Annotated in this window: 103 protein-coding genes, 2 tRNA genes and 1 riboswitch (2 of these 106 running past the window's edge); of the genes, 47 read left to right on the forward strand and 58 right to left on the reverse strand. The window is 66.5% G+C overall.

Annotated features, from left to right (window positions below; genetic code table 11):
• Positions 1-476 carry the start of an ATP-dependent zinc metalloprotease FtsH gene (gene ftsH / locus ACFQZZ_RS10255; RefSeq protein WP_378677324.1) on the reverse strand. It extends 1,924 nt beyond the left edge of the window, so the window shows 476 of its 2,400 coding nt (coding positions 1-476); it begins with the start codon at positions 474-476; its stop codon lies off the left edge, out of view.
• 364 nt (positions 477-840) lie between these two features.
• Here ftsH and ACFQZZ_RS10260 point away from each other — a divergent pair, with 364 nt between their 5' ends.
• Positions 841-1,731 carry a hypothetical protein gene (locus tag ACFQZZ_RS10260; RefSeq protein WP_378677327.1) on the forward strand — a complete coding sequence of 297 codons (891 nt, stop codon included), beginning with the start codon at positions 841-843 and terminating at the stop codon, positions 1,729-1,731.
• Here the strand turns inward: ACFQZZ_RS10260 and ACFQZZ_RS10265 are convergent.
• A complete protein-coding gene (locus tag ACFQZZ_RS10265; RefSeq protein ID WP_378677330.1) occupies positions 1,711-2,544 on the reverse strand; it encodes a DUF1266 domain-containing protein in 834 nt (277 codons plus the stop codon). The two genes, ACFQZZ_RS10260 and ACFQZZ_RS10265, sit on opposite strands and share 21 nt — an antisense overlap.
• 200 nt (positions 2,545-2,744) lie before the next feature.
• Between ACFQZZ_RS10265 and ACFQZZ_RS10270 the strand changes: the two genes are divergently transcribed.
• Positions 2,745-3,002: a DUF2277 family protein gene (locus ACFQZZ_RS10270; RefSeq protein WP_378677333.1), complete on the forward strand. Its 258-nt coding sequence runs from the start codon at positions 2,745-2,747 to the stop codon at positions 3,000-3,002.
• A 23-nt stretch (positions 3,003-3,025) separates the two neighbouring features.
• On the opposite strand, the gene ACFQZZ_RS10275 is transcribed toward ACFQZZ_RS10270, so the two are convergent.
• The gene (locus tag ACFQZZ_RS10275) at positions 3,026-4,324 is read right to left on the reverse strand and encodes a PucR family transcriptional regulator (RefSeq protein ID WP_378677336.1); all 1,299 of its coding nucleotides are present in this window, start codon (positions 4,322-4,324) and stop codon (positions 3,026-3,028) included.
• 163 nt (positions 4,325-4,487) lie between these two features.
• Here ACFQZZ_RS10275 and ACFQZZ_RS10280 point away from each other — a divergent pair, with 163 nt between their 5' ends.
• The 3 genes from ACFQZZ_RS10280 (at position 4,488) to ACFQZZ_RS10290 (ending at position 8,285) form a co-directional block, all read left to right on the forward strand.
• On the forward strand, positions 4,488-6,113 hold the full coding sequence (locus tag ACFQZZ_RS10280; RefSeq protein ID WP_378677339.1) for an aldehyde dehydrogenase family protein: 1,626 nt from the start codon (positions 4,488-4,490) through the stop codon (positions 6,111-6,113).
• Positions 6,110-6,943 carry an SDR family oxidoreductase gene (locus tag ACFQZZ_RS10285; RefSeq protein WP_378677342.1) on the forward strand — a complete coding sequence of 278 codons (834 nt, stop codon included), beginning with the start codon at positions 6,110-6,112 and terminating at the stop codon, positions 6,941-6,943. The genes ACFQZZ_RS10280 and ACFQZZ_RS10285 overlap by 4 nt, the downstream gene beginning before the upstream one ends.
• A 445-nt stretch (positions 6,944-7,388) precedes the next feature.
• A complete protein-coding gene (locus tag ACFQZZ_RS10290; RefSeq protein ID WP_378677345.1) occupies positions 7,389-8,285 on the forward strand; it encodes a LysR family transcriptional regulator in 897 nt (298 codons plus the stop codon).
• 27 nt (positions 8,286-8,312) lie between these two features.
• Here the strand turns inward: ACFQZZ_RS10290 and ACFQZZ_RS10295 are convergent, their stop codons facing one another.
• On the reverse strand, positions 8,313-9,674 hold the full coding sequence (locus ACFQZZ_RS10295) for an amidase family protein (RefSeq protein ID WP_378677348.1): 1,362 nt from the start codon (positions 9,672-9,674) through the stop codon (positions 8,313-8,315).
• 288 nt (positions 9,675-9,962) lie between these two features.
• Here ACFQZZ_RS10295 and ACFQZZ_RS10300 point away from each other — a divergent pair, with 288 nt between their 5' ends.
• Genes ACFQZZ_RS10300 through ACFQZZ_RS10310 form a run of 3 tightly spaced genes read left to right on the forward strand, consistent with a single transcriptional unit; the run spans position 9,963 to position 15,435 of the window.
• Positions 9,963-12,470 (forward strand): protein kinase, encoded by a 2,508-nt coding sequence (locus tag ACFQZZ_RS10300; RefSeq protein WP_378677352.1) that lies wholly within the window; start codon positions 9,963-9,965, stop codon positions 12,468-12,470.
• Complete coding sequence (locus tag ACFQZZ_RS10305) at positions 12,467-14,692, forward strand: serine/threonine-protein kinase (protein WP_378677355.1); 2,226 nt, start codon at positions 12,467-12,469, stop codon at positions 14,690-14,692. The genes ACFQZZ_RS10300 and ACFQZZ_RS10305 overlap by 4 nt, the downstream gene beginning before the upstream one ends.
• Positions 14,693-14,712: 20 nt before the next feature.
• Positions 14,713-15,435: a cyclase family protein gene (locus tag ACFQZZ_RS10310; RefSeq protein ID WP_378677358.1), complete on the forward strand. Its 723-nt coding sequence runs from the start codon at positions 14,713-14,715 to the stop codon at positions 15,433-15,435.
• 10 nt (positions 15,436-15,445) lie between these two features.
• Here ACFQZZ_RS10310 and hpt read toward each other — a convergent pair whose 3' ends face one another.
• The 4 genes from hpt to ACFQZZ_RS10330 form a co-directional block, all read right to left on the reverse strand.
• Positions 15,446-16,003 (reverse strand): hypoxanthine phosphoribosyltransferase, encoded by a 558-nt coding sequence (hpt, locus tag ACFQZZ_RS10315; protein WP_378677361.1) that lies wholly within the window; start codon positions 16,001-16,003, stop codon positions 15,446-15,448.
• A gap of 77 nt (positions 16,004-16,080) precedes the next feature.
• Positions 16,081-17,130 carry a tRNA lysidine(34) synthetase TilS gene (gene tilS, locus ACFQZZ_RS10320; protein ID WP_378677363.1) on the reverse strand — a complete coding sequence of 350 codons (1,050 nt, stop codon included), beginning with the start codon at positions 17,128-17,130 and terminating at the stop codon, positions 16,081-16,083.
• Positions 17,131-17,171: 41 nt separating this feature from the next.
• Positions 17,172-18,287 (reverse strand): zinc-dependent metalloprotease, encoded by a 1,116-nt coding sequence (locus tag ACFQZZ_RS10325; protein WP_378677366.1) that lies wholly within the window; start codon positions 18,285-18,287, stop codon positions 17,172-17,174.
• Between the two features lie 13 nt (positions 18,288-18,300).
• Entirely contained in the window at positions 18,301-19,707 is a 1,407-nt protein-coding gene (locus ACFQZZ_RS10330; RefSeq protein WP_378678356.1) for a D-alanyl-D-alanine carboxypeptidase/D-alanyl-D-alanine-endopeptidase, read from the reverse strand.
• 249 nt (positions 19,708-19,956) lie between these two features.
• On the opposite strand from ACFQZZ_RS10330, the gene ACFQZZ_RS10335 reads away from it, so the two are divergent.
• Complete coding sequence (locus ACFQZZ_RS10335) at positions 19,957-20,448, forward strand: inorganic diphosphatase (protein WP_378677369.1); 492 nt, start codon at positions 19,957-19,959, stop codon at positions 20,446-20,448.
• A gap of 94 nt (positions 20,449-20,542) precedes the next feature.
• Here ACFQZZ_RS10335 and ACFQZZ_RS10340 read toward each other — a convergent pair whose 3' ends face one another.
• Positions 20,543-20,782 (reverse strand): hypothetical protein, encoded by a 240-nt coding sequence (locus ACFQZZ_RS10340; protein WP_378677372.1) that lies wholly within the window; start codon positions 20,780-20,782, stop codon positions 20,543-20,545.
• A gap of 371 nt (positions 20,783-21,153) precedes the next feature.
• On the opposite strand from ACFQZZ_RS10340, the gene ACFQZZ_RS10345 reads away from it, so the two are divergent.
• Together ACFQZZ_RS10345 and ACFQZZ_RS10350 are read left to right on the forward strand one after the other, a co-directional pair.
• On the forward strand, positions 21,154-22,338 hold the full coding sequence (locus ACFQZZ_RS10345; RefSeq protein WP_378677374.1) for a serine hydrolase domain-containing protein: 1,185 nt from the start codon (positions 21,154-21,156) through the stop codon (positions 22,336-22,338).
• A 45-nt stretch (positions 22,339-22,383) separates the two neighbouring features.
• A complete protein-coding gene (locus ACFQZZ_RS10350; RefSeq protein ID WP_378677376.1) occupies positions 22,384-23,892 on the forward strand; it encodes an alpha/beta fold hydrolase in 1,509 nt (502 codons plus the stop codon).
• Positions 23,893-23,983: 91 nt separating this feature from the next.
• On the opposite strand, the gene ACFQZZ_RS10355 is transcribed toward ACFQZZ_RS10350, so the two are convergent.
• The 5 genes from ACFQZZ_RS10355 to ACFQZZ_RS10375 form a co-directional block, all read right to left on the reverse strand.
• Positions 23,984-24,628: a response regulator gene (locus tag ACFQZZ_RS10355; RefSeq protein ID WP_378677378.1), complete on the reverse strand. Its 645-nt coding sequence runs from the start codon at positions 24,626-24,628 to the stop codon at positions 23,984-23,986.
• A complete protein-coding gene (locus tag ACFQZZ_RS10360; protein ID WP_378677381.1) occupies positions 24,616-25,860 on the reverse strand; it encodes a sensor histidine kinase in 1,245 nt (414 codons plus the stop codon). Before ACFQZZ_RS10360 ends, ACFQZZ_RS10355 begins: the two co-directional genes overlap by 13 nt.
• Positions 25,861-26,107: 247 nt before the next feature.
• Positions 26,108-27,919, reverse strand: coding sequence for an MDR family MFS transporter (locus tag ACFQZZ_RS10365; RefSeq protein WP_378677384.1), 1,812 nt, complete (start codon positions 27,917-27,919; stop codon positions 26,108-26,110).
• Positions 27,916-28,422, reverse strand: a complete 507-nt coding sequence (locus ACFQZZ_RS10370; RefSeq protein ID WP_378677387.1) for a MarR family winged helix-turn-helix transcriptional regulator — start codon at positions 28,420-28,422, stop codon at positions 27,916-27,918. The genes ACFQZZ_RS10365 and ACFQZZ_RS10370 overlap by 4 nt, the downstream gene beginning before the upstream one ends.
• Before the next feature lie 90 nt (positions 28,423-28,512).
• Positions 28,513-29,334 (reverse strand): crotonase/enoyl-CoA hydratase family protein, encoded by an 822-nt coding sequence (locus ACFQZZ_RS10375; protein WP_378677390.1) that lies wholly within the window; start codon positions 29,332-29,334, stop codon positions 28,513-28,515.
• 256 nt (positions 29,335-29,590) lie between these two features.
• Here ACFQZZ_RS10375 and ACFQZZ_RS10380 point away from each other — a divergent pair, with 256 nt between their 5' ends.
• Both ACFQZZ_RS10380 and ACFQZZ_RS10385 read left to right on the forward strand, forming a co-directional pair.
• Positions 29,591-30,064: a YbaK/EbsC family protein gene (locus ACFQZZ_RS10380; RefSeq protein WP_378677393.1), complete on the forward strand. Its 474-nt coding sequence runs from the start codon at positions 29,591-29,593 to the stop codon at positions 30,062-30,064.
• Positions 30,065-30,175: 111 nt separating this feature from the next.
• Positions 30,176-30,727, forward strand: coding sequence for a flavin reductase family protein (locus ACFQZZ_RS10385; protein WP_378677396.1), 552 nt, complete (start codon positions 30,176-30,178; stop codon positions 30,725-30,727).
• A 9-nt stretch (positions 30,728-30,736) separates the two neighbouring features.
• On the opposite strand, the gene ACFQZZ_RS10390 is transcribed toward ACFQZZ_RS10385, so the two are convergent.
• Both ACFQZZ_RS10390 and ACFQZZ_RS10395 read right to left on the reverse strand, forming a co-directional pair.
• Positions 30,737-31,105: a Uma2 family endonuclease gene (locus ACFQZZ_RS10390; protein ID WP_378677398.1), complete on the reverse strand. Its 369-nt coding sequence runs from the start codon at positions 31,103-31,105 to the stop codon at positions 30,737-30,739.
• A gap of 317 nt (positions 31,106-31,422) precedes the next feature.
• Complete coding sequence (locus tag ACFQZZ_RS10395) at positions 31,423-32,745, reverse strand: aminotransferase class V-fold PLP-dependent enzyme (protein ID WP_378677401.1); 1,323 nt, start codon at positions 32,743-32,745, stop codon at positions 31,423-31,425.
• A 46-nt stretch (positions 32,746-32,791) separates the two neighbouring features.
• Positions 32,792-32,905, reverse strand: a riboswitch (SAM riboswitch).
• A gap of 139 nt (positions 32,906-33,044) precedes the next feature.
• On the opposite strand from ACFQZZ_RS10395, the gene ACFQZZ_RS10400 reads away from it, so the two are divergent.
• The 3 genes from ACFQZZ_RS10400 to ACFQZZ_RS10410 all read left to right on the forward strand — a co-directional run bounded on the left by ACFQZZ_RS10400 (position 33,045) and on the right by ACFQZZ_RS10410 (position 39,326).
• Entirely contained in the window at positions 33,045-33,698 is a 654-nt protein-coding gene (locus tag ACFQZZ_RS10400) for a LysE family translocator (RefSeq protein WP_378677404.1), read from the forward strand.
• Between the two features lie 259 nt (positions 33,699-33,957).
• A complete protein-coding gene (locus tag ACFQZZ_RS10405) occupies positions 33,958-37,974 on the forward strand; it encodes a Pls/PosA family non-ribosomal peptide synthetase (protein WP_378678359.1) in 4,017 nt (1,338 codons plus the stop codon).
• A complete protein-coding gene (locus ACFQZZ_RS10410; RefSeq protein WP_378677407.1) occupies positions 37,974-39,326 on the forward strand; it encodes a M1 family metallopeptidase in 1,353 nt (450 codons plus the stop codon). The genes ACFQZZ_RS10405 and ACFQZZ_RS10410 overlap by 1 nt, the downstream gene beginning before the upstream one ends.
• 7 nt (positions 39,327-39,333) lie before the next feature.
• Here ACFQZZ_RS10410 and ACFQZZ_RS10415 read toward each other — a convergent pair whose 3' ends face one another.
• The 3 genes from ACFQZZ_RS10415 to ACFQZZ_RS10425 form a co-directional block, all read right to left on the reverse strand.
• Positions 39,334-39,522, reverse strand: a complete 189-nt coding sequence (locus tag ACFQZZ_RS10415) for a hypothetical protein (protein ID WP_378677408.1) — start codon at positions 39,520-39,522, stop codon at positions 39,334-39,336.
• Positions 39,523-39,583: 61 nt separating this feature from the next.
• The gene (locus ACFQZZ_RS10420) at positions 39,584-40,045 is read right to left on the reverse strand and encodes a DUF2752 domain-containing protein (RefSeq protein ID WP_378677411.1); all 462 of its coding nucleotides are present in this window, start codon (positions 40,043-40,045) and stop codon (positions 39,584-39,586) included.
• A gap of 55 nt (positions 40,046-40,100) precedes the next feature.
• Positions 40,101-40,478: a glyoxalase superfamily protein gene (locus ACFQZZ_RS10425; RefSeq protein ID WP_378677413.1), complete on the reverse strand. Its 378-nt coding sequence runs from the start codon at positions 40,476-40,478 to the stop codon at positions 40,101-40,103.
• Between the two features lie 100 nt (positions 40,479-40,578).
• Between ACFQZZ_RS10425 and ACFQZZ_RS10430 the strand changes: the two genes are divergently transcribed.
• A complete protein-coding gene (locus tag ACFQZZ_RS10430; RefSeq protein WP_378677416.1) occupies positions 40,579-40,848 on the forward strand; it encodes a hypothetical protein in 270 nt (89 codons plus the stop codon).
• Between the two features lie 266 nt (positions 40,849-41,114).
• Positions 41,115-42,167, forward strand: coding sequence for an alpha/beta fold hydrolase (locus ACFQZZ_RS10435; RefSeq protein WP_378677418.1), 1,053 nt, complete (start codon positions 41,115-41,117; stop codon positions 42,165-42,167).
• Between the two features lie 103 nt (positions 42,168-42,270).
• On the opposite strand, the gene ACFQZZ_RS10440 is transcribed toward ACFQZZ_RS10435, so the two are convergent.
• The 6 genes from ACFQZZ_RS10440 to ACFQZZ_RS10465 all read right to left on the reverse strand — a co-directional run bounded on the left by ACFQZZ_RS10440 (position 42,271) and on the right by ACFQZZ_RS10465 (position 49,166).
• On the reverse strand, positions 42,271-42,705 hold the full coding sequence (locus ACFQZZ_RS10440; protein ID WP_378677420.1) for a hypothetical protein: 435 nt from the start codon (positions 42,703-42,705) through the stop codon (positions 42,271-42,273).
• Positions 42,706-43,524: 819 nt separating this feature from the next.
• Positions 43,525-43,600: transfer RNA gene (locus ACFQZZ_RS10445), tRNA-Thr, on the reverse strand.
• A 98-nt stretch (positions 43,601-43,698) separates the two neighbouring features.
• Entirely contained in the window at positions 43,699-44,937 is a 1,239-nt protein-coding gene (locus ACFQZZ_RS10450) for a DNA polymerase III subunit delta' (RefSeq protein ID WP_378678362.1), read from the reverse strand.
• 158 nt (positions 44,938-45,095) lie between these two features.
• Entirely contained in the window at positions 45,096-45,599 is a 504-nt protein-coding gene (locus ACFQZZ_RS10455) for a DinB family protein (protein WP_378677423.1), read from the reverse strand.
• A gap of 91 nt (positions 45,600-45,690) precedes the next feature.
• Positions 45,691-48,510, reverse strand: coding sequence for a type I DNA topoisomerase (gene topA, locus ACFQZZ_RS10460; protein ID WP_378678365.1), 2,820 nt, complete (start codon positions 48,508-48,510; stop codon positions 45,691-45,693).
• Positions 48,511-48,959: 449 nt separating this feature from the next.
• On the reverse strand, positions 48,960-49,166 hold the full coding sequence (locus tag ACFQZZ_RS10465) for a cold-shock protein (RefSeq protein ID WP_011206895.1): 207 nt from the start codon (positions 49,164-49,166) through the stop codon (positions 48,960-48,962).
• 436 nt (positions 49,167-49,602) lie between these two features.
• Between ACFQZZ_RS10465 and ACFQZZ_RS10470 the strand changes: the two genes are divergently transcribed.
• Positions 49,603-51,978: a DEAD/DEAH box helicase gene (locus ACFQZZ_RS10470; protein WP_378677426.1), complete on the forward strand. Its 2,376-nt coding sequence runs from the start codon at positions 49,603-49,605 to the stop codon at positions 51,976-51,978.
• 328 nt (positions 51,979-52,306) lie between these two features.
• On the opposite strand, the gene ACFQZZ_RS10475 is transcribed toward ACFQZZ_RS10470, so the two are convergent.
• The 7 genes from ACFQZZ_RS10475 to ssd all read right to left on the reverse strand — a co-directional run bounded on the left by ACFQZZ_RS10475 (position 52,307) and on the right by ssd (position 57,394).
• Positions 52,307-52,768 carry an Rv3654c family TadE-like protein gene (locus ACFQZZ_RS10475; RefSeq protein WP_378677429.1) on the reverse strand — a complete coding sequence of 154 codons (462 nt, stop codon included), beginning with the start codon at positions 52,766-52,768 and terminating at the stop codon, positions 52,307-52,309.
• A 31-nt stretch (positions 52,769-52,799) separates the two neighbouring features.
• On the reverse strand, positions 52,800-53,114 hold the full coding sequence (locus tag ACFQZZ_RS10480; RefSeq protein ID WP_378677432.1) for a TadE family type IV pilus minor pilin: 315 nt from the start codon (positions 53,112-53,114) through the stop codon (positions 52,800-52,802).
• A gap of 53 nt (positions 53,115-53,167) precedes the next feature.
• Positions 53,168-53,353, reverse strand: a complete 186-nt coding sequence (locus ACFQZZ_RS10485) for a DUF4244 domain-containing protein (protein ID WP_378678368.1) — start codon at positions 53,351-53,353, stop codon at positions 53,168-53,170.
• A gap of 198 nt (positions 53,354-53,551) precedes the next feature.
• Positions 53,552-54,166 (reverse strand): type II secretion system F family protein, encoded by a 615-nt coding sequence (locus tag ACFQZZ_RS10490; protein ID WP_378677435.1) that lies wholly within the window; start codon positions 54,164-54,166, stop codon positions 53,552-53,554.
• A 143-nt stretch (positions 54,167-54,309) separates the two neighbouring features.
• A complete protein-coding gene (locus ACFQZZ_RS10495) occupies positions 54,310-55,101 on the reverse strand; it encodes a type II secretion system F family protein (RefSeq protein WP_378677438.1) in 792 nt (263 codons plus the stop codon).
• A complete protein-coding gene (locus ACFQZZ_RS10500) occupies positions 55,098-56,285 on the reverse strand; it encodes a TadA family conjugal transfer-associated ATPase (RefSeq protein WP_378677440.1) in 1,188 nt (395 codons plus the stop codon). Before ACFQZZ_RS10500 ends, ACFQZZ_RS10495 begins: the two co-directional genes overlap by 4 nt.
• A complete protein-coding gene (gene ssd, locus ACFQZZ_RS10505) occupies positions 56,282-57,394 on the reverse strand; it encodes a septum site-determining protein Ssd (RefSeq protein ID WP_378677443.1) in 1,113 nt (370 codons plus the stop codon). Before ssd ends, ACFQZZ_RS10500 begins: the two co-directional genes overlap by 4 nt.
• 505 nt (positions 57,395-57,899) lie before the next feature.
• On the opposite strand from ssd, the gene ACFQZZ_RS10510 reads away from it, so the two are divergent.
• Positions 57,900-58,739, forward strand: coding sequence for an HAD-IB family hydrolase (locus ACFQZZ_RS10510; RefSeq protein WP_378677446.1), 840 nt, complete (start codon positions 57,900-57,902; stop codon positions 58,737-58,739).
• A gap of 502 nt (positions 58,740-59,241) precedes the next feature.
• On the opposite strand, the gene ACFQZZ_RS10515 is transcribed toward ACFQZZ_RS10510, so the two are convergent.
• A complete protein-coding gene (locus ACFQZZ_RS10515; RefSeq protein ID WP_378677449.1) occupies positions 59,242-59,988 on the reverse strand; it encodes an oxidoreductase in 747 nt (248 codons plus the stop codon).
• A gap of 16 nt (positions 59,989-60,004) precedes the next feature.
• On the reverse strand, positions 60,005-60,481 hold the full coding sequence (locus tag ACFQZZ_RS10520; protein ID WP_378677452.1) for a MarR family winged helix-turn-helix transcriptional regulator: 477 nt from the start codon (positions 60,479-60,481) through the stop codon (positions 60,005-60,007).
• A gap of 85 nt (positions 60,482-60,566) precedes the next feature.
• Here ACFQZZ_RS10520 and ACFQZZ_RS10525 point away from each other — a divergent pair, with 85 nt between their 5' ends.
• Positions 60,567-61,433 carry an alpha/beta fold hydrolase gene (locus ACFQZZ_RS10525; protein WP_378677455.1) on the forward strand — a complete coding sequence of 289 codons (867 nt, stop codon included), beginning with the start codon at positions 60,567-60,569 and terminating at the stop codon, positions 61,431-61,433.
• Positions 61,391-61,903 carry an EamA family transporter gene (locus tag ACFQZZ_RS10530; RefSeq protein ID WP_378677458.1) on the forward strand — a complete coding sequence of 171 codons (513 nt, stop codon included), beginning with the start codon at positions 61,391-61,393 and terminating at the stop codon, positions 61,901-61,903. Before ACFQZZ_RS10525 ends, ACFQZZ_RS10530 begins: the two co-directional genes overlap by 43 nt.
• Before the next feature lie 9 nt (positions 61,904-61,912).
• Here ACFQZZ_RS10530 and ACFQZZ_RS10535 read toward each other — a convergent pair whose 3' ends face one another.
• From ACFQZZ_RS10535 to ACFQZZ_RS10550, 4 genes are all read right to left on the reverse strand, one after another.
• The gene (locus ACFQZZ_RS10535) at positions 61,913-63,604 is read right to left on the reverse strand and encodes a dipeptide ABC transporter ATP-binding protein (protein ID WP_378677461.1); all 1,692 of its coding nucleotides are present in this window, start codon (positions 63,602-63,604) and stop codon (positions 61,913-61,915) included.
• 8 nt (positions 63,605-63,612) lie between these two features.
• The gene (locus tag ACFQZZ_RS10540) at positions 63,613-64,566 is read right to left on the reverse strand and encodes an ABC transporter permease (RefSeq protein WP_378677463.1); all 954 of its coding nucleotides are present in this window, start codon (positions 64,564-64,566) and stop codon (positions 63,613-63,615) included.
• Complete coding sequence (locus ACFQZZ_RS10545; protein ID WP_378677465.1) at positions 64,559-65,485, reverse strand: ABC transporter permease; 927 nt, start codon at positions 65,483-65,485, stop codon at positions 64,559-64,561. Before ACFQZZ_RS10545 ends, ACFQZZ_RS10540 begins: the two co-directional genes overlap by 8 nt.
• A gap of 64 nt (positions 65,486-65,549) precedes the next feature.
• Entirely contained in the window at positions 65,550-67,157 is a 1,608-nt protein-coding gene (locus ACFQZZ_RS10550) for an ABC transporter substrate-binding protein (RefSeq protein WP_378677468.1), read from the reverse strand.
• Between the two features lie 420 nt (positions 67,158-67,577).
• Between ACFQZZ_RS10550 and acs the strand changes: the two genes are divergently transcribed.
• The 4 genes from acs (at position 67,578) to ACFQZZ_RS10570 (ending at position 72,456) form a co-directional block, all read left to right on the forward strand.
• On the forward strand, positions 67,578-69,533 hold the full coding sequence (gene acs / locus ACFQZZ_RS10555) for an acetate--CoA ligase (RefSeq protein WP_378677470.1): 1,956 nt from the start codon (positions 67,578-67,580) through the stop codon (positions 69,531-69,533).
• 180 nt (positions 69,534-69,713) lie between these two features.
• Positions 69,714-70,931: a Na+/H+ antiporter NhaA gene (nhaA, locus tag ACFQZZ_RS10560; protein ID WP_378678371.1), complete on the forward strand. Its 1,218-nt coding sequence runs from the start codon at positions 69,714-69,716 to the stop codon at positions 70,929-70,931.
• A 39-nt stretch (positions 70,932-70,970) separates the two neighbouring features.
• Positions 70,971-71,474, forward strand: a complete 504-nt coding sequence (locus ACFQZZ_RS10565; RefSeq protein WP_378677473.1) for a phage holin family protein — start codon at positions 70,971-70,973, stop codon at positions 71,472-71,474.
• Positions 71,475-71,520: 46 nt separating this feature from the next.
• Positions 71,521-72,456: an alpha/beta fold hydrolase gene (locus ACFQZZ_RS10570; RefSeq protein ID WP_378677476.1), complete on the forward strand. Its 936-nt coding sequence runs from the start codon at positions 71,521-71,523 to the stop codon at positions 72,454-72,456.
• Between the two features lie 195 nt (positions 72,457-72,651).
• Here the strand turns inward: ACFQZZ_RS10570 and ACFQZZ_RS10575 are convergent, their stop codons facing one another.
• The 4 genes from ACFQZZ_RS10575 to nth are packed head-to-tail and all read right to left on the reverse strand — an operon-like array spanning position 72,652 to position 75,894.
• Complete coding sequence (locus ACFQZZ_RS10575; protein WP_378677479.1) at positions 72,652-73,845, reverse strand: MarP family serine protease; 1,194 nt, start codon at positions 73,843-73,845, stop codon at positions 72,652-72,654.
• Positions 73,842-74,558, reverse strand: coding sequence for an NUDIX hydrolase (locus ACFQZZ_RS10580; protein WP_378677482.1), 717 nt, complete (start codon positions 74,556-74,558; stop codon positions 73,842-73,844). The genes ACFQZZ_RS10575 and ACFQZZ_RS10580 overlap by 4 nt, the downstream gene beginning before the upstream one ends.
• Positions 74,555-75,181 (reverse strand): TlpA family protein disulfide reductase, encoded by a 627-nt coding sequence (locus tag ACFQZZ_RS10585; RefSeq protein WP_378678374.1) that lies wholly within the window; start codon positions 75,179-75,181, stop codon positions 74,555-74,557. The genes ACFQZZ_RS10580 and ACFQZZ_RS10585 overlap by 4 nt, the downstream gene beginning before the upstream one ends.
• Positions 75,182-75,186: 5 nt before the next feature.
• Entirely contained in the window at positions 75,187-75,894 is a 708-nt protein-coding gene (gene nth, locus ACFQZZ_RS10590) for an endonuclease III (RefSeq protein WP_378678376.1), read from the reverse strand.
• 232 nt (positions 75,895-76,126) lie between these two features.
• Between nth and ACFQZZ_RS10595 the strand changes: the two genes are divergently transcribed.
• Positions 76,127-76,354: a hypothetical protein gene (locus tag ACFQZZ_RS10595; protein ID WP_378677485.1), complete on the forward strand. Its 228-nt coding sequence runs from the start codon at positions 76,127-76,129 to the stop codon at positions 76,352-76,354.
• Between the two features lie 146 nt (positions 76,355-76,500).
• The gene (locus tag ACFQZZ_RS10600) at positions 76,501-77,175 is read left to right on the forward strand and encodes a Crp/Fnr family transcriptional regulator (RefSeq protein ID WP_011206875.1); all 675 of its coding nucleotides are present in this window, start codon (positions 76,501-76,503) and stop codon (positions 77,173-77,175) included.
• Positions 77,176-77,285: 110 nt separating this feature from the next.
• Here ACFQZZ_RS10600 and ACFQZZ_RS10605 read toward each other — a convergent pair whose 3' ends face one another.
• From ACFQZZ_RS10605 to ACFQZZ_RS10615, 3 genes are all read right to left on the reverse strand, one after another.
• The gene (locus ACFQZZ_RS10605) at positions 77,286-78,152 is read right to left on the reverse strand and encodes an MBL fold metallo-hydrolase (RefSeq protein ID WP_378677489.1); all 867 of its coding nucleotides are present in this window, start codon (positions 78,150-78,152) and stop codon (positions 77,286-77,288) included.
• 110 nt (positions 78,153-78,262) lie between these two features.
• Positions 78,263-78,721, reverse strand: a complete 459-nt coding sequence (locus ACFQZZ_RS10610) for a RidA family protein (protein ID WP_378677492.1) — start codon at positions 78,719-78,721, stop codon at positions 78,263-78,265.
• A gap of 16 nt (positions 78,722-78,737) precedes the next feature.
• A complete protein-coding gene (locus ACFQZZ_RS10615; RefSeq protein ID WP_227998080.1) occupies positions 78,738-78,899 on the reverse strand; it encodes a DUF4177 domain-containing protein in 162 nt (53 codons plus the stop codon).
• A gap of 181 nt (positions 78,900-79,080) precedes the next feature.
• Here ACFQZZ_RS10615 and ACFQZZ_RS10620 point away from each other — a divergent pair, with 181 nt between their 5' ends.
• Together ACFQZZ_RS10620 and ACFQZZ_RS10625 are read left to right on the forward strand one after the other, a co-directional pair.
• A complete protein-coding gene (locus tag ACFQZZ_RS10620; RefSeq protein WP_378678379.1) occupies positions 79,081-80,100 on the forward strand; it encodes an ArsA-related P-loop ATPase in 1,020 nt (339 codons plus the stop codon).
• The gene (locus tag ACFQZZ_RS10625; protein ID WP_378677495.1) at positions 80,097-81,251 is read left to right on the forward strand and encodes an ArsA family ATPase; all 1,155 of its coding nucleotides are present in this window, start codon (positions 80,097-80,099) and stop codon (positions 81,249-81,251) included. Before ACFQZZ_RS10620 ends, ACFQZZ_RS10625 begins: the two co-directional genes overlap by 4 nt.
• A 62-nt stretch (positions 81,252-81,313) precedes the next feature.
• On the opposite strand, the gene ACFQZZ_RS10630 is transcribed toward ACFQZZ_RS10625, so the two are convergent.
• A complete protein-coding gene (locus ACFQZZ_RS10630; protein ID WP_305082794.1) occupies positions 81,314-81,637 on the reverse strand; it encodes a WhiB family transcriptional regulator in 324 nt (107 codons plus the stop codon).
• Positions 81,638-82,049: 412 nt separating this feature from the next.
• On the opposite strand from ACFQZZ_RS10630, the gene ACFQZZ_RS10635 reads away from it, so the two are divergent.
• A complete protein-coding gene (locus ACFQZZ_RS10635) occupies positions 82,050-84,350 on the forward strand; it encodes a penicillin-binding protein (RefSeq protein ID WP_378678382.1) in 2,301 nt (766 codons plus the stop codon).
• Between the two features lie 59 nt (positions 84,351-84,409).
• On the opposite strand, the gene ACFQZZ_RS10640 is transcribed toward ACFQZZ_RS10635, so the two are convergent.
• Positions 84,410-84,874, reverse strand: a complete 465-nt coding sequence (locus ACFQZZ_RS10640) for a GatB/YqeY domain-containing protein (protein ID WP_378677498.1) — start codon at positions 84,872-84,874, stop codon at positions 84,410-84,412.
• A 133-nt stretch (positions 84,875-85,007) separates the two neighbouring features.
• Between ACFQZZ_RS10640 and ACFQZZ_RS10645 the strand changes: the two genes are divergently transcribed.
• From ACFQZZ_RS10645 to ACFQZZ_RS10660, 4 genes are all read left to right on the forward strand, one after another.
• On the forward strand, positions 85,008-85,970 hold the full coding sequence (locus ACFQZZ_RS10645) for a metallophosphoesterase (protein WP_378677501.1): 963 nt from the start codon (positions 85,008-85,010) through the stop codon (positions 85,968-85,970).
• A gap of 39 nt (positions 85,971-86,009) precedes the next feature.
• Complete coding sequence (locus tag ACFQZZ_RS10650) at positions 86,010-87,965, forward strand: hypothetical protein (protein ID WP_378677503.1); 1,956 nt, start codon at positions 86,010-86,012, stop codon at positions 87,963-87,965.
• Between the two features lie 59 nt (positions 87,966-88,024).
• A tRNA-Pro gene (locus tag ACFQZZ_RS10655) sits at positions 88,025-88,098 on the forward strand.
• Positions 88,099-88,440: 342 nt separating this feature from the next.
• The gene (locus ACFQZZ_RS10660; protein WP_378677506.1) at positions 88,441-89,004 is read left to right on the forward strand and encodes a dihydrofolate reductase family protein; all 564 of its coding nucleotides are present in this window, start codon (positions 88,441-88,443) and stop codon (positions 89,002-89,004) included.
• Between the two features lie 89 nt (positions 89,005-89,093).
• On the opposite strand, the gene ACFQZZ_RS10665 is transcribed toward ACFQZZ_RS10660, so the two are convergent.
• On the reverse strand, positions 89,094-89,438 hold the full coding sequence (locus tag ACFQZZ_RS10665) for a hypothetical protein (RefSeq protein ID WP_378677509.1): 345 nt from the start codon (positions 89,436-89,438) through the stop codon (positions 89,094-89,096).
• Between the two features lie 360 nt (positions 89,439-89,798).
• Between ACFQZZ_RS10665 and ACFQZZ_RS10670 the strand changes: the two genes are divergently transcribed.
• From ACFQZZ_RS10670 to ACFQZZ_RS10685, 4 genes are all read left to right on the forward strand, one after another.
• Entirely contained in the window at positions 89,799-90,506 is a 708-nt protein-coding gene (locus tag ACFQZZ_RS10670; protein ID WP_378677512.1) for a GntR family transcriptional regulator, read from the forward strand.
• Positions 90,507-90,515: 9 nt separating this feature from the next.
• The gene (uca, locus tag ACFQZZ_RS10675; RefSeq protein WP_378677515.1) at positions 90,516-94,223 is read left to right on the forward strand and encodes an urea carboxylase; all 3,708 of its coding nucleotides are present in this window, start codon (positions 90,516-90,518) and stop codon (positions 94,221-94,223) included.
• Entirely contained in the window at positions 94,224-95,963 is a 1,740-nt protein-coding gene (gene atzF, locus ACFQZZ_RS10680) for an allophanate hydrolase (RefSeq protein ID WP_378677518.1), read from the forward strand. It abuts the gene before it with no gap.
• A 968-nt stretch (positions 95,964-96,931) separates the two neighbouring features.
• Complete coding sequence (locus tag ACFQZZ_RS10685; protein WP_378677521.1) at positions 96,932-98,173, forward strand: FAD-dependent monooxygenase; 1,242 nt, start codon at positions 96,932-96,934, stop codon at positions 98,171-98,173.
• 66 nt (positions 98,174-98,239) lie between these two features.
• On the opposite strand, the gene ACFQZZ_RS10690 is transcribed toward ACFQZZ_RS10685, so the two are convergent.
• The 4 genes from ACFQZZ_RS10690 to ACFQZZ_RS10705 form a co-directional block, all read right to left on the reverse strand.
• A complete protein-coding gene (locus ACFQZZ_RS10690; protein WP_378677524.1) occupies positions 98,240-98,830 on the reverse strand; it encodes a TetR/AcrR family transcriptional regulator in 591 nt (196 codons plus the stop codon).
• Positions 98,827-100,053, reverse strand: coding sequence for a cytochrome P450 (locus tag ACFQZZ_RS10695; RefSeq protein ID WP_378677527.1), 1,227 nt, complete (start codon positions 100,051-100,053; stop codon positions 98,827-98,829). Before ACFQZZ_RS10695 ends, ACFQZZ_RS10690 begins: the two co-directional genes overlap by 4 nt.
• Positions 100,054-100,373: 320 nt before the next feature.
• Positions 100,374-100,868 (reverse strand): hypothetical protein, encoded by a 495-nt coding sequence (locus ACFQZZ_RS10700; RefSeq protein WP_378677529.1) that lies wholly within the window; start codon positions 100,866-100,868, stop codon positions 100,374-100,376.
• A gap of 368 nt (positions 100,869-101,236) precedes the next feature.
• A complete protein-coding gene (locus ACFQZZ_RS10705) occupies positions 101,237-102,772 on the reverse strand; it encodes an MFS transporter (RefSeq protein WP_378677531.1) in 1,536 nt (511 codons plus the stop codon).
• Positions 102,773-102,936: 164 nt separating this feature from the next.
• Here ACFQZZ_RS10705 and ACFQZZ_RS10710 point away from each other — a divergent pair, with 164 nt between their 5' ends.
• The 3 genes from ACFQZZ_RS10710 to ACFQZZ_RS10720 all read left to right on the forward strand — a co-directional run bounded on the left by ACFQZZ_RS10710 (position 102,937) and on the right by ACFQZZ_RS10720 (position 106,676).
• Complete coding sequence (locus ACFQZZ_RS10710; protein ID WP_378677534.1) at positions 102,937-103,665, forward strand: TetR/AcrR family transcriptional regulator; 729 nt, start codon at positions 102,937-102,939, stop codon at positions 103,663-103,665.
• Between the two features lie 318 nt (positions 103,666-103,983).
• On the forward strand, positions 103,984-105,225 hold the full coding sequence (locus ACFQZZ_RS10715) for an APC family permease (RefSeq protein ID WP_378677537.1): 1,242 nt from the start codon (positions 103,984-103,986) through the stop codon (positions 105,223-105,225).
• Positions 105,226-105,326: 101 nt separating this feature from the next.
• Positions 105,327-106,676, forward strand: a complete 1,350-nt coding sequence (locus ACFQZZ_RS10720) for a serine hydrolase domain-containing protein (RefSeq protein WP_378677539.1) — start codon at positions 105,327-105,329, stop codon at positions 106,674-106,676.
• Between the two features lie 73 nt (positions 106,677-106,749).
• Here ACFQZZ_RS10720 and ACFQZZ_RS10725 read toward each other — a convergent pair whose 3' ends face one another.
• Positions 106,750-107,658, reverse strand: coding sequence for an oxygenase MpaB family protein (locus ACFQZZ_RS10725; protein ID WP_378677542.1), 909 nt, complete (start codon positions 107,656-107,658; stop codon positions 106,750-106,752).
• 76 nt (positions 107,659-107,734) lie between these two features.
• Here ACFQZZ_RS10725 and ACFQZZ_RS10730 point away from each other — a divergent pair, with 76 nt between their 5' ends.
• A complete protein-coding gene (locus ACFQZZ_RS10730; protein ID WP_378677544.1) occupies positions 107,735-108,364 on the forward strand; it encodes a TetR/AcrR family transcriptional regulator in 630 nt (209 codons plus the stop codon).
• A gap of 41 nt (positions 108,365-108,405) precedes the next feature.
• On the opposite strand, the gene ACFQZZ_RS10735 is transcribed toward ACFQZZ_RS10730, so the two are convergent.
• The 3 genes from ACFQZZ_RS10735 to ACFQZZ_RS10745 all read right to left on the reverse strand — a co-directional run bounded on the left by ACFQZZ_RS10735 (position 108,406) and on the right by ACFQZZ_RS10745 (position 111,803).
• Entirely contained in the window at positions 108,406-109,332 is a 927-nt protein-coding gene (locus tag ACFQZZ_RS10735) for an aminotransferase class IV (protein ID WP_378677547.1), read from the reverse strand.
• A gap of 168 nt (positions 109,333-109,500) precedes the next feature.
• Positions 109,501-110,535 carry an aspartate-semialdehyde dehydrogenase gene (locus ACFQZZ_RS10740; RefSeq protein ID WP_378677549.1) on the reverse strand — a complete coding sequence of 345 codons (1,035 nt, stop codon included), beginning with the start codon at positions 110,533-110,535 and terminating at the stop codon, positions 109,501-109,503.
• A 2-nt stretch (positions 110,536-110,537) separates the two neighbouring features.
• Entirely contained in the window at positions 110,538-111,803 is a 1,266-nt protein-coding gene (locus ACFQZZ_RS10745) for an aspartate kinase (RefSeq protein ID WP_378677552.1), read from the reverse strand.
• Between the two features lie 270 nt (positions 111,804-112,073).
• Between ACFQZZ_RS10745 and ACFQZZ_RS10750 the strand changes: the two genes are divergently transcribed.
• Positions 112,074-112,490 carry a YjbQ family protein gene (locus ACFQZZ_RS10750; RefSeq protein WP_378677555.1) on the forward strand — a complete coding sequence of 139 codons (417 nt, stop codon included), beginning with the start codon at positions 112,074-112,076 and terminating at the stop codon, positions 112,488-112,490.
• Positions 112,491-112,602: 112 nt separating this feature from the next.
• On the opposite strand, the gene ACFQZZ_RS10755 is transcribed toward ACFQZZ_RS10750, so the two are convergent.
• The gene (locus ACFQZZ_RS10755) at positions 112,603-113,178 is read right to left on the reverse strand and encodes a dihydrofolate reductase family protein (RefSeq protein ID WP_378677558.1); all 576 of its coding nucleotides are present in this window, start codon (positions 113,176-113,178) and stop codon (positions 112,603-112,605) included.
• A gap of 44 nt (positions 113,179-113,222) precedes the next feature.
• On the reverse strand, positions 113,223-113,798 hold the full coding sequence (locus ACFQZZ_RS10760; protein ID WP_378677561.1) for a dihydrofolate reductase family protein: 576 nt from the start codon (positions 113,796-113,798) through the stop codon (positions 113,223-113,225).
• A 75-nt stretch (positions 113,799-113,873) separates the two neighbouring features.
• Here ACFQZZ_RS10760 and ACFQZZ_RS10765 point away from each other — a divergent pair, with 75 nt between their 5' ends.
• The 3 genes from ACFQZZ_RS10765 to ACFQZZ_RS10775 all read left to right on the forward strand — a co-directional run.
• Positions 113,874-114,452 carry a TetR/AcrR family transcriptional regulator gene (locus ACFQZZ_RS10765; protein WP_378677563.1) on the forward strand — a complete coding sequence of 193 codons (579 nt, stop codon included), beginning with the start codon at positions 113,874-113,876 and terminating at the stop codon, positions 114,450-114,452.
• A gap of 44 nt (positions 114,453-114,496) precedes the next feature.
• Complete coding sequence (locus tag ACFQZZ_RS10770) at positions 114,497-114,679, forward strand: DUF1918 domain-containing protein (RefSeq protein WP_378677565.1); 183 nt, start codon at positions 114,497-114,499, stop codon at positions 114,677-114,679.
• Between the two features lie 282 nt (positions 114,680-114,961).
• On the forward strand, positions 114,962-115,343 hold the 5' portion of the coding sequence (locus ACFQZZ_RS10775; RefSeq protein ID WP_378677566.1) for an SRPBCC family protein. The gene runs 77 nt beyond the window's last position; 382 of the gene's 459 nt are visible here — the first part of the coding sequence; it begins with the start codon at positions 114,962-114,964; the stop codon falls past the right edge of the window.

The following is a 115,343-nucleotide window of genomic DNA, read 5'->3' on the forward strand; positions in this document are numbered from 1 at the left end:
GACAGCTGCTTGGCCTTCGATTTACCGAAGCCCATCATGCCGCCGCGACCACCGCCCTGCATGCGGGACATCACGAAGATGAACAGGCCGAGCAGGATCACCATCGGCAGCACGAACAGCAAGATCTGGGTGAACCAGCTCTCCTGTTTGACCACGGTGTTGAAAGGTGCGCCGGATTTCTGCACGGCGTCGAATACTTGCGCGGACGCCTCACCACCGCCCGGATACTTGGCGATGATCTTGTTGGAGCTGCTGGTCGCGTCGTTGCCGTTGTTCAGCTCGATGCGCAGCTGCTGCTCGCGGTCGTCGATCTGGACGTTCTTGACGTTGCTCTTGTCGTTCAGCTGAGTCAACGCCACCGAGGTGTCGACGCTCTTCCAGCCGCGCGTGTCATTGCCGAAATAGCTGAACGCATAGATCACGAGCAAGATGCCCGAGACTATGGCCAGGGTGCGAAACACAGTCTTGCGGTTCATAGAGCGTAGGCCGGGCGGCCAGTCCTTTCCGGTTCTCCGGTGCATGCCTGCGAAGCGTCGGGGTCGGCGGTGCCAGTTCTCACCCTTCGCCCAGCCGGGGTCCGGTGGGTTCGGATGCGGACATGCCACGTTACCGCGTACGGTCTACTCGATACATCGCGCAGTTCGGCAGTTGGGGCAGTTCGACAGGTAAACGGCCGGGGAACCACGGTGGTTCCCGAAGTCTCCGGTCGGGTTACTCCAAGTGGTCACAATCATGGCATGTTCGGCCTATCGTGAGCGACGACACAACAAGAGCGCAGGGGGTATGGACATAGTCGAGCTACGGACACCCACAGCGATAGTGCGCCACGGGCGCGGGCGATTGATCGTTCTGCGACCGGGCATCGATGGCGAGCGCGTACTGGATGTGCCGGTCACGGACCTGCTGAAGGTCCGGCTGAACCGGCGCGCCGATGACGCCGTCGTGATCGAGATCTACCTTCGTTACCCCACTCCGGTGCTCACGGGCGTGCCAGCGGACCGCACTCCACTACCGGTATTGATAGCAGAACACGATGTCCCCGCAGCGACCGAGATCGTCGATCGGATCAATGATCAGATCCTGGCATCGCAGCGCATCGATGTGGCCGCCCCCGATCTGAACCCGCCAGCCCCAGCGTGGGGCAAGAATGGACCGACTCGCGCGGACGTGGATCGGGCCGTGCGCCGGATGGCACCCAAGCGCGAAGCGAAGTCGGCGATAGCCGCTCTGCATCGCTATGTCACAGCGGACGAATACGTGCTCGAGACCGCGATCGCGGTGGCGCACCCGCCCGCGGGCACCGGACCCGGGCTGCTTGCCGCGACCACCGGGCGGCTGCTGTTCATCTCCATCGGCACCGGCGCGCGGTTCGCCCACGAGCTACCCATCCCAGCCGTGCTGTGGGCCCGCACCACCGAGGGTGCCGCGGTGGCACCGGGTGAGATCGGCGCTATCCGCGGCGAGACGGGCATCGACGTGCACGACGGCAATGTCACGCTGCATTTCACCGGCGCGGATCGGGCCGACACCGAGCGGGTCACCTGTGCGGTGAACTTCGCCGTCCGGCGCGATTCCGCCGACGGTGCGGCCGGCCCGGCCGATCCCGGCGTCTCCCAGCTCTATTCCGAGTGGGAACTACTAGTCGAGCGGCATTCGCTCGGCATGGTCGACGACACACAGTTCCAGCGCTATGGGCGCGGGATCCTGCGGTCACTCCCCGACGGGAACTGACTGCAAGCCGATGCGCCGCCACGGGCTGGTCGTGCGCGTCCACAGACGCAGTAGTTCCATGCGCCGGTCGACGCCGCCGTTCTTGAGCTCGGCGAGGTCCTCGCAGGCCTGCCAGTAGGTCCAGCCGGTCAGGTAGGCATCGCCGAACTGACGCCAGTTCTGATACTTGCGCTGCGCGAGCGGCAATGCGCGCGCGAGGTAGTCCCACGCGACATCGGCATCGAGATAACCCGCGGTGAAAGCCATTCGAGCCACCGCAACCACCCTGGCCAGGTCCCATGCGTGGATATCGCTTGGCAGCGGCCGTGCGAGGTGATCGGTGAAACCGATCTTGATCGCCTGCGACCAGATGTCGTAATCGCGGACCAGCGCCTCGGGATTGTCCATGCCACGGAACGAGCCGACCTGACGTAGGAAAGCGCGGTGCCGATCGGCGCGCTCGCCGAACCGATCCCGCTCGCTCGCATTGATCGACGCCATCACCAGCGGATGCACCATCGCATACAGCGGCGCGTGCATGCCGTCGAGCAACTGTTCCATCGAGGCCTGCGCCTCGGTGCCATCGGTGATGCCCCATGCGCCGGTCAGCGTATCGATGGCGAGTTCACGGCGGTCGCCGAGCGGATGGTCGCGTTCCGGGCCGAGCAGCAGCGCGTCGTGGAAGGCATCCCATCGAGCCGAATAGAAGGCGCCCAACGCCAACGACCGCAGTTCGTCATCGGATACCGCGGCGCCGGACCAATGGTCCTCCTCCCGCTTGTCCAGCTCTTCGTAGGGGAAGGTGGTCAGAGGGGGTACACCGCGGGCAGGCATCTCCCGATTGTTCCCCATCGATCTTGAAACAACCTGTGTAATCGCCAAGCGAATCCGCGGGAGTCGGCGCCGCAGGCGCGAGTCTCGGACGCTCGGACGCGAGCCCTCGGGGCCGCGAACACGCCGCGCCGCAGGCGCGGCACATCGAACACAGCATTTTTGACCTGCCGTATCCGGTTTAAGAGGGCTAATGTGCACGCATGAGTGGAAACATCACCCTCCTGCGTGGCCTGGAACCTGCCCCTACCGAGCAGGAAATCTACGCTGCCGCACTGCAGTATGTGCGTACGGTCGGTGGCGTTTCCGGCCTGAGCACAACCACGAAAGCCGCCGTCGACAAGGCCGTCGCGGCTATTGCGGCGGCCACAACGCAACTGCTCGCGGATCTACCCGATGGCCGGGTCGCGCCGACTACCGAGCCACCATTACACCGCGCCACCCGCGACGCGGCGGAGTAACGGGCGCGGTGACAGCGGCCTGATCACTGCAACGCGTCGGCACCATAGGCGGCGACGCAGGTCAGTGCGAGTTCCAACGACAGGCTGCGCTCTTCGATCGGATGACCGAGCAGTTCCTCGATCCGCTGCATCCGGTAGCGAATCGTGTTCTTGTGCACACCTAGCAGTTTCGCCGCGGCCTCCGGGCTGCGATGGCTCTTCAGATAAGCGTGCAGTGTCTCGCGTAGGCGGGCGGCATTGGCGTCACGACCGGCCAGCACCCGCAACTCCCTGCTGACGAGCGCGCGCATCGCCGCGGCGTCGGCACCGACCAGGTAGGCGATCTCCACCTCGCGATACCCGGTGACCCGATCGGCGTCAACCAGCCCTCGCTCGGCAACCTGCCTTGCCGCGACCGCCTCACGATGGCTCTGCCGGAATCCGGCGACGTGCGTGGCGGGCACCCCGAACGCGACCCGCACGGGCGGTTCCACCAGTTCCGACGTCAGGCGCTCGAGCTGGCCAGGCGCGGCCAGTTCGGTGGCGTGCTGTTCGTCGTCGAGACCGACCCATGCCCACATCCCGCTCGCCCCCGACGGCATGCTGAGCACCCGACCGCTGCCGAGCGCGGCCGCCAGTCGCGCCGCGACCCGGTCGAGCAGTCCGCTCATCTCGCCGTCGCCGCCCGCGGGTTCGTCGGTCCACAGCACGAACGCCAGGTGCTGCTGGGCGAGCCGGTAGCCGAGCCGCAGCGAAGCTTGCTCGATATCCGGTTCGTCACCGGCCAGCAGGGCGCGCACGGTCTCCGTGCGCCGATTGAGGGCGGCGCGCATGACCCGTTCACGCTCCTCCATGTAGGTGTCGGTGAGCATCTCCACCGAGATGCTCACCCACCTGGTCGACCGCTCGAACAGGCGCAGCAGCACCGCACGCTCGATCTCCGGTGGTGGCGTCCGCTCGTCGATGGCCTCGGTCATGTACTCGAGCACCGCTTCCTGACCAACGTGATAGGTCCGCAGCAGCAGGCGCAGGTCGTAGCCGCGGCGGGCAAGCGTGCGCGCGAACGCGTGCGCCTCCTCGGGCAGCGTGAATTCGAAAGCGTCATTGGTGAGGCCGCTGAGCACCACCCTGGCGTGCGCGCGGGTGCTTGCCGCGAGGTCGCGGCGCATATCGCGATCGGCCAACTCCGGGATGCGCGCGACGATCGCGCCGTCGAGACGATCGACGACCTGTTCGAGAGTCTCGGACCGCATCGTTTCGTACACGTATTCGGCGAGCCAGTCGCGCACCACTTCGCTGCTGGGACCGACAGCACCGGAGCTGGCTCGCGAGCTTTGCGTCATGATTCCTCCGATTTGTGCTTTCGGAACAAATACCGCCGCGTCCGTTGACAAATCGGTCCAAGAAAGTCCCGCGCACTTGTGCCACGATCATAGGTCAGTGAGTTGATTCACAGTAGTCATTCACACCAGCGGTTCACAGCACAACGTCAGTGGGAGAACAGCAGTGACCAACACCGAATCCGCGGCAGGCGCGGCCAAGAAGACTCCGGCACGGAAAGCGCCCGCGAAAAAAGTCGATCCGGCCGCGCCGGTCGATCCCGCCATCATCGAGGTGCGCAATCCCGGCACCGGCGAGGTCGTCGGCACAGTGCCCGATGAGACCGCCGACGCGGTCGCGGCAAAGGTGCGCGAACTTCGGCTGTACCAGCCGGAGTGGGAGGCCATCGGCCCCGACGGGCGCAAAGAATGGCTGCTGAAGCTGCAGGACTGGTTGGTCGACAACACCGAACGCCTCGCCGACGTGCTGCAGTCGGAAACAAGCAAGCCGCGCGTCGACGCCCTCATCGACCCCGCGTTCTCGGTGGATCTGACCGGGTACTACGCGCGTCGCGCCGCGAAGTTCCTCGCCGACGAGCACCCGTCGCCGCACAGTCCACTCGCACGCGTCAAGAAGCTCACCACCGTGCACAAGCCGTACCCGGTGGTCGGCGTCATCACGCCGTGGAACTTCCCGCTGGCCATGCCGGTGATCGACGTGATCCCGGCGCTTGCCGCGGGTGCCGCCGTGCTCCTGAAGCCGTCCGAGGTGACCCCACTTTCCGCGCTCGAACTGGCCCGCGGCTGGGCCGAGATCGGCGCGCCGCCGGTGTTCGCCGTGGTCACCGGCTCTGGCGCGACCGGCGCCGCGGTGGTCGAGAACGCCGACTACATCCAGTTCACCGGCTCGACCGCCACCGGCCGCAAGATCGCCGCAGCCTGCGTCGAGCGGCTGATTCCCTACAGTCTGGAGCTGGGTGGCAAGGATCCGGCCATCGTGCTCGCCGATGCCGACCTCGACCGCGCCGCGCACGGCATCGCCTTCGGCGGGATGTTCAATGCGGGCCAGGTGTGCATCTCCGTCGAGCGGGTGTACGTCGAAGCGCCGATCTACGACACGTTCGTCGCGAAGCTGACCGCCGCGGTGCAGGATCTGCGCCAGGGCCTCGACGGCCGCGAGTCCAAGCATGATGTCGGCGCGCTCGCCAACGAGAACCAGGTGCGGATCGTGCAGCGGCACGTCGACGAGGCCGTCGCGGCCGGGGCCAAGGTGCTGACCGGCGGCAAGCGAACCGGTGTCGGAACCTTCTTCGAGCCAACCGTTCTCGTGGATGTCGACCACACCATGTCGTGCATCAACGAGGAGACCTTCGGCCCGACACTGCCGGTGGTGAAGGTCGCCGACGAGGCCGAGGCGGTTCGGCTCGCCAACGACTCGATCTACGGCCTGTCGGCCTCGGTGTGGACCGGGGACAAGGATCGCGGAGAACGCGTTGCGCGACAGCTGAATGCGGGCGCGGTCAATATCAACGACGTCTTCTCCAACCTGTTCAACTTCGCGCTGCCGATGGGCGGCTGGGGCCAGTCCGGCGTCGGCGCCCGCTGGGGCGGCGCGCATGGCGTCCGCAAGTACTGCCGCCAGCAAGCGATCACCAGGCCGATCCTGCCCACCCAGCAGAAGGAACTGATCTGGTTCCCGTACCAGATGCCCAAGCTGCTGATCGCACTCGGCGCGATGCGGGCCGCAGGCGCCCGTGGCCTGCGGCGCGTCGACATTCCGGCACTGCTGAAGCTCAAGGGAGACAACAAATGACGGACGCGGCGAAGATCCGCGGCAAGGTCGTCGTCATCACCGGCGGCGCACGCGGCATCGGCCTGGCCACGGCGACCGCGCTGCAGGCGCTCGGCGCCCAGATCGCGATCGGCGATATCGACGAGGCGACCGTCAAGGAGTCGGGCATTGCGCGCGACTTCGCGCTCTACGGCAAGCTCGATGTCACCGATCCCAGCTCGTTCGAAAGCTTCCTCGACGAGGTGGAACGCACCGTCGGTCCGATCGATGTGCTGATCAACAATGCGGGCATCATGCCGACCGGCAAGCTGGTCGACGAGCCGGACCAGATCACCCGCCGAATTCTGGACATCAATGTCTACGGCGTCATTCTCGGCTCCAAGCTGGGCCTGGCCCGCATGCTGCCGCGCAAGCGCGGGCACGTCATCAATATCGCGTCGCTGGCAGGCGAGACCCACATCCCGGGTCTGGCCACCTACAACGCGAGCAAGCACGCGGTGCTCGGATTTACCGACACGCTGCGCGAGGAGTACCGGGGTTCGGGCGTCGAGTTCTCCTCGGTGCTGCCGACGCTGACCAATACCGAACTCGGTTCCGGCGTGAGCGGCCCGAAGCTGCTGCGCTCGGCCGAGCCGGAGGAGATCGCCGATGCCGTCGTCGGGCTGATCGTCGCGCCGAAGTCGAAAGTCAGGGTGACGGCGGTAGCCGGGTTTGTCTCGCAGTTGGTGAACCTGCTTCCCGAATCCGTCGCCGATGGTCTGGCCAGGGCGCTCGGTTCGGGCGAGGCGTTCCTCGGCGACGTGGACGCCGAGAAGCGCAAGGCATACGAGGATCGGGCGCGTAGCGCCTGATGGTCTGATCGGCTCGCGAGTCGAGGCGCTGTGGTCGTGGTTTCACGACCACAGCGCCTTTCGTCTATCGAGATGGCGTCCGAGCCGGGGTCAGTCCGAGCCACTCGACAAACCTATTTGTGACGAATATCACTATCCAACAAGGCAATACCGCCTGTGGGCGTCGATGCCGATTCCCCGGCAGTGGCCGGGCTACCTGCGATCAGCCCACTCCGAGCCCCATCGCGGCACGCCGATCGCCATTGCCGCTGGTCAACCGTCCATGTATGCCGCTAGAGGCAATACCCACGGTGGATGCGGGATGTTCGCGGGCTCGATGGTGCAAATGACCATGGGAGGCAATATGCTGTCTCTAACAAACCCACCGACTGTTTCGGTGCCAGTATCCGAACTTTCCGGCCTAATTCGGCTGGAAATTCAGGACCGATTCTGATAGCAAGGGGCTATGGACCCGCATTTGCGCGACCTGCGGTATTTCGTCGCTGTCGCTGAGGAACTACATTTCACCAACGCCGCGCAGCGGCTGCACATCGCTCAACCCACCCTGTCGCGTCAGATTCGTCAGCTGGAACGCCAGCTCGACGTGGTCCTGTTCGACCGCAACCAGCGCAGTGTCGCGCTGACCGTCGCGGGCAAGGAACTGCTCGAAGGTGCCCGCAAGATCCTGGAGCTCTGGGAGGTCACCAACGTCTCGCTCCAGGAGGCGGGCGAGGTGCTGCGCGTCGGCATCCAATCCGCACTCGGCCGCGGTCTGATCAACGACCTGGAAAGCGCGAGCGGTCATCGACTAGCTCTGCACGCGGCGTCCTGGAACGACCCGTCCAGCGGCCTGGCCGGGCGCCAGGCCGACCTGTCGTTGGTCTGGCTGCCTCTGCCCGACCCGAACCGCTACCGCTGGCAGGTGCTGCGCACCGAGCCACGCTGGGTGCTGCTGCCGGAAAATCATCCGCTCGCCGATCAGGAGAGCATCGAGTTCGCCGATCTGCTGGACGAGCCGTTCATCGCGCTGCCCACCGAAGCCGGTACGGTGCGAGACTTCTGGCTCGGCAACGATGGCCGCAACGGACGTCAGCCGAAGATCGGGGCGGAAGCCGCGACACCGGAGGACAAGCTGGAGGCCGTGAGCCTCGGCCTCGGTGTCTGCCTGCTCGCCGAGAACAATGTCCCGATGTACCGCTGGCCGGGTCTGACCGCGCGCCCGGTGACCGGACTCGCGCCCTGCGAACTGGCCGTGGCGTGGCGGGCCGACGACAGTCGCCCCACGATCCTCGAATTCGCCGGACGCGCTGCCAACGGTGGCTTCTCCGCACAGTCGCCACAGCCGACCGCCGTCACCGGCTGACGAATCACGGCGCGCTGCGCTGCCACATCACGGCGCAGTCCGCTCCCACGGGTTCAGCGCTTCCAGTTGCGCGGACAACCGCAGCAGGGTCGATTCACTGCCGGGTGGTCCCGCGACCTGAGCGGCGACCGGCGTGCCCGACCGGGGATGGATCCCCATCGGCACCGACGCGGCAGGCCAGCCGACCATGTTCCACAGTGGGGTGAACGGTGAAAACCGGGAGCTGGTGACCACATTGGCCAGCCAGCCCCTGGTGTGCCACGCTCGGGCCTTCGGCGGCGCGGCGGCGAGCGTGGGTGTGATCACCACGTCGTAGCGCTCGAAGAATTCCAGCAGTCGCGCCTCGACCCGGTCGACCTGGCCGGGGTGGACCAGACCCAGCCGCTGCACCAGCCGGCCGAGCGCGAGGTGGCGGCGGGTGCGCGGTTGCAGCCGATCCGGATGGACGAGCGTCGCGGCGTCGCGGGTACCGACCGCGAGCCAGCGCAGAAAGACCGTGACGATCGAATCGCCGTAGGGCAGTGTCGTTGGTTCTACGAAATGTCCGGCCGCCATGGCGACCGATCCTGCGGCATGGGCCGCCGCGGTCCAGTGCCTATCGACCCGAAAGAAGCGGGACGGTGGCGCCACGGCCAACCCGATGCGTAGTCGACCCGGTGGTTCGATCTCGGCTAGGTCGGGTCGGGCCGCCAGCACCGATAGGGCAAGCGCCGCATCGCCGACCGTTGTCGCGAGCACACCGTTTTCGACCATGCCCGCCCACGAGTCGACACCGATCTCCGCGGGCACGGTATGGCGACCCGGCTTGATCCCGAACACCCCGCAGCACGCCGCGGGGATGCGTACCGAACCGAGTCCGTCGTTGCCATGCGCCACCGGCACCAGCCCAGCCGCGACCGCCGCCGCCGAACCGCCGGACGAGCCGCCCACGCTGCGTGCGGTGTTCCACGGGTTACGGGTGATCCTGCCCTCGCCGTCGGTCATCGCCCACAGACCCAGTTCGGAAACCGCGGTCAGTCCAACGATCACCGCACCCGCGGCGCGCAGCCTGCGCACCACCGCATGGTCGGCGGTCGCCGGACGGGTGTCGGTGGCCGCCGAACCGCACAGGTTCGTCTCGCCCTCGACCGCGAGATTGTGTTTGATCGCGATCGGCACGCCTGCCAGTGGGAGCACATCCAGATCGGAGCGCTGCTCGAGGGCAAGGGCCTCGGCCTTTGCTTTGGCGGAGCGAACGACGGTGAATGCGTTCAGCTTCCGGGTATCGGCGGCTATGCGGTCGAGCACCGAATCGAGAACCTCGGTCGGACTCGTCGAGCCATCCCTGACCCCTGCCGCGATCGCTGCGGCGGGTCCGCGCGCCGCGCCGGGATCTATCGAAGAATTCACACCCGCTGCGTCGTTCGCGCCCGCGGGGCACTCCTGGGCGGTTACTGTCTGCGGAGCTGCTTGCGTTACGGCCGTACCGTCCGCCACCGCTGTGGCCTCATTGTGCATGTGCTGGTGCTCCCCCGTCGCATCGTTGTCGAAATCGGGTGATCCGCTGTTGAGGCGCAAGTTATCATTCCGGATACTTGTCGGGGGACGATGTCGTCGGGTGTGGCGGAATTTATCCGGCGCATCTTCAGACCGACCAGTGCGGATTCTTCGGTATCCGCGGAGCAAGTAGGTCCGAGAATGAGTACGAATTTCGAGAGAAGTTCCGAATCCACATCGGGTTCCACAACCGGGGTGGGTCACGGCAGTGCGGTGGAGGCCTTCACCACCGCATGGAAATCGGCTGCCCGGGAATCGGCACGCCAACCGCCGGAGATCGCCGACTACCTGCCCGATGCGCACACTCTGCGGCAGGAGGCGCTGATCGAATTGATCCGCGTCGACCTACGACACCGATGGGTGCACCGAACCGAGACCGTCACACCGCGCAAACGCCTGGCCGAATACTGCGCCGAGTTTCCCGAACTCGAACCCGACGACCTCCCGGCCGGTCTGGTGTACGAGGAGTTCGTTATCCGCAGGCATAGCGGCGAACGCGTCGATCCGCGGGAATGCCTGCGCGAATACCCGAGTCAGGCGCCCGAGCTGCGGGCACTGCTCAATGCCGACGAGATAGATCAGAGCACGCGGCGGGCCGCGCTGGAAGATCCGACCGTGACCGCTTTGGCCGAGACCAAGACCTCGCAAGCGGCCGAGCTGAACCAAACCACCCAGTCCGTTCGTAATACGGAGGTGACTCGCGCATCCCCCGATCTGACCGGGACGGCGACCGCCATTCCGACCACGGTCGGGACCGGTCCCGGGCACTACGACGCGCTCGACCGGATCGAAATCGGCCAGCGGATCGATGATTTCGATCTACTGACCGGTCTGGGCAGCGGCGCGTTCGCACGGGTCTTCCTGGCCCGGCAGCGCTCATTGCAGCGACTGGTCGCGGTGAAGATCTCCGCCGACCACGGCACCGAGCCGCAGACGCTCGCTCAGCTCGACCACGACTACATCGTGCGCGTCTTCGATCAGCGACTGCTCGATACCGAGGACATGCGCGACAGCGGCGGCCGGCGGCTGCGGCTGCTCTATATGCAGTTCCTGCCCGGCGGCACGCTGCTCGGCGTGCTGCGCTGGGTGCGCGCGACACCGCCCGCCGAACGCAGCGGACGGCTGCTGCTCGACGCGGTCGACGCGGCCATGGAGGAGAAGGGCGAGATCCGGCCGACCGATTCCAGTGTGCGCGCCGAAATCGCTTCGCTCAGTTGGCCGGAGACCGTGGCATGGCTGGGTCGCCGAGTGGCCGAAGCGCTCGAATACGCCGCGACGCACGGCGTGCTGCACCGCGACGTGAAGCCCGCCAACGTGTTGCTCACCGCCGAGGCGGTACCGAAGCTGGCCGACTTCAACATCAGCTTCAGCCGCAATGTGGCCGACACCAGCCCGGTCGCCTACTTCGGTGGATCGCTGGCCTACATGTCACCCGAGCAGCTGGAAGCCTGCCATCCCGGCCGCGAGCGCACGGCAGCCGATCTGGACACCCGCTCCGATATCTATTCGCTGGGTGTGGTGATGTGGGAATTACTCACCGGCGCAAAGCCTTTCGATGACTCCACCGCAGGCGCTGGTGAGTACGGCGACGACACCACGCTCGAGGCGATGCTGGAGCGGCGCACTTCGGGGGTGGACGCGGCCGCGCTGGAGCGGGTGCCCGCCAACTGTCCGGCGGCACTGCGCCGGGTGCTGCTGACCTGTCTGGAACCCGACCGCGACCGGCGCTGGTCGAGCGGCGCGGTGCTGGCCAAGCAGCTGGACCTGTGCCTGGACGCACGCGCGCGGGACCTGGTCGACCCACCGAGCGGCAGCTGGCGGCTGAAGTTACGCTCATGGCGACTGCTGATCGTCACGCTGGCCATCGGGGTGCCGAATGTGCTCGCCTCGATCTACAACATCCTGCACAACCAACACTTGATCGTCAGCAGAATGGCCGAGGACGCCCAGCAGACCTTCTTGATCATCACCAGCGTGGTGAACGCGGTGCTGTTCCCGCTCGGCGCGGCATTGATACTTTATATGTCGCGCCTGGTGCTTACGGTGCCGCACGGGCTGCGCAGAGGCCGACGATATGACCCGGACACACTCCGACGAGCTAGAGCCGACGCGTTGCTATTCGGCGATCGAGCGGTGGTCATCGTGTTCTCGCTGTGGGTGTTCGCGGGCATTACCTTCCCGATCGCATTGCGATTGGCCACCGGCGAGATACCGATGAGCGCGGTCGTTCATTTCCTCACCTCGATCGTGGTGTGCGGCGCGATCGCCGTGGCCTATCCGTTCTTCCTGGTGGCCTTCTACATGGTCCGCTGCATATATCCGGTGTTCCTGCGGCACGGCGAAATCAGCACCGACGACGCGGTGTGGCTGCGCGGCCTCGACCGCCGCGCCAATGGCTATCTCGCGGTCGCCGCGTCGGTGCCGCTGCTCGCGGTGGCCGGTGTGACCTTCCTGCCGCCCGCCGATATTCCGTCGGTGATCTTCGCGGTCCGGGTGCTGTGTGCGGGCGGCATTGTCGCGTTCATCGTCTCCTATCTGCTTTTCCGCGCCTTGGAGGCCGACTTGGGCGCGCTCGAGCGGGTGGTCGCGCCGAGTGATTCCACGGGACGGGAGCCGGCCGCGCCCGCCGCGGCGGAGACGCCGACGTGATCGAATCGGGCCCGGATCACGTCGCCAGGTTCGCCGCTGATTGGCAACGCTGCCTGCGCGATGACCGGCTCGACCCGCCACTGCTCGCCGATTATGTGCCCGATGGCACGAAGGTGCGTTTGGCGGTGCTCACCGACCTGGTGCGCATCGACCTGCGCCAGCGTTGGATCCGGCCGGGGTTCGGCAAGCGGATTGTGGAATACCGCAAGGAGTTTCCCGAGATCGAGCACAGCCCGATATTGGCCGACCTGGTGTACGAGGAGTTCCTGGTTCGGCGCAGGCACGCACCCGTCGACGCCGCCGCTTTCCTTGCCGAATACCCGGATCTGGCGGCCGAGGTGCGCGAGCGTCTTGTCATTGTCGGCGCCGATGGTGACGACGCCGAACCCGACAGCGAGCCCGCCGAGCTCGACAGCGAACAGGCCGCCGCACTTGTCGCCGATCTGGCGCCTGGACGACGCATCGACGACTTCGATCTGCGTACCGATCTTGGCACCGGCGCACTCGGCCGCGTCTTCCTTGCCGCGCAGCTTTCCATGCAACGCCTTGTCGCCGTGCGATTTTCCGCGGGCGTCAGTGTCGCACCGCGGACCATGGCACAGCTGGACCACCCCCACATCGTCCGGGTCTTCGACCAGCGCATGCCAGCCGACTCGTCGGCGCTGCGGCTGGTGTACATGCAGTACCTACCCGGCGGTACCGCACTCGACGTGCTCGCCGAGCGGCGCCGAGGGCCGGAAACGGCAGGCGGCGAGCTGCTGCTGCGAGCCGTCGACGTGGCCATGGAGTCGAAAGGTGAAATCCGCCAGACGGATTCGAGTGTGCGCGCCGAGATCGCCGAGCTCAGCTGGCCGGAGACGGTCGCATGGGTGGGTCGGCGGCTGGCGGACGCGCTCGACTACGCCGCTCGCAACGGAGTGGTGCACGGTGCGATCAAACCGTCGAACGTGCTGTTCACCGCGGAGGGCATCCCGAAGCTGGCCGACTTCGCATTACAGGACTCGACCCGGCCGACAGCACAATATGATTCGCCCACCTACCGCTCGCCCGAGGAACTGGCGGCGACTCTCGATCCCACCGCACCCGAGCCGGACACCCGCAGCGACATCTTTTCCCTCGGCGTGCTGCTGTGGGAAATGCTCACGGCCAGTGTCCCGTTCGACGACGCCGGCGACACCGATACGACCCGGCTACGGACCGCTCTCGACCATCGCAGACGCGGCGTGCACAGCGCTGCGCTGGAGCGTATTCCGGCGGATTGCCCGGCCGCATTGCGCCGGGTTTTGCTTACCTGCCTCGAGCCGGATCCCGAACGGCGCTGGCCCAACGGCGCGACGCTGGCGCAGCAGCTCGATCTGTGCCTGGATGAACGCGCGCGAGATCTCGTCGACCCGCCGGAAGGCAGCTGGCGACGGAGATTGCGGCGGTGGCGGATCCCGCTGGTTTCGCTCGCGATCGCCGTGCCGAATGCCCTCGCGTCGGTGTACAACGTGCAGCACAACGCCGTACTGATGCACTATCGCCAGACCGAGGAGGCGCAGCACCGGTTCGAGATCTTTACCGCGGTGGTGAATACGGTGGCCTTCTCGATCGGCACCGCCGTTCTCGTTTATCTGTGCAGGTACCTGATTTTCGTGCCGCACGGGCTGCGCACCGGGGTCCGCTACAGCCAGGAGGTACTGCACCGAACCCGTACGGACGCGGTGCTGTTCGGCGACCGCGCGGTACTTGTCATATTCGTGATGTGGCTGCTGTCGGGGATCTCATTTCCGGTCGTCCTGCATGAAACGTCCGAAGGCGTCTCCGCGGCCGACTACGCGCATTTCCTGGCTTTGCACGTGGTGAGTGGCGCCATCGCCCTGACCTATCCGTTCTTTCTGGTGAACTTCTACGTCATCCGATGCATTTACCCGATGTTCCTCAGCCACGGCGAGATCCACCCGCGGGACGCAGCGCGGTTACACGGGCTGCGGCGCCGATCCGGGTTCTACCTGAGCCTCGCGGCGTCGATTCCGTTGCTCGCCGTCGCGGGCGCGACGCTGCTCGCGCCGTCCGATCTCGCCAAGATCATCGTTAATGTGCGGGTACTGTGCATCGGCAGCATCATTGCCTTTGTCGCGGTCTATATTCTGTTCCGAGCACTGGAGAACGATTTGCACGCGCTGGAGCGAGTGACCGCGCCACATCTGCACAAAAAGACGGAACCCATGTCCGCGCAGTGAGCGATGGAGAATCAGCAGCGATGAAAGCTCCGATCGGCCGTCTGGTCAGCCTGTCGCATGTGCACGATCCGGCGACAACGCCGCTGTTCCCCGGGGATCCCGAGTTTCGCACGGACATCGCGGCGACCGTGGCGAACGACGGCTACTACCTGCGCTACATCCAGCAGGGCGAGCACACCGGAACACATTGGGGCGCACCGATTCACTTCCACGCCGACGGCCTGGCCGCCGACGAGCTCGACCTGGAGGATCTGCTGCTGCCCGCGGTGAAAATCGACGTCCGAGATCAGTGCGAGCGCGACCGTGGTTACGCGATCACCGTTGCGGATATCAAGGAATGGGAGAGCAAACACGGTCGCATCGCCGACGGGTCCGCGGTGATCGGTTGGACCGGCTGGGATGCGAAATGGGGCACGCCGGAATTCATCGGAACCAGCGAAACCGGGGACCAGCAGCCGGGTTTCGCGGTCGAGACCATGGAATGGCTATTGCACACCGGGCGTCTCGGCCGTCGCGGTGCCCTCGGTATCGATACTTTCGGGCCGGATCTCGGCAGCGACGACACCCACGCGGTATCGAAATTGCTGTATCGGGAGCACCGGATCAGCCTGGAATGCCTCGCCAATCTCGCCGCCCTGCCCGTCACCGGGGCCTGGGTACTCGTCGGCGGCGCCCTCTATCGAGGCGGATCAGGATCGCCCGCAACAATATTCGCGCTCATTGCGGACAACACCCGCGAATGACAGCAGGCACTTACTTTCCGCCGTAGACCTTCGGGTCCAGGGTGCCGATGTAGGGCAGGTCGCGGTAGCGCTCCGCGTAATCGAGGCCGTAGCCGACGACGAATTCGTTCGGGATGTCGAAGCCGACGTGCGCGACGTCCACATGGGTGCGCAGCGCGTCGGGCTTGCGTAGGAGGGTGACCACCTCTAGCGAGGCCGGGTTGCGGGTGGACAGGTTGCGCTTGAGCCAGGACAGCGTGAGACCGGAGTCGATGATGTCCTCGACGATCAGCACATTGCGTCCCGCGATGTCCTTGTCCAGGTCCTTCATGATGCGCACGACGCCGGAAGACGAGGTGGACGAGCCATAGGAGGACACCGCCATGAATTCCATCTGAGTCGGAATCGACAGCGCCTTGGCCAGGTCGGTCATGAAGAAGATCGCGCCCTTGAGTACGCCGACCAGCAGCAGGTCGCCCTCGGGAGCGTCGGCGGGATAGCGCTTGGCGATCAGCTCGGCCAGTTCCTGAGTCTTGGCGGCGATCTGTTCCTCGGTGATCAGCACCGACGCGATGTCATCCCCGTACACGTCAGTTGTGTCCTTCCGTGGTGTTGATCCCGAGCGACCGATCCATTATGTGTCATCAGCCTGTGCTTCAGGTGTCATCAGCGCAGACGCATGGTCAGCCTGCCATGTTCGCGCGCCGCGACCAACCTGCTGCCCGGCCGTCCGCCGCCGACGGCCACGCCGCCCTGGCCGCGCCAGTCGGTGATCAATTCGTCGACAGCACGTAAATGCTTGCCGGTCAGGGCTTTCGCACCGCCCGCGAGCAGCCAGGCCCGGATCGCTCGGCGGCGCAGTGCGGAGGGGGCAGTGGCGAGCGTCTCGATCGACAGGCTCACCCCATCAATGTCGGAGCCATCACCGTCGGAGTCGGCACTCGCGGCGCGCAGCAACTCGCCCGCCAATGCGTCGAGGACCGCGCCATCGTCACGCAACTGCTCGGCGGTGCGAGCCAGCGCGGCCGCCACCCCACCGCCGAGGACCTCCTCCAGCAGCGGCAGCACCTCGGTGCGCAGCCGCACCCTGGTGAACTCCGGGGCCGAATTATGCGGGTCCTCATGCGGCTTCAACCCCAGATCCGCGCACAGCTGCCTGACAGTTGCGCGCCGCACGGCCAGCAACGGCCTGCCCCACGGATCGGCGAACGCCGCCATCCCCTGAATCGACCGCCCACCCGACCCGCGCGCGAGGCCAAGCAAAACCGTTTCGGCCTGGTCATCGAGGGTGTGCCCGAGCAATACCGGCAATCCCGCTCGCGCCGCGTCCAGTGCCGCATAGCGAGCCTGCCGCGCCGCCGCCTCCAGCCCACCCGCACTGCCGACATCCACCGCCAGCACCCGGGCCGACCGGCAGCCGAGTTTCAACGCGGCCGCCGCGGCGTCGGCGGCAACCACTTCCGAACCCGCCTGCAGCCGATGATCCACAACCAGTGCGTCGACACTGCCTGCCTCCACGACAGCTGCCGCACAGAGCGCGAGCGAGTCCGCCCCGCCGGACAACGCCACCGCGACGCCCCGCGACCGAGCCTCCGGCGCGTACTCGGCCAACCAGCCCCGAACTGCCCGACGGACCTCGAGGACAGCCTCGGTCTCGGGCAGGCGAGGCACAGTCGGCTCCGGGTTCCGGGGCGTCGCTCCTGCCGCACGGCTCATACCCGGAGACTACCGACGCGCAGCGCAGGCGAGGCCGCGGTCTAACCGAGTACTCGGCTGATCCACCGCTGTGGGTCGTCGATTTCGTCCGGGCGCGGCAACGTGTCCGCATCCGTCCACACGGTGTTGAACTCCGTCATGCCGACCCGGCCGACCACATGGTCGACGAATGCCTTGCCACGGACGTACTGCGCTACCTTCGCGTCGACGCCGAGCAGCGCGCGCAGGACGCGCTGCACCGGATTTGTCGGACGCTTGCGGCGCTTGTCGAAAGCGGCACGGATCTGCTCGACCGACGGTACGACGGCCGGTCCGACCGCATCCATCACGTGATCGGCATGACCCTCGAGCAGGGTGCCGAGCATCAGCAGCCGATCGAGCGCCGCACGTTGCGGCGGCGCCTGGGTGGCGCGCAGCAGGCCGACAACGCCCTTCGCGCTCGGATCGTCGGAGGTGACGCCGCTGCGGCGGTCACGCACCTCGGCGAGCAGCCGGGACAGCATGTCCGCCAGCGGCTCGTCGCCGACCGCGCCGAGGGTGTCGACGTTCGCGCGCATGTAGTCCGCGAGCCACGGCGCGGAGGAGAACTGCACCCGGTGGGTCACCTCGTGCAGGCAGACCCAGAAACGGAAGTCGGTGGCCGAGACGCCGAGCGCGCGTTCCACCGCCATGATGTTGGGCGCAACCAACAGCAGCGTGCCGTCAGGACCGGTGAACGGATCGTATTGGCCGAGGATCGCAGTGGACAGGAAGGCCAGCATCGCGCCCGCCTGCACGCCCGCGGGTTTGCCCGCGAGCAGTCCACGCTCGGCGTCGGTGTCGAGTCCGGTGCCGGTGAGCTTGCCCATGGAGTCGGCGGCGGCGGCGATCCAGCCCGGCCGGTCGACGATCCTGGCCGCGGGCACCGGCTGATCGTCGAGCAATCCGCTCACCTCACGGACCGGTCCTTCGGCCCGCACCGACGCATCGGCCAGTTCGGCAACGACCTGCTCGGCGGAATACCGCGAAGTCCGCGGACCCGACGGCACAAGGGCCGCGCCGGTGCGGGCGGCCAGCCGCCAGTCGACGGCGCCGGACAATCCGGAACGACGCCGCTCGGTGGTGCCGTTTTCTCGGCCCGAGCGGGCTTCGGCTGGTTTATCAGCGCCTTCGAACATCGTCATCCACCCGTCACGAACATCCACAATTGCGCAGCGTGCCTGCGATCGCGTCCAACGCGGGCCTGCTGGCCTCCGGTAGCCGATCGTTGGACATCAACGCGAACGTCAGCACCCGCCCATCGCGGTCCAGTACATAACCCACCAACGTGCTCGCCACCGAGAGAGTTCCGGTCTTGGCCCGCACCCACCCCGCGCTCACCCGATCCCGGTTGACATAACGGTTGGCCAGCGAGCCGGTCGCACCGGCCACTGGCAGGTCATCCAGCAGCGGCGCCAAAGTGACCGCGAGCCGGTCGGTTTCGGGCCTTGCCTTGGTGTTGGCCGGCTGCACGACACCGCTTCCGCTCGGCTTCGCCGCGGTCGCGAGGATCTTGTCCAGCAGCCGCGCCGGCACCCGATCGTCCGTCGACAGTCCGCTGTTGTCCTGCATGGACATCCCGGTGAGATCGAATCCGGCCCTGCTCAGCGTCGCGGTCACCGCGGCGACCGCCCCGGTGAACGTCGGCTCGGCTCCGGTCGCGACCGCGATCTCGCGGCCGATCGCCTCGGCGAGCACATTGTCGGAGTGCACCATCATGTCGCGTAGGCGGTCCCGCAGCGGCGCGGAGTGCACGCTCGCGATCTCCTCCGCGCCGGGGGCGGCCGTGCCGATGCGCACCCGGCCCGGGTCGAGGCCGAGCTGGGTGGCCAGTCGACGTCCGGCGTCCAGGGCCGGGGTCGCGGTGCGCGGGGAGTATTCGACGAGGGGTTCGAGTCGGCCGCCGTCGATCATGACCGGTTCGATCGGCGCGATCGAACCCTCGGGGATGTCGACCGGTTCCCAGCCCGGCGCCATGGTCGGTCCCGCGTAGGCGGAGACGTCCACCACGACGGTGTCCACCGCACGGCCCGCCTGTCGGATCTGGGTCACCAGATCCGACAGGCGCGGCCCGTTCGGGTAGTACCCCTTGCCGTCGGGCTGCGCGGTGAGCGTCGGATCGCCGCCACCGACCAGTACCAGCTCATTCGGCGTCGAGCCTGCCACCACGCGGGTGGTCACCCGATGGTCCTGTGGCAGTGCGAGCAGCGCGGTGGCCGTGGTCAGGATCTTCGCGGTGGAGGACGGGATCATCGGGTTGTTCGCGCCGCTGCTCCACAGCACGGTCGAACTGTCGGCATCGCTGACCGAGCCGGTGAACGCACCGAGATCCGGATTGCCGACGACGGCTCCGAGCGCGGCGGCAATCCCGGCGGGTGTGGGCGCGGGCGCATTCGACGGCGCGGGCGCGACCTGGGGGAGAGGCCGGACCGGTGCGGGCGGTGCGGCGATCCGCAGGCCGCCGTGCCGGAATTCGTCCGTCCACGGCTTGACCGCGAGCAGCACCCCGCCGCCCGCGACGAGCAACACGACCAGGGTGATAGAGAACCCGATCCACATGTTGCGCCGCCGCCGGGCGGCCAGACCACCGATATTTTTGTTGCTCCGACCAACCACGTCCTGCCGTCTCTCCTCAACGCGGCCGCCTGCCGCACCCATGTGCTCGCGGACCACACTATCCTCGTTGCGCAAACGTTCCCCCGAACAACCCGACGAGTCGACGGTGTCGTTTCGTTCGAACGACCTGCAAGCAGTGCTAGCGGCTCGTGCCTGCTCGGCTCACGTATTTACAAAGAAGAAGGAGATGGCGTGGAGTTCGACGTCACCATCGAGATCCCCAAGGGTTCCCGTAACAAGTACGAGGTCGATCACGAGTCCGGCCGGGTCCGGCTCGACCGGTTCCTCTACACGTCGATGGTCTACCCGGCCGACTACGGCTACATCGAGAACACCCTCGGAGAGGACGGCGACCCGCTGGACGCACTTGTCCTGCTGCCCGAATCGGTGTTCCCCGGCTGCCTCATCGAGGTGCGCCCGGTAGCGATGTACAAGATGGTCGACGAGGCGGGCGGCGACGACAAGGTGCTGTGTGTGCCTGCGGGCGACCCGCGCTGGAATCACATCCAGGACCTCGCGGACGTGCCGGAGTTCGAGTTGGCCGCGATCAAGCATTTCTTCGAGCGCTACAAGGACCTGGAGCCCGGCAAGTACGTCAAGGGCTCGGAGTGGGTCGGTCGCGCTGAGGCCGAGGCCGAGGTGGAGGCCTCCCTGAAGCGACTGAAGGACAACGGCGGCCACTGACCTCCGGGTGTTCGCATAAACAAGAGCGGGAAGTCGGTGCACGCGGACTTCCCGCTCTTGTCGCTTTCCGTCGGTGTCGGATCAGCGGATTCGATCAGTAGTAGATGTAGAGATCCCAGCCGCTCCAGGTTTCTACGCATTCCCAGTACCAGCCACCGGTGACGGGCGATTCGCCGTCGGCTCGGCACGCGCCGTAGGTCGCGTAGGTGCCGTAGTAGTAGCCGGTCGAGGTCGCGTGGTACTCCGGCGCGGCCGAGGCACTCGCTGCAGTCGACACCCCGGCGACGGCAGCGGTGGCCAGCAGGCCCGCGGCAAGGAAGGATTTGATACGCATTTTCACTGCTCCTGAGAAGCGAGGTTGATTCTGACCTCACTCACGTTATGGACGACAGGAGCACCGCACAGCCACCCCTAGGGTTCGATCACCCAAGCCCTCGGGAGGTTTCACCTTCTCCACCTTGATGCCGAAAACCGTTATCCCGCACACGATTCGACTCCGGCTTCGGTACCGGCGCGCAAAGACGGCCGCCGATGTGCAGGCTCGGCGCGCGCCGGTGGTAGTGCTGGCGCTACCAACTCACACCCACAGCCCCTACCCCGAATTCGGGTGCGCGCGGCATGGGCGGCATGGCCCCGGATTCCTAGGCTCGAAATCGACAGGGAGCAACGACGACTCCCGAATCGAGGTGGAGGAAATCACTGCTCATGAACATACTTCGGGGATACTCCACCAAGGTCGCGCTGTCAGGAATGGCGATAGGGGCGATCTTCGCCGCGACGGCATGCAATAGTGCCACCTCGACGCCCGCCGCACCTACGGCAGCACCGTCTCAGTCCCTGACCCAGGCCGTAAATCAGGTAGTCGAGAGCGGATTTCCCGGCGTCCAGGCGGTGATCGACGGCCCTGGCGGGCATCGCGTCCTGACTGCGGGCGTCGGCGACTTGCAGACCGGTGCGCCGTTCGCCGCAGACGCGCAGGTGCGTATCGGCAGCAATACCAAGACCTTCGTGACAACGGTCATCCTCCAGTTGGTGGCCGAAGGCAAGGTGGAGCTCGACGCACCCATCGAGCGGTACCTACCGGATGTGGTGCAGGGCAATGGGAACGACGGCAACCGGATTACCGTGCGGCAACTCATGCAGCACACCAGCGGCATCCCCGACTACCTCGGCCACGGCACGGTCGAGGGCGGCATGGCGGCCGAAGGCAGCCAGCTCGACCCCACCGCCGACGCGATCCGATGGCGGCAGTACGAGCCCGCGGACCTGGTCCGCCGAGCCATGACCATGCCACCGAACTACGAACCCGGCGCCAGAGCCGAGTACACCAATACCAACTACATCGTCCTCGGCATGCTGATCGACAAGGTGACGGGCCAGTCGCCTGCCGCCGAGATCACCCGCCGAATCATCGAACCACTCGGCCTGCGGGCAACCTACTTTCCGGCCCCCGGCGACACCGGCATCCGCGATCCACATCCATCCGGCTATCACCAAATTGATGGAAAGCGCGTCGATTTCACGATCACCGACACCTCTTGGGCAGGCGCTGCGGGCGCGATGATCTCGACCGGAGCGGATGTGAATCGGTTCTTCATTGCACTGCTCGACGGAAAGCTGCTGCCCGCAGCGCAATTGGCGGAGATGCAGCGCACCGTCCCGTTCGATCGTGAACCCGGCGCCGGTTACGGACTCGGCCTGATCCATCGCCCCGTGCCATGCGGCAAGGAGGTCTGGGGACACGGCGGTAGCATTCCCGGCTTCGAAGTCCGCACCGGCGTCGCTGCCGACGGCACCGCGGTGACGGTGACCTCGAATCAACTGCCGACCAGTCGAGCGGCGTTCGACGCGGTCGAGAAGGTCTTCGAGATCGCCATCTGCGGCGGCTGACCACGAAACCCGCTCCCCTACATTCATCTAACCGGAGGCTCGACAGTGAAACGCAATAAGGTGACGATGGCCATCCATGCCACGTTCGCCGCCCTGCTCGCAGGCACGGGGCTGGCCTGCACCGCCCCCGCCGATACGAACGGTCCGAGCCTGGAACGCTTCTATGGCCAACAGCTGCAATGGAAGTCGTGCGATGACCCACGACTGGACCCGGTGGGCGCCCAGTGTGCCGATGTCACCGTGCCGCTGAACTACTCGCAGCCACAGGGCGAAACGATCACGGTGGCAATCTCGCGGATGGCCGCCACCGATCCGGCGAAGCGGCGCGGGGTGATCCTGTCCAACTCCGGCGGCCCTGGTGGACCCGGACTCGATTTCATGGTGGATGTCGGCGCGGCCATGACACCCGACGTGCGCGCCCGCTACGACCTGATCGGCATGGACCCGCGCGGTGTCGGGCGCTCGTCGCCGGTCGACTGCCATTGGCCGAACGGCTTCGGGCTGCAATCCGCCGGGGTAGATGCCGCCTCTTTCGCCGAATCTGTTGCCTCACAACGCGATCTGTCTGCACGATGTGCTGCCACCGAGGGTGAGCGCTTGCGGTACTTCACGACTCGGAACACCGCGCGGGACATGGATGTGATCCGCGCCGCCCTCGGCGATACGAAAGCCAGCTACTTCGGCACTTCCTACGGCACCTATCTGGGATCGGTTTTCACCCAGATGTTTCCGGACCGCAGTGACCGAATCGTGTTGGACAGCAGCGTGGATCCGGACCGCTACGGCGCGATCGGCATGATGCAGGACATGGGGCCGGTCAACGAGGCGGCGCTGGACCTGTGGGCGGACTTCGCGGCGACACACGACGGCGAGTATCACTTCGGCACCAGCCGCGCACAGGTCCGCCGCAAGGTGATGGACCTGATCGAAGGCGCGGCCGTCGATCCGATCCGGCTCGGCGACTTCGCCATCGACGACCACTCGCTGCCGATGATGCTGTTCGTCGGACTGGACGACCCGCGCAACTACGAGAAGCTGGCCACCCAGGTCCGTCAGATCGCCGACGCCGCCGAAGGCAAACCCGTCGAGATCTCACCAGAACTGAACGACACGTTCTCGTTCATGCTCAACGCACAGCCGCGCGATAATTCGGCACAGATGGCCATCATGTGCGGTGATGTCGAAACACCGCGGGACCCGGCCGAGTACTTGCGCAATATCGAAGCCGCCCGCGCCACCCAACCGGTCTTCGGCGCATTCGCCAACAACATCACCCCGTGCGCCTTCTGGACGCCACCTGCCGAACCGCCCACCCAGGTGCGCAATTCGGTCCCCACCCTGATCGTCCAGTCCACCGGTGACACCCGCACGACCCATCAGGGAGCGGTCGCGATGCGCCGGGCCCTGTCCGCGTCCCGCATGGTCACGTTGCAGGATGTCCCGATCCACTGGATCTTCGGGAACTACCCGAACAAGTGCACCTACGACGTGGTGAACACCTACTTCCGCGACGGCAGCCTCCCCGCCGCCGACGTCACCTGCCGCGCCGACTGATACTCCGAAGTCCGTTGCCACGCCGGGTCGCCTGAGCCTCATCGAGGCTCAGGCGGCTACCCGTCATTCGTCCCGGTAGCCGCCGGGAGCTTCAGGCGTTCAGATACGCGAGCACAGCAAGCACCCGACGGTGACCCACTTCTTCGGCCGACAATCCGAGCTTCGCGAAAATACTGCGAATGTGCTTGTGCACAGCACCTTCGCTGACCACCAATCGTTCGGCGATGGTGGTGTTGTTGTGCCCCTCCGCCATCAGCGCGAGTACCTCCCGTTCCCGCGCGGTAAGCGCACTGAGCGGGTCTTCCACCTTGCGCCGCACCAATAATTGGGAGATCACCTCGGGGTCCATCGCGGTACCGCCGTCGGCGACCCGACGCAGCGAATCGAGGAAGCGGTCCACCTTGCCGACTCGCTCCTTGAGCAGATAGCCGACACCTCCCGCACCGTCGCCGAGCAGCTCGGCGGCGTAACTGTCCTCCACATACGACGACAACACGAGCACCGGCAAGCCAGGGTGCATCTTGCGGGCGCGTACCGCCGCGCGCAGCCCGTCATCGGTGAATGTCGGTGGCAATCGCACATCGACGACTATGGCATCCGGCCGATCGGCGGACACCGCGGCGAGTAAGTCGTCCGCGTTGTCGACCGCGGCGACCACCTCGATGCCCGCAGTACTCAGTAAGAGCACGAGGCCCTCGCGCAAGAGGGCGTCGTCCTCGGCAATCATGACCCGCACGGCAGCTCCACCCGCAACACAGTAGGGCCACCGTCCGGACTGGTCAGCTCCATCCGCCCGTCGAGCGCCTCGGCCCGCCGCCGAATGCCCGCCAGCCCGCCGCCGTAGGCCTCGGCCGCCCCACCGACCCCGTCGTCGCCGATCTCTACCGTCAACGACCTCGGTGTACCCCCGAGTACGATCGAAATAGATTTGGCGCCAGAGTGTTTGGTGGCATTGGTCAAGGCCTCGGCGATGACGAAGTATGCCGCAGCCTCGACTGCGGCGGGCCGCCTGCCGACTTGGCTCAGATCCAGCGTCACCGGGATCGGGCTCCGCGCGGCCAATGCCGAAATCGCACTCGCCAGACCGCGATCCGATAGCACCGGCGGATAGACACTGCGTACCACATCGCGCAGCTCGGCCAGCGCCGCGGTGGCGGTGTCCTGTGCCTTGCGCACCAGACCCTGCGCCGCCTCCGGATCCTGTTCGCGTAGTTGGTCGGCCAGGCCGAGCTGCATGATCACCGCGGCAATCCGCGCCTGCGCGCCGTCGTGCAGATCACGTTCGATCCGCCGCAACTCCGCGCCGTGTGCGTCCAGCGCTGCCGCCCTCGTCGCGGTGAGCGCGGCCACCCGGTCGGCCAGCAAGACATCGTCCGAAGGCGAGAGCAGTATCCGAGCCGCGGTCGCCTGCCACCCCGCGATCACGGGCAGTTGCAGAACCACGGCCCCGACCGGCACCGCGATCAGCATGCCGAGCAATGCTGTCGGCCACGAGTCGACCGCGATACCGAAGTTATTCACCGTGCCTTCGGGAACCAACCGCCAATACGCCGGGATCACTAGTTGATTGATCGCGCTGACCGGCAGCGCGACGGCCAGCACCGCAACATAGATTCCGGTGACCGCGTGCAGCAGCAACCACCCGATATCGCGCCTATTGGCCGGATCGGTGAATACCGTCGCGAGCTGCCGCGGTAGGCGCCCCTCCATCGGCCGATACACCGCCTCGACGGGCTCACCGAGCCGCCGAGCCGCCCTGCGACGTTCGACGCCGACCACGGGCCGGATCACCCGAATCGCCTCGGGTATCGCCGGAATCCCCACGCCGATCAGACTCAGTGCGACAACGACCAGCAGCCCGATCAGCGCGAACAGGGACAACACCGAGGTGGCGCCACCGATCACCAGGTAACCGATCGCCTGCGGCAGCCGCCGCAGTCGATCCCTGATATAGCGCGATCTCCTCACGCCGCGACACTAGATGACCGACCCCGAACATCGGCTCGGCCCCCGCCAGCCGTGCGATCCTCGACCACTATTAGACCCAACACCCCCCGTTCCAGCCCAACACCCAACACACGGGGTGCGCAGACACAACAAGGGGTGCCCGGTCCATCAGGTGACACCGTGCGCCGCCGCTCCAGATGACCACGCGCGGTCGCCGCACCAGGAACCGGCAACGACCGGAACCGAGCAGCGAGCCGATCGAACAGGCTCACGCCGAACCGTGGCTTGCCGAGGACTTCGGTCCGACCCCGTTCGTCGAACTGGCCACGGCATCCATCGCATCCTCAGGTGGATTCAATGTCTCGCCACCCGCGAGCGGTAACCCCGTGCGTTCCACGACATCGGAGCCTGCGCCATCGGCCGATTCCGCATCACCTTTGGCCGCCTGGATTCCGCTCATCATCCGGAGCGGCACTTCCTTCCAGAACAACACCAGGATCAGCGCGAGCAACGCCACACCGGTGGCCGTCAGGAACACCGTCGACATCGATTCGGCGAATCCGACCTTGAACGGGCGCGCCAGATCCGGGTTCAGCTGCTGGATGATCGAGCTGTCTTTCAGTACGTCACCTGCCGCCGAGGTGTCCTGCGCGAGCAGGCCCTTCGCGAGTGCGGCATCGGCCGGGTTGTTGCTCCGCGCGCCCTCGACGACCGCGTGCTGGAAGGTCGGATCGGTGGCCGCGGACTTCATCTCGGTGGAGATGTTCGGAGTCAGCTGAGCGAACAGAATCGAAAGGAACACCGCGACGCCCAGCGTGCCGCCGATCTGCCGGAAGAAGGTGGCAGCAGCGGTGGACACGCCCATGTCTTTGGGCGGCAACGCATTCTGCACCGCAAGGGTCAGCGGCTGCATCAGGTTGCCGAGGCCGAATCCGGTGCACGCCATGAAAATCATGACGAGCCACAGCGGGCTGTCGGCGTCCAGGAAGTGCAGCAGGAACAGTCCGAGCGTCAGCATGGACGCGCCGATCAGCGGGAACGCCCGGTAGCGGCCGGTACGCGAAATCAGCTGTCCGGAAACGACAGAGCCGGTCATCAGGCCGAGCACCATCGGCAGCATCTGCAGACCGGCCAGCGTCGGGCTGGCGCCGCGCACCACCTGCAAGTATTGCGGCAGCAGCGAAATTCCGCCGAACATCGCGGCGCCGACAACGAACGAGATGATCACGCCGAGCGCGAAGGTGCGGTTGGAGAACATCCGGAGCGGGATCAGCGCTTTGTCCTTCAAGCCCTTCTCCACAAGCACGAACCCGATGATGCCGAGCACGCCGATCACATAACAGAGCACGGATCTCGCACTGCCCCAACCCCATTCGCGACCCTGTTCGGCGACGATGAGCAGCGGAACCAGCCCGACCGCGAGCACGAAGGCGCCCCACCAGTCGACCTTGTCCGTTGACTGCGGCCGCTTCGGCAGCTTCAGCACCTTGGACACGACGCCGAGCGCGATCAGGCCGACCGGCACGTTGACCAGGAAGACCCATCGCCAGCCGCTGACACCGAGGATGGTGTCCTGACCGGCGAGCACACCGCCGAGCACCGGGCCGACCACGCTCGAGGTGCCGAACACCGCGAGGAAGTAGCCCTGGTACTTGGCCCGATCCCGCGGACCGACGATGTCACCGAGGATGGTCAGCGCCAGCGACATCAACCCGCCCGCACCGAGTCCCTGGAAGGCACGGAACGCCGCCAACTGGTACATCGATTGCGCCAGCGTGCACAGCAGCGAGCCGACCACGAAGATCGTGATCGCCGCCATGAAGAACGGTTTGCGCCCGAACATGTCGGACAACTTGCCGTACAGCGGCGTCGCCAGCGTCGCGGTGATCAGGTACGCGGTGGTCGCCCACGCCTGCATCGAGTAGCCGTCGAGATCGTCTGCGATGGTGCGGATCGCGGTGGAGACAATCGTCTGGTCCAACGCCGCGAGCAGCATGCCGAGCATCAGACCGCTGAGAATGGTCAGGATCTGCCGGTGGGTGAAACCCGTGGACTCCTCCACGGTTGCCGGTGCTGTCACGAATCGTTCTCCGTCCCCAAGTGATACAGGTCCTGGCTGGTGCGGATGGCCGCGAGCATGCTGGGCTTGGCGTGCTCGAAATCGTCGACGAACTGCCGTAGCAGCCCGGCGAATGCGGCCCGGTCCTCCGGTGTCCAGGCGGACATCACCCGGGTCAGGTTCTCGTGCCTGCGCCTGCGGATCTGCTCGGCGACCGCACGACCGTGCTCGGTGACGACCAGCACGGTGGCACGGCCGTCGGACCGGTCGGCCTGTCGCTCGATCAGCTTCCGCTCGACCAGCTGCGCGACCTGTCGACTGACCGTCGATGCGTCCGAATGCACCGCCTCGGCGAGTGCGCCCGAGCGCATGGGTCCGTCGCAGAGCAGCCGGAACAGGATCGCGAACGCCGCGGTCTCCACGCCGTCCTTGGTCCGCAACTGCGCCGCGACCCGATCACGGATCCGCTGCAGCCGGGTGAGCTGGATCGCGATCGTGTCGACCGACTGTTCGTCCGCGTCCACTCGGCCCTACCTTTACTTGCATCAATCAATTAGTTGTGTGATGCAAGTATGTAGACAAGCCGACGGCCAGGGCAACCGTTTTACCGGCCTTTACCGGCCCTTGAACTCCGGTGCTCGCTTCTCGAACACCGCCTGGATGGCCTCGGTCAGGTCCTCCGAGGGCAGGAACGCGGAATTCCACGCGGACACGTAACGCAGCCCGGCGGCCACCTCGTCCTTGGTCCGCTGCTCGAGCACGTCCTTCGCGCCCTGCACCACCAGCGGCGGATTCGCGGCGATCTCGCGGGCCGTCGCGTGCGCCGCGTCGAGTACCGCGTCCTGGTCGGCGAACACGTCGTTGACCAGGCCGATCTTCTCGGCGCGCGCGGCGTCGATGTCCTTGCCGGTGTAGGCGAGTTCGCGCAGGTGCCCCTCGCCGATAATGCCGGGCAGCCGGTGCAGCGAACCGATATCGGCGACGATCGCCACCTTCGCCTCGCGCAGGCTGAACTTCGCGTCCGCGCTCGCGTAGCGAATATCGGCGGCGGCGATCAGATCGAGTCCACCACCGATGCACCAGCCGGAGACGGCGGCGATGACCGGCTTGCGGCAGTCCGCCACCGCCGTCACGGAGGCCTGCATCCGGCGCACCTCGTTGAGGAAATCGGTGCGCGGCGCGGCCAGCGCCTTTTCGGCCATCAGCGGACCGAACGTCCCCGCCATCGCGGGCAGGTCGAGCCCGTAGGAGAAATGCTTGCCGGAACCGGTGAGCACGACCGCGCGCACCTCGGGGTCCGCGTCGAGGCCACGGAAGATCTCCGGCAGCTCACGCCAGAAATCCGGACCCATCGCATTGCCCTTGCCTGGACCGATCAGGGTCACCTGCGCGACGTGGTCCTTGGTTTCGACGGTGAAAGCCTGCCAATCAGTCATTTGTACAGCGTATCCAGCCGAGCGGAGACCGAGACTCCGGATCCCGGAAAATGGCTCCGCACCAGGTAGCGCCAAGCGGCAGAAGCGCATCCAACAAAGTCGCCAACATCGCCACCACCGCACCCACTCGGCACGATGATGCCTTTACGAGCGAAGCGAGATCGAGCACTAGAGTTCGCAGCGCCGCCAGGCGCTGCCAAACAAACACAGGATCACTCGCCCGGCGTACCGCCCGCAATCGCTCTACTCTTGTTTCATGCGCAGGTCCCTCCCACCGGTCGCATGCCGGGTCGCGGACACGTTGATCGCGCGCGGCCATCACGGTGTCATCGTCACGCAGCCCGCGCCCACACCCACCGCCGCCGATGCCGCGCGGGCACTCGGCGTCGATGTGGGTGCGATCACCAAGTCACTGGTGTTCCTGCTCGACGAGGATCCGGTGCTGCTGCTCGTCTCCGGCGCACATCAGGTTGATCTGCGGCACACCGGCGAACGGCTGGAGGGGACGCTCACCCGCGCCCCCGCCGCGATGGTGCGGGAGGTCACCGGCCAGCCGATCGGCGGTGTCGCGCCGGTCGGCCACCCGACCAACCTGCCGACCTGGGTCGACACCGCGCTCTCCGAGCACCGCGAGGTGTGGGCCGCGGGCGGTCATCCGAACACGATATTCCGCACGTCTTTTCGCGAACTGGTGCGCATTACCGCCGGACTTCCGATCGACGTGGATTGAATCTCGGCCGGTTCCGATTACTCCACGGGAGCAGCGGAGAAGCCGATGCGAACATCAATCGAACAACGACGCGAGCTCCCATAACCCGCGAACCGGGCGTAGTTTCGTCATGTGACCGATGCACAACGGCCCGCCACCGATTTCCACATCCCTGATGATCTGAGCGGCATCACCGCCGAGCAATACCGCGCCTCCATGCGCCACTACCCCGCGGGCGTCACCGTCGTCACGCTCTGTTCCGCCAAGGGCCCGGTCGGTTTCACCGCGACCTCCTTCGCGGCGCTGTCGCTGGAACCCCCACTGGTCTCCTTCAACATCGCGCACACCTCGTCGAGCATCGCGGCCCTGCTGGAAGCCGACTCAGTGGTCATCCACTTCCTCGGCGAACACCAGCAACACCTGGCCCAGCGCTTCGCGCGCACCGCCGAGGAACGCTTCACCGACCGCTCCCTGTGGACAACTTTGGACACCGGCGAGCCGGTGCTGCACGGCACCCCCATCTGGGTGCGCGCCACCATCCAACAACTCATCCCCATCGGCGACCACACCCTCGTCGTAGGCCTGGTCACCCGAGTCCACGACAACACCGATGAAAAACCCGCCGCCGCTCCCCTGCTCTATTACAACGGCCGCTACCACCGCCCGAGCGCTCTCGGCGAATGAGCCCGACAGTTACGCGCCATCCAATGAGGTGAAGAAGATCTCGACCGGGAAGGGCTCGGTCAATCGCAGGACGTCCTGGTGCGTCTCCGCGAGTCGATAGCTCTGGCTGGCCCAGTCGAGGCGGTACTCCTGGATGATCTCGACCCGCCGTTCGGCATCCAGATGCACAACCAGATAGATCGGTATCCCGTCGTGCGCGTACTCGGCCCGCTTATCGACCGTATCGGTGTATTCGGACCCCGGCGATACAACTTCGGCGACCAGCAACACATCCGCGGTCGTCAGCTTTCGTTCGTCGCCGATGCACCGATGCAGGGCAACGTCGGGACGACGGAACGAGAACCCCGGACTCCCTGGACGGCTTTGTACATAGTGCATTTTCGAAGTCGGTCACCACACCGGTGCACGGCTGCGCCGGCCGCGCCTGCTCCAAGCTGTTCGCCAACCGGCGGGCAACGTTGTTGTGTTGAAAGCTGCCACTACGGCAGAGGATGACATGACCGTCGACGACCTCGATCTGCCGCTGCACATCCTCGGGCAATACGTCGTAGCCCTCCTCGGTGATGAGCAGAGCACCCCGGATCGGTGGCCCATGCGGGCAAGATGGTCATGGGCTCGATGCTATGGAGCGAAGTGCCTGCGTGAGCACCTTCGGTCCCAACGCAGGCGATCGCGGACAACCGAACAAAGGCGAGTCAGCCGATGAGGCAGGGGGCGGCGCCGTCGGTGGAGTCGGTGCTGGTGAAGGGGCGGGTTTCCGGGGTGGGGTTCCAGAGTCCGTCGATGGTGGCGTAGTTCCAGGTGGCGCCGGATTCGACGAGGGTGGCGACAGCGTCGACGAGGCGGTCGACGTCTGCGGAGCTGGTGCCGAGCCCGATGCTGGCGCGCAGCGCGCCGTCGAGGCCGAGACGGGCGAGCAGCGGGTGGGCGCAGAAGCGGCCGTCGCGGACCCCGATGCCGTGTTCGGCCGACAGGTAGGCGGCGACGTGGCCGGGGACGAAACCGTCGAGGGTGAAGGCGACGATGCCGACGGTGTCGGGGCTGTCGTCCCAGATGCGGAGAAGATCGACGCCGGGAATGGCGGAGAGTCCCGCGCGCAGGCGCTCGGCGAGCGCGCGCTCGTGGGTGGCGAGTGTTTCGGGATCGATCGCACAGAGCGCGTCACAGGCGGCGGCGAGCGCTGCCGCGCCGAGGACATTCGGGGAGCCCGCTTCGTGGCGCTGCGGCGCGGGGGCCCAGTCGGCGCCGGTGGTGGTGACCTCGCGGACCGCACCGCCGCCTGCCAGATACGGGTCGGCGGCATCCAGCCAATCGCGGCGGCCGACAAGCACACCCGCTCCGAACGGCGCGTACAGCTTGTGGCCGGAGAACGCCAGATAGTCGATGCCCGTGTCGCGCAGGCTGATTCGCCGGTGCGGCGCCAGCTGCGCCGCGTCGACAAGAATGCGAGCGCCGCACTGGTGGGCGATGGTGGCCAGCCGCTCCAGCGGCAGTACCTCGCCGGTGACATTGGAGGCGCCGGTGACGGCGAGCAGCGCGGCAGGCTTGCTGCACAGTTCGGCGACGAGCAGCCGGATGGTCTCGGCCACGGTGTCCGCGGCTCGCACGACGCGGCGACCGTGCCTGGTCCATGCCAGGAAATTCGCGTGGTGCTCGATATCGAGCACTACGGTGTCGCCCGGCACGCAGGCCGCGAGCAGGTTCAGCGAATCGGTGGTGTTGCGGGTGAACACCACCACCTGGTCATCGTCGGCATCGAGGAACCGCGTCACCGAACCGCGGGCGGCCTCGTAGCACTCGGTGGAGATCCGCGAGGCGTAGCCGGCACCGCGGTGCACGCTCGCGTAGTACGGCAGCAACTGCTGTACCCGGTCGGCGACCTGCGCCAAGGCCGGTGCGCTCGCGGCGTAGTCGAAGTTGGCGTAGGTGGTCGTTCCGCCCTGAACGAGCGGCACCCGCAGGTCGTCGCCGGAAACCCGGGCGAGGGCGGCACAGCTCTGATCCACAACAGCAGTCATCACGAAATCCCGTCGGCTATGGGACCCGGAACCAAGGGGTTATTCGAGTCCGCGCTTGCCGCGCCCGGTCGGGCGGCGGCCAGGTCGTCACCTGGAGCACCCCACCGCGGAGGAGGGTTGCCGACCAGCTAGCCAGGGCTTGATGCTGGTACTCATGACCTGCACCGAGATTGACAGACCCCACATGCCGCTGTCAACCGGTATCGCGAACGCCACCGGAGGAGCCGAGGCTAGTCGCGCACGATCTGCGCACGTCAAACCCAGTTGCGCGATGTCGTGATGTGCGGTCCCATCGGTAGGTGACGCTTTCCCTGCTGCTCAGTTTCATCGGCGTGTGCGTACTGCTGTCGATCACACCGGGCCCCGATTCGTTCCTGGTGCTGCGCTTCTCGATCGTGGACGCGCGACCGGGGATCGCCGCGGCGATCGGATCGGCGCTGGGCGGCATCGTGTGGGCCGTTGTCGTCGCGGCGGGCGTCGCCGCCTTGCTGGAGCAGTCGGCGACGGCCTATCGCGCGCTCAAGATCGTCGGTGGAATCTACCTGGTGTACTTGGGAGTTCGGGCGCTGATCGACCACCGGCGGCAACGCCGTGCGGCCGGTGCGATCGCCGACCCCACCGAAGCGGTTACCGCGCAGGCGAATTCCGGCGCTCCCGCCTCGATTCGCTCGGCGTTCGCCGCGGGTGTGGTGTCGTGCATGTTCAACCCGAAGGTCGGCCTGTTCTACCTCGCGGTGCTGCCCCAATTCCTCACCGAGGTCACCTTTGCCAACACCCTCGCCCTCGGCGCGGTCGAGTCGAGCATCGCCGCTGTGGAGATGGTGCTGCTCGCTATCGCCGCCTCCCGCGCGGTGGCGATGCTGCGCAAGCCGAAGGTCCGCGATCGCCTCGAACAGGCGAGCGCGGCCATTCTCGCGGCCCTCGGCGTCGGCACCGCCGCGTCCGCCGCGTAGCCGGTGCGGCCGAACGGAGTCTGTCGACCACTCGACGGCGCACCGCCGCCGCGCACCTTCGCCGTGTGCCGATCAGGCAGGCTGGGCCGCCCGCGCGGCCGCCCAGCAGACCGACCACCCGGTCTGTTGAGCGGCGGGAGCCCAGTACCGCAGGTACCGTGGACTGTTGATCACCCTGGCGTTTGCCAATTGGTAACCCTTTTGTGAAACAACACTCGTGAAGCGCTAGGCAGGTCTATGAGAGGTGGGGCAGGACGTGATGCTGCAGCCGCAGGTCGACGCCGCGGTGGGCGCGGACACGGACACCGGGCAACCGGCACCGGGCCCCCTACTGCGCGCCGTACTCGCTCCGCAGGTCAGGACCCTGGTCGACATCCTGACCAGCACCACCCTTGCCCACCCCGACTCGGCCGCCATCGACGACGGCAAAGTCGTCCTCAGCTACACCGAGCTGCGGGGCGAGATCGCGGCCGGAGTGGCTCGGCTGATCGCGGCGGGCGTGCGGCCCGGCGACCGCGTCGGCGTACGGATGCCGTCCGGCACCCATGAGCTCTACGTCACAATCCTCGCCATCCTGCACGCGGGCGCCGCCTACGTGCCGGTCGATGCCGACGACCCCGACGAACGAGCCCGACTGGTCTTCGGCGATGCGAAGGTCACCGCGATCGTGACCTTATCGGGGGTCAAGACGACGCCGGAGGGAGCCGAACGGATCGCGGCGGGAGCCGACTCGACCGACCCGGACTCGGCCGATGACTCGCCTCTACGCCCCGACCCGAGCGACGATGCCTGGATCATCTTCACCTCCGGTTCCACCGGAACCCCGAAAGGTGTTGCGGTAACCCACCGCAACGCCGCCGCGTTCGTCGACGCCGAGGCGCGATTGTTCCTGCGGGACGCCCCGATCGGGCCGGGCGACCGGGTACTGGCCGGGCTCTCGGTCGCGTTCGACGCCTCCTGCGAGGAAATGTGGCTGGCCTGGCGCAATGGCGCCTGCCTCGTGCCCGCGCCGCGCGCCCTTGTTCGTACCGGCGCCGACCTCGGTCCCTGGCTGGTGCGCAGGGAGATCAGCATCGTCTCCACAGTGCCGACACTGGCCGCGACCTGGCCCGCCGAGGCGCTCGACCCGGTCCGGCTGCTGATCTTCGGCGGCGAAGCGGTACCACCGGAACTCGCCGAACGCCTTGCCGGAAACGAAGATTCGGACCGTGAGGTGTGGAACACCTACGGCCCCACCGAGGCAACGGTGGTCGCCTGCGCGGCGCTGCTGGACGGGAGCTTTCCGGTTCGGATCGGCCTCCCGCTGGACGGCTGGGACCTCACCGTCGTCGACGCGGCCGGAAATCCGGTGGACGAGGGCGAATCCGGCGAGCTGGTGATCGGCGGCGTCGGGTTGGCCCGCTACCTCGATCCGGCGAAGGACGCCGAAAAATACGCCCCACTCGAGTCGGTGGGCTGGGACCGGGCTTATCGCAGTGGCGACCTGGTCCGCAATGACAGCGAGGGCCTTGTCTTCCTCGGCCGCGCGGACGATCAGATCAAACTGGGTGGCCGCCGCATCGAACTCGGCGAGATCGATAACGCCCTGCAGCACCTGCCCGGCGTGACCGGCGCCGCCGCCGCGATCCGAACCACCAAGGCGGGCAACAAAATACTGGTCGGCTACCTGACCGGCACCGCGTCCGACTTCGACCTCTCCGCAGCCAGAGCCGCACTCGCAGAACAACTCCCCGCGCCACTGGTGCCACGGCTCGCTGTCGTGCCCGAACTGCCCACCCGTACCTCAGGCAAGGTCGACCGCGACGCCCTGCCATGGCCACTGCCGAACGACACCGACACCCCGGACCACAATCTCACCGACACCGAGCAATGGGTGGCGGGACTGTGGGATTCGATCCTCGGCGCCGAGGTCACCAGTCCCGATACCGATTTCTTCGACGTGGGCGGCGGCTCGCTCGCGGCCGCACAGCTGGTCACCGCGCTGCGCGCACGGTACCCGCGCATAGCGGTCGCCGACCTCTACGACCATCCCCGTCTCGGCGCGCTGGCCGAATTACTGGACGAGACCGCGCCGTCGGCCGCCACCGAAGCGCGCATCGTGCGCCCGACTCCGCTCCGCGCCCAATTGATCCAGGTGCTCGCGACCATTCCGCTGTCCACCCTCACCGGCATGCAGTGGCTCACGTGGCTGGCGATCGTCGGAAATATCGCGGGCTGGTCCGGCTCGCTGCCCTGGCTGCCGCATCTGTCTTGGTGGTGGACCCTGGCCGCGTTCCTGCTCTTCATCTCCCCACCCGGCCGAATGGTCATCTGCGCGACCGGGGCCCGAGTGCTGCTGCGCGGGGTGTCGCCCGGCAACTACCCGCGCGGCGGATCGGTGCACCTGCGACTGTGGGCTGCGGTCCGACTCTCGGAGGCCAGCGGCGCCGAAAGCCTCTCCGGCGCACCATGGATGGTGCCCTTCGCGCGCGCACTCGGCGCGAAGATCGGCAACGGCGTCGACCTGCACACCCTGCCCCCGGTGACCGGCATGCTCGAACTCGGCAACGGCTGCAGCGTGGAACCCGAGGTCGACCTTTCCGGGTACTGGATCGACGGCGACGTGGTGCACATCGGACCGATCGTCATCGGCCCCGGCGCGGTAGTCGGCGCGCGGTCGATCCTGTTGCCCGGCAGCAAGATCGGCAAGAATGCGGAGATCGCGCCGGGCTCCGCGGTATCGGGCAAGGTCAAGGCCGAGCAGGAGTGGGCGGGCTCGCCCGCGACGAAGGTCGGCAAGGCCCGGCATCGTTGGCCCGACCACACTCCCGCACGGGCTGCGCACTGGATCGCGATCTTCGGCGTGACCTCGATGGCGCTGGCGTCCATGCCCATTCTCGGACTGGCCGCGGGCGGCGCGTTCATCGCGTGGTTCATCCGCGACGCCCGCACCCTGGCCGGCGCGCTCGGCCGCGGCTTCGCGATCCTGCCCGTCGCCACACTGCTTAGCCTCACCGTGTACGCGGTGGCGACGCTGCTCGCGGTGCGGCTGCTCAGCATCGGGCTCGTCGAGGGCCATCACCCGGTGCGCAGCCGCGTCGGCTGGCAGGCCTGGGCCACCGAGCGACTGCTGGATTCGGCGCGCAACTTCCTGTTCCCGCTCTATGCCAGCCTGCTCACCCCGGTATGGCTGCGCCTGCTCGGCGCAAAGGTCGGCAAGAGCGTCGAAGCGTCCACGGTGCTGCTGCTGCCGAAATTCACGACTGTCGCCGACGGCGCGTTCCTCGCCGACGACACCATGATCGCCAGCTACGAGCTCGGCGGCGGCTGGCTGCGCATCGGTGATGCGAAGATCGGCAAACGCGCGTTCCTCGGCAACTCCGGGATGACCGCGCCCGGGCGGAAGGTGCCGAAGAACGGTCTGGTCGCAGTGCTTTCCGCCGCACCGTCCAAGTCCAAGGCCGGCTCCTCCTGGCTTGGCAGCCCGCCCGTCCGACTGCGGCGCGCCTCCGAGACCGGCGACGTCGAGCGCACCTTCCATCCGCCGCTGCGGCTCAAGCTGGCCCGCGGCATCGTCGAAACCTGCAGGCTCTTCCCGGTGCTGGTGACCTTCGCCATCGGCCTCGGCGTGCTGTTCACCCTGGCCTGGACCGCACAATCGATCGGCTACCTGGCCGCCGCTTTGCTGAGCGGACTGGTGCTGATGGCCGCCGGCGCGGTCGCAGGCGCGAGCGCGATCACCGCAAAGTGGTTGCTGGTCGGTCGAATTCGCGCCGAGGAACATCCGCTGTGGAGTTCGTTCGTGTGGCGCAATGAGGTTTCCGACACGTTCGTCGAAACCGTTGCCGCACCGTGGTTCGCGCGCGCCGCGACGGGCACGCCGGTGCTCAATCTCTGGCTGCGAGGACTCGGTGCGCGGATCGGTCGCGGGGTATGGTGCGAGTCCTACTGGCTACCGGAGGCGGACCTGGTGACTCTCGGCGACGGCGCGACCGTGGAACGAGGCTGCGTGGTGCAGACCCATCTCTTCCACGATCGAATCATGGCCATGGACACCGTCACCCTCGGCGCGGGCGCCACCCTCGGGCCGCACTGCGTCGCACTGCCCGCCGCGGGCATCGGCGACGGCGCGACCATCGGCCCTGCCTCGCTGGTCATGCGTGGTGACACCGTACCGCCGTCCACGCGCTGGTGGGGCAATCCGATCGCGCCGTGGTCCACCGCTAGCGACTACCTGCAGGTCGCTCGAAAGGATCAGCGGGTACCTAGACCGAGCGAGGCCGGAGCAGTCAACTGATGCCGGGCAAGTTCTACGAAGAGCCCATCGACGAATACCTGCCGCAGAACGGAAACCGTGGCTACCGGGTATCGCGGTACGAACTCGGCCTCGTCTACAAGGTCACCAGCAACCGGCTGGCAGGCCGCGCCGAGATCACGGCGGTGACCACGGCGATCCGGCCTCGGTTCGCGCTGGATCTCTCCCAATCGCTTACTGTCTCCAAGGTATTCGTCAACGGCGCGAAGGCAGCCAAGTACGTGCATCAGCACGGCAAGCTGGTCGTCACGCCACCGCAGAACATTCCAGCGGGTGGCGTGCTCTCGCTGGTCATCCAGTACGGCGGGATTCCGAAACCGGTGCGCGGCCCATGGGGCGAGGTCGGCTGGGAGGAACTGACCGAGGGTGCGCTGGTAGCCAACCAGCCCAACGGCGCCGCATCCTGGTTCCCCTGCGACGACCACCCGAGTTCCAAAGCGAGCTACCGGATTTCGATAACCACCGACACTCCGTACTACGCGATCGCCAACGGCACCCTGGTGCGCAAACAGATCAAGGCCAGTCAGACCACGTGGGTGTACGAACAGCCGGAGCCGATGTCGAGCTATCTGGCCACCATCCAGATCGGCCCATACCAGAAGCATCGGATCGGTTCCGCGCATAATGCGGTGCCGATGCAGGCCATCGTCCCGGCCCGGCTGCGCGCCGATTTCGAGCACGACTTCGGCCGCCAGCCGCAGATGATGGACCTCTTCACCGAACGCTTCGGCCCGTACCCCTTCGAGGGATACACGGTGGTGGTCACCGACGACGAGTTGGAAATCCCCATCGAGGCCCAGGGCATTTCGATCTTCGGCGCCAACCACTGCGACGGCCGTCGCGGCGCCGAACGCCTCGTCGCACACGAGCTCGCGCACCAGTGGTTCGGCAACAGTCTCACCATCCAGCAGTGGCGCGACATCTGGCTGCACGAGGGTTTCGCCTGCTACGCCGAGTGGATCTGGTCCGAGGCCGCGGGCGGGCCCACCGCCGACCAGTTGGCTCGCGCCGCCCGGCACAACCTGTCCCGGCTGCCACAGGACATCACCGTCGGCGACCCCGGCCCACAGCGCATGTTCGACGACCGGGTCTACAAGCGTGGTGCGCTCACCCTGCACACACTGCGCCTGGAACTCGGCGACCTGTCGTTCTTCGATCTGATCCGGGAATGGACCACCCGCTACCGGCACGCCTCGGTCACCACCGAGGAATTCACCGACCTGGCAGGCCATTACAGCCTCGTTCCGCTGCGCCCGCTGTGGGACGCTTGGCTGCTCAGCGAACCGCTGCCGCAGCTACCGCCGCCCTACAACGGTTTGTCGACCGGAGCCTGACGCGAGCTCAGAAGACGAGATAGCGGGTGGCCAGTTCCTCGATGAGCGGGTCGTCGTCGGCGACGCTGTTCAAGGCCTCGAGGTCCGCCTCCACCGAGATCAGTCGTGGATCGTCCTGCTCCGAGTCCCGGGCGCCATCCTCGGCGAGCTGGCGCAGCAGCTTCGCGCGAACGCGGTCCTTCAATGTGTCGGTCATAGTCGAAGCCTGCCCGGTTCTCCTCGGAAGATTCACGTATGCCGCGCCGAGTGCCCACCAACTAGACGGGCGTCAGCCAGCTTCCCCACGGGGTATTGCGCAGCACCGAATAGACCGCGAACAGGGCGAACACCACCCACATCGTGCTGCGACCGATCTGCGGCAAGCGCATCCGCTGACCACGCCAGGCGCGCACCGCCCAATCGCTCACCAACCAGACGAAGCCGAGCACCAACGGCACGGCGAGCACATTGCTGTGCAGCGAGTCGATGAGGTGGCCGTCGGTCAGGTTGTGCATCGCGCGCAGTCCGCCGCATCCCGGGCAGTAGTACCCCGTGAGTCCGTAGACCGGGCATATCCCGTAGGAACCCTCGTTGTGCGGATCTCGGAAGTGCAGTAGCACCGCGGCACCGATACCAACGCCCGCCACCAGCAGCGGCACGCCGAGAGCGCGCCACCCCGAGCGATTCACACCTTCCGGCCCCGGGTGCGCCGCCGGATCGGCTACGTGCGTGGTCTCCACAAGCAACAACGGTAACCGTGCCGCACCTGCCGCCGCCACCTACGGAAATCGAGCCTCAGTCGGGCTGCGCGAACCGCAAGGTATTGCCCGACGGGTCGACCAGTTCGAAGCCCGGCCCGCCGGGGCCGTCTTCCGGGCAGCCGGGCTTGGCGTAGCGGTACTCCTTGGCTGCCAGCTCCGCGTGCAGCGCGTTGATGTCGTCCACGGCGATCCACACGACAGATCCGGGGGTACCGTCCCCGTGATGCTCGCTGAGGTGGATCTTCGCCGTCGTTCGCGAGAGTTGCGCGTAGAGCGGGAAGTCCGCGCCGAACCGGTGTTCCCAGTCGACCGCGAATCCCAGGTAGTCGCAATAGAACTCGTACGCCTTGGCGGTATCGAACATGCGAAGTACCGGAATCGGTGCCGCAAATCCGATCGCATCGGAAGCCATGACCGCGATCATTGCACCGCGGTACGACATGGTCGACGAGATTTGCGGTTCATGATCAAAAACTTACGACGTTTTCCCAGCTAGAGTACAATTTCTCGACGTGGATGCCGCTGGTGTTACCCGGCTCGACGGATTCGGGGTCAGTGCGTCTCGCAAGCTCGAATTCGGGCATGTGGGCCACTGGCATGTTCCACCGGACAGCGATTCCCCAGGCTCCGTCGCGGTGGAGATAGATCCCGGCGACGGTTCCTCCCTCGTGGTCTTCGTCCGCGCCCCCAACCGCCGCGACATCCCCGGCGATTTCCATCCCGACGATCAGGTCTGCCTGGTCATGCCGGAGGACATCGCCGCTCTCTACTCCACCAGCTGACCGGCGATATCGCACTCGCCGACGCGGGGCCGCCCTGCCGGATAACAGCGATTCCCGCACCCTCGATACCCATAAGTGACGATCAGCGTCGTTCGGCGGCACCGGAAGAACTCGCTCGTGCGCGATGTTTCTTCCAGAAGCACCGTTCGCCCGTCCGATTGTCGGGTATCCACGTGAATGAGCCAGGTTTTCCGGAAACGAGCGCTTGCACTAGCAAGCACCTTGCTTGCACGGTACTGTGTCGCCAGACACAAAGGAGTGCTCTAATGCTGGTGAAGTCGATGAAGACGCTGGCGGAGGCGCGCAATGGCGCCCTCACCGCCGCCTATCGTGCAGGGTTGCGATCACGCACTTTCCGGACCGCATCGTTGAACACACCCACCGTTGCGCACGAGGTCATCCCCGTCACCACCCTCGACGGCGCCCGCCTCCGGGTGCACAGCTACGGCCCCGCCGATGGCCAGACGATCGTGCTGATCCACGGCTGGAGTTGCAGCATCGAGTACTGGAACCCACAGATCAACGCCTTCGCCGATCGGTACCGCGTGGTCTGCTACGACCAGCGCGGCCACGGCGAAAGCCAGCTCGGCACCATCGGGCCCGGCGCGGAAACGCTCGCCGACGATCTCTCCGCGGTCCTCGACGCCACCCTGCGTCCCGGCGAGCGCGCGGTGCTCGCCGGGCACAGCATGGGCGGAATGACGTTGCAGGCGTGGGCAGCTCGCTATCCCGAGCAGGTACGGCGGCGCGCCTCCGCGGTCGTGCTGGTGAACACCACCTCGGGCAACGTCAGGTACGACACCGACCTGCTCCCGCTACTGACCAGGCCGTTGACGCTCTCGAACAAGCCGGTCACGGTATTCGGTTCCCAGGTGCGCATACCCGCCCTCGTCGCCGAAACCGTACTGACCACACCGGTTCCGCTGCCCGGCGGCTGGCCGGTCGCCGCGGTCTTCAAGTCCCGTGTGATGTCCAAGGACTCGACCCCCGACGAGGTGAACTTCTCCCTCGGCATCGTGCGCTCCTGCCGCCCGCTCACCCGCGGCAGGCACGCCGCGGCACTGGCCGACCTCCAACTCGGAGACGCCGCAAAGCATCTCACCGTCCCCACCACCGTGATCGCGGGCAGCAACGACCTTCTGCTCCCCGAGCGCATGTCCCGCCCGATCGTCGAAACCCTGTCCCGCACCGGCCATCTCGCCGACTACCACGTCTGGCCCACCGGCCACCTCGGCAATATCGAAGCCGCCGACCGCTTCAACGCGGTACTCCAGCAGGTCGTTCTCGGCGCCAGCCTCGGCACTGCTGCAGCAGGCTGACACATCGTTCTCCTGGACCGGTCAACGGCGCCCGGTCCAGGAGCAACACCCACGCCGCCGTTGGTCGGTCCGCAGCAACGCCGGAACCGCCATCAGCCCTCGATCAGGGCAGCACCTGCGGCACCGCCTCCGGCGTGATCGCGCCGACGAGCAGGCCGACGACCGCACCGATCACAGCGCCGTTGATCGCTCCCACGATCCCGCACGGCACCGCCATGACGATGAAGCCGGGCAGGCACGCGGCCGCGGCGAGCACACCCGAACCCGCCGCGCCCGCGGCGGCGCCCGCGGCCGCGCCGTTGGCCAGTGGATCGGAGTTGGTCGCCTCCGGGTTCGTCGCGATCTCCTCGAGCGGAACGCCCGAGGTGGCTGCAATGATTTGCACCGGCTCGGCGACCTGCTGCACGACCGGTGCGGGCGCCTGCACCGGAGCCGCCTGCGCGGGGGCGGCGACCCCGACGAACGCGACGGCGGCCGCCAACGGCAGCACACCCGCGATCAGCTTGCGACCTGCGTTCTTGAAGATTCCACGGACCATGATCATTCCCATCTCTCTCCGATTTCCGATATTCATCGAATGTCATTGCAGTACATGACCGCTCCCCTCATCGAGCGAGGTAGAGCAAGATAGCGCGCCCATACCGTTGGACGAGTTCCGAAGCCAGGCGGGCGAGCTGATCGCACTTTCCGGCGGGCCGAGTCCGGTTCCGGATCCTCGGGCCGGAGGGTCGCCGAGGCGGCTCAGAGCACGAATTCATGGCCGTATCCCGTCATCCCCGGACACCTTGGCCACGTGCGCGAACGGCACCCCCAATGCAAGATCACCGCCGGTGGATACGACAGCGCTGGCATTCACCGACGCGATCAGATTCATCCCGCCGGAGCTGACCCCCCTGGCTCAGCGAGGGTCGCGCTGTCGACAACGGTGACAGCACCAGCGACGGCCACCATCACCGCGGTGATTCCGGCCAAGATATATGTGAATGCCTGCGGTTCATCACGCTCCAGTCGAACGTCATCGAAACGGAACTTTCACAAACGAACTCGAACGCCGATCGTCGTCGCGGATCATGGGTTCGGCGTGTGGATCAGCACACTATCGGTCGGCACGCCGCAGCGCTGGTAACCGTACCGCAACAGCGAGCGCTTTCAACGAGTCGACAAGTCTCGGCGGCGTCGTCCCGGGAACGGTGACGGTTCGCGCGGGTACTCGATTCTCTTTTCGCATCGAACCGTGCGGTCAGCAGTCCTGGCTGATCAGCGGCGAAGTCGATCGACTGTGTTGGGACTCGGTTGAGAGTTTCAGCCAACTCGGCACGAGTTCGGGCAGGCCAAAAGTGGCATCTACCTGGGAAAATGGAGCCGCCTGGGGGAATCGAACCCCCGACCTTTTCATTACGAGTGAAGCGCTCTACCGACTGAGCTAAGGCGGCGTGCCTTTCGGCGTCGCGAGTCTATCGCCTTGGTGGCCGGATCGCGAAAACGGGTGGTCATCGTCGTTGCCACGAGGGGACCCGCTGACCGAACATCGTCACGCGGATTGGGCGGACATGAGGGTTGCGACCATGGCGGCGAGGGCGAAGCGGGGTTTGACGTTGAGGTCGAGGGCCTCGCGGCAGGCGAGGACGGCTTCGATCGAGCGGAGCAGGCCCTCGGGGCGGACTCGATCGGCCAGATCGTGGATCTGGTCGGAGATGTCGGGGTGGGTGAGGGCGACACCGGAACCGCTGCGCGCGGCGCCGAAGCGGACCGCGAGCGCGTCCCGGTACACGCCGGCGACGTCGATCAGGGCGCGATCGAGTGCGTCACGGCCGGTTCGGGTGGCGCGGGATTTCTGCCTACGCTCCAGGTCCTTCAATACTCCGGCCGACCCGCGGGTCGCGCCCGCCGCGCCCTTGCCGGTGCCGCCCGCACCGAGGGCGGTCGCCAGTTCGTCCCGTTCGCGTTCGTCCCGAGCCGCGCTCATTTGTTTGGCCTCGTCGTCGGCGGACTTGACCAACTCGTCGGCCGCCGCATACGCAGCGCCGGGCCGCGCCACCGCCGACACCAATGCCAACGCGCGCTGACGACGCCCCCGCGCCTCCTCGTCGGTAGCAAGTCGCCGTGCCCGACCGACGTGCCCGCCGCTGATCGAGGCCGCCCAGGTGGCAGTCTTCTCGTCGAGTTCGTCCCGGTCCCGCAGTACCTGCGCGATGGCCGGCACCGACGGCGTCACCAGATGCACATGCCTGCACCGCGACCGCAGTGTCACCGAGATGTCCTCGGGATCCACCGATGGCGCGCAGAGCAGGAAGACGGTGCGGTCCGGCGGCTCTTCGACCACCTTCAGCAGCACATTGCCCGCCGCCTCGGTCAGCCGGTCGGCGTCTTCGATGAGCACCACCTGCCAGCGGCCGGTGCTCGGCCGCCGCGACGCGATCTGCACGATCGCGCGCATTTCCTTGGTGCTGATACTCAGCCCCTCGGGAATCACCCGGCGCACATCACCGTGTGTCCCCACCATCGTCGTCGTACACGCGTGGCAACGACCGCACCCGGGCGTGCCCTCGTCGGTGCATTGCAACGCGGCGGCAAAGCACAGCGCCGCAACAGATCTACCCGATCCAGGCGGTCCGGTGAACAGCCAGGAGTGCGTCATAGCGCCGGAGATACTGCCCCCACGCGCATCGATCGCGGCAGCAGTCAGCTCGGACTCGACCACATCCTGGCCGACCAGCCGATCGAAGACACCCGCCACGCCGTACACCCTAGCCGCCGCCACCGACACCATGATCCCGGCTCGGCTCACCGATGTGATGCCCCGTAGTCATGCACCTCCCGCACGGTCGATTCTGCCTACGACCGCTGACTGGCACTCGGAGTTGCGCACCCCTGCGGCATGCCACCGATACACAGAGTCGGCCCTGCCGCCCATGAGTTCGGCTGGATTCAGGCCCGCTGGTATGTGGTGTTCGCGCCGTCGAGGGCCTCGCGGATGATATCGGCATGCCCACTGTGATGGGTGATCTCACGCAGGATGTGCAGCACCGTGAAACGCACCGTCCACCAGACCCGCTCAGGCGTCCACGGGGCGGTCGGGGTGGGGATGGAGGTGTCCAGGCTCGCTTCGGCGCGGATCAGGTTCGCGGTCGCCGCTGCCACCGCTTCCCACTCGGCGAGCAAGCCCGCCACCGTTTCATCGGGGCCCATGGCATATTCACCGTCGAACTTCGAGATGTCCAGCTCCGCCGTCTCGTCCCGTTCCTCGATAACCGTGGCCCAGTGCCGTTCGCAGCTGACCAGGTGGTGCAGCAGACCGCCCAGGGTCAGCTCGCTTGCCGTGGTGCGCTGCCTGGCCTGTTCATCGTCGATGCCACGCAGGGTGATCTGGAACAGCTCGCGCTGAGCGGCCAGCGCGGCGATGAGATCCGCACGTTCCTGTTCGGTTGCCATCGGGGTCCTTTCGCGGTCGATAAGCGATTCGGACCGAGGCTACGACACATCCCCGCCGCCGGCGCCCGAATGATCGGGCGCCGGGACGCACTCAGGACTTCTCGGCAGCGGTTTTCTTCGCGGCGGTTTTCTTCGCCACTGACTTCGTGGCCGTGGCCTTCTTGGCCGCGGTAGTCTTCTTCGCCGCCGCCTTCTTGGCAGGCGCCTTCTTGGCCGCGGCCTTCTTCTTCACCGGTCCGCGCGCTCGACGATCAGCAAGCAGCTCCGAGGCCCGCTCGTCGGTGATCGACTCGACCTCATCGCCCTTGCGCAAGCTGGCATTGGTCTCACCGTCGGTGACGTACGGGCCGAACCGCCCGTCCTTGATCACCATCGGCTTACCTGTGGCCGCGTCATTGCCGAGCTCGCGCAGCGACGCCGCGCTGGCGGCCTGCCTGCCGCGCCGCTTGGGCTCGGCGTAGATCTTCAGCGCCTCCTCCAGCGACACGGTGAACAACTGATCCTCATTCGCGAGCGAACGAGAGTCCGTGCCCTTCTTCAGATATGGGCCGTAACGCCCGTTCTGCGCGGTGATTTCTTCATTGTTGGCGGGGTCGACACCGACAACGCGCGGCAGCGACAACAACTTCAACGCGTCATCGAGGGTGATCGAGGCCAGATCCATTGTCTTGAACAACGATCCGGTCCGCGGCTTCGGCGCCACCGCCTTCTTCGCGGTCTTCTTGGCGGGCGGCGGCGTCTCCTCGGCGGGCGGCTCCGGCAGCACCTCGGTGACGTACGGGCCGAAACGTCCTTCCTTGGCGACGATTTCGTTCCCGGTTACCGGATCGATGCCGAGCGAGCGTCCCTCCTGCGGGGTGGAGAACAGCTTCTCGGCGACCTCGGGGGTCAGTTCGTCCGGCGGCAGATCGTCGGGCAGGTTGGCCCGCTGCGAGATCGAATCACCTTCGGGGTCATCAGGATTCGTGACCATCCGCTCCAGGTACGGCCCGTACCGGCCGACCCGGACAACGACATCGCGACCGTCCTCGTCGACAAAGAGCTTGATCGAGTTGACCTCGCGGGCGTCGATCTCCTCGAGCCGCTCGCCGACCATCTTCTTCAGTCCGCCGGACCGCGCAACCGAACCCTCGACGCCGTGATCGCCGCCGAAATAGAAGCCGGACAACCAGTTTCCGCGTTGCTCACGCCCACCGGCGATAGCATCGAGGTCGTCCTCCATACCGGCGGTGAAGTCGAAGTCGACCAGCCTGCCGAAGTACGCCTCCAGCAGCCCGATCACCGCGAACGCCACCCACGACGGCACCAGCGCGCTACCGCGCTTATAGACATAGCCGCGGTCCAGAATCGTCTTGATGATCGACGAATAGGTCGACGGACGTCCGATGCCGAGCTCTTCGAGCGTCTTGATCAGCGACGCCTCGGTGTATCGGGCAGGCGGATTGGTGCTGTGCCCATCGGGATTCAGCTCCACCGCGGTGACGCTCTGCCCCTCGTCGAGGGCGGGCAGCCTGGATTCGGCGTCGTCGGACTGACCGCCCGCCTCCTCGTCAACACTCTCGACGTAGGCCTTCAGGAAACCGGGGAAGGTGATGGTGCGACCCGAGGCCGAGAACACGCATTCCTCGCCGGTACCCGCGACGCCGGTGATCCGCAGGGTGAGCGTGGTGCCCCTGGCGTCGGCCATCTGCGAGGCGACGGTGCGCTGCCAGATCAGCTCGTAGAGCCGGAACTCGTCGTTGTCCAGCCGCGCGTGCAGCTGGCCGGGGGTCAGGAAGGTATCGCCGGACGGGCGGATCGCCTCGTGTGCCTCCTGCGCGTTCTTCACCTTGCGGGTGTACTGCCGTGGCGTCGGGTGGACGTACTCCGCGCCGTACAGCTGGGTCGCCTGCGATCTGGCCGCGGCGATCGCCGACTCCGACAACGTGGTCGAGTCGGTACGCATGTAGGTGATGTAGCCGTTTTCATACAACCGCTGCGCGACCCGCATGGTCCGATCGGAGGTGAACCGCAACTTGCGGCCCGCCTCTTGCTGCAGCGTGGACGTCATGAACGGCGGATACGGCTTACGGGTGTACGGCTTGGCCTCCGCCGAGGAAACCACCAGGTCGGCGCCGTCGAGCGCCGCGGCGAGCCGACGCGCGCGCGCCTCGTCGAGTACCACGACCCCGTTGCCCTTGAGCTGCCCGTCCGGACCGAAATCCCGGCCGGTGGCGACTCGGGCCCCCGCGACGTTGACCAACCGCGCCCCGAAAGTCCGCGGGTTGGCGGCATCGCCGTTCTCCCCGCCAGCGTCGAGCTTCGCCGCGATATCCCAATACTCTGCGGAGCGGAATGCCATTCGCTCACGTTCGCGCTGCACGACCACCCTGGTCGCGACCGACTGCACCCGGCCCGCCGACAATCGCGGCATGACCTTCTTCCACAGCACCGGGCTGACCTCGTAGCCGTACAACCGGTCGAGGATGCGGCGCGTCTCCTGCGCATCGACCAGGTCGTTGTCGAGTTCCCTGGTGTCGGCCGCGGCGGCCAGAATGGCGGGCTCGGTGATTTCGTGGAACACCATGCGCCGGACCGGGACCTTCGGCTTGAGGGTCTCCAGCAGGTGCCAGGCGATGGCCTCGCCCTCACGGTCGGGGTCGGTGGCCAGATAGAGCTCGTCGGCGTCCTGCAACAGGCTCTTGAGCTCGGATACCTTGGCCTTCTTATCCGGGCTCACCACATAAATCGGTTCGAAGTCGTTGTCGACATCGACGCCGAGGCGCGCCCAGGACTGGCCTTTGTACTTGGCCGGGACGTCCGCCGCACCGCGAGGGAGGTCCCGGATATGACCGACCGAGGCCTCGACCGTGTAATTGCGGCCCAAATAGGGCGCAATCTTGCGGGCCTTGGTCGGGGACTCGACGATCACGAGACGACGCAGGGGACGGCCCTGGTCGGCTGCACCGCGGTCTCGTGTTGCCACCGGCGAATACACCTTTCCTGTCGACCCGCGCGACGCTGTTCATGCACTGCGCGGCTGGGGCAAGCGGCGGCGACAGCTCTTGATGGCGCCACCAGACACGTTTATACCTTGACGCTGTGTGTGGTCGAGTGCTTGCGACCCGAACCACAGAGCGTACGCGCGTCATTGCCGATCAGTATGCCCTGTCTTTTTGCGGCACCTACGGCGCGGCGTGTTCGCGGCCCCGCGTTTCGGCGGTCGCCGCGATGGCCCCGACGTGCGTTGATCGTGACGACAGGCCGAATGGCATTGGCGCGCTTGGGTTGTGCGCGTGTCAGTTGTATCTGCCCCAGATATAGCTCGTCCCCCACCTCCGTTACCGGTGGTGAGGGACGAGCTGTTGGATCGTTGCGTGCTCAGCTGAGCGCGCGAACTCCGGTGGCCTGCGGGCCCTTAGTGCCCTGGCCAACCTCGAACTCGACCTTCTGGTTTTCCTCGAGGGTGCGGAAGCCGGACCCCTGGATCTCCGAGTAGTGGACGAAGACGTCAGCTGAGCCGTCCTCGGGCGCGATGAAGCCGAACCCCTTCTCCGCGTTGAACCACTTCACAGTTCCCTGTGCCATTCTGTTCCTTCTCTTTTCTTACCGGAACGGCGGACAAGTAGGTTCGCCCACCGGGTCCGTTCCGACCGCTGTACTGTTGGTTCCCCCTGCAGGAAAGCACCGAGCACAGCGTTCGCAACATCGATCCTGCTGACGGTTTGGACTTTGGATCCGTCCCTCGAACACAGAAGCTTGCGACCAGGAACCAGTGAACCATGTCTCCGAGCAATTCAACAGTCGAGTTACCGACAATTTGCAAAAAAGTTGATCTTGCGAATGCGCAGGTGAGGGACACAATGCTTGAATCCAGACTTGAGGTTCGTTTGCCTCCGGATAACCGAGTGAGCGTCTGGCAAACCGCGTGTGACCCAGGTCGCTATTGGGTATCGAAATGGCAGGTGAAGCTTCCAAAGCGCACACGTTTCACACTTTCTACGCGTGTCGCGGTGCCCGAGTCATGAATCCGACCGAACCGACAACCCAACCGCGCGCCAGCAACCACCTCGGCTATGGGGGATCGTTGCTGAATCGTGTCCTAGCCGGGGTCCCCGACGGGGATCCCCGACTGACCCATGTCGTCGAGCTGCCCGCCCGGGTGGCAGCCACCACCACCTGGCCCGATTGGGCCGCGGCGGACGTGGTCGAGGCGTTTCGCGCCACCGGCATCGCGGCCCCGTGGACCCACCAGACCAGGACCGCCGACCTGGCCGCTGGCGGCAAGCACGTCGTGGTCAGCACCGGTACGGCATCCGGCAAATCACTGGGCTACCAGCTGCCCGTGCTGACCGCGTTGTGCGAGGACCCGCGCGCCACCGCCCTTTATCTCGCACCGACCAAGGCATTGGGCGCCGATCAACTGCGTGCGGTGAACGACCTGACACACGAGGGAGCGCTCCGGGATATTCATCCGGCCACCTACGACGGCGATACCCCGGCCGAAATCCGGCAATGGGTGCGGGCCAATGGCCGCTGGGTCTTCACCAATCCCGACATGCTGCACGTCGGCATCCTGCGCTCACACCAGCGCTGGGCCAGGATGCTGCGCAGGCTGCGCTATGTAGTGGTGGACGAATGCCACGCCTATCGTGGCGTCTTCGGCTCCCACGTCGCACTGGTGCTGCGCAGGCTGCGGCGTATCGCGGCGCACTACGGTGCCGACCCGATATTCGTACTGTGCTCGGCGACCACGGCCGAACCCGCGGCCGCCGCATCCCGGCTTATCGGCGCTCCCTGCGTCGCGGTCACCGAGGACGGCTCACCGCAGGGCCCGCGCACCGTCGCACTGTGGGAGCCACCCCTGCTCACCACCGTGACCGGCGAAAATGGCGCTCCCGTTCGACGTTCGGCCACCTCGGAGGCGGCCAGGATCATGGCGGATCTGGTCATCGAAGGCGCCAGAACGCTGACCTTCGTACGGTCCCGCCGCGCGGCCGAACTGACCGCCATGGAGACGCGCAGGCTGCTGGCCGAGACCGATCCGACCCTCTCCGAGCGGGTCGCCGCATATCGCGCGGGCTACTTGGCGGAGGACCGGCGGGACCTGGAAACGGCGCTGTCCACGGGGTCGCTACTCGGCGCGGCCACCACCAATGCGCTCGAGCTCGGCGTCGACATCGCAGGGCTCGATGCCGTGGTGATCTCCGGATTTCCCGGTACCGTCGCCTCGTTCTGGCAGCAGGCCGGCCGCGCGGGACGCCGCACCCAAGGCTCGTTGGTACTGCTCGTGGCCAGGGACGATCCGCTCGACACCTTCCTCGTCCACCACCCGGAGGCACTGCTGGACAAGCCGGTCGAGGCCACCATCACCGACCCGCACAACCCCTACGTACTCGGCCCCCAGCTGCTGTGCGCGGCACTGGAACTTCCGCTCACCGATGCCGAGGTCGATGCACTCGGCGCCCGCGAAATGCTGACCGATCTCGCAGGTCAGGGGCTGATTCGTCGACGAGTGATCGCCGGGGCGAAGGGGGGCGCACGCTGGTACGTCACCGCGGAAACACAGCCGCACGACGCCGTCGACGTGCGCGGCGGCATCGGCACGCCGGTCGCCATCGTGGACGGCGAGACCGGCAGGCTGCTCGGCACCGCCGACGCTGGACGCGCCCCAGCCACGCTGCACCGAGGCGCGGTGCACCTGCATCAAGGCGATACCTATGTCGTCGAAGAGCTGGACCTGGACGAGGGTGTCGCCTTCGTCCATGCCGACGATCCGGGCTGGACCACCAGCGCCCGACAGGTCACCTCCATCGAAGTCGACGCGATGACCGAACGGCACCGACATGGCCGCGTGACCACCGCATTGGCGCAGGTACGGGTGACCAGCCAGGTCATCGGCTATCTGCGCACCCTGCTCGGCGGCGAGGTGCTCGACCTGATCGAGCTGGATCTGCCCGCACAGACCCTGCCGACCCGCGCGGTGCTGTACACCGTGACGCCCGAGCTGCTGGCCGTGGCGGGCATTGCTCCGGAGCGGACGCCGGGCGCGCTGCATGCGGCCGAGCACGCGGCAATCGGTCTATTGCCGCTGGTGGCGACCTGTGACCGCTGGGATATCGGTGGCGTCTCCACCGCCGAACATCCGGACACCGGCCTGCCGACGGTGTTCGTCTATGACGGACAGCCGGGAGGTGCGGGCTTCGCCGAGCGCGGGTTCGCGCAGCTGCGGCGCTGGTTGTCGGCGACCCTCGCGGTCATCGAATCCTGCGCGTGCGCGGCAGGCTGTCCGTCCTGCGTGCAGTCGCCCAAGTGCGGCAACGGCAACCATCCACTGGACAAGGCGGGCGCTGGGCGTCTGCTCACCGCGGTACTTGCCGAACTGAGCACCTGTTCATGACCTTGCAATTGCAAGTCGAGACGCCGAGGTCGATCCGTGACGGCGCTGACCCCGCAGCGTGACCGGGTGTCCATATGGCCGGATGATCACCAGGGCAGACCGGCAGGTCCGCGAGGCCTTGCCGCGAGTGTCACGCGACCGAATAAAGAGGAATAGATTCATGTTAACTGGGGTATTGCCACAGACTTTCCCTTGCGACATGCGCATTCATTCATTGCTTTGTCCGGTCACTTGCGGGAATTGAAGAGAGGCCCACAATTATTCGATCATTCCAATTACCGAATTACACCGCGCTGGGCTACCACTGATGAGTGCATGTACGCACGGGTCACACTCCATCTTCGACAGGACCCGCACGAGCAACAGCTCGAACAGTCCAGTTTCCATACAGACCTATTGGTACATTCCGCACCACAGTGACAGTCACATCCCACTGCGCGACTTCACACGCCTGAATCCGCACTCGCATACGCCGCGCGATCTCCGACGCCTGAGCACATCCGGCCTCCGCCCCTTGCTCCAGCGCACCCGCCGCAGCCAATGCACCGAGATCGGCGCCGGCCTGCGCGCGGTGTCGGGTCACCACAACCACACCGACCTGACCGACCAGCAGCGTCGCCCCGATCAGCCCCGTCAGCGCCAGGCAGGCCAATACCGTCGCCCCTCCCTCCTCCGCCCGACGCCCGATCAACACGGTGCCTCGCTGGCACGCGCCCACAGAGCCCTCGTGACCTGCACACGTCGCCGATCCCCTGCCACACGTCGCGGGCTGTGAACCGCGGCTGAACACAATGCGGCTCCGGCTCGGCCTGTGCGCTCGATCACCGAGCTACTCCCGGCTCGCGTACCGCAACTGCATCCGCACGCAGGACCAACAGCGGCAGCAACGGAGAACGGGCGGAAACGACCGCGACTACCCGGTCACCCTCGCTGTAGACGGTGATGTCGGCGGCGGGCGGCGCGACCCGCCTCGCCGCCGACACTGCGTTCGATCGGTCGCCCCTGGCAGCGAGCCGCGCCGCCTCGCGCGCGGCATCGACACAGCGCACCTGTGTCGATGCCGCGAGAAGTGCGCCGAGGCACAGCACTACCGCGACGACGATGGCGGCGAACGCGATCGCTGCTTCAACCGTCACCGAACCTCGTTCGTCACCGAGAACCGTTGCACCGCAGTCTTTTACCAGAATCGCTACACGGTGGTGTTGAGCGCCCGATCGATGATCTTCGTCAACGCGTTCACGATGCTGTCGCCGGTCACCACCCCGTACAGGACGGCACCGAAGGCGGCTGCCGCGATTGTCCCGATCGCATACTCGGCGGTACTCATGCCCTCGTCCGCGACAGCCGCATGCACCAGTCGCGATCTCACCTCCATATAGATGGCCTCCAACCGATGCAGCGCCCGATCCGTCATCTGCTCGATTCGCACCGTCTTCCCCTCTCTCTCCGGCCCACGCGGCCGATCCGCGCGGACAAGCCCTCCCCGGCGTGGCAGCGTGCTCGGCCACGACCGCACCTCGCCGGCCTACGACGATGTCGTGCCCGTGGGGTGTCGAATCCGTCGTTCGCTCGCTCACAGCAGCTCACCGCCGAGAACACGGCCTGCGAGACCGATCACCACGGGCACAATGCCCAGACAGATGAACGCGGGCAGAAAGCAGAGGCCGAGCGGACCGCTGATCATCACTCCGGCCCGCTCGGCGCGTGCGGCGGCTGCATCCTCGACCGCACCCCGGTGCTGTTCGGCCAGCTCGCCGACTGCCACCGCCAGCGAGGCGCCTGAACGAGCCGACCGCCGCGCCATCCGCGCCAGCGACTCGACCTCCGCGGCCCCTGGCCTGCCCACCGCGTCCTGCGCCGCGCGCTCCCATGCCGTGGCCGCGTCCGCCCCCAACGCCAGCAGATCGGCGGCCCGGCGAAGCGAATCGCCGAGCACCGCCGGCGCGCCCGGCGCCACCGCCCGCGCCGCATCCGCCATCGGCAGCCCCGCCCGCAGACACGCGGCGAGCAGATCGAACACCGAAGCAACCGCCAGCGGATCGTCGCAGGCACCCCGCCCCGACACCACCAATGGCTCCGAACCATCCCGACACAGCGCCCGTAGCCGCCGCGTCACCGCCACTCGCCCAGGCAGCACCAGAAGTGCCCCCGCCAACAACAACACCGCACCACCGGCAATTCCCGTCACCCCTACCTCCCTTCATACGGCTACCCGCGGCGCGATGGTCGAGCCACGGCAGGCTGCAAGGCCGCACATGTTGGGCCGGTTGGCACCAGCACCCACCGGGTCATCGCACTGATCCGCTGCAAGGCTGCATCCGTTGGGCCGGTTCATACGAGCACCTTTCGGGTAATCGCGTCCGTCCACAGCAGTCCCGCGCATGCCAGACCGGCGCCCAGTGGGAGCAGGATGGTGCCCGCGGCGGAGGCGAACAGGACGTTCAGTGGTGCGGCGCCCATCAGTTGGCCAAGAGCGATGCCGAGCAGGGGGAGGCCGGCCAATACTGCGGCGGTGGCGCGTGCGCCGGCAAGGGCGGCCGCGGTGCGGCCGCGAAAACGGATGCGGCCCAGGAGATCCGTGCGGGCGGCGGACAGTAGTTCGGCGAGTGCAAGGCCGTGGTGCTCGGCGACCCGCCAGGCGTCGGATATCGCGGCCAGTTCGACGGCTACGACGGAATCCGGATTGCGCAAGCCGTCGGCACCGGAGCCGCCCAGTCTGCTGCGGGCCGCGCTGACGGCGAACGCGTGCGCCGCCGCGCCGCGAGATTCGTGGGCGGCGACCGCGGCGGCGGCGCTCGGATGGGCACCCACCCGCAGTTCGCCGATGACGGCTTCGACCGCGTCCAGCAGGTGAGCACATTCGGCATTGCGCAGACGGTCGCGCCGAGCGCGACGGACCCGGACACCGACAGTGCCCAGCACCAGCGCCGCGGCTATGAGCGGACCGATTCCGGCGACCGCTGTCGCGGCGATGCCGATCCCGACCGCAACTCGAAATAAACTGCCGCGCTGCGGTTTCCGAACGGCATCGGACGCGACGATCAGTCCGAGAAAGCGGCGGTGTGGCATCGGCGCCGGTGCGCTCAGCAGCGCGAGCGCCAGGCAGGCCAACGCCGCGATCATCGGTCGAGCCGTTCGTCGAGCAGGTCGGCCAGTTCGGTAGCGGCGACGGCGGGGCCGTGATCCGCCCGCCAGGCCGCCGCGATTCCCACACGTCCGCTCTCGTCGCGCCGCACCACGCCGATTTCGCGCAACCCGCGAGAGCCATCGGCCCTCCGGTGCACGTGCAGCACTACCCGCACTGCGGCGGCGAGTTGGCTGTGCAACGCCGCTCGATCCATACCTCCCAGTGCCGCAAGAGCTTCCAGACGCGCAGGCACTTCCTGGGGCGAGTTCGCATGCACGGTCCCCGCTCCCCCGTCATGCCCTGTGTTCAGCGCCGTGAGTAGATCGACCACCTCCGCACCGCGCACCTCACCGACCACTATCCGGTCCGGTCGCATCCGCAGCGCCTGGCGCACCAGGTCCCGCACCGTCACCTCGCCGACGCCCTCGACATTCGCGGTGCGCGCAACCAGCCGCACGACATGGGGATGCGGCGGCGCGAGTTCCGCCGCGTCCTCGACACAGATGATCCGTTCCTCGGGTCCGACTTTGGCGAGCAGCCCCGACAGCAGTGTTGTCTTTCCAGCACCGGTACCGCCGACCACGAGGAAAGCCAGCCTGGCCCGAATGATCCGCTCCAGCAGCAGTTTCGCATCGGGCGCCACCGCACCGGACGCCGCAAGCGCGTCCAAACCCTGCGTCGCGGGGCGCAGCACCCGCAGCGACACACAGGTGCCACCGTGCGCCACCGGCGCCAACACCGCATGCAGCCGGACACCGAAGGAATCTCCAAGCGCCCCTTCCCTTCCCGAAAGCCTGCCGTCGACCCACGGCTGCGCATCGTCGAGCCGCCGCCCCGCCGAAAGGGCAAGCCGCTGCGCCAGCCTGCGCACCGCGGCCTCATCCGGAAACGTGACCGATGTCCTGCGCAGCCCGTGTCCACGGTCGATCCAGACGGCATCCGGCCCGGTCACAAGCACGTCAGCGACCTGCGGATCCTGCAACAGCGGTTCCAACACCCCGGCACCGGTCATTTCGGTCTGCAGCAACCGCAGTGCGCGAAGCAGATCCGTGTCACCGAGAACCCCACCGGCCTCGGCCCGAATAGCCGCCGCCACCTGAGCGGGATCTGGATCTCCTGCCCCACCGGCAAGACGCTCCCGCACCCGATCCAGCAGTTCGGAAGTCACCAATGCACTCATCTGCGGCCCCGTGCCGCCGGCGCGCTCAAGACCGCGAGCACGGCGTCCGCAGCGTCGCGGAGAGGACCGCGGCGATGGACGGTCAGGCCGCCGCGTTCGAGCCGGGCGGCGAGGCCGGGTTGCGCGCGAACCGCTGCGAGCAGTGGCAGGTCGAGTACCTCGGCAACCTCGTTTCCGCGTAGCCCGCCGGGTGCTGGGCCGCGTACTACCAAGCCCTGGTTGGGGTTTCGCCGACCGATGTAGGCAGCAACGGATTCCGCCGCGGCCATCGAGCGCAACCTGGCCGGAACCACGAGCACCACGAGGTCGGCCGAGTCGAGCATTTGGTCGGCGTGCGGGCCACGCTCGCCGGATACATCACAGACCACCAAATCGCCTGCGGCACGGCCTGCTTCGACTACGGCGCGCACCGCTGCGGGTCCGATCTCGCTCGGCAAGCGCCCGGCACCACCGCGTCCGCAGGACAGCACGGCGAGCCCGGGCGCCGCTGCGGGCAGTGCGCTGTGCAGCGCCGCAGCGGACACCCTGCCGTCCTCGATCACCAGATCCGGCCAGCGCAGACCGGCGGTCATCTCGATGCCGAGCAGCAGGTCGAGGCCACCGCCGAGCGGTGCACCGTCGATGAGAACCGTGTCGCGCCGGAACCGTTCGGCAGCCGCGCGCAGTGCGGTAGCCGTGGCCAAAGTGGACGCGCCCGCGCCGCCGCCCGCCCCGGCAATCGCGACGACTACACCGTCCCCCACACGGCTTTCACCATGCTCAGCAAACTTCTCGATAAGCCCGACCGCGGCACCGGGAAGCGCGATCACCCGCTCCGCTCCGACCGACGCGGCGGCCTGCCAATCGAGCAGATCAGGCTCACCATCGGTCACCAGAACAACGCCGACACGCCGCAGATATCCGGCCGCGGCGCACTCCCGAGCCAACTCTGTGTCGAGAATCACCAGCGGCGCCCCGGTCCAGGCGTGCCTGCCGATCGGCAGTTCACGTTCGTCGAGACCGCGTTCCGCGGCCGCCGCGACACGGCGCACTTCGTCGCGAAGTCGGGTATCGCAGATGAGCACAAGTGCCGGTGGCGTCGTGACCGGCGGCGCAGCTTCGAAATCCATGCAGGTCAGCGTGGTCGAAGCCGAAGCGGTGCAGAAGAGGCAAAATGCCGAATGTGGATAACTCCGGGGGGTGTGGATAGATCCGGAGTAGGCGAGAAGTCGAACCGTCCCTTAGATAGAGGACGGCCCCAGCCGGGGGGGGAGGAGGCTGGGGCCGTCGGGTTCAGCCCCGGGGGGTCGGGCTGAACGCGCCTGGACTATGTCCAGGTGCCAGCAATACTACACCCAAGCCCCGGCCACCACGCAAGTCTGTCGTGGGAGAACTTTATGGCTGTCACCGGCCCGGCGTCTCCAGGGCAAACCCGCCGCGAGGGCCTGCAAACGCGGGCCGTCAGCTGGAAAAAGGTCGTGTGCCGATCGGACGCAGCCGGACGAAGTCCGTCCCTAGACCCGCGCTTGACGGAGCGAATGCGGAGTCACCGCCGATTGGACGCAGCCGGACGAAGTCCGTCCTTAGACCCGCGCTTGGCGAAGCGAATGCGGAGTCACCGCCTATTCTGAAGACGTGACGGCCGAGGGTGACCAAACCGGGCTTCCGGACCAACCAACCACCGGCGGCGGACGTGTCGCCGCTTTCTTCGATCTCGACAAGACAGTGATCGCGAAGTCGAGCACTTTCGTGTTCAGCAAGCCCTTCTACGCGCAGGGCCTGCTCAACCGCAAAGCAGTGCTCGAGAGCAGCTATGCCCACTTCCTGTTCATGCTGTCGGGCGCGGACCACGATCAGATGGAGCGGATGCGCGCCCACCTGACCAACATGTGCGCGGGCTGGGACGTCGAACAGGTGAAATCCATTGTGGCCGAGACGTTGCACGAGCTGGTCGACCCGCTGATCTATGCCGAAGCCGCCGATCTTATTGCCGACCACAAGATCCGCGGCCACGACGTGGTGATCGTGTCGGCCTCGGGCGAGGAGATCGTCGGCCCTATCGCCGAGGCGCTCGGGGCCTCGCACACCGCCGCGACTCGAATGGTCGTCGCGGACGGTCGGTACACCGGCGAGGTCGAGTTCTACTGCTACGGCGAGGGCAAGGTCACCGCCATCGAAAAGCTGGCCGCCAGTGAGGGTTATGACCTTTCACGGTGCTATGCCTACTCCGATTCGGTGACCGATCTGCCGATGCTCGGCGCGGTCGGACATCCGACGGCGGTAAACCCCGACCGCAACCTGCGGCGCGAAGCACTGGCCAAGGGCTGGCCGACTTTGACGTTCTCCAACCCGGTCTCGCTGTGGGCGCGCTTCCAGACCCCCTCGTCGACCACCCTTGCCGCGACCGCCGTGGTCGGCTTGAGCGCGGTGGTGGCCGGCGCGCTCAGCTACCGATTACTGCGCCGACGCCGCTGAGGCTTAGCTGGTACGGACATGCCACGCGGACTGGCTGCTAGAGAGCCAGCGGGCTACTTGCCGGAGCGTTTGCTGACATCACATTCAGGATGTCGCGACCACGGATTTAACCACGAAACACCGATCGACACGCCGCTAATTGAATGTTTTCGCAGCCCTTGATGTGAGTGCTATCACAGTGTAGAAAGGTAACTACGGAAGGTCGGAAGGCCAAGGCGGAACCGGAAGAGAAGGTTCAGTCTCCCGTCTACCCTTCCCAGCACGGACACCAGGTACCCACGCGGAGCGCGCCGCGACAAGGGCAGAAGCGTTGTGGGCCTGCGAGATTCGGATTGTCGACGGCGAGGGCCTCGCACAGGTTGCGGGGATGAACCGGCGGAGTTCGAATTGTCGCCGAGGCCGCAGAACACAACCCACCCAGCACGCTTGGTAACCGGGTATCCGTGCTCGCGGGCGGTGAGGTCGATCAACGACAACGCCGCCCGCTTTGACGTATACGGGCCTATCCCGACGCCGAATCGGCGATCGACGTGGCCTCCCTGGCGCCGTCCTCGAAAGCGCCACAGCACAGGATCACCCAGCTGCCGACCGCGTCCGGATCGCCCGTGCCGAACCCGGCCGCGGCATCCAGATATCCCTGCCGCCGCCGCAGCCAGAAGACCTCGGGCACGCCGAGGCTGTGCGGGTCGAGCCCACTGGACACCGCGACCAATCGCGACGCCGCCCGCGCGACGATTCCATCGGCCGTCCCGAACGGCCGCAACGCCAGCAACTCGCCATGCACCACGGCGGCGACAATCGGCGCGGGCGCGGTGGATCCGAGCACCGTCTGCACCAGCATGTCGAGCCGTTCGGCGACGCCCGCATCGGCGCGGGGTCGGCCGAGCAGCGCCTCGTCGGTCACCAGATCGGCCGCGGCCAATAGGTGCAGTCGAGCCAGTGCCTGCAATGGGGCCCGCTGCCAGGTTCCGACCAGGTTCCGCAACGCGTCACCATCCAGCGCCTGACCCACCCGCAGTGACCCGGCCAGGATTGGATCGGCAACCCTGCCGTCGGCGGGCAGTTCGGTAGAGCCACCATCGATCGCGGCAGAGGATCGGGCCGCACGCACCGCGGCCTCGGCGGCCGTGGTCGGCCAACCCCGCCTGTTCGCCTTGTGCCGGTGCACATCGGCGAGCGCGTCGCGGGCCCGATCAGCGCTTTCGCGCACACCGGGCAGATCGACGAGAGGCTGTAGCGGATCGGTCACGGGATACGAGGCTAGTTCAGCCGGTCACCGCGGCTCGGTGCCGGGCGATGGTCTCCTCGATACCGGTCAGCGCCGCGAGTTGTTCGGCAGTCAGTAGGTCGGTGAAGTGGCGGTGCACCGATGTGAGGTGGACGGGGGCGGCTTTTTCCAATGCCCGCCGCCCCGGCTCCGCGAGCACGACGTCGTCACCGCGCCCGTCCCGTTCACACGGCTCGCGTGCGATCAGGCCCCGCCGTTCCATCCGCCCGAGCTGACGGGACAGCCGGCTGTGCGGCCAATGCATCCGGGCCGCAAGGCCGCTCACCCGCACGCACTCCTGCTCGGCCGCCATCTCCGCCACGGCGGCGAGCACGTCGTAGTCAGGCATCGACAGCCCGGTGCCGCTCTCCAACTCGCGGGCGACCTCCGCGTCCACGAGCAGATGCAGCCGCCGATACGCCGACCAGGCGGTACGCGCATCGTCGGCCGCTCGACGGTTCGATGTCTCGGGCATGTACCGAGTCTACCTCCTCTTGTTTACATGTAACGGAAATGCCGATATGGTATTCGTTACATGTAACGTAATAGGAGGCAAGCGCGTGACCACCAACCAGAAGATCCTCGATGTCAACGAAACCCAGTTGTGCGCAGAGAGTTTCGGCGACTTGGTGCAGCAGCCCTCGATCTTGCTTATCCACGGCGCAGGCGAATCACTCCTGGCCTGGGAGGAAGAATTCATCGAGCGCTTGGTCGCGGGCGGGCGCAGCGTAATCCGCTACGACAGCCGGGATGCGGGCCGGTCCGCCACCTACCCGGTGGGCGCTCCGCCCTACTGCCTGCGGGACCTGGTCACCGACGCCGTCGGACTGCTCGACGCCTTCGGCCTCCGGAAAGCGCATCTGATGGGCATGTCCCAGGGGTCCGCGGTCGCCCAACTCGTCGCACTCGACCACCCCGATCGAGTCGCCTCGCTGACGCTGACCTCCTCGACGCCAGGCGGGCCCGGCCACCAGTACCCCGATCTCCCGGAGATGACGCCCGAGCTCGAGGCCTTCTTCGCCGGTGCCACCGCTGAACCGGACTGGACCGACCGGGCCGCCGTCGTCGAGTACCTTGCCGAGGCCGATCGCCCCTTCACCGCACCCTCCCAGCCGTTCGACACCGTGGCGCGCCGAGTCAAGGCCGGGCGAATCGTCGACCGCGCGAACGACATTGCGGCCCAACTGACCAATCCTTTCCTCATCGACGCCGGTGCACCGTGGCGCGATCGGCTGGCAGAGATCAGCGCTCCGACGCTGGTGCTGCACGGGACCGAGGATCCGCTTTTCCCGATCGGGCACGGTCGAGCGCTGGCCGAGGAGATTCCCGGCGCGCACTTCCTCGCGATGGAACACACCGGCCATGAGATCGTTCCTCGGGCGCAGTGGAATTCCGTGCTGCCTGCCATCCTCGCCCGCACGGCCTGATCGCGGTGCTCGCTATCCTGCTCGCCCTCGGCGCCGCGGTCGGCTGGGGCGTCTCCGACTTTCTCGGCGGATCGAAAAGCCGTACGGTGCCGGTGCTTTCGGTGCTGATGATCTCGCAGATCGCCGCGCTCGTCGTTCTCGGTGCGGTCACGGCGGTCCGCGGCGTCGGTCTCGCGGACCCGTCGGTCTTCGGCTTCGCCGCCGCGGCGGGGGCGGCCGAGACCGTCGCCGTCGCCACCACCGACCTGCCGGGGATCGCGGTGATCGGCGTGCTCATCGTCTCGGCCGATGCGCTCTACGCCACCGCAACGACATTGGGCATGGTCGGTGTCGTCTCCGTGCTCGGTGCGCTGCACACCCTGGTCACCATAGCGATGGCCCGAATGTTCCTCGGCGAACGGCTCGGACGGCCACAGCAAGCCGGAGTGGCCACCGCGCTGGTCGGCGTGCTGGCCATCTCCGCAGGTTAACGGCGAAACTCACCCCGCAAGCAGATCACGCCCCGGAATCGCGTCCAGTAGCCGCCGGGTGTACTCCTCTCGCGGATTGTCGAAGACCTCGTTGGTGGTGGCGGCCTCGACGACCTTGCCGTGCTGCATGACGAGAACGTCGTCGGCGATCTGCCGGACCACGGCCAGGTCGTGGGTGATGAACAGGTAGGACAGCCCCAATTCCGCTTGCAGATCGTTGAGCAGCTTCAGAATCTGTGCCTGCACCAGCACATCCAGCGCGGAGACGGCTTCGTCGCAGACCACCACCTCCGGGGAAAGCGCCAGCGCCCTGGCCACGGCCACACGCTGGCGCTGGCCGCCGGACAGCTCGTTCGGATAGCGGCGCATCACCGTGGACGGCAGCGAAACCTTGTCCAGCAGTTCCCGCACCGTCGCTTCGCGTTCCTTGGTCGTCCCGATCTTGTGTGTGCGCAACGGCTCCTCGATGGTGCGGTAGATCGAGTACATCGGATCCAGCGAGCCGTAGGGATCCTGGAAGATCGGCTGCACCCGACGACGGAACGCGAACGCGCCCTTGCGGTCCAGCTTCGCCACCTCCCTGCCGTCGAACGTCACCCTTCCGGCGGTCGGGTCGAGCAGGCCGAGAACCATCTGCGCGACAGTGGATTTGCCGGATCCGGACTCGCCGACGATGGCCGTGGTGGTGCCGCGCTTCAGCCGGAACGACACCTCGTCGACCGCGATGAAATCCGACGACTTCCACGGTGTGCTGCCGCGAATCTTGAACGCCTTGGTCAGGTTTTCCGCGACCACCACATCATCGGAGACCGTGACGAGCTCCGCACCGGCCGCGGCGGCCTCCTCGGCGACCTGGACGGCCTGCTTGCGTATCTCGATGCGCTCGCGCACCGAGGACAGCCGCTGCGAGGCGAGCGAGGGCGCGGAGTTCACCAATCGCTTGGTGTACAGATGCTGCGGCTCACGCAGAATCCGCAGCGCGGGACCGGATTCCACCACCCGACCGCGATACATCACCACCAGGTGCTCGGCCCGCTCGGCGGCAAGTCCGAGATCATGGGTGATCAGCAGGACCGCGGTGCCGAGCTCGCTGGTGAGCCCGTCGAGATGGTCGAGGATCTGCCGTTGCACGGTGACGTCGAGCGCCGACGTCGGTTCGTCCGCGATCAACAGCTTGGGCCGGCACGCCAGCCCGATCGCGATGAGCGCACGCTGGCGCATGCCGCCGGAGAATTCGTGCGGATACTGGTTGACCCGGCGCTGCGCGTCCGACATCCCCGCTTCCTCGAGCAATTCGATCGCCCGCTGCTTAGCGGCCTTGCCCTTGGCGATTCCGTTGGCCTCCAACGTTTCCCTGATCTGGAACCCGATCTTCCACACCGGGTTGAGGTTCGACATCGGGTCCTGCGGGACAAGACCGATGCCGGTGCCGCGCACGGCGACGACATCCTTCTTCGACGCCGTCGCGAGGTCCTTGCCGTCGAAAAGGATCGAGCCGGAGGTGACCTGTCCGGTACCGGGCAACAGATCGATGATGCTGTGCGCGGTGGTGGATTTCCCGGAGCCGGATTCGCCGACGATCGCCACGGTCTGGCCCGGATACACCGACAGACTGACGTCGCGGACCGCCGGAATCTTCTTGCCCTCGGAACTGAAGCAGACGTTGAGATCTCTGATCTCGAGCAGTGGTTTGTCGGACATCGCCGCGGTCACCTCTTCCTGGCCTTCGGATCGAGCGCGTCCCGCACCGCGTCGCCGAGCAGGATGAAGCTCAGCACGGTGAGCGCCAAAGCTGTTGCGGGATAGAACAGGATCGGCGACCCGCCGCGCAGCTCATGCTGGTTGGTGTTGATATCGGAGCCCCAGGACACGATCGTGCGCGGCAGTCCGACACCGAGATACGACAGGGTCGCCTCGGTGACGATGAAAGCGCCGAGCCAGATCGTGGTAACCACGATCAGCGGTCCTGCCGCGTTCGGCAGCACATGGCGAAGCAGCGTCCGTATTCGGGATACGCCCAATGCCTTTGCCGCCGTGACGTACTCGCTGTTCTTAGCCTCGATCACCGCACTGCGCGCGATGCGCGCGGCCTGCGGCCAGGTGAACGCGGACAGGATCAGGATGACGGTCCAGATGGTTCGTGAGTCGAGCAGTTGCATGATGACGATCGCGGCAAGCATCAGCGGGATCGCGTAGAAGATCTCCGCGATCCGTGACACGACCGAATCGAGCAACCCGCCATAGAAGCCGGAAAGCGCACCGAGCGTGCCACCGATGAACAGGAAAAGCGTCGTCGCGCCGAGCCCCGCCAGCACGGAAGCCCGTGCGCCGTAGACGGTTCGGGTGTAGACGTCACAGCCCTGTTTGTCGAAGCCGAAGGGATGGCCCGGCCCACGCGGGTCCATGCTGAAATCGCCGTTGCAGTAGCGCGGGTCCTGATCGCTGAACAGTCCTGGCCAGACCACGACAACGGTGACAAAGACGATCAGCAGGGCGGCGACGATGAAAATCGGATTTCGGCGCAGCTGCCGCCACGCGTCCTGCCAGATGCTGGTCGGCGAACCGGATTCGTCGACCTGGTCGGTGGCGAGAACCTCCACTTCGTCCGGCGGTGCGACAAAGTGCTGCTGCCTGTCCGGGGATTGTTTGTCGAGGTCAGGCATATCGAATCCTCGGGTCGAGCGTGGCGTAGAGCAGGTCGATGAGCAGATTCGAGATCAGGAAGATCACGATGAGGACCGTCACGAAGGACACCACCGTCGGTGGTTCACCACGGGTAATCGCCTGATAGAGCGTCCCTCCAACGCCCGGGATATTGAAGATGCCCTCGGTGACGACCGCACCACCGATCAAGGCGCCGAGATCGGCGCCGAGGAAGGTGATCACGGGGATCATCGAGTTGCGCAGGATATGCACGGTGACCACCCGGGGCCTGCTCAGCCCCTTGGCGGTCGCGGTCCGCACATAGTCGGCGGACATGTTCTCCGCCACCGAGTTTCGGGTGAGTCGAAGCACGTACGCGAACGACAACGCGCCGAGCACGAACGCCGGGACGAGCAGTTCGCCGAAGCTCGCCTTGCCGGTGACGGTCACCGGCGCGATGCCCCACTTCACGCCGAGCAGGAATTGGGCGAGGAAGCCGATCACGAAGATCGGCACCGCGATGATGACCAGGCTGACCACCAGCAGCGTCGAGTCGAAGAGTTTGCCTTTGCGCAGGCCCGCGATCAGGCCGAAGATGACGCCGAAGATGCCCTCGATGAGGACCGCCATGAGCGACAGCTTGATGGTGATCGGGAACGCTCGCGCGAGCTCGTCCCGAACCGGCCTGCCGGAGAAGGCCGTTCCGAAGTCGAGGGTGAAGATGCCCTTCAGGTACAGCAGGTACTGCATGAAGAACGGGCGGTCGAGGTGGTACCGGGCGCGAAGTTGGGCTTCCACGGCAGGCGTCATCGGCTTGTCGCCTGCCAGCGCGTGGATCGGATCGCCCGGAACTAGGAAGACCAGTGCGTAGATGAGCAGCGTCGCCCCGAGAAACACGGGGATCATTTGAAGCAGGCGCCGCACGACATACCAGGCCATTTCGTCTCCTGGGTGAGCGGCGCAGCCGTGCCGTCAGATCGTGCGGCACGGCTGCGCCGAGCGGCTACTTCTCGATGTTTTCGAAGTCGAACAGGCCGTTCCATGCGAGGTCGGCCTTCTTCACCTTGTCCGACCGGCCCGCGGCGGCGAGGTAGTCGAGCACCGGAATATCGGCCATGTCCTTGATCAGCAGTGCCTGGGCCTGCGCCACGATCTTGTACGACTCCTCGAGCGTCGGCGCCGCGAGCGCGGCGTCGAGCAGGCCATCGAATTCGGTGCTCTTGTAGTCGACGTTATTGGTGTCGGAGTAGCTGTAGTACTGCGAGGTCAGGAACTGCAGCATGGTCGGGTAGTCGCCCTGCCAGCCGTAGCGGAACGCCTTACCGATTGTCTTGGCGTTCACCAGATCCCGAATGTTCTTGAAAGTCGGGTACGGGGTGCCGACGGCGTCGATACCCAGGGTGTTCTTCACGCTGTTGGCAACGGCTTCGATCCAGGCCTGGTGGCCACCGTCGGAGTTGTAGGCGATCTCGTAGCGTCCCGACCACGGCGAAATGGCATCGGCCTGCGCCCACAGCTTCTTGGCCTCCTCCGGGTTGTACTTCAGCACCTCGGAGCCGGGCAGGTTCCCGTCGAACCCGGGCAGGGTGCTGGCAGTGAAGTCACGCGCCGGAGTCTTGGTGCCGTTGAAGATGGTGTCGCAAATCTGCTGGCGGTTGATCGCCATCGAGATCGCCCTGCGACGCAGCAGCCCCTCCTCACCGCTGAAGTGCGGGACATTGGCCTGGACACCGACGTGCTGGTTCTGCGCGGTCGGCGCGAGGATCGCGCGATCGCCGAGGTCCTTCTTGTAGGAGGTCAGCGCACTGTCCGGGATGGTGTCGAGGGCGTCGAGATTGCCTGCCTGCAGATCCGAGTAGGCCGTGTCGAACGACTGGTACATGACGAACCGCAGGCCCTTGTTCTTGGCCGGGCGGCCGCCCTGGTAATCCGCGTTGGGCACCAGATCGATCTTGACGTTGTGCTCCCACGCGCCGGTACGGGCGAACTTGTACGGGCCGTTGCCGATCGGGTTCTCGCCGAAGGCCTTCATGTCCTTGAACGCCGCCTCGGGCAGCGGATAGAACGGCGCGTAGCCGAGCTCGGTCTCGAAGTCGATGGACGGCTGCTTCAGCTCGACGGTGAAGGTGCGGTCATCGACCACCTTCAGACCCGACATCGTCTGTGCCGTCGGCTTTTCCGCCGACACCTCGTCGAATCCGAGGATCGGGGTGAACACGTAGCTCTGCAGCTGCGCATTGGTACCGAGCGCGCCGTAATTCCACGCGTCGACGAACGACTTCGCCGTCACCGTCGTGCCGTCGGTGAATTTCCAGTTCGGCTTGATGGTGATCGTGTAGTTCTTCCGATCCGTCGTCTTGATCGACTCCGCCATCTCGTCGTGGGCCACGCCCTTGCCGTCGTAGTACTTCAGGGCGGCGAACAGCCGGTCGACGACGCGACCGCCCATATTCTCGTTGGTGTTGGTGGGCACCAACGGGTTCTGTGGCTCACCACCATTCGTCGTGACGATTTCTGCGTCGGCACTATCGCTCGACGAACATGCGGACAGCCCGAGGCTTGTGGCCAGCAGTACTGCCGCGATCAACGCTGTAGCTCTGTTGAATCTCAACGCGTTCTCCCGATTTCGAGACAGGCGAAGGGGATCCGCGACACACGCGTGAGTCCTTCCCCAGCGCGTCTCGACTCGATCGCCTTGGAATGCCTGGGACAGTAGCTATCCGGACGACCGTTGTCATCGGATTGACCGAGGTTCGTTCCACTTGTTACCAATCCGGCAACATGGCCGAAACACACAAAACTTGGCGCTGAAAACACCGATCCGCCGGAACTATGCCGCTACTGGGGCCATCCGGTGTTCAAAGAGGTTGCAGAAGACGATAGCTAGCGCGGGGGCGGTTTGTCAGGCGATCGCGCCGGATACGCGCCGCGATGACGGGATGGAAACCCGGTGGACACACCGGGCGCGGCTTAGGTCACAGTTGATTACTGTCGAAATGGCCCGCACCGGGCGCGTCGAATCGAGGACGAGATGACCGATACCACCGCCGACCACCGAGACTCTTACCCGCCGACCCCGGAATTCGCCACGGCGGCCAACGCCGATGCCGCGTTGTATCAGCGGGCCGAGGCGGATCGCGACGCCTTCTGGGCCGAGCAGGCCGGAAGGCTGCACTGGGATCAGCCGTGGACGCAGGTCCTCGATTGGAACGACGCGCCCGTTGCGAAGTGGTTCGTGGACGGCAAGCTCAACGTCGCCTACAACTGCGTCGACCGGCACGTGCTCGACGGCCACGGCGATCAGGTCGCCATCCACTGGGAAGGCGAGCCGGGCGACGCCAAGGACATCACCTACCGCGAACTGCTCGCCGAAGTCAGCAGGGCCGCAAACTACCTCACCGAACTCGGCCTGGAGAGCGGCGACCGCGTCGCCATCTACATGCCGATGGTGCCGGAGGCCATCGTCTCGATGCTGGCGTGTGCCCGCCTCGGCCTCACCCACTCGGTTGTCTTCGCGGGCTTCTCCCCCACCGCCCTGCGCCAGCGCGTCGACGATGCCAGCGCGCGCCTGATCATCACCACCGACGGGCAATGGCGGCGCGGCAAGTCCGCCCCGCTGAAGGAGGCCGTCGACGAGGCGCTCTACGCCAACGGAGATGTGCCGCACAGCGTCGAGCACGTACTTGTCGTGCGCCGCACCAATATCGAGGTGCCCTGGACCGAGGGGCGCGACGTGTGGTGGCACGAGACAGTCGCGCAGGCCTCGCCCGAGCACGAGGCGCAGGCGTTCGACGCCGAGCACCCGCTGTTCATCCTCTACACCTCCGGCACCACCGGAAAGCCCAAGGGAATCCTGCACACCTCCGGCGGCTACCTGACCCAGGCGTCCTACACCCACCACAACGTCTTCGACCACAAGGCCGGACAGGACGTCTACTGGTGCACCGCCGACATCGGCTGGGTCACCGGACACAGCTACATCGTCTACGGCCCGCTGTCGAACCGGGCGACGCAGGTCGTCTACGAGGGCACGCCGAACTACCCGGACGAGCACCGGCACTGGCAGATCGTCGAAAAGTACGGTGTATCAATCTATTACACCGCTCCGACGCTGGTGCGCACCTTTATGAAGTGGGGTCGCGAGATCCCCGCAGCGCACGATCTGTCCAGCATCCGGCTGCTCGGCTCGGTGGGTGAGCCCATCAACCCGGAAGCCTGGCGCTGGTACCGCGAGGTGATCGGGGCGGGCACCGCGCCCATCGTGGACACCTGGTGGCAGACCGAGACCGGCGCCATCATGATCTCCCCGCTGCCCGGCGTGACCGCCGCCAAGCCGGGCGCCGCGATGCGGCCGCTGCCCGGCATCTCCTCGGCGGTTATCGACGAGGAGGGCAAGCCGGTCGAACTCGGCGAGACCGAGGCCAATGGCTACCTGGTCCTCGACCAGCCGTGGCCGTCGATGCTGCGCGGCATCTGGGGCGATATGGAGCGGTACCGGGCCACCTACTGGGAGCGCTACGCGGAGCAGGGCTGGTATTTCGCCGGTGACGGCGCCAAGCTCGACGCCGACGGCGACCTGTGGGTACTCGGCCGCGTCGACGACGTGATGAATGTGTCCGGGCACCGCATCTCCACGGCCGAGGTGGAGTCCGCGCTGGTCGGGCACTCCGGGGTGGCCGAGGCCGCTGTCGTCGGCGCCAGCGACGACACCACCGGTCAGGGCATCGTCGCGTTCGTCATCCTCACCGCCGAGGCGAAGGACACCGGGGCGGCGCTGGTCGACGAGCTCAAGGCCGAGGTATCGCGCGAGATCAGCCCGATCGCGCGGCCGCGGGAGATCCATGTCGTGCCCGAGCTGCCCAAGACCCGCAGCGGCAAGATCATGCGCCGACTGCTGCGTGACGTCGCCGAGGGACGCGAACTCGGTGACACCTCGACACTGGTCGATCCGAACGTTTTCGAGGCGATTCGGGCCAGTCGCGCCTGATCAGGTTCAGACGAACGGCACATGATAGGGCCGGTGACGACATTCGTCACCGGCCTTATCCGTTAGAATTGCGTAAGGTGTGCCGGGAAGTCTGGTCGGCATGCGGTCGTGTGCCCGAAAGCCGATTCGGTCGGATTGCGCGTCCGCAGCGTTGACCACCCTGCCGGAAGGTTTCTCGTGATCACCCAGGTGCGTTCGGAATTAACGCGCTATCTACGCACCGAAACCGTCGGTGGCACAATCCTTCTTATCGCGGCCGCCACCGCGTTGCTGTGGGTGAACTCGCCGTGGGGCGACAGCTACCTCACCATGACCGAGACGGTGCTGCCCATCGAGCCGCTGCACTTGCATCTCACCCTGGCCGACTGGACCAAGGACGGCCTGCTTGCCGTCTTCTTCTTCGTCGCAGGACTGGAGCTCAAACGCGAGCTCGTCGTCGGTGAGCTCGCCGATCCACGGCGCGCGGCGCTGCCGATCATCGCGGCGCTCGGCGGCATGGCCACGCCTGCGCTCATCGCCATTGTCGTCGGGTTCGGCGTGGACGGCATGGATCGCGGTTGGGCCATACCGGTCGCCACCGATATCGCCTTCGCCCTCGCCGTGCTCGCCATGACCGGCTCCCGGATTCCGGCCAGTGCGCGGGTGTTCCTGCTCAGCCTCGCGGTGGTCGACGATCTGGTTGCCATCGTGCTGATCGCGGTGCTGTTCACCAGCGCGGTGTCGGTGCTGTGGCTGCTGGCTGCCGCGGCCTGTTTCGGCGGCTGGGCAATGGCCCAGCACAAGCGGATCAGTTCACCGTTCGTCTATGTGCCGCTGGCGCTGATCGCCTGGTACGCCCTGCACGAAGCAGGCATCCATCCGACACTGGCCGGTGTCGGGCTCGGCCTGCTGACCCGCGTAAAACCCGACATGGGCGAGGACGAAGCGCCCGCCACCCGGCTGGAGCACCTGATCCAGCCGATCTCGGCCGGACTGTGCGTGCCACTGTTCGCGCTGTTCGCCTCCGGAGTTCCGTTGGACGGCAAGGTCTTCGGGCAACTGTTCACCGACAGGCTGTCGCTGGCCATCATTCTCGGACTGCTGCTCGGCAAGACCATCGGTATCTTCGGGATCAGCTGCCTGGCAATCCGGTTGGGCATCGCCAAGCGCCCCGCCGATCTCGGGTACCGCGACATGTTCGCCCTGTCGGTGCTCGGCGCGATCGGCTTCACGGTTAGCCTTCTTGTGGCAGAACTCGCGCTGGCCGACATCGGAGACGGCTCTGCCGTCGAATTGGCGAAGGCAGCGGTGTTGGTGACATCAATGACGGCGTCGCTCGCCGGTTCGGCGCTACTGTTGCGGCGTGGGCGTGTCCATCAGGCGCGTCGTGACGCACGTGCGCTACAACCAGAAGAGTGAGGCCGAAGCAGTGCCGGGACAGGGAGAAGGGTCGACCAAGTGAGTTTCACAGACGGCGGTAACGGAACCGCAAGGCGCGACCGCACGGTCACCTCGATTCCGCTCACCGACGCCAACCCCGATGGATCGGCGAGTTTCGGCAGCCTGGTCCGCGACGCGACCGAGCAGATGTCGACGCTGGTGCGCGCCGAGGTGGAGCTGGCGAGGGCCGAGGTGACCGGCGAGATCAAGAAGGGGCTGCAGGGCAGCGTCTACTTCATCCTCGCGCTCACCGTCCTGCTGTTCAGCACCTTTTTCTTTTTCTTCTTCCTCGGTGAGCTGCTCGATGTCTGGCTGGCACGGTGGGCGGCATTCCTGATCGTGTTCCTGCTGATGGTGGTCGCGACCGCGGCGCTGGCCGGACTCGGCTATCTGCGGGTGAAGAAGCTGCGCGCACCGGAAAAGACGATCGATTCGCTGAAACAGGCCCGCACGGTGCTGCCGAGCGGCTTCGGTGCCGGCGCGCACGAGGAGCAGCTCTCACTCGACAAGCCGCGCAATTAGCGGTGGCCTCGTCGATCCCGCACGCCGACCACTAGGCTGGATCGGCGTGTCGTCGAACTCATTTCCGGATCCGTCCAGCGTCCGTTTCGACGGACCATGGACGCATCGGGACGTTCATGCCAACGGCATTCGATTCCATGTCGTGGAGGCCGATCCAGACCGGGCGGACGCGCCGCTGGTCGTGCTGCTGCACGGCTTCGCCGACTTCTGGTGGTCCTGGCGGCACCAGCTGACCGGACTCACCGAACTCGGCTACCGAGCGGTGGCGGTGGATCTGCGCGGCTATGGCGACAGCGACAAACCACCGCGCGGCTACGACGGCTGGACGCTGGCTGGTGATGTCGCCGGGCTCATCCGTGCGCTCGGCTACACCGAGGCCACGCTCGTCGGGCATGCCGAAGGCGGGCTGGTGTGCTGGACGACCGCGGTGCTGCACCCGCGCCTGGTGCGTTCGATCGCGCTGGTGAGTTCGCCGCATCCGGCCGCGCTCAAGAGCGCGGTGCTGCGGGATGGCCGCCAGCGCAAAGCGTGGCTGCCGAATTTCCTGCGCTACCAGCTGCCCAGGTATCCCGAGGGTCTGCTGACCTCTCGGGACGGCTTCGAGGTCGAGCGACTGCTGCGCCAGCGCGTCAGCGGATCATGGTCGAGCACTGCCGAATTCGTCGACACCGCCCGGCGGATGCGCTCGGCCGTCCAGATCCCAGGCGTGGCGCACTGTGCACTGGAGTACCAGCGCTGGGCCTTCCGCAGTCAGTGGCGTCCCGACGGCCGACGCTTCATGGCCACCATGCGCGAACCCATCGACATCCCGGTCCTGGCATTGCGCGGCGAACTGGACAACTACCTGCTGAGCGGCGCCGTCCAGCGCGGTCAGCAGTGGTCGCCACAGCGCCGCCTGGTGACGATCCCCAGTGCCGGACACTTCGCCCATCAAGAAAATCCCTACGCCGTGACCGCGGAGCTGGCCAAACTTCTGGCCTGACGCCTGCGGACCCACACGACCACCACGGCGCGATTTCTGCGAGCGCCCATTCGCAGCCCGGCTCGATCCGAGGGGTCAAAGCTCGGAGCGCCGGGGCAGACGACGAATGTCCGACACTCGCATGCGCCGAGGCGCTGGTCTCAGCCGCTCGGACGCGAGGCCAAGGGGCGCGAACACACCGCGCCCCGCCTCCGATCAACTCAACACACAGGCCCCGGTGCCGACCGCCGTGTTCTCGGCGGGTGCGATGTCCAGTTGGGCACGGACCTCGGCCAGAGTAAGGACATAGCCGGTGTCGTCGTCGGTGACGGCGGCGCCGAACACGACACCGAGCACCTGGCCATCGGTATCCACCAGCGGCCCACCGGAATTGCCTGCCCGTACCTGGCCGCGGACGGTGTAGACCTCGCGTTCCACGGTGCCGTTGCGGTAAATGGTCGGCCCGGTCAGATCCAAAGTCTCGCGGACCCTGGCCGCGCTGGCCGTGTACGGCCCGCCACCCGGGTAGCCGAGCACGATGGCACTGTCGCCGGAGCGCGCGGACGCAGGGGCTTGCGGCACCACCGGCGCGGTGAGGTTGGGTACCGCGAGCACCGCGACATCCTTGGACGGGTCGAACAGCACGACGGTCGCGTCCAGCGGACCACGTGCGGTATCCACCTGAACACTTGTGGTGCCCGCGACCACGTGCGCGTTGGTCATCACCCGTTCCGGCGCGATAACGAAGCCGGAACCCTCCAGCGCCCGTTGGCAGCTCGGCGCGACACCACGGATGCGCAGCACGCTCGACTGCAGCGAGGCGGCGACCGGGCTGGCGAGCACGCTCGCGTCGGGCGGTTCGACGGCAGCGATCGGCGCGCGACCGAACGGGCCGATGACGTCCGGCAGCCCAGACGTGTTGAGCAGCTTGGAAAATTCGTTCGGCAGCTTGCGCAGCCAGTTGGGGGCGACCTCGTTGACGTCGGCAAGCACCCGGGACCCGTTGATCGCAGTGGCGATCGCAGGCTGCGACGAGGAGGCCAACGGCAGCGCGAGCAGCCACGCGGTGACCAGCACCGCCACCGCCTGCAGCATCGCGCCGACCACACTGTCCACACTGCGAGTCAGCGAGTGCCGCATGCCGCCGCGCGCGGCCCGGCCGAGCACCATGCCCGCGACCTCGCCGACGATGACCAGCACCACGATCAACAGCACGCCGGTGAGCACCCTGGTGCGGCCCTCGTCGACATGGATCAGGATGTGCGGCGCGATCAGAATGCCCGCCACCGCGCCGAGTACGACGCCGAGAAAGGCGAGTGCGGACGCGACCGCACCCGATCGCCAGCCCGACGATGCGCACAGCAATGCGAGCAGCACGACCGCGATGTCGAGCCATGCCGATGAACTCATAAGGTCATCCCCACTGCGGCCAGCGAAGTTTCGAGGTCACGTACGTCGTTTCGATCCCAATCCCGTTCCCAGCCTGCTGCTTTGAACAGGCCGGCGAGAATGCCACCGGTCAGTCCCCACACCAGCATCCCGTCCACCTGGAAGGCCGGGCTCTGATAGCCGAGGCTGCCGCGCACCAGAAAGCGGTTCGCCGGATCGAGCAGCTCGGCCAGCGGCACCCGAACAACCCGCTCGGTCTCGTGCTCGTTCACCACACCGACCGCGCGCGGCGTGCGCCAATAGGCGACCACCGGAGTCACGTCGAATCGGGACGGTGGCACGAACAACTTCGGTAGCACCGCAAGGGGTTCCACGCCCACGCGCTCCAGCCCGGTCTCCTCGCAGGCCTCGCGCAGCGCGGTGTCGATCGGTCCCGTATCACCGGCTTCGACCTCGCCGCCTGGAAAGGCGACCTGGCCGCGATGCTGACGCATGGTGGACGCGCGCTGGGTGAGCAGCACGTCCGCGTCGGCGGGTAGTCCGCCGGGTGCGTTCGGATCCGGCTCGAATGAACCGCTGAACAACACCAGCACGGCCGCCTGGCGCGGTGCGCTGGTGATAGTCATCGCCCGGCGCAGTGCCCGCGCCACCGACAGTGTGTCGGTGGCGTCGGTGCCGGGCTCGGTCGCCTTGCGCAGCCACGGGGGAATGTTTTCCGGAGTCGGAGTTGTCATGCCGCGACTCCCAATTCGCTCGCGACGGTGTCGGCGATGTCGTCGACACCGTCGAACGCACGCACGATCACCTTCGCGACAGACCCGTCCGCGCGCAGCAGCACCGACACCGGTAGCACCGCGGGCGCACCGACCGCGTCGCGCACCAGGGCGTCCGCGTCGAGCACCCCCGGCAGTGTCACTATCAGGTCGGTCAGCAGCGCAAGCCCCTTGGCCTCATCCGGATCGCTGTGCACGGTCAGCACGGTAATCGCGTTCCCCGCTCGTCGGGCGTACTCCTGCAGATACGGCAACTCCTCGGCACACGGTCTGCACCAATACGCCCACAGATTCAGCAACGCGGGTTTGCCGCCCAGCGCGGCGGTCAGGTCGACGGGTTTACCGTCGGCAAGGCAGCTCAGCGTGATCCCGGCGAGCGGGCCGTGCCCGACCGCGTCCGCCGCGGGCTGTGCGCATGGCGCCAGTCCGGCCTCGGCACGCAACTGTTCGGACACCGGCGCACTCGGGCCGACCCGATGGCCGCCGTCGGCCGCCGTGTCGCCGCCATCGCGGGGCCACAGCGCGACCCCTAAAGCCACCACCGTGATCAAACCGGCCAACGCCAAGCGCACCGCGACGGGAATCCGCCTCACCGGCCCACCAGCTCGAGCAGATGCTCCGCCTCCGGACCCTTCACCAGCTTGGCCGCGATCTCCGGGTCGGTGGGCCCGGTCCCGAATGACGGGCAATCCTTGGCCAGCACGCACACACCGCAGGCCGGCTTGCGGGCATGGCACACCCGACGCCCGTGGAAGATCACCCGATGCGACAGCATCGTCCAGTCCTTGCGGTCGACGAGCGCGCCGACGATGTGTTCGACCTTCACCGGATCTTCCTCGTCGGTCCATCCCCAGCGCCGCACCAAGCGGCCGAAGTGGGTGTCGACCGTGATTCCCGGCACGTCGAAGGCGTTACCCAGAATGACGTTCGCTGTTTTGCGTCCGATGCCGGGCAACTTCACAAGTTGGTCGAGAGTGTGAGGCAATTCACCGTCGTACTGTTCGACGAGCGCCTGCCCGAGGCCGATCAGCGAGCTTGTCTTGTTCCGGAAGAACCCGGTGGGCCGGATGTATTCCTCCAGCTCTGCGCGGTTTGCCTCGGCGTAAGCGCGCGCGTCCGGGTACCTGGCGAACAAGGCGGGTGTGGTCAGGTTCACCCGCTCATCGGTGCACTGCGCGGAAAGTATTGTGGCGACGGCCAATTCGAGCGGTGTGGTGAAATCCAGCTCACAGTGCGCGTCCGGGAAGGCGACCGTCAGCGTCCGGTACATCCGGCGTGCCCTTCGCACTAGACCCAGCTGGGTTTCCGCCTGTCGGGACCGGTTTTTCCGTTTCGGGACTGCGACCGTCGCGGGTTGCGCATCGGTCGCCGCAGCGACAGGCAAAGGCCCGTTCTCGACGGCTGCTGAGGGGGAGACACGCACCCGTCCACCATACGGAACCACCGCCTAACGGTGCCCGTTCAGATCAACTGCCGTGTTCCATCTGAGACCTGAGACGTGTTTACTGCTCGATATGCAAGGACTCGCTGTGGTGCTCTTCCCAGTGCTGTTGATGCTGTTCGCACTGGGCATGGAGCGGGTCGAGAATCGGCTCCGAAAACTTCTCGAACCCGACGAAGAGGTTCAGCAGTACCTGGATAAGGCCAGCAATCCCGAAGTGAAGGAGCTGACGAAGCTCGGACTGCCGACTGCGGTGGCACGGATGCGCAAGCGCCGGTCCCGTGGAGAAGAATTGGACATCGCTCGCGCCAGCTGAGCCGAGCCGAACCCCGCATCGGCGCGCCGCGCAATCCACTCGTTACGTGGTGTCTGTCACTGCGCTGCCGCATTGCCGCGTAGACTGCGCTGTTGGCCGATTCGCTTCGGTCCAGGACAGAGCCATTTCCCATAAGGAGCACATTCGTGGACGAGGCCCTCGCCAGAGCAGGCATCTTCCAAGGCGTAGAGCCCACCGCGGTCGCGGCTCTCGCCAAACAACTGCAGCCCGTGGATTTTCCGCGCGGCCATGTCATCTTCAACGAGGGCGAACCCGGCGACCGGTTATACATCATCACGTCCGGCAAGGTGAAGATCGGACGACGTTCCCCGGACGGCAGGGAGAACCTGCTGACCATCATGGGTCCGTCGGACATGTTCGGTGAGCTGTCGATCTTCGACCCGGGCCCCCGCACCTCGACCGCGACAACGGTGACCGAGGTGCGCGCGGTCACCATGGACCGTGACGCCCTCAAGTCCTGGATCGACCAGCGGCCGGAGATCGCCGAGCAGTTGCTTCGGGTTCTCGCCCGGCGTCTGCGTCGCACCAACAACAACCTGGCCGACCTCATCTTCACCGATGTTCCCGGCCGGGTTGCCAAGGCACTGCTGCAGCTCGCTCAGCGCTTCGGCACCCAGGAGGCAGGCGCGCTGCGGGTCACCCACGACCTCACCCAGGAGGAGATCGCCCAGCTGGTCGGTGCCTCCCGCGAGACCGTGAACAAGGCGCTCGCCGACTTCGCGCACCGCGGTTGGCTGCGGCTGGAGGGCAAGAGCGTGCTCATCTCCGACTCCGAGCGACTGGCCCGGCGCGCGCGCTGAGCCTCCCCGCTACCCGTCATCCCGACGAACGCTGGGATCGAGTCGTAACCAACGCACTGCGGTTGCGACTGGATCCTGGCGTTCGCCTGGATGGGGGCTGTGCAATTTCGCTAGCGCTGATCTGTGCGCAGGTATTCCAGCTGCGCCTGCACCGAGCTGCGGGCGGCCAGCCATAGTCGCTTGTCGACGTCGGCGTACACCTTCCGCACCACCGCCATCGCACCCGCGTCCGGCCCGAGTACGCGCAGCGCTTCCCGTACCTGGTCGAGGCGTTCGTGCCGGTGCTTGATGTAGTACCTGGCGACCGGCTCGAGATCCGGATGATCCGGTCCGTGTGCGGGCAGCAGGGCACGCCCCGCACCCACCGCGACCAGACGATCCAGCGAGGCCAGATAGTCGGCAAGCGTGCCGTCACTGGAATCGAGCACCGTCGTGCCGCTGCCGAGAATGGTGTCCCCGGTTAGTACGGCACCGCTGGCGACTGCTTGCAGGTCGCTCGAAACGGCACCGCTAGCGACTGCTTGCAGGTCGCTCGAAACGGCACCGTCCAGGACGAAACTCACCGAGTCGAGCGTATGGCCGGGGGTGTCCAGGACGGTGATGCGAAGTCCGGCCGCCTCGATCACCTCGCCATCGACCAGTGTCGCCTCGGAACCACGCAGAAATTCGGCGGTCTTGGCCCGTACCGGGGTACCGGTGAGCTTGACAAGGCGATCGATCCCACCGGTGTGATCGTGGTGCCGGTGGGTGATCAGGGTCAGGGCGATATTGCCCTCGGTGACCCTGGCGATCGCCTCGCTGTGCGCTTTGTCTTTCGGCCCCGGGTCGACCACCACATAGTCCGACCCGCCCGGTGCGCGCAGAATCCAGGTGTTCGTGCCCTCCAGGGTCATCTGCCCCGGATTGTCCGCAAGCAGGACCGCCGCGTTCGGCGTGACCTGCCGCAACTGCCCGTACGCGGGATGAGTCAGCGTCATCGGATTACCTCAGTCTCGAAATTATTGTCCGAGAACCTGTTCAACGCGGCTGCCTCGCCTTCGCTCGGCTCGGCGCAGGTTTTAGGACGGACTACCTCCGAGTGTGCCTGTTAGCGCACTTCCGCGATGAGTTCGACCTCGACCGGAGTGTTCTTGGGCAGATCGGACACACCCACCGCGGAGCGCGCGTGCACACCCGCGTCACCGAACACCTCGCCCAAGAGCTCCGAGGCGCCGTTGATCACCACCGGCTGGTCGCCGAATCCCGGCGCGGAGGCCACGAATCCGACCACCTTCACGATGCGCACCACCGCGTCCAGTCCGACCAGGTCGTGCACTGCCGCCAGCGCGTTCAGCGCACACAGCTTCGCGGCTTCCTTGGCGTCCTCGACCGACACCTCGGCGCCGACCTTGCCGGTCACCGACAGCTTGCCGTCGACGAACGGCAGCTGGCCGGAGGTATAGACGAGCGAACCGGTCCGGATCGCCGGGATGTACGCCGCGACCGGAGCCGCCACCGGAGGCAGGGTCAGTCCGAGTCGGGCGAGGTTCTTCTCCCACTGGGTCACTTGGGTCGTCCCTTCTCTACTTGGGGCGCTTGAGGTAGGCGACGTGCTGCTCGCCGGTCGGACCCGGCAGCACGGTGACCAGCTCCCAGCCGTCGGAACCCCATTGGTCGAGAATCTGCTTGGTCGCGTGCGTCAAAAGCGGAACGGTTGCGTACTCCCACACGGTCACATCACTCATAGCGGTGAGCGTATAGATGTGTGGAATTCGCCGCGCCCGCGGCACGGTGTGTTCTCGAGCCTCGCGCCGAGTCGCATCACTGTCTGGTACAGAACGGGCGCAAAACCGACCACTACCCCTATCCCTCGGGCGCGATCTCAGAACGGGTTATAGGCTCGCGATCGTGGGAGTACCAACAGCAGTGCCCATTTCGGCGGAGCCGGGGCTAGAAACGGGTTGGCCGACGCGCGCCGAAAAGGCCCGCCTGCATTACGTGTCCGGAAAAGGGGGAACCGGAAAGTCCACGGTGGCCGCGGCACTCGCGCTTGCCCTCGCCGCGGGTGGGCGGCGAGTACTGCTGGTCGAGGTGGAGAGCAGGCAGTCCATTGCCCAGCTGTTCGATCTGCCGCCACTGCCGCCGACCGAAACCAGGATCGCCACCGCCGACGGCGGCGGCGAGGTGGTCGCGCTGGCGCTCGATATCGAGCACGCCTTCCTCGAATACCTGGATTTGTTCTACAACCTCGGCTTCGCCGGACGGGCGATGCGTCGTATGGGCGCGATCGAGTTCGTCACCACGATCGCACCCGGCCTACGCGACGTCATCCTGACCGGCAAGATCAAGGAGTGCGCGGTCCGCGTGGACAAGGCGGGCAAGCCCGCCTATGACGAAATCGTGGTGGACGCGCCACCGACCGGCCGGATCGCCAGCTTCCTCGACGTCACCCAGGCCATGGCCGAAGTGGCAAAGGGCGGGCCGATCGCCTCCCAGTCCGAGGGCGTCTCGAAGCTGCTGCACTCCGATCAGACGATGATTCACCTGGTCACCCTGCTCGAGGCACTGCCGGTGCAGGAGACCGCCGACGCCATCGCCGAGCTCACCGCCGCCGACCTGCGGATCGGCGCGGTGATCGTGAACCGGGCGAGCACGGCCCTGCTGCCCGCCGAGGTACGCGGCAAGGCCGCGCGGGGAGAGATCGACAGCGACGCCATCCGCGCCGCCATCACCAAGGCCGGGATCTCGTTGTCGGACCAGGACTTCCAGGGCCTGATCACCGAAACCGTCGAGCACTCGGCCACTCTGCAGGCGCAGGACGACAGCGCCGCCGAACTCGCAAAGGTAGACATATCGCGCCTGTATCTTCCGGCCCTCGAGGACGGGATCGACCTTGGCGGCCTGTATGAACTGGCCGAACATCTGAGCGCGCAGGGAGTCCGATGAGCACGCCGAGCTCGAATGTGGCTGTGCCACTGGATATTTCGAAAATCATCGCGGACCCCACCGCCCGGATCATCGTCTGCTGTGGCTCCGGCGGCGTTGGCAAGACAACCACCGCGGCCGCGATCGCACTGCGCGCAGCCGAGGAGGGCCGCAAAGTTGTGGTGTTGACCATCGACCCGGCACGCCGACTGGCCCAGTCACTCGGTGTCGCCGATCTGGACAACGCACCGCAGCGGGTGCCGCTCGGCCCCGATTCCAAGGGCGAACTACACGCGATGATGCTCAATATGCGCCGCACGTTCGACGACATGGTGCTCGAACACACCAACCCGGACAAGGCGGAGCAGATTTTCGCCAACCCCTTCTATCAGACAGTCGCCTCCTCCTTCGGCGGTACGCAGGAGTACATGGCGATGGAGAAGCTGGGCCAGCTTGCGGGCCGCAAGGAGTGGGACCTGATCGTGGTCGACACTCCCCCGTCGCGCAACGCGCTCGACTTCCTCGACGCGCCCAAACGGCTCGGGAACTTCCTCAACGGCAGGATGATTCGGGTCATCATGGCCCCCGGCCGCGGCGTCACCAGACTGGTGACCGGTGCGATGAGCCTGGCGGTGCGTGGTGTGTCCACCATCGTCGGCGGCCAGATGCTCAAGGACGCATCGAATTTCCTACAGTCGCTGGAGTCGCTGTTCGGTGGATTCCAGGATCGCGCCGACCGGACCTACGCGATGCTGTCCAGGCCCGGCACACACTTCCTGGTGGTCGCGGCCGCCGAGCCCGACGCGCTGCGCGAGGCTTCGTTCTTCGTCGACCGGCTGTCGACCGAACACATGCCGCTGGCCGGACTGGTGCTGAACCGGACCCATCCGGAGCTGAGCTCGCTGTCGGCCGACCACGCGCTGACCGCCGCCGACCAACTGGCCGAGACCGATCCGATCACCTCATCGGTACTGCGGATCCATGCTCAGCGTGTCGCCACCGCGAAGCGCGAACAGCATCTGCTGCACCGTTTTACGGGCGCGCATCCGCGGGTTCCGATCGTCTCGGTGACCGCGCTGCCGTTCGAAGTTTCCGACCTGGAGGCGCTGCAGGCGGTCGGTGATCAGCTCACGGGCACCCCTGCTCCCGAGCCGGTCGTGATATCCGATTGATATAGGCCTGTTAACGCCAACCGAGCCCGCTTCCGCGGGCTCGGTGGTGTTTCGGCCAGGAACTAGATCGCCACCTGGTGCTGACGCTGCGCTTGGAAGAAGTCCGACCAGGAAGTCACCTCAGGGTGCTGCTTCAGCAGCGCACGCCGCTGCCGCTCGGTCATTCCTCCCCACACTCCGAACTCGACACGATTGTCGAGTGCGTCCGCCCCACACTGCATCAGCACCGGGCAGTGCCTGCAGATCGTCGCTGCTTTGCGCTGGGCAGCGCCACGGACGAACAGTTGATCGGGATCTACTTCCTTGCATCGGGCCTGGGCTACCCAGGCGATCCTTGCTTCGGCCTGCTCTACGTCCAATCGAGCGATGGGGGTTGTCATGTGCATTTGGTGTGCCCCTTTGCAGTCCGAACACCGGGTCATCGGCGCTCCAGAATCGCGTGTCAGCGTCGCAGCAACCCAATCCCCGCTGCGAACTGCACCACATTCCACTTTGAGTGTTAGCTCTATCACACTGGGTTCTCAATCTAGGTAAAGGTATGCCCCGAGCGCAAGACCGTTCCGAGACTTTTTGGTACGTCCGTCCCTCCAAACGTGATAGAGAACCGGGCGGTCGACTCGACACGCAGTTGGCTCTATTGCGACACGCCGAAACCTGTATAACGACACGCCCATGTGGACGCGCGAACCGCAAGTTCCGGCCAGAACACCACCCCGTAGGCTGGAGGTCGTGCCGATCACACAAACGCTCGCGAGGCTGGCCGGCAGCTGCGCGCTGGCCGCGGTGCTCATCGCGGGGATGCTGTTCCCCCTCGCAGGCGGTTTCGGGTTCGTGTCCAACCGTGCCGCCGACGCCGTCGACAATGTGTCCGCCGAGTTGGTCGAGGGCACCGTCCCCGCCGTCTCGACCATGGTCGACTCGAATGGGACACCGTTCGCCTGGCTCTACGAGCAGCGCCGCTTCGAGGTTCCCAGCGACAAGATCTCCAACAACATGAAGTTGGCGATCGTCTCCATCGAAGACCGACGCTTCGCCGAGCACGCGGGTGTCGACTGGCAGGGCACGATGCGCGCCTTCCTCACCAATACGACCAGCGGTGAAGTCCAGCAGGGCGCGTCCACGCTCGATCAGCAGTATGTGAAGAACTTCCAACTGCTCGTCGTCGCCAAGACCGACGCCGAGCGCCGCGCCGCCATCGAGACCTCCCCCGCGCGCAAGATTCGCGAGATTCGGATGGCGCTCACGCTGGACTCGGAGCTGACCAAGGACGAGATTCTCACCAGGTACCTGAATTTGGTCCCGTTCGGCAACGCCTCCTACGGCATCCAGGACGCGGCGCAGACCTACTTCGGCATCGACGCAGCGGACCTGAATGTGCCGCAGTCGGCGATGCTGGCCGGCATGGTGCAGAGCAGCTCGAAGCTGAACCCCTACACCAATCCCGAGGGTGTGAAGGCCCGCCGCAACACCGTGCTGGACACGATGATCCAGAACATCCCCAGCCGCGCCGACGAATTCCGCAAGGCCAAGGAGGAAGCCCTCGGCGTGCTGTCGGAGCCGAAGGGTCTGCCGCGCGGCTGCATCGCCGCCAATGATCGCGGCTTCTTCTGCGACTACGCCCTGCAGTACCTGGCCAACGCGGGCATCAGCCGCGAGCAGATCGACAAGGGCGGTTACCTGATCAAGACCACCCTCGATCCCGCGGTGCAGGATTCGGTGAAGCGGTCGGTATCCGAGGCGGCCAACCCGAACCTCGACGACATCGCGCAGGTCATGTCGGTGATCGCGCCGGGACAGGATTCGCATCCGCTGCTCGCGATGGCGAGCAGTCGCACCTACGGCCTGAACCGGGACGCGAACGAAACCGTGCAGCCGCAGCCGTATTCGATGGTCGGCGACGGCGCGGGCTCCATCTTCAAGATCTTCACCACCGCCGCGGCCATGGAGAAGGGCCTCGGCATCAACTCCCAGCTCGACGTGCCCGGCCGGTTCGAGGCAAGAGGCATGGGCAACGGTGGCGCCCGCGGCTGCCCGGTCGCCACCTACTGCGTCGAGAACGCCGGCAAGTACAAGTCGCCGATGTCGGTGACCGAGGCGCTGGCCACCTCGCCGAACACCGCGTTCGTCAAGCTGATCCAGGCCGTCGGTGTCACCCCGACCGTCGATATGGCGATCCGGCTCGGCATGCGCTCCTTCACCGAACCCGGTAGCTCCGGGCACGGCAACCAGAGCCTCGCGGACATGATCAAGGAACAGAATCTCGGCTCGTTCACCCTCGGCCCGGTCGCGATCAACCCGCTGGAGCTGTCGAACGTCGCCGCGACGATCGGTTCCGGCGGCCGGTGGTGCCCTCCGGCGCCGATCAGGGAAGTGATCGACCGCTCCGGCAAGGTGGTTCCGCTGACCCAGCAGGCCTGCGAGCAGGTCGTCGAGCCCGGTCTGGCCAACACCCTCGCCAACGCCATGAGCAAGGACGACACCGCTGGCACCGCGGCGGCCGCGGCCCAGGCGACCGGCTGGCACGCCCCGATGTCCGGCAAGACGGGAACCACCGAAAGCCACCGGTCCTCGGCCTTCTTCGGCTTCACCAACTCGCTGGCCGCCGCGGCCTACGTCTACGGCGACAGCCCGACGCCCGGCGAGATCTGCTCGTTCCCGCTGCGTAACTGCGGCGACGGAAACCTCTTCGGCGGTAATGAACCGGCCCGCACCTGGTTCAACGCGATCAAGCCGGTAATCGGGAACTTCCCGCCGCCAGGGCTGCCGCCGCTGGACGACAAGTACGTCCGCGGATCGAACGGCGCGCAGGTGCCCGACGTCGCGGGCATGTCGCAGGGCGAGGCGACCGCCGCGCTGCGGGCCGCGGGCTTCCAGGTTTCGCCGGTGAACGGGGTCGGGTCGCAGCCCAAGGGCACCGTGATGGGGACCGCACCGAACGGATCGGCGATTCCCGGCTCGGTGATCACGATCTACATCAGTGACGGGACCGAGCGGGCCGCACCGCCACCGGGTCCGCCGCCGGGCATCCCTGGCCTGCCACCACCGCCGCGGCTGCCACCGATCCCGATTCCGATCCCGATCCCTGGCTTCCCCCGCTAGAAAAAACACCGCCGACCCGGACGCAATGCTCCGGGTCGGCGGTGTTTCGTAGGGAAGGGTTAGAGGCGTGCTTTGACCGCGGCGGAGATGCGCGAACCGTCGGCCTTGCCCTTGGCGATCGCGGTGGCGGCCTTCATGACCTGGCCCATCTGACGCATGCCCGGGCGCTCCCCCAGCTGCTCGGCAACCTGCGCGATCGCGGTGTCGGCGACATCCGCGACCTCCGCGTCCGTCAGTTGGGTCGGCAGGTACTCATCGATGATCCTGGCCTCGGCGTGCTCGTTGGCGGCCAGCTCACCGCGGCCTGCCTGGGTGTAGACCTCGGCCGACTCGCTGCGCTTCTTCGCCTCTTTCTGCAGCACGGCAATGACCTCGGCGTCGGACAGCTCGCGCGCCTCCGAGCCTGCGACCTCGGCGTTCTGGACGGCGGCCAGCAGCATCCGCAAGGTAGCGAGGCGCAGCTTGTCCTTTGCTTTCATCGCGGCGGTCATGTCCGCACGCAGCTGCGATTTGAGTTCCGACATGTGCCACACGGTAGCCGCTCGCACGGGTCCGGCCCACTACATTTGCCGTGCGGTCCGGTTTCGGGCCCAGCATCCGGACGCTTGTGCGTAAACACACTCGGCGTTCCTCAGCGGGGTCACCTATGCTGGGCAAATGCCCGTAATCTCGACCTCCGCCATCCGACGAACCGCGTTGGGAGCCGCCGGGGCCGCGGTGGCCGGTGTCGGCTACGCCTCGTTGATCGAACGAAATGCCTTCGTGTTGCGTGAGGCAACCATGCCGGTGTTGCAGCCGGGTTCGGCATCCCTACGGGTGCTGCACATCAGCGATCTGCACATGATGCCTGGTCAGAAGCTCAAGCAGCAATGGCTGCGTGAGCTCGATCGGCTGGAGCCGGACCTGGTCGTCAACACCGGCGACAATCTGTCGCACCAGAAGTCGGTGCCCGCGGTGGTTCAGGCCCTCGGCGGATTGCTTTCCCGCCCGGGCCTTTTCGTTTTCGGCAGCAATGATTACTTCGCGCCGGTGCCGAAGAACCCGATGAAGTACTTCAAGAAGGACCACCGCCGCGTGTACGGCGCGCCGCTGCCGTGGAAAGACCTGCGCGCGGCGTTCACCGAGCGTGGCTGGCTGGATCTGACCCATGTGCGTCGCGATGTCGAGGTGGCGGGCATCCGGATCGCGACCGCGGGCGTGGACGATCCGCACCTGCAGCGCGACCGCTACAACACCGTCGCGGGCGCCCCGAATCCACTGGCCGAGCTGAGCATCGGCCTGACCCACTCGCCCGAACCGCGGGTGCTGGACCGGTTCGCCGAAGACGGCTACGACCTGGTGATGGCCGGGCACACGCACGGCGGGCAGCTATGCCTGCCCGGATACGGTGCGTTGGTGACCAACTGCGGCATCGACCGCTCCCGGGTGAAGGGCGCGTCGAAGTGGGGCGACCACACCCAGCTGTATGTCTCCGCCGGGCTCGGCACCTCACCGTGGGCGCCGTACCGCTTCTGCTGCCGTCCGGAGGCGACACTCGTGACGTTGGTCGCGGCGCCGCCGAAGCGGCCTGTTACCGATAGCGGGCAGGGTGTTTCGGCCTCGGAGGCCATCGCCCGCTAGGGTCCCTTGCCGAGACTTGATGTCAGGCAGGGGACGACTGTGAATGGATTCGACGACCGGCGCAATGACCCGACGGTTCTGGGACAGCCCGGTGCGGCGCATCAGCAACAGCCGTATGGGGCAGGGCAATTCGGCCCCGAAGCAGACAACGGCGGGCAGACCCCACCGGATCAGCAGTGGTCGCCTCCTCGCGTTGGGTCGGCACAACCCGACCCGACGATGCAATGGCAGCCCGGCCCCGGTGGGCAACAGCCGAACCAGCAATGGTCGCCCTCTCCCAGCGGGTCGGCACAACCCGAACCGACGGTGCAATGGCAGCCCGGCTCCGGTGGGCAACAGCCGGTGAATCAGCAGTGGGGCCCTGCCGCAAGCGAACAGACGCCCCCGAGCCAGCAATGGCAGCCCGCCGGTGCACCACAACCCGAACCCACTCTCCAAGGGCAACCCGGCCAGGCCGAGCAGGCACCACCGAACCAATCGGCTCCTGGCGGCGGGTCTGCCCAATTCGAACCGACTCTCCTACGACAGCCCGCACCCAGCGGGCAGACACCGCAAAACCAGCAGTGGGATTCCAGCACCGGCGCGCAGGCACCGCCGAACCAGCAATGGCCGCCGAGCCCGTTCGGGTCGGCACAACCCGAACCCACTCTCCTACGACAGCCGACACCCAGCGGGCAGACACCACAGAACCAGCAGTGGGGCTCCGGCGCGAGCGAGCAAACGCCACAGAACCAGCAATCGCAGGCCGCGGACGCACCACAACCCAATTTCCAGTGGCAGCCCGCTCCCAGCAGCCAGACGCCGCAGAACCAACAGTGGGGCTCCGGCGCAAGCGAGCAAACGCCACAGAACCAGCAATGGCAGCCCACTGGGTTGCCGCAGCCAGAGCCCACATTGCAGTGGCAGCCGAGCTCCGGCGCGCAAGCACAGCCAGACCCCACCCTCCAATGGCAACCCAGCTCCGGCGCACAAGCACAGCCAGACCCCACCCTCCAATGGCAACCCAGCTCCGGCGCACAAGCACAGCCAGACCCCACCCTCCAATGGCGGCCTGCTGCACCAGCGCAGCCCGCCCAGTACGGCGAGGCACCGCCGATCGAGCAATTCGCCGTGAGTCCGTACGGCACTCCACAGCCGGCCTACGGTTCGAATGGCGGCTACGGTGAGCCGCCTCGGTTCGGCGGTCCGCCTGCGCAGCAATTTCCGCCCGGCTACGGCCCCAACGGTCGACCGAGCGGCGGTCGCGGCAAGGCGTGGCTCGCTGCGGCGCTGGCGGCGATCGTGGTCGCGGGTGGTGCGGCGGCGGCGGTAGTCGTCGCCGACCGCGGGTCGGACGACACCGGTGCCCAGGACACGTCACCGTCGATGGTGAGTGCGCTGACGACTACGGCGGGTGCGAACCCGCCACAATCGAAGCCGAGCGCAAAGCCGACCCCCACCGGGACCGGGACCCGCAATGAAACGCCGGTCGTTCCCGGCTATCAGGTGGTTGTCGCGCCGGACCGCGGCGCGGCCTACGACGTGCCCGCCGACTGGACCGTGGCCTCTGAAGGCACCTTCGGCGGTTTCGGCGAGCCGCCGAACGCCATCGGCGGCAAGGGGTACGCGAGCGAAGGCAAGAGCTACTGCCCCGGCTCCACTCGCACAATCTCTTTCCTGACCGGCTCCAAGGACTCCGATTCAGCAAGTGCCGCAACGGAAGTCGGCACCAAGACCGCAGAGCTCGCGTATCACAACGCGCCCGGGCTGCCAAGCGGCGGCGAGCCGCTGAGCTCACTCGACGGCGGCCAGCAGGGCATGTTCGTGGAGACCAAGGGCACCATCCCCCATGCCAAGCCGGGCTGCGCCACCGAATACTCGGTCTACACCTTCGCGGCGCCAACGGACAGTGGCAACTTCGTCATGGTGATCGCCGCCGACACCGGCGTGCCGAATGCCGTGGACGTCGAGACCGCCAAGCGAATCTTCGCCAGCGTCCGCGCCCACGAAGGCTGATTGACCTGCCGGTTTAACGTCTAGTCCCTCGCTGTTGTAAGCTACCTCAGGTTCGACAACGGGGTGTGGCGCAGCTTGGTAGCGCGCTTCGTTCGGGACGAAGAGGTCGCAGGTTCAAATCCTGTCACCCCGACTCGTTGGTTGAGACGACAGTCAGGCCCCTGACCGCTTCGGCGGTCGGGGGCCTGACTCGTTCGCGGGGCACCGACCCGACGACCATCCGCAGGGCCCGTGGCCCGAACATCGTCCGAAGACTTGTCGTGCCGGGCCAGTTAATACCATTGCACTACAACCCTTTTCGAAACATTGCGCGCGAAGTTCGGTCAGGTGCGGAGAACCCGTCGATGGCGCTTCCCCACCGGGCGCGCCCGCGACCGGTGGGAAACCGTAAACAATCCGTAAACCGGTTCACCCAAGCTGAAGGCACAGAAAACAGCGGGCCGGACGGACTCGCTCAACCGAAGGGAACCACCTCATGCGCAAGCTCAAGCTCCAGGTCCAGATGACCGTCGACGGCTACATGTCCGGCCCGAACGGCGAGATGGACTGGATGACGTTCCCGTGGACCGACGACATCGGCGCCTACATCGGCGCGCTCACCGCTCAGGTCGACACCATCGTGCTCGGCCGCAAGCTCGCTGAGGGGTTCATCCCACATTGGGCCTCCAAGCCCGAAAACGAGCCCCAGGTGGCCATCGACCAGATGAACAACACGCCCAAGGTCGTGATCACCAACAGCCTCACCGAGTCCCCGTGGGAGAACACCGTCGTCGCGGGCGGCGACCTCGCCGAGATCGTCAACGGCCTCAAGGCCCAGCCCGGCGGCGACCTGATCGTCTACGGTGGCGGCACCCTGGTGTCGAGCCTGATCGCCGCGGGCCTCATCGACGAACTGCACCTGTTCGTCAACCCGACCGCGATCGGCGCCGGCCTGCCGGTGTTCGCCGACGCGGGGGCCGATCAGCAGCTCAGTCTGGTCGCCGCCACCCCGTTCGACTGCGGGATCATCGCGTTGCACTTCGAGCCGAAGAGCGCATGAACAGAAACTTGGCCGGGCCTCCGTCCGCAACGTGAAACGGCTTTCTGCCTGGGAAATCAGGTGGGGAGCCGTTTCGGCGTCAGCGGCGGTCATAGCCTGCGGAACGCATCCGCTTCGAGGTATCCGGCGGCCAGCAGAATTCGGAAGGCCGCGGACTTTCTGGCGCACCGGTCGATGTGGCATTGGCGATGCCGCTGCAGCACCCGGCCCGCTTCGGCAACGGTGAATGGCAGTTCCGGCGCTTCGTGCGGCCAACCGGCGGGCCAGACCTCTCCGATCAGCCGCGCACGTTCCGCCCGCCGATGTAGGTCGCGCATACCCAGGCGCTGCTGGGAGGGGACAGGCCACCACACCGCGGCGGCGATGACGACCAGTAGCCCGGACACCAGGGCCAACAGTCCGAAGAGCACGAACGCATCCACAGTTACCTCCACGAGGCTTCTTTTTCGTGGCACCCGGCGCCGGGGGCTGTTGCCACCGGCCGGCGGCTCTAGTCGGTCGGCGTGCCGCTGAGGGGTACGGCGTCGACCCGGCGCCGGGGCTGGTCATAGCCTTCTGCGGGAATGTGTCGTGCAATAGCGCAACCGTGTTGCCAGGTGTTGCTGTGTCCTCCCCACCCCTCGGCCGCATCGGTGAACCTTTGCCCACCTGGTGTCGGCGCGAAAATTGGATGGCAGACCGTCATGAGGCGACCGATGTCAGGGCGGACGACCTATAGCGCGGTGAGGAGACGCTTACCGCTTGCTAACTTGCGGACATCTCGATGAAACGCGAGGTCCATAGCGTATACACGCATGTCGACAAGGGTGGCCACACTGGCCGATGCGGCGGGGCGGCCGTTGCGGGACGTGGTTTATACGGCGTTGCGTGGCGAGTTGATGAATGGGGACATCAGGTTCGGAGAGCGGCTGACAGAGCCCAAACTGGCGGCTCGGTTCGGGATTTCGCGGACGCCGATTCGGGAAGCGCTGACAGTGCTGTGCTCGGATGGGTTGTTGCAGCGGGAGGAGTACGGGTTCACGCCGGTGCGGCCGAGTATTCCGCTGATTCGTGACCTGTACGAGCTGCGACTCACGTTGGAGCTGGGTGGAATTCAGCGAGCCATCGACAATTCCGCGGTGCGCCATGACCACGCACTGCTCGCGGCGGAGCGCGACAGTTGGCTGGAGTTGCGCGCGGATCCGCCGGTGCAGGAGCCGGGGTTCGTGGTCCGCGACGAGGAATTCCATGTCACCTTGCTTACCGCGGCGGGGAACGCCGAGCTGGTCCGGTCGTTGAAGGCGGTGAACTCCCGGATCCGGCATGTCCGGATGTACGACTTCATGGTCAACAACCGGATCGAAACCACCATCTCTGAGCATCTCGGCATTCTGGATGCCGTACTGGCCGAGGATCTTTCACTCGCATATCGCCTGCTGCACACCCACATCGGCGGCTCGCTCGATGTGGTGCTCGATCGGGTCACGCGGGCTATCACCGCGATGTCCCTGGCAACTGAATAGGGAGTAACGGTGACGCTGGATTTCGATACGGTGCTCGTCGCCAATCGCGGCGAGATCGCGTGCCGGGTGATGCGGACAGCTCGTGCGCTCGGCCTGAAGACGGTCGCGGTCTATTCGGATGCCGACGTGAGCGCGACGCACGTCGAAATCGCCGATGTGGCAATACATCTGGGGCCGAGCGCCGCCGCCGAGTCCTATCTACGCGCCGATCGGGTGATCGAGGCCGCGCTGTCGACCGGCGCGGGCGCCGTTCACCCGGGATACGGATTCCTTTCGGAGAACGCCGATTTCGCCGCGGCGGTGGCGGCGGCCGGCATCGCTTTCGTGGGTCCGACTCCTGACCAGCTGCGAATCTTCGGTGACAAGCACACCGCACGCGAAGCCGCCAGAGCGGTAGGCGTGCCGCTGATCCCGGGCAGCGGCCTGCTCGAATCCGCGGATCACGCCATCGCCGAGGCCGAGCGCATCGGCTACCCGGTCATGCTCAAAGCCGTCGGTGGCGGTGGCGGTATCGGCATGCAGGCCTGCGGCACCGCAGAGGAGGTGCGCTCGGCGTTTCAGCGGGTACAGCGGCTCGCCGCAACGAACTTCTCGTCGACCGGTGTCTTCCTGGAGCGCTTCGTGGCGCGGGCCAGGCATGTCGAGGTGCAGTTGTTCGGCGATGGAAACGGTCGAGTCGTCAGCCTCGGCACCCGGGACTGCTCGCTGCAGCGACGCAATCAGAAAGTGATCGAGGAGGCGCCCGCGCCCGGCCTCGGCGGCGAATTGACGGATCAATTGCTGGCGGCGTCGCGGGAACTGGCCAGGTCGGTCGGGTATCGCTCGGCGGGCACCGTCGAGTTCGTCTACGACACCGACCGTGGCGCGGCATCGTTCCTGGAGATGAATACCCGGCTGCAGGTGGAGCATCCGGTGACCGAGGCTGTCACCGGGGTAGATCTGGTGGCGTGGATGCTGCGACTGGCGGGCGGTGACGCATCGATGGTGGACGAGCTGCCCGAGAGCGGTCCGGCGATCAATGGCTGGGCGGTGGAAGCACGGGTCTATGCTGAGGACCCGGGGCATGATTACCGGCCGAGTGCCGGGCTCATCACCGCCGCCACGTTCCCGGTGCAGACCTGGGCAGGCGCCGAGCTGCCGTCGACAAGGGCAACCGGAGACGCCCTGTCACCCGCGGGATCGACCCCGCCCGGTACGAAGACCCGCGTCGACACCTGGATCACCACCGGGACCCAGGTCAGTCCCTACTACGACCCGCTGCTCGCCAAGGTGATCGCGGCCGCACCCACTCGCGCGGCAGCCTTCGCGGAATTGGTCGACGCGCTCGCCGCAACCCGCGTCTACGGGGTGCAGACGAATCTCCCACAGCTGCGCGCGGCCAGTGCGGACGCCCGGGTACTCAGCGCGGACCATGTCACGACGACGCTGGCCGACATCCGTCCGCACGGCCATCGCATCGATGTCCTGCGCGCCGGAACCATGACCACCATCCAGGACTACCCGGGCCGAATCGGCCTGTGGCAGGTAGGAATTCCACCATCCGGCCCGATGGACGACCTGTCGTTCACCCAGGCCAATGCCGCCGTCGGCAACCCGGTGGGCACGCCGGCACTGGAATGCACCCTGCAGGGACCGCAACTACGCTTCTCCGAACCGACCATCGTGTGTGTGACCGGTGCGCCGGCCACGATCACCGTGGACGGACAGCCGGTGGACATGTGGCGGCCGATCACCGTTGCGGCGGGCTCGATGCTGGATATCGGCGCACCGACCGAGACCGGACTGCGCACCTATCTTGCGGTGCGCGGCGGCATCGACGCACCGCTCTATCACGGCAGCGCGGCCACCTTCACCCTCGGTGGATTCGGCGGCGTCACCGGCAAAGCCGTTGTCGCGGGCGATGTTCTGGGGGTGCTGCCGCAGCGGACCGAACTCACCGAACCTCACGAGGTCCCGATCGCGGAACGACCGGAGTTCACGCACGTCTGGCACCTGGCCGTCGGCGAGGGCCCGCAGACCTCCCCCGCCTACTTCACCGACGCGGACATGGCCCAGTTCTACACACACCCATGGAAAGTCGGCAGTCACGCGAATCGCACCGGCATCCGGCTCGAAGGTCCGAAGCCGACCTGGTCGCGCACCGACGGCGGCGACGCCGGACTGCATCCGTCCAATCTGCACGACAACCCTTACAGCGTCGGCACATTGAACGTCTCGGGCGACACTCCGATCTTGCTCGGCCCGGACGGCCCGAGCCTCGGCGGATTCGCCTGCCCGCTGACGGTGGTGTCCGCACACCGCTGGAAACTGGGCCAACTGCGCCCCGGGGACACCATCCGGTTCGTGCCCGTCGACGATGCGAGCGCCACCTCGCTCCGACCGTCGAACTCCAGCTCGAACACCGCACGCGCCCGCGACGCCATCTCGAATCCTCTTGCCGGACTGCATGATCGCGGGATACTCGGCACCGTCGACGCGGACGCCGATCGCCCGCGAGTCGCCTATCTACGCGGCGGCGACGACAACGTCCTGGTCGAATACGGCGACATGGTGCTGGATCTCGGCCTGCGCATGCGGGTGCACGCCCTCGCCGAAGCGCTTGCGGGCGCCGGCCTATCCGGCATCGTCGATGTCACGCCGGGCGTCCGTTCGCTGCACATCCACTTCGATCCCGATGTGCTGCCGCAGCATCGACTGCTCGGCACGCTGACCGACTTGGAGCACGAGCTGCCCGCCACCCACGAACTCGTGGTACCGAGCCGCACGATCAGACTGCCGCTGTCATTCGACGATCCGTCCATCACCGAGGCGATCGACCGCTACCGCAGCGGTGTCCGCGACACCGCACCATGGCTGCCCTCCAATACCGAATTCATCCGCCGCATCAACGGACTCGGCAGTGTCGACGACGTCCGCGCGACGGTCTTCGATGCGGAATACCTCGTGCTCGGCCTGGGTGATGTGTATCTCGGCGCGCCGCTTGCCGTTCCGCTCGATCCGCGACACCGTCTCGTCACCACCAAATACAATCCGGCGCGCACCTGGACGCCTTCGGACGCGGTCGGCATCGGCGGCAAGTACCTGTGCGTGTACGGCATGGCCTCGCCCGGCGGCTACCAGTTGATCGGCCGGACCGTACCGATCTGGTCGAGCTACCGGCAGTCCGCGCCGTTCGAACCGGGCACGCCCTGGCTGTTCCGGTTCTTCGACCGCATCGTGTGGGAAGAGGTGAGCCCGGAATTGCTGCTCGAATATCGCGCTGCCGCCAAGGCGGGCCGGTTCGACGCCGAGGTCAGCGAAGGCAGCTTCGCCCTCACCGATCATCTGCGGATGCTCGCCGACAATGCCGAATCCATCGCCGAATTCGAGACTGAGCAGGCCGCCGCCTTCGAGGCGGAGAAGCAGGCCTGGCGGGCTGCCGGTGAGTTCGAGCGCGTTTCGACCGTCGAGACCGTGCTCGAACCCACTGCCGATCCGCTGGCCGGGCTGCCGCCGAATGCGACGGTGGTGACCGCCCCGATGATCGGCAATGTCTGGCGCGTGGAGATCGAGGTCGGGCAGCGGCTGGCCGCGGGTGCGCCGGTCGCGATCCTCGAAGCCATGAAATTGGAACTGCCGGTGCACAGCCCGGGCACGGGCACTGTGCTGAAGGTTTTGGCGACCCCGGGCGCCAAAGTGGAACCGGGAACCCCTCTAGCCGTGATCGGAGTCGACTGAATGACCGCAGGCGTCCTAGGCAACATCGCAGTGCAACCGCAGGGATCGCCCACCGAACGGGTCGCCGCTGCCTATCGGCGGATCGCCGAGGTGGATCGACCCGAGGTGTGGATCACGCTGCGCGAGGAGGGCGACGTCGCCGCCGATGCGGCCGCCATCGAACAACGGCTCGCCGATGGCAAGTCCCTGCCGCTGGCCGGGATACTGGTGGCTGTCAAGGACAACATCGACGTGGCCGAGCTGCCGACCACCGCGGCCTGCCCCGAATTCGCCTACACCGCAGCGGTCACCGCGGCTTCGATACAACGGCTGATCGAGGCGGGCGCGATCGTGCTCGGCAAGACCAACCTGGACCAGTTCGCCACCGGCCTCGTCGGTACCCGCAGCCCGTACGGTGCCGTCCGCAATGCGCATTACCCGGAGCTGATCTCGGGCGGTTCCAGTTCGGGGTCGGCGGTCGCGGTCGCACTGGGAATCGCGGACATCGGAATCGGGACCGACACAGCGGGATCCGGCCGCGTGCCCGCGGCACTGCACGGCATCGTCGGCATCAAAGCGACGCTCGGCGTCATCCCGGCACACGGCGTCGTCCCGGCGTGCGCCGACTACGACGCCGTCACAGTCTTCGCCACCGACCTCGATAGGGCGGTCGCGGCCGCGGCCGTGATGGCCGGGCCGGAGGCGCGCGACCCGCGCAGCCGGAGCTGGCCCGCGGACGTCCATCTCGCCGCACCCAAGGCGCTGCGTCTGGCCATCCCCCGCGCCGAGGATCTCGCGGGACTCAGCGAGCCCTACCGCGATGCCTTCGCCCGAACCGTCGGCGCAGTCACGGATTCCGGCGTCGCCACGGAAGAGGTCGACATATCGGCGCTGCTCGACGCCGCCCGACTGCTGTACGACGGTGCCATCGTCGCCGAACGCTACGCGGCGGTCGGCACGTTCCTCGACACCGCACCGGCGGGCGCGGATCCGACGGTGACGGCCATCATCGACGCCGCGCGGGCGACAACCGGCCCCGGATTCGCGGACGATCTCGACACGCTGGCCAGGACACGAGCCGCGGCCACCGCACTGCTCGCCGATTTCCACGGGCTGCTACTGCCGACGACCACCGAGCACCCGAGTATCGCCGCGGTGCGGGCGGACCCCCTTGGGATCAATCGGCGGATGGGCACGTACACGAATTTCTGCAATCTGCTGGATATGGCGGCGGTGGCGGTCCCTGGTCTGCCCACCGCGGACGGCCTCCCATTCGGGGTGATGGTCGTCGTCCCGGCCTTCGCCGACCAGATCGCCGTCGACATCGCGGCCCGCATTGTCGGCGTCGACACTCCCCCGCTGCTGGTAGGACCCGGTATCGAACTGGCGGTGTTCGGTGCGCATCTGCGCGGCCAACCGCTGCACTGGCAGCTGGAGGAGATCGGGGCCAGGTTCGCAGGAGAGATCCGCACAACCGCCGCCTACCGGCTCACCGCACTGGACACCACACCACCGAAACCCGGACTTGTCCGCCACGGCGACGGCCTCGGTGCACCGATCCTCGGTGAGCTCTTCCTACTATCAGCGGCAGCCCTAGGCACCTTCCTCGCCGCGCTACCCGCTCCGATGGCATTGACCAGCATCGAATTATCCGACGGGCGTTCAGTTATCGGCTTCACCTGCACCTACGACGCCACAAAAACCGCAACGGACATCACCCACTTCGGCGCCTGGAAGCCCTACCTCAACCCTCACACCTAACCGCGCCCACCCCCGCCCAGATACACCGAACACCCCGTACTACAACTGCACACCCCGTGTATTAGGTGTAAGGCTTGGACGAGGGGTGTTGGGTGGGTCGTCCGTCGGCGAAGACCCACCCACAGCCCGATCAGAGGGCCGCGCATAGTGAAACGGTGGTTCCCCGCAACCTCATTCGACTGCCCTCGGTCGAGAAAAGATCTCGAGAACGCCACCACAGCCAGATGACCACGCCCGAACCCGCCACCACGAACCCGACTGCGGGAGGTAAGCCCCAAGTGGTGCCAACACCCCCTGCCCCAACCGGACACCCCATATACCGGGTGCGAGGTCCTAACACGGGGCGTGAGGTGGTCTGACGGCCGGTGGATCACTGCTCGAGACGCCACCACAGCCAGATGACCACGCCGGAACTCGACACCACGCACCCGACTGCGGGAGGTAAGCCGGGTACCGCACCCGACGCGCCCAGCACTGCCCGGTAATACCCGGGTAGGCGCACCTTCCGGGACGGCATCGTGGTGGGTTCGTTCCCGGAACGCACCCCGCTCGGCCCGGTGCGGGAGAACAGGTTGCGTTGGGGTGGTTTTCAAGGCAGTGCTGGGCACGTCGTGTGCGGTACCCGGCTTTGTCTTCCGCAACCTGGGGAGGCAGGCACACAGCTTCCAGCGTGAAGACTGGCTGTGGTGACGTTGTCGAGATTTCGAGAAACAAGCTGGTCGAGTGGTCCTTCGATCCGAAGTGGTATTCGATCGCGGCCAAGCTCACCCCGAGGAATCGCGATGTCGCGTGCTGTGGTTGCCGCGAATCCGCGCTGGTAGATGCAGGTATGCGCTGCCGTGAGCAGTGCTTCTCTGGTTTCCATGCTCCTCACTGGACCTTTGTCTTACACATTTGTACTAGACAAGCGTGCAAGTCTCTGTTAAACATATGTCTAAGACATTCAAGTCAGAGCAAGGGATCAGAACATGAACGCCAACTCCGCCGCCCCGACCAACCAGCCTCGCGTCCTCGTTTCCGGCGGCGGTATCGGCGGCAATGCCGTAGCCCTGCAGCTGCTTCGGGCCGGCATCCGGGCCACCGTGGTCGAGCGCGCCGACGCGCCCCGCCCCGGCGGTCAGGCTGTCGACCTGCGTGGGCCGAGCCGCGAGGTGGCGGAGCGGATGGGCCTGATGCCCGGCATCCGCAAGTACCAGCTCGACGAGCGCGGCATCGTCATGGTGGACAGCGAAGGCAAGGAACTGCTGCGGATGCCCGCGGAGATGTTCGACGGCAAGGGCGCAGTCGCCGAAATCGAGATCACGCGCGGTGACCTTAATCAAGTACTGCTCGACGCGCTCGCCGAAGCAGGCGGCGTGGACTACCGCTATGGCGAATCGATCGTAGAAGTCAGCCAGGACGACACCGGCGTCGACGTCACCTTCGCCTCCGGTAGCACCGAGCGCTTCGACATCCTGATCGGCGCGGACGGGCTGCACTCCGCAACCCGGCGCCTGGTGTTCGGCCAGGAAGAGCAGTTCTCGACCTACCTCGGCGGGTACATGTCGTTCTTCACGCTGCCGACGCCCGAAGGCACGGAAGACAACTGGTTCACCACGAACTCGCTGGTCGGCGCGACCAATGTCGGCCTTCGTCCCGACTACGACCCGTCCACCTGCAAAGCGATCATCACGATGCGTACCGACGCGGATCCGGCACTGCGCCGCGATGTCCCCGCGCAGCAGCAGCTGATCCGCGAGCGGCTGGCAGGCGGCGGACTCATTGCGAGCACGGTCAGCGACGCCATGGCCGAAGCGGGCGACTTCTACTTCGACGAGCTTGCACGGATCGACATGCCGACCTACTCGAAGGGCCGGGTGGTACTGCTCGGCGACGCGGGCTACTGCGGCTCGCCGCTCACCGGACAAGGCACTGCGATGGCCCTGGTCGGCGCTTATGTATTGGCCGGTGAAATCGAGGCCAACTCGGGCGATCCGCAGCAGGCGCTTGCCCGCTACGAGGAGGTGCTGCGCCCGTTCGTCGCGAAGGCGCAGGAGCTGCCGCCGGGTGGTCTGAAGGCGATGACCCCGAAGTCGCGCTTCGGGATTCGCGCGGGCCACATGGTCAGCAGGCTGATGACCGCCAAGATCATGAAGCCGCTGATGATGAAGATGCTCAGCGGAACCGACGCCTACGATCTGCCCGACTACTCGGCGCAGACCGTCGGGTAATCGTCTGGCCATAGGAACGCCCAGTGCCCGGCGCCGTCCACCACGGCGCCGGGCACTGTCATCCGATTATTCGATCCTGGTCCGCTCGTCGAGCAGGAACGGCAGTAGGAAGTTCCGGAGCATCGCCCGTTCCTCCTCCTCCCCCGCGCCGGGCAGGGTCAACAGGGAAACGACCACCCGCACCACCCACTGCCCGAGCATCCGCGCCGCGACCGCGGACAAGCCGGGGCGATAGCCCGCAACGAAGCCGGTGCCGATCGCATCGATCACGTGCGACGAATTCGACAGCTGGGCAACGATTCCGGAGTTCGCCGGCTCGAACCAGACCGCGAGATGCGGGGTCTTGCGCACCTCCGCAAGTACCGCGGCCACGCCGTCGAGCAGTTGCTCGGCGCGGTCAGTGCTCGCATCGTTCGGCCGATCGCGCCACACCCGCTCGACCAACTGCTGCGCCTCCCGACCCGCGAAGGCCACATACAGCGCCTGACGATTGTCGAAGTAACGGTAGAGCGTCGCCCTGGAACACCCTGCGGCTTCGGCGACTTCGGCCATTCCGACCCCGCTGGCACCTTTCTCCACGAACAGCGCGCGTACCGCGTCGAGGATGCGTTCGGTCGCCAGTTCCGTCCGGCCGTCGGCCAGCCAGTCACCGGTCATGCCGCGCACCGGAACGGGACGGTCGTCGGCCTGCGCACGTACGGACCTGGCGCATACTCGACCGCATCTACGTCGACCCGGTAGTCGGGAAAGCGATCCAGCAACTCCTCCAAGGCAACTCGGGCCTGTATCCGCGCGGCCGCCGCACCCAGACAGTGATGCGGGCCGTGGCCGAAGGTCAGGATCCGCTGCGGGTTTCGGTCGATGTTCAGCTCCTCCGCGTCGGGGCCGTAGGCTCGGTCGTCGCGGTTGGCGGCGCCGTAAACCAAGAACACCTTGCGTCCGGCGGGCACCGTCGTTCCGTGCAATTCCACCTCGCGCGTCGCCGTTCGAGCCAGTCCCTGCACAGGCGAGGTGAGCCGGGCAAGCTCCTCGATCGCGATCTCGATGCGGTCCTTGTCGGCCACCAGCGCGGCGCGCTGCTCCGGGTGCTGCTGTAGCAATTGCACTGCGCCACCGAGCAACCCGGTTGTCGTATCGTTGCCGCCCGCGACCATCGTCCAGGTGTAGGCGAGGATCTGGACAAGGCCTCGTACATCGTCGTCGTCCGCCGCCATACCCGCCTGCACCAACAGCGAAACCGTATCGTCACCGGGATCGGTGCGGCGCCGTTTGACGAGCTCGGCAAAGTAGCCGAGCATCTCCATCGAAGCCTGCTGCGCCTGGGTGTTACGCGCGTCGATACTGCCCGCGACAACCGCGTCGGTCCACCCGTCGAACCGGCCGCGATCCTCGGCGGGCACCCCGAGGTAATGCGCGACAACCATGCTCGGCAGCGGCTTGAACAACTGCTTGACGATGTCGCCCCCGCCTTGCAGGGCCAGCTGATCCAGGCGTTTCCGGACGAAGCCGCGCACCACCGGCTCGACGTCGACAACCTGCCGCGGCGTGAACCCGCGCGCGACCAGCCTCCGGAATTCGGTGTGGACCGGCGGATCCTGCATCACCAGCGGCGGATTGTCGGTCAGCCCGATCTGCTCCAGCTCCCCGTATTCCACCGTCAGACCGTCACTGGAGGAAAACGTCTCCGTATCCCGCACCGCCGCATACACATCCGCGTGCCGGGTCAGCACCCAGTAGTCATGCTCCGGCTGCTCCTCCGGCACCACATGATGCACCGGATCCCTGTCGCGCAGCGTGGCATACATCCCCCACGGCGACTTCCACGTCGCACCCGACCGTAGTTCGAACCGGGGAACGTCGCGATACTCCTGGAGCAACATGTAGCGACGATAAGACAGTTCTGCCATTTTGTCTAGAGAAGGCGGCCGGGCCGGTCACCCCTCGTGAACCGGCCCGACCCATACGTGGGTGGGATCGTCGGCGTGCACCGAATGGTTACCTTCGGCAGTGGCGGGTCGCCGGTCAGCTCCTGGAAGAGCCATCCGAAAGTGTTCGCGCTCTAACGAAAGCCGGCCGGACCGGTCACCCCTCGTGGACCGGTCCGGCAGGCCTTTTCTCCAGGGCGCGACCTGTCAACCCCTCGAAGACAGGTCGTGCCCGGTTCCCACCCCCCGGTGGTGGCTTGTTCCCCCGCTGCCGACTACTGGCAGTACTCGAAGGTGCCGAGGACGGTGCGGCCGTCCTTGATCTGGTAGCCGGTGGCGTACAGGTCGGTGCTGGCGACCGGGTTCTCCCCGTCCGGCGCGAGCCACTCGACCTGCTGGATGACCTTGTAGGCGTTCGGGTCGTTGCGCAGCACCTTCAGCTCCGCGCCGTCCATATCGGCGGCCTTGGTATCGGTGGCCTTGCCCTTCTCCCACTCGCTCGCGACGGCGAGGCTGCCTTTGGCGGCGTCGTATACGACGGTGCGGTAGCGGATCAGCTGGTGTACGCCGGGCTGATAGCCGGCCTGCGCGTAGACGATGGGAGCGGCGATCTCGATCTCGATCCGGTCACTCTTGTGGGTGCAGGTGGCCTGGCCGGTGAGCGCGGCGCCGGGGCGACCGGTGGTGTCCGCCGTGGCGGCGCCCGCGCCGAGCACCAGGGCGCCTGCGGTAGTCGTGAGAGCCAGGGCGGTGGTCAGCTTGCCGATCATTGTTGGCGTCCTTGTCAGGTCCGGGTGTTTGTTGTCCGGTGTGTTCCGGTGTTGACACAAACAATGCAGCCCGGGGCTTGGAGCGCCCTTAACAAGATCTTGCATGCACAACAGCGCCGGTAGAGCAGCCGATGTCAGCGGGAACCAATCGAGTTGCACCACGCGACCGCGAATCGGCGGAGAATGGAAACGAGGGCGCCAAAGAGATTGGAGCGGCGATGGAAACCGTGATCGTATGGATACTGGCCACCGTGCTGTATTGGTGGGGCCTGCTGTAGTGCGGAGTAGCCGCAGCCCGGCACAAACAAACGAAACCCGCTCCGTCACTGACTGGAATAGCCAGGGGTGGAGCGGGTTTCGACTTCATGTCAGTCGATCGATACGGCCTTCTCGGGGGCAGTTTCCACGAGATCGACTGGGGCGGACTTGCGTTCACGCATCAGGACCAGCGCCAGCGCGGCCGCCGCAAGCACCGAAAAGGCGGCGGCGACAAATGTTGTGGACATGGCGGAGGTGAACGCCTCCCTTGCCGCGGCGGCGAGGCCACTGTCCCCGGTCGATCCCGCGATAGTCAGTGCGTCCGAGATGGATTCGCGACCACGCTCGGGGGCCGAGTCCGGCATCGTGCCGGTGTAGCGGCTGGCGAGTACCGCACCGAGGATCGCGACGCCGAGCGCCCCGCCCGCCTGCTGGATGGTGTCGTTGAGCGCGGAGCCGACACCCGCGTGCTCGCTCGGCACCGCGCCCATGAGCGCACCGATCGCCGCGGGCATGGCCAGGCCGACGCCGCTGCCCATCAGCGCCAGGGCCAGTGCGGGCAGCCAGAAGCCGGTGGCGACATCCATGGTCGCAAGCACACCGAATCCGACGGCGGTGACAACAAGGCCGAAGGCGGTGATCACCCGGTTGCCGACCTTGCCTGCCAGCGCGGCGCCGACGCCGTTGAACAACAGCACCGCGACGGCCATCGGGGTCAGCGCGAGTGCGGTCCGGGTCGGGGTGTAGTCGAGCACGAACTGCAGGTACTGGGTGAAGATCAGCAGCAGTCCGCCGTTGGCGAAGGTCAGCAGTACCAGCGAGAAGCTGGAACCGGTGAAGACGCGATTGCGGAACAGCTCCAGCGGAACCATCGGCGAGGACGTGCTCAGTTCCCGAATCACGAAGCCCGCCAAGGTGATCACAGCGATGGCCGCCGCGGTGAGGGTGCCTGGAGCAGTGAAGCCGTCGGCCGGGGTCACGATGATCGTCCACACCAGCGCGGTCATGCCGACGACCGAGAGCAGCATGCCGGGCAGGTCGGGCTTGCGCCACGGCCCCCTCGACTCCGGCATCAGCGCCACCGCGGCGACGACGGCAAGGATGACGATCGGCACGTTCAGGATGAATACCGAGCCCCACCAGTAGTGGTCGAGCAGGAAGCCACCGAATACCGGCCCGCCGACCATCCCGACCACCGATACCGCACTCCACGCGGCGATCGCCTTCGGCCGCTCCTCCTCATCGAAGACCGTGATCAGAATCGAAAGGGTGCTCGGCATGATGAGCGCCCCGCCGATACCCATGACCACCCGGCCCGCGATCAGCAGTTCCGGCGTCGTCGCGAAAGCCGCGAGCACGGAGGCCGCACCGAACAGCAGCAACCCCAGGATCATCACCAGCCTGCGGCCGAACTTATCGGACAGGCTGCCCGAGGTCAGCAGCAGTCCGGCGAAGACAAGGATGTAGGAGTCGATGATCCACTGGATGTCCTGAGCACCCGCACCCAGGTCGGTGGCGATCTGCGGGATCGCCACGTTGAGCACCATGTTGTCGATGACCAGCACCAAGGTGCTGAGGCACAGCACGACCAGGATGAGCCAGCGGCGTGGATTGCGGGTTGGCGTCGCCTCCGCAGTGTCGGTCATGTTCATCGCGAGTCCCTTCCGAGCTAGAACTCCGCACAGTGTGCGGTCTATCGCACACTGTACGTTCAGAGAACGGTGTACGCAAGCCGCACGGTGTGCGTTGCCACGAACAGCGTGCGGAACTGCCGCTATGCTTGAGCCGACGACAACAAAGGAGGCAGCACATGGCGGCCGAGGGTCGGCAAATCCATTCGGTGTGGACGCGGCCGCAACGACGGCGGCGCGAGCAACCGGCACTGACCAGAGCACAGATCGTGGCCGAGGCGGTGGCCCTACTGGACACCGAAAGCATCGAGGCGCTCAGCATGCGCAAGCTCGGCGCCCGACTCAACGCGGGCGCGACCTCGCTGTACACCCACGTGGCCAACAAGGAGGAGCTGATCGAGTTGGTCGCCGACGCGGTGTTCGGCGAGTTGGCAGACCCGGATCCCGCGGATTCACGGGGCTGGCGCGCGGCGATACTGGACTACGCCGTCGGCCTGCGCGCGACGATCCTGCGCCACCCGTGGCTGGCCTCCATCCTCGGAGAGGTCGGCACGCTGTACCTCGGGCCGAACATGATGCGCGGCAACGAAGCCATCCTCACCATTCTCGAGGAAGCCGGATTCGACATGAAAGCGGCCGACCACGCGATGAATGTCGTCTTCTCCTACGTCGTAGGGATCGCGATGACCGAGGCAGCCTCGCTGACCGTGGTGCGACGCAGCGGCCTGAGCGAAACGGAATGGTTCGAGAAGATGTGGCCCGCCGCCGAGGAGGCCGCCCGCGCGTACCCGCGGCTGCATAAACGCTACGTCGCACAACCGGCGTCCGAGGTATCGAAGTCACGCGACGAATCCTTCGAATACGAAGTGGGTTTGATCCTCCAGGGACTGGCTCCCACCCGGCGATAACCACAGGGTCGAGGTGGACGCGTGCGGTCTCCGCTGCGCGAGTCTCAGCCGATGGCGCGGAATAGATCGCGATACAACATGGTTGACCACCTCTGTCGGCGTCCGGACAGCCCCGGGCCTCACCCCATCTGTCGCTTCGAGCGACCACCCGCCGAGAGGCGCTTGTGGGACGTCGGCACCGAGTCGTGACGCTGGCGTGGCGTCCGGCGGCTCAGCGCCGCCAGGTCTAGCGACCTGGCGGCGTTTCGCATATTCGCCGACGACGTGGTTCGGATCGTTCGATTCGTGGTCCGCGGCTCGGTCGTCGAGGATGCAGCTATGGCATCGGCAGATGGCGCGCTCGAGCGCAGGCTCGGGCTCGTGGACTCGGTGATCATCGGGCTCGGCTCGATGATCGGCGCGGGCATTTTCGCGGCGCTGGCTCCGGCGGCGGCCGCGGCGGGCAGCTGGTTGCTGCTCGCGTTGGCGGTGGCGGCGGTGCTCGCCTATTGCAATGCGACATCCTCGGCCCGGCTTGCGGCGGTCTACCCGGTGTCGGGCGGTACCTATGTCTACGGACGGGAGCGGCTCGGCGCGTTCTGGGGATATCTCGCCGGATGGGGGTTCGTCGCGGGCAAGACCGCGTCCTGTGCGGCGATGGCGCTGACCGTCGGTAGTTATGCGTGGCCGGAGCGGTCTCGCGCCATCGCGGTCGCGGCCGTCGTTGCCATCACCGCGATCAACTACACCGGTGTGCAGAAGTCCGCGCTTGCGACGCGCGCCATCGTCGCGGTCGTGCTCGCGGCGCTGGCGCTGGTGGTGGGGGTCGGGGTGTTCGGGACGCATTCGGCGGCAACAGTTCTGCCCGATCGAATCGGGCCACGTGGGGTGCTGGAGGCGGCGGGGCTGTTGTTCTTCGCCTTCGCGGGATACGCCCGCATCGCCACCCTCGGCGAGGAGGTGCGCGAGCCGCGCCGCACGATTCCGCGGGCCATCATGATCGCGCTCGGGCTCGCCCTGGTGATCTACGCGCTGGTGGCGGTCGCGGCGTTGACAGTGCTCGGGTCGGCGGGACTCGCGGCGGCGACGGATCCATTGGCTCGGGTCGTATCGGCCGCGGGCGCACCGGGATTGGCGCCGGTGGTTCGGGTCGGCGCGGTGGTCGCTGCCGCCGGATCGCTGCTCGCGTTGATTCTCGGGGTCTCGCGCACCGTGCTGGCCATGGCGCGCGACCGCTACCTGCCGGGAGCGCTTGCGGCGGTGCATCCGCGATTCGCGGTGCCGCATCGGGCGGAGCTGCTGGTCGGGGCCATCGTCGCGGTGGTGGCCGCGACGTTCGATCTGCGTGCCGCCATCGGCTTTTCGTCGTTCACCGTGCTCGTTTACTACCTGATCGCCAATGTCTCGGCGGCGACACTGACCGAGGCGGAGCATCGACCAGCCCGCTGGGTGCCGATGGTGGGCGCGGCCGGTTGTGTGATCGTCGGATTCGCGCTGCCGATGGCCGCCGTATTCACCGGGCTCGGGGTGCTCGCGCTCGGAGCCGGTTGGTACGCGGTGCGCGCTCGGGCCATCCGGTAACTCGATCCGGCTTCGGTCGCCGGAACACGGGCTGGTTTTAGTTGATCAACGTTCAGCCTGTTGCCCGGTGCGCCGGGTTCCAGCGCGATAGCCTGTCGCCCATGGGGCGTTTCTACGGATTCCTGGCAGGAATCGCGGCGGTATCGCTGGTGGCGGGAAGCGTATTCGCTGGGAGTGCGCAGGCGAGCGCGGCCGAGCAGGTGGAGTGCGGGGTGTCGTCCGGGCGGGAACCCGAACGGGCGGCGCCGGAACAGGTGGGACTGGATTCGCAGCGGCTGGCGGCGGCGCTGGCGTTCGCGGCGGGACGAAATCGGTTGAATGTGCAGGTCTTCCGGCACAACTGCCTGATCGGCGAGGGACCGACGAACGACCAGACCGGCAACGTCGCATGGAACATCTGGAGCGCGACCAAGAGCGTGGTCTCCATGCTTGCCGGAATGGCATGGGATCAAGGCAAACTCGATATCGATGCGCCGATCGATCGATATCTGCCGCCGGGGCTCGGCGACGAAGCACATCGGTCGATCACGGTGGAGAACCTGCTCACCGAGACGTCGGGCATGCGGGTCGGGGTGCTCACCGAGGGCATTACCGGCGTGATTCCACTCGACCCGAACAGCGCGGTACAGGCGCTCGGGGTGCCGCTGGTCAACCCGCCCGGCACGGCTTTCAGCTACAGCCAGCGCAATGTCGACCTGCTCGCGTACGTCATCGAACTGGCGATCGGTGAACCACTGCAGCAGTTCGCGCAGCGGGAGCTGTTCGATCCGCTCGGCATCGCCCGCGGCGACTACTACTGGGCACGCGATCGCTCTGGAAATACCTACGGCTATGCGCACTTGATGATCCCGCCGAACGATTTCGCGAAGCTCGGCCTGCTGGCGAGCAACAACGGGCGTTGGGGCACAGCGCAACTCGTGTCGCAGGAGTATATGCGGCAGGCACGCCAGCCCTCAGCGGCGAACAAGTGCTACGGATATCTCTTCTGGATCGGGCCCGCGTGCGCGGAGGCCGCGGCCTTCCTGCCTGCCGATGTTTATATGATGGCCGGGCTCGGCATGCAGAACGCCTTCATCATCCCCAGCCTGGACATGATGGTGGTCTGGACCGGTGTCTACGGCAATGTCAGCAACCAGGGCGTATCCGGAATCGTGCAGAACACAGCGGAATTGCCGCACGAGTTCTTCCGCAGGCTGTTCGCCGCATTCGAAGAAAACCCGGTACCCGACCCAGGCCCCTACATCGAGCCGCCATTGCGGCTTGATCCGAGCCGGTTCGTCGATACGAACATCCTGCTCGCGGTGTTCGGGATCGGACCGTCCGCATACCCCGGCTGTAATGTCTTCGCCTGCCTGAACTACCCGCTGGCGCCGCCGTTCGCGGATACCGCACCCGGTTGCGCCATTCTGGTCTGCCTCGGACCCGATCCGCGCACACCAGGCATCCGCTGAAGTACCTGCCGCCGACCGATCACACACCGAAGAAAGGCATTCCGCCCTCCTCGGTGTCGTGCGCGATTCTCCCTCACGCCGTCTGCGCCGCGCGCCGGACGTTCTTCATGATCTGCTCCTTGCGCCGCATCGCCACCACCCGGGTGATGTTGCGCAACGGCGGCGGCAACACCCGATCCACCGTGCGCACCAATCCAGCGAACCGGCCGAGCCTGCGCTCGTCACGCTCGGTCCATTGCCTGCCGATCCGCTCCCGGAAATCCGGTGGTAGGACACCGACATTCACCCATACGGCAAGCGGTCCGACAACGCGCCACATCACCAGCTTCCACAACCATTCCGGCACCGGCGCTTGCACTGGAGGACGGGACATCGTCGCGAAAACATCGTCGACGCTCGGATGGTGCTCGAGCCGTTCGCTCAGCACCCGGCCGAACCACTCGCGAAACGAAGCCAGGTCGGCGGGCGCCGCACGCTCGGGCAGGCCCGCCAGCAACGCCATCTGCCGGTAGCCCGCGTAGAGCTCGACTCGCTGCGCCTCGGTCAGACCGGGACCGAACTTGGTGGCGGCCACCTCGCTGGCGAAGTACGCCGTGGCGAGGACGAAGAAGTACGCCTCCGGATCCCACGAGTGGTACGACCTGCCCGCGTGGTCGACGCCGCCGATGGGCTTGTGCATGGCCCGAATGTCGCGGCCGTACGCGGCGGTGTCGTCGCCGTAGAACGCGAGCGCCAGCGTCGGCCAGTACGACCGGTCGAATCGCCCGATCGGGTCGGTCTTGAATACCGAGTGTTCAGCGACGCCCGATCCGATCACCGGGTGCGCGACCTGCAGCAGCAACGCGCTGGGCGCGAGCATGATCAGCCGCCAGTCCGCGGCCCACCGTGCGGTCAACGAATTCGCGGCGAGCCCGGGACGGTTGGGCGGGTTCGGCTCCGACGTGTGTTCAGCGGGTTCAACTGCATTGACGAGCCCAGGCATAGCGTGTCTCCAATCGGGAAACAAATGTCTCTCAAATCAACTTAGAATCGGGAATCATCTGTGTCAAGATTGGGAGATGACAAAGGGCGCGCGCCAGTACGGCGGACTACCTGCCGACCAGCGACGCTCGGAACGCCGGGACCAACTGCTGAATGCCGCCTTCGAGGTGATGGCGGTCGACGGCGCGGGGGGACTCACCATTCGCAACGTCGCGAAGGAAGCCGGGCTGTCCACACGATTCGTCTACGAGAGTTTCACCGACCTGGACGACCTCGTCGGGGCAGCCTTCGAGCTGGCCTTTCGGCAATTGTCGAACACGGTGGGCGATGCCGCCGCGACCGCGCCGCAGGACCGGCGGGCGAAGGTCACCGCGGTACTGGAGGCCATGGTCGACTTCTTCCTCGACGCGCCGGCCAAGGGAAAGCTGCTGTCCACCAAAGGCTACGGCCACCCCGCCGTGGCCGAACGTCGACTGGCGCGGTCGGAGGACGTCTCGCGCGCATTCGGCGGCATTCTGCGCCAATTGGTCCCTGACCGCGAGGCCGACGATCCGGCCATCGACCTGACCGCCCGCTTTCTCGTCGGCGCCTTCGGCGACACCATCACCGCATGGATCGAACAGTCACTCCCCTACCCGCGTGACAAATTCATCCACGACAACGTCGAATTGTTCCTCGGCACCATCACCGCCTTAGCACGCCTCTGACGAATTCCACAGTGCCGCACAGCCTGTGGATGTCCGCGCGGCTACCCTCGCGGCTCGGCCAGATTCGTGATCCAGCCGTGCAGTTCGTCGCTTCGCAGCGCGGCCGCATGACGTTTGCGCAACGCCTGCCAGATCGGTCCGGGGCGGCCGTCGGCGACAAGTCGCCCATCGACCTCGGCCACGGGAGCCACGCCCGAGGAGGTACCGGAGACGAAAACCTCGTCGGCGATGTACAACTCGGTCAAGTCCACCGTCCGTTCGACGACCGGAATGCCGTCCTCGGCGGCGAGAGTGAGGATGGTGCGGCGGTTGATGCCGTCGAGGATGTCGCAGGACACGTCGGGGGTGACGAGGGTGCCGTTGCGGACCAGGAAGATAGTGGCCGCGCTGAGCTCACAGACATGGCCGTTGCCGTCGAGGAAGATGCAGTCGTCATAGCCGCTATCGATGGCGTCCTGTTTGGCCAGCACCGAATTCACGTAGGCGCCGTTGACCTTCGCACGCGACGGAATCGCGTTGTCCGGGATGCGCCGCCACGGACTGGATTTCAGCCGCATGCCGTCCTGCGGAACGATCGGCACCGCGTCGTAGACGAACATGCTGACCTGAATGGCACAGCCACGCACCCGAGTACCGGGGATCGACTCGACGACATGCACCGTCGCCCGGACGAATACATCGGCAGCAGGCGCATTCCGGTCGATCAGTTCGACCACCGCGGCCCGGAACCGGGCGAAATCCCACTCGGCGGCAAAACGATCGATGCCGATGATCTTGCAGGACTCCTCGAGCCGCCGGAAGTGATCGTCCAACCGAAACGCGGTGCGCGCCGATCCATCCACCTGCACCGGGAGAACGGTGTAGACACTCAGGCCGTACAGCACTGCCGAGGACGCGACACTCACCGATGCCGCATCGGCGGCAACGATCCGGTCCCCGAAGTACACATGTGGATGAGGGTTCGCCATCGGCGGAGGCTACCAACCGAAACAGCATTCGAGCGAGCCTATTTCTCGGCGCTCGCCTCGATCAGCGTTCGGCGAGCTGGGCGAGCCGCAAACGACGAACGGCGCGGTGGTCCAACCCAGGTGGACCACCGCGCCGATCGATGAATTCGATACTCGCCCCTGCCGGCCTCAGCGGTCGGCGAGCAGGACCTCGGCGATCTGAATGGTGTTGAGGGCCGCGCCCTTTCGGAGATTGTCACCCGAGATGAACAGGGCAAGGCCGCGGCCGTCCGGTACGCCGGGATCCTGGCGGATGCGGCCGACGAGGGACTCGTCGATGCCGGCAGCCTGGAGCGGGGTCGGTACGTCGACGAGCTTGACGCCCGGCGCCTTGGCGAGCAGTTCCTTGGCGCGTTCGACCGAAATCGGTTCGGCGAATTCGGCATTGATCGACAGCGAGTGGCCGGTGAAGACCGGGACGCGCACACAGGTGCCGCTGACGAGCAGTTCGGGCAGGCCGAGGATCTTGCGGCTCTCGTTGCGCAGCTTCTGATCCTCGTCGGTCTCGCCGGAGCCATCGTCGACGAGCGCACCCGCCAGCGGGATCACGTCGAAAGCGATCGGCGCGACGTATTTGTTCGGCGCGGGGAACTGCACCGAACTGCCGTCGTGCACCAGCTTTTCGGCGTCGCCGACCACGGCGCGCACCTGGGAGGCCAGCTCCTCCACACCGGCGAGCCCGCTGCCGGACACCGCCTGGTAGCTGGAGATGATCAGGCGCTGCAGCCCTGCCACATCGTGCAGCGGCTTGAGCACCGGCATCGCCGCCATCGTCGTGCAGTTCGGGTTGGCGATGATGCCCTTGATCAGATTGCGAGTCTGCTCCGGGTTCACCTCGCTGACGACCAACGGGACCTCGGGGTCCTTGCGCCAGGCCGACGAGTTGTCGATGACCGTCACGCCGGCGGCCGCGAAACGCGGCGCCTGCACGCGAGACATGGTGGCGCCCGCCGAGAACAACGCGATGTCGAGGCCGGACGGATCGGCGGTCTCGGTATCCTCGACAACGATTTCGCCGCCGCGCCACGGCAGCGTCTTACCGGCAGAGCGCGACGAGGCGAAGAAGCGGATCTCGTCGGCCGGGAAGTTGCGCTCCTCCAGCAGTTTTCGCATGACGGCGCCGACCTGTCCGGTCGCGCCGACGACACCTACTCGAATTCCCATGGTTAACGTCCTGTTCCCGCGTGGACCACGGCGACCTCGTCGCCGCCCAGGTCGAAGGCGCGGTGCAGCACCTTGACGGCCTCGTCCAGTTCGGTGTCCTTGACCAGCACCGAGATCCGGATCTCGGAGGTGGAGATGAGATCGATGTTCACGCCCGCTTTGGCCAGCGCCTCGCAGAAGGTGGCGGTGACGCCGGGGTGGCTCTTCATGCCCGCGCCGACCAGCGAGACCTTGCCGATGTGGTCGTCGTAGACCACCTGGGAGAAGCCGATCTCTTCCTGACGCTTGGTCAGCATCTCGACCGCGCGGGAGCCGTCGGTCTTGGGCAGCGTGAAGGTGATGTCGGTCTTACCTGTATCGATCTTGGAGATGTTCTGCAGGACCATGTCGATGTTGATCTCCGCGTCGGCGATCGCCCGGAACACCTTGGCGGCGTAACCCGGCTCGTCCGGTAGTCCGACCACGGTCACCTTGGCCTCGCTGCGATCGTGCGCGACGCCCGTGAGGATTGCTTGTTCCAAGGGGATGTCCTCCATCGATCCGTAAACGTAGGTGCCGGGCTTGTCGGTGTACGACGAGCGCACATGCACGGGAACGTTGTAGCGACGTGCGTATTCCACGCAGCGCAGCATGAGTACCTTTGCGCCGCAGGCCGCGAGCTCGAGCATCTCCTCGTAAGAGACCTGCTGCAGTTGCTGCGCGTCGGGCACGATCCGCGGGTCGGCGGTGAAGACGCCGTCCACATCGGTGTAGATCTCGCAGACGTCGGCCTGCAGCGCCGCGGCCAGCGCGACCGCGGTGGTGTCGGAGCCGCCACGGCCGAGCGTGGTGACATCGCGGCTGTCCTGGCTGACGCCCTGGAAGCCGGCGACCAGCACGACAAGGCCCTCGTCGAGCGCGTCGCGGACCCGGCCCGGCGTGACATCGATGATCTTGGCGTTACCGTGCGATCCGGTGGTGATCACGCCCGCCTGCGAACCGGTGAACGAGCGTGCCTCGGCGCCGAGCGAGTGGATGGCCATGGCGACCAGCGCATTGGAGATCCGCTCACCCGAGGTGAGGAGCATGTCCATCTCGCGAGCGGGCGGCGCGGGCGCCACCTGCTGGGCCAGGTCCAAGAGCTCGTCTGTGGTGTCACCCATGGCCGAGCAGACGACCACCACATCGTGGCCCTGCTTCTTCGTCTCCACGATCCGTTCAGCGACGCGCCGGATGCGCTCGGCGGTTGCTACCGAGGATCCTCCGTACTTCTGAACAACGAGAGCCACGACAGGGTCCTCCAAGATCGACAAACAGCTGCTAACAGCCACCAAGACTACCGACCCGGGTCCAGCGGATTCGTCGGCACCTCCGCAGCCCGCGAGTACCGAAGGGGCCATTCGCGATTCGAACTCGGCCGAAAGGGTTTCCAGCAGCCAGCGTTACTTGGTGTTCCGGAAGGCCGCGATCAGCCACTCACCGTCTCGCCGGACAAGTGAATCGGCGCGCGGGCGGCGGGTCCGGTTGAGTGACGCCGTGACCACCCGCACGATGGAGCCATGAAGAGCACGGTGTTCGACGTGGCAACGGGACACAGCGAAGTCGTCCACGACATCACCCCGCAGTGCACGCGGTTCGCGCAGGAGGCGGGCGGTGACGGTTTGCTGCACATCTTCGTGCCGCATGCCACAGCCGGGATCGCGGTGCTCGAGCTCGGTGCCGGCAGCGACGACGACCTGCTTGCCGCACTGCGCGACCTGTTGCCCGCCGACGACCGCTGGCGACATGCGCACGGCTCACGCGGCCACGGCCGCTCGCATGTCATGCCCGCCTTGATCCCGCCCTACGCCACCATCCCGGTGATCGGCGGCAGCCTGACGCTCGGCACCTGGCAGTCGGTCGCCCTTGTCGATCTCAACGTGGACAATCCGATCCGCCAGGTGCGCCTTTCGTTCTTGGGCGACGCGAGCGCCTGACCGGTCGAGACCGCCGCGATCTGCTCACGCAGTAAGCCCCGTGGACGGCGAACGAACCGTCGGCCCACCTGCGGCGGGCAGTGCCGTGCCCGCCGCAGCCGAGCGCCGGTGGTCAGGCTCGGGTGAACCAGGTGACCTGGACGGAATTGCTGAATTCGATGCGTTCGGTCGGCGCGAACAGTGTCGGTCGGAACTCGCCGGCGAAGGCGGGTGTACCGGTACCGGCGACCACCGGGTAGCTCTTGACGACGAGTTCGTCGATCTCGCCGAGCAGCTGCGCGGCGAGCTTGCCGCCACCTGCCAGCCAGATGTCCATACCGTCCTGCTGTTTCAGCTTGCGCACCAAGCCGATCGGATCGTCCTCGACCAGTTCCACGGCCGGATCGTCGATGCGACCGAGGGCGCTGGAGACGACGTACTGCTTCATATGCGAGTACGGGCTGGTTATGCCGACGGCCAGGGCCGGATCGTAGGTACCGCGGCCCATCACCAGCGTGTCGAACTTCTCATTCGGTTTATCCACAGCCAACCCGAGGTGTGGACGGATGTGCGTCGGCAGGGTCTCCGGATACTCGGACCCGAGCCATGCCCACATATCGTCCGCGACCGGCAAGAAATCGATCTCGCCGCCCGGGCCCGCGATGTACCCGTCCAGGGAAACGCCGACAAAGTAGACAAGCTTTCGCATTCGGAGACCTCTTCCAGGTAGTGCGGTATTGATTCGATCGGTGGTCAGGCCCGCGTGAACCAGGTGACCTGCGCGCCGTTGCCGAAGTTCTTACGCTGCGTCGGTGCGAACAGTGTCGGATTGAATTCCCCGGAGAAGACCGAGATCCCGCCGCCCGCGATGACCGGATAGCTCTTGATGATGAGCTCGTCGATCTCGCCGAGCAGTTGTGCGGCGAGTTGGCCGCCGCCGCAGAGCCAGATATCGCCGCCCTCTTCCTTTTTCAACCGCTGCACCAGGCCGACGGGGTCGCTCTCGACCAGCTCCACCTTCGGGTCCTCGATCCGACCGAGCGTGCCGGACACGACGTACTGCTTCATGTGCGCGTACGGACTGGTCCAACCCATGGACAAGCCGGGGTCGTAGGTGCCGCGCCCCATCAGCACCGTGTCACAACGCTTGCCCGGTTCGTCCAGCGCCATGTCGAAATGCGGGCGCACCGGGGTGGGGACGAACTCGGGGTACTCCTGGTTGATCCAGGCCGCCATCTCGGCGTCGACCGGGTAGAAGTCGTACTCACCCGCCGGACCGGCGATGTATCCGTCGAGGGTGACGCCGACGTAGTAAACAAGCTTTCGCATATTCAAACCGCCCGATCCGTTGTACTCTGACTGTAGTGTTTTGAGAATGTAGTACTACGGATGGAGTGGTGTCAAGTGCGAACCAACCCGGAACGACGGCAAGCGTTGATCGACGCGGCCATCGAGGTGCTCGCGAAGGAAGGAGCACGCGGGCTGACCTTCCGCGCGGTGGATAAGGAGGCGGGCGTGCCGGCCGGGACCGCCTCGAACTATTTCACCAACCGCGACGACCTGCTGACCCAGGCGGGCAGCCGGTTCTACGAGCGGCTGCAGCCGAGCGAGGCGACCATGACCAAGCTCGCCGAGGGACCGAGGACCCGCGCGAACATCACCGAGTTGATGATGGAGGTCGTCGGACGAATCGAAGCATTTCGCACCGGCTACCTGGCAATACTCGAGCTTCGACTGGAGGCGACCAGGCGGCCGGAACTGCGCGCCATACTGACCGAGCGGGTGCGCGCGGACATCGAGTTCAACGTGCGCAACCACCTCGACTCCGGAATGCCGGGCGATGAGAAATCGGTGCTGCTGCTCTATTTGGCGCTGAATTGGCTGATCGTGGATCGGCTAACGCTGCCGGATATCTTCACCGATGAGCAGAGCCGAGAGCTGATCGCGGCAGCGGTCGAGCGGATCGTCGGCGACCAGGACTGACGCATACGCTTGTGACGCGCATCACCGCATTCGATAATGGAGAGATGATGGCGAATGTCGGAGACCAGCTCCTGGTGCACGGGCACGTAGTGGGACAGGGTGATCGCCACGGCGAGATCATCGAAGTCCGCGGACCCGAGGGCGCACCGCCCTACCTGGTGCGATACGACGACGGGCACGAGTCGCTCGTCTATCCGGGCCCGGACGCGATTATCGAACCCAGATAGCGGACCCGAGCCCCGCGGGCCTGGCCGACAGTGATCGGCCATGCCCAATCGTCGCGTGCACCAAACCTTCGGATGACAAGTCGGCTGGACCGACAAAATCGTCGGACGACCGAACCGCGAACCCGGAATGCGTTCGCCCAGTTCATGTTCGGTCGTTACCGGCGATATGCGCCATACCGAGGCTCCGCCAGAGGTGGTCTCAGCCACTGACCACACAGTTGACGACGGTATGTGTCGCTGGGCACAATCGGCCGATGTAAATGGGTGGGGGCGGAGGTATGGATGCGCACAAAAACCGATATCCGATTCGTCGTCGATGCCGACCCTGATCAGGTGATGGATGCTTTGGCGGCGGTCGAATTACTCCCCGAATGGTCGAACTCGTACACCGACGCACGGGTCGCGTCGCGTGATGACGAGGGTCGGCCGAAACGGGTATTCGTCAAGGCGGAGTTGATGGGCGGCCCGGATCTGCAGGTCCTGGAGTACGACTGGACCGCCAGCCGGTCCGAGTGGGAGGTCACCGACAGCACGCGCGGCGTCAAGGGCGGCGGCTGGTTCGAAGTTTCCGACGGCGCCGACGGCACCAACGTCTGGTATCACGTCGAGGTCTACCTGCCGATCCCGGTTCCCGGGCTCCTGGTCAGTCGGACGCTGCGCCGTT

Origin of the sequence: Nocardia sp. GCM10030253, assembly GCF_042675075.1 — a bacterium.
Taxonomy (GTDB): Bacteria; Actinomycetota; Actinomycetes; order Mycobacteriales; family Mycobacteriaceae; genus Nocardia.

Excerpts from the sequence above, each read along its gene's own strand:
- ACFQZZ_RS10710 (WP_378677534.1), top strand. The coding sequence starts at position 102,937 with ATGGCGGCCGAGGGTCGGCAAATCCATTCGGTGTGGACGCGGCCGCAA.
- ACFQZZ_RS10685 (WP_378677521.1), top strand. The coding sequence starts at position 96,932 with ATGAACGCCAACTCCGCCGCCCCGACCAACCAGCCTCGCGTCCTCGTT.
- ACFQZZ_RS10300 (WP_378677352.1), top strand. The coding sequence starts at position 9,963 with ATGAGTACGAATTTCGAGAGAAGTTCCGAATCCACATCGGGTTCCACA.
- ACFQZZ_RS10730 (WP_378677544.1), top strand. The coding sequence starts at position 107,735 with ATGACAAAGGGCGCGCGCCAGTACGGCGGACTACCTGCCGACCAGCGA.
- ACFQZZ_RS10725 (WP_378677542.1), bottom strand. The coding sequence starts at position 107,658 with ATGCCTGGGCTCGTCAATGCAGTTGAACCCGCTGAACACACGTCGGAG.
- ACFQZZ_RS10715 (WP_378677537.1), top strand. The coding sequence starts at position 103,984 with ATGGCATCGGCAGATGGCGCGCTCGAGCGCAGGCTCGGGCTCGTGGAC.
- ACFQZZ_RS10450 (WP_378678362.1), bottom strand. The coding sequence starts at position 44,937 with ATGGTGTCGGTGGCGGCGGCTAGGGTGTACGGCGTGGCGGGTGTCTTC.
- ACFQZZ_RS10265 (WP_378677330.1), bottom strand. The coding sequence starts at position 2,544 with ATGCCTGCCCGCGGTGTACCCCCTCTGACCACCTTCCCCTACGAAGAG.
- ACFQZZ_RS10740 (WP_378677549.1), bottom strand. The coding sequence starts at position 110,535 with ATGGGAATTCGAGTAGGTGTCGTCGGCGCGACCGGACAGGTCGGCGCC.
- ACFQZZ_RS10755 (WP_378677558.1), bottom strand. The coding sequence starts at position 113,178 with ATGCGAAAGCTTGTCTACTTTGTCGGCGTTTCCCTGGACGGGTACATC.
- ACFQZZ_RS10435 (WP_378677418.1), top strand. The coding sequence starts at position 41,115 with ATGCTGGTGAAGTCGATGAAGACGCTGGCGGAGGCGCGCAATGGCGCC.
- ACFQZZ_RS10440 (WP_378677420.1), bottom strand. The coding sequence starts at position 42,705 with ATGGTCCGTGGAATCTTCAAGAACGCAGGTCGCAAGCTGATCGCGGGT.
- ACFQZZ_RS10760 (WP_378677561.1), bottom strand. The coding sequence starts at position 113,798 with ATGCGAAAGCTTGTTTACTACGTCGGCGTCACCCTCGACGGATACATC.
- ACFQZZ_RS10700 (WP_378677529.1), bottom strand. The coding sequence starts at position 100,868 with ATGATCGGCAAGCTGACCACCGCCCTGGCTCTCACGACTACCGCAGGC.
- ACFQZZ_RS10470 (WP_378677426.1), top strand. The coding sequence starts at position 49,603 with ATGAATCCGACCGAACCGACAACCCAACCGCGCGCCAGCAACCACCTC.
- ACFQZZ_RS10690 (WP_378677524.1), bottom strand. The coding sequence starts at position 98,830 with ATGACCGGTGACTGGCTGGCCGACGGCCGGACGGAACTGGCGACCGAA.
- ACFQZZ_RS10615 (WP_227998080.1), bottom strand. The coding sequence starts at position 78,899 with ATGAGTGATGTGACCGTGTGGGAGTACGCAACCGTTCCGCTTTTGACG.
- ACFQZZ_RS10500 (WP_378677440.1), bottom strand. The coding sequence starts at position 56,285 with ATGAGTGCATTGGTGACTTCCGAACTGCTGGATCGGGTGCGGGAGCGT.
- ACFQZZ_RS10390 (WP_378677398.1), bottom strand. The coding sequence starts at position 31,105 with ATGCACTATGTACAAAGCCGTCCAGGGAGTCCGGGGTTCTCGTTCCGT.
- ACFQZZ_RS10750 (WP_378677555.1), top strand. The coding sequence starts at position 112,074 with ATGAAGAGCACGGTGTTCGACGTGGCAACGGGACACAGCGAAGTCGTC.
- ACFQZZ_RS10535 (WP_378677461.1), bottom strand. The coding sequence starts at position 63,604 with ATGTCCGACAAACCACTGCTCGAGATCAGAGATCTCAACGTCTGCTTC.
- atzF (WP_378677518.1), top strand. The coding sequence starts at position 94,224 with ATGACCGCAGGCGTCCTAGGCAACATCGCAGTGCAACCGCAGGGATCG.
- ACFQZZ_RS10540 (WP_378677463.1), bottom strand. The coding sequence starts at position 64,566 with ATGCCTGACCTCGACAAACAATCCCCGGACAGGCAGCAGCACTTTGTC.
- ACFQZZ_RS10285 (WP_378677342.1), top strand. The coding sequence starts at position 6,110 with ATGACGGACGCGGCGAAGATCCGCGGCAAGGTCGTCGTCATCACCGGC.
- ACFQZZ_RS10310 (WP_378677358.1), top strand. The coding sequence starts at position 14,713 with ATGAAAGCTCCGATCGGCCGTCTGGTCAGCCTGTCGCATGTGCACGAT.
- ACFQZZ_RS10270 (WP_378677333.1), top strand. The coding sequence starts at position 2,745 with ATGAGTGGAAACATCACCCTCCTGCGTGGCCTGGAACCTGCCCCTACC.
- ACFQZZ_RS10455 (WP_378677423.1), bottom strand. The coding sequence starts at position 45,599 with ATGGCAACCGAACAGGAACGTGCGGATCTCATCGCCGCGCTGGCCGCT.
- ACFQZZ_RS10735 (WP_378677547.1), bottom strand. The coding sequence starts at position 109,332 with ATGGCGAACCCTCATCCACATGTGTACTTCGGGGACCGGATCGTTGCC.
- ACFQZZ_RS10545 (WP_378677465.1), bottom strand. The coding sequence starts at position 65,485 with ATGGCCTGGTATGTCGTGCGGCGCCTGCTTCAAATGATCCCCGTGTTT.
- ACFQZZ_RS10410 (WP_378677407.1), top strand. The coding sequence starts at position 37,974 with ATGCCGGGCAAGTTCTACGAAGAGCCCATCGACGAATACCTGCCGCAG.
- ACFQZZ_RS10705 (WP_378677531.1), bottom strand. The coding sequence starts at position 102,772 with ATGACCGACACTGCGGAGGCGACGCCAACCCGCAATCCACGCCGCTGG.
- ACFQZZ_RS10405 (WP_378678359.1), top strand. The coding sequence starts at position 33,958 with ATGCTGCAGCCGCAGGTCGACGCCGCGGTGGGCGCGGACACGGACACC.
- ACFQZZ_RS10290 (WP_378677345.1), top strand. The coding sequence starts at position 7,389 with ATGGACCCGCATTTGCGCGACCTGCGGTATTTCGTCGCTGTCGCTGAG.
- ACFQZZ_RS10275 (WP_378677336.1), bottom strand. The coding sequence starts at position 4,324 with ATGACGCAAAGCTCGCGAGCCAGCTCCGGTGCTGTCGGTCCCAGCAGC.
- ACFQZZ_RS10580 (WP_378677482.1), bottom strand. The coding sequence starts at position 74,558 with ATGACAACTCCGACTCCGGAAAACATTCCCCCGTGGCTGCGCAAGGCG.
- ACFQZZ_RS10575 (WP_378677479.1), bottom strand. The coding sequence starts at position 73,845 with ATGAGTTCATCGGCATGGCTCGACATCGCGGTCGTGCTGCTCGCATTG.
- ACFQZZ_RS10465 (WP_011206895.1), bottom strand. The coding sequence starts at position 49,166 with ATGGCACAGGGAACTGTGAAGTGGTTCAACGCGGAGAAGGGGTTCGGC.
- ACFQZZ_RS10625 (WP_378677495.1), top strand. The coding sequence starts at position 80,097 with ATGAGCACGCCGAGCTCGAATGTGGCTGTGCCACTGGATATTTCGAAA.
- ACFQZZ_RS10695 (WP_378677527.1), bottom strand. The coding sequence starts at position 100,053 with ATGTTGCTCCAGGAGTATCGCGACGTTCCCCGGTTCGAACTACGGTCG.
- ACFQZZ_RS10520 (WP_378677452.1), bottom strand. The coding sequence starts at position 60,481 with ATGCCCGAGACATCGAACCGTCGAGCGGCCGACGATGCGCGTACCGCC.
- ACFQZZ_RS10770 (WP_378677565.1), top strand. The coding sequence starts at position 114,497 with ATGATGGCGAATGTCGGAGACCAGCTCCTGGTGCACGGGCACGTAGTG.
- ACFQZZ_RS10485 (WP_378678368.1), bottom strand. The coding sequence starts at position 53,353 with ATGGAGGTGAGATCGCGACTGGTGCATGCGGCTGTCGCGGACGAGGGC.
- ACFQZZ_RS10425 (WP_378677413.1), bottom strand. The coding sequence starts at position 40,478 with ATGGCTTCCGATGCGATCGGATTTGCGGCACCGATTCCGGTACTTCGC.
- ACFQZZ_RS10640 (WP_378677498.1), bottom strand. The coding sequence starts at position 84,874 with ATGTCGGAACTCAAATCGCAGCTGCGTGCGGACATGACCGCCGCGATG.
- ACFQZZ_RS10340 (WP_378677372.1), bottom strand. The coding sequence starts at position 20,782 with ATGCGTATCAAATCCTTCCTTGCCGCGGGCCTGCTGGCCACCGCTGCC.
- ACFQZZ_RS10670 (WP_378677512.1), top strand. The coding sequence starts at position 89,799 with ATGTCGACAAGGGTGGCCACACTGGCCGATGCGGCGGGGCGGCCGTTG.
- ACFQZZ_RS10375 (WP_378677390.1), bottom strand. The coding sequence starts at position 29,334 with ATGACTGATTGGCAGGCTTTCACCGTCGAAACCAAGGACCACGTCGCG.
- ACFQZZ_RS10380 (WP_378677393.1), top strand. The coding sequence starts at position 29,591 with ATGCGCAGGTCCCTCCCACCGGTCGCATGCCGGGTCGCGGACACGTTG.
- tilS (WP_378677363.1), bottom strand. The coding sequence starts at position 17,130 with ATGAGCCGTGCGGCAGGAGCGACGCCCCGGAACCCGGAGCCGACTGTG.
- ssd (WP_378677443.1), bottom strand. The coding sequence starts at position 57,394 with ATGGATTTCGAAGCTGCGCCGCCGGTCACGACGCCACCGGCACTTGTG.
- ACFQZZ_RS10495 (WP_378677438.1), bottom strand. The coding sequence starts at position 55,101 with ATGATCGCGGCGTTGGCCTGCCTGGCGCTCGCGCTGCTGAGCGCACCG.
- ACFQZZ_RS10720 (WP_378677539.1), top strand. The coding sequence starts at position 105,327 with ATGGGGCGTTTCTACGGATTCCTGGCAGGAATCGCGGCGGTATCGCTG.
- acs (WP_378677470.1), top strand. The coding sequence starts at position 67,578 with ATGACCGATACCACCGCCGACCACCGAGACTCTTACCCGCCGACCCCG.
- ACFQZZ_RS10645 (WP_378677501.1), top strand. The coding sequence starts at position 85,008 with ATGCCCGTAATCTCGACCTCCGCCATCCGACGAACCGCGTTGGGAGCC.
- ACFQZZ_RS10330 (WP_378678356.1), bottom strand. The coding sequence starts at position 19,707 with ATGTGGATCGGGTTCTCTATCACCCTGGTCGTGTTGCTCGTCGCGGGC.
- ACFQZZ_RS10635 (WP_378678382.1), top strand. The coding sequence starts at position 82,050 with ATGCTGTTCCCCCTCGCAGGCGGTTTCGGGTTCGTGTCCAACCGTGCC.
- ACFQZZ_RS10605 (WP_378677489.1), bottom strand. The coding sequence starts at position 78,152 with ATGACGCTGACTCATCCCGCGTACGGGCAGTTGCGGCAGGTCACGCCG.
- ACFQZZ_RS10325 (WP_378677366.1), bottom strand. The coding sequence starts at position 18,287 with ATGTTCGAAGGCGCTGATAAACCAGCCGAAGCCCGCTCGGGCCGAGAA.
- ACFQZZ_RS10395 (WP_378677401.1), bottom strand. The coding sequence starts at position 32,745 with ATGACTGCTGTTGTGGATCAGAGCTGTGCCGCCCTCGCCCGGGTTTCC.
- ACFQZZ_RS10660 (WP_378677506.1), top strand. The coding sequence starts at position 88,441 with ATGCGCAAGCTCAAGCTCCAGGTCCAGATGACCGTCGACGGCTACATG.
- ACFQZZ_RS10630 (WP_305082794.1), bottom strand. The coding sequence starts at position 81,637 with ATGCACATGACAACCCCCATCGCTCGATTGGACGTAGAGCAGGCCGAA.
- ACFQZZ_RS10345 (WP_378677374.1), top strand. The coding sequence starts at position 21,154 with ATGAACATACTTCGGGGATACTCCACCAAGGTCGCGCTGTCAGGAATG.
- ACFQZZ_RS10415 (WP_378677408.1), bottom strand. The coding sequence starts at position 39,522 with ATGACCGACACATTGAAGGACCGCGTTCGCGCGAAGCTGCTGCGCCAG.